The organism is Rhizobium sp. RM (assembly GCF_013390595.1).
GTDB lineage: Bacteria > Pseudomonadota > Alphaproteobacteria > Rhizobiales > Rhizobiaceae > Agrobacterium.
Genome location: NZ_JACAWV010000007.1, coordinates 864,776 through 949,518 on the forward strand (window position 1 = coordinate 864,776; position 84,743 = coordinate 949,518).

Genomic DNA, 84,743 nt, shown 5'->3' on the forward strand with positions numbered 1-84,743 from the left:
ATCCGTCAGGATTCCATGAAAAGGCACGGGGGCATACGCATGGCCTATGACTGGACTGGGAACCAAACGACGCAGCAGCGTTATGACCGGATCGTCCTGACGATTGCTGGCGCGCTGCTTTTTACCCTCGCGACAGGGACATTTGCTCTGCGCACACAGATTGAGCCCAAAAGCCCTGTTGCATTTGCAACCGTAGAGCCACTCAATTCGGAAGGCTGGCATTTGAGGCTTTGACGCCACAAGTCATGGCTTCCGATCAATCGGACTGTACTGACGGATCTGCTCCTGCTTCCGATGGTGCAATCAGATCGAGATGCGCGATTGCCGGCGAAAGTACGGCCAGAAATATCTCCGACCGGCCGATATAGATGATCGCGGTCCCCGCCATTTCGTTCAGAACACGGGCAAGTGTGTCCTGTGTCGATTTCTCAAGCCCTTCAAGCAGATCGTCGACAACAAGGAACGAGGGTTTGAGTAAAAGCGCGTTGGCAACGCGGACACTGGCCTGTTCATCCGAATCAAGCCTCTTGTCCCACCGGATGCTTTCGTCGAGACGTGGCACAAGACCCGACAATCCGCAGGCTGTCAGGGCAGCCACGTAGTCTTCATCCGTAAACCGCTGCGGCGCACGTGGATACGCAAGAATCTCCCGTAGCGAGCCGGCCGGCAGATAACCGTGCTGGGCGATGAAAAGCGTGTCCGATTGCTCCGGCATTTCAATTCTGCCCTGCCCCCACGGCCACAGACCCGCCATAGCCGCAAACAGCAAACGCCGATTCACACCCTGCTCACCGTTGATCATCAAACGTTGCCCGGAGCCGATTTCCACATCGGGTTCACGCATCCGGAACCCGCGCTCCAGGCTGTCGCCACCTGCATCACGGCAAATTTCTACGGATTGCAGACGTATGCCTTCGTTTGGCGTGCCGCGTGCAAGGTCGATTGTCAGGCCGTGCTGTTCGACCTTATCCATCTGGATCAGAGCATTGCGGAATATGGAGACGCGCTGCAGGGTCGCTTTCCAGCTTGCGATGGGGCCGAAATTGTCGATGTACCATCGCAGCGCAGTATTGACCTGATTGAAGGCCCCCACCGCCATCATCAAACCACCGAACGTCAGATTTCCGGAGAAATAAACCGGCGCAGCAATCAGGATTGGTGCGACGATGGCAAGCCAGCCATAACCTGATGACACCCATGTGAGGTGCGTCAGCGCCATCGCCAGCCCGCGAATAACGCCCAGCACTGCGTCGATATCAATACCGATCCGTCGGCGTTCGTTTTTCTCGCCACGCGCCAGCGCAATAGCCGTCAGGTTTTCGCTGGCGCGCATCAACGAAAAGCGCAGTTCTGCCTCTTTCGAATAACGCTCCGCATTGAGGCCAACCAGACGATGACCGACAAGATTGCTCAGCAACGAGGCCGACCCGGCATAAAGGATCGCCGCCCAAACCATGTATCCTGGAATAGCGACAAGATTACCGTTAATGTTGATCGCGAAACCGGCCGACAGTGTCCAGAGCACGCCAATAAAGCTGACGAGAAGGATCGTGGCGTTTACCAGACCGATGGAAAGTGCCGTGCTGCTTTCGGCGAGATTGCGAACATCGTCATGTAGTCGCTGATCCGGATTGATGGCAATGGCACCGAAACCCGCCAGCCGCGCCGCCCGTCCCGGCTTCAACCATTGATCCACCATGTCCTTGGCAAGCCCCTCGCGCATTTTCAGCGCGGTCATCTGATTGAGCCAGGTCTGGACGACGTTTAACAAAAGAAGGCAGCCAGCGATGACCGCGAAGACTTCCAGTTGATGGATGAAAGCGGAGAGGTCACGTCTTTCCAGAGCATTGTAAAACGGCGCATTCCACTCATTGAGACGGATTTGCCCGTAGGCCGTCAGCAAAATGATCGACAGCAGGGCGAAGGCGAGAAGAATGAGCCGGTTGCGCACCGGCGATGTCCAGAAAGCATTTCCCATGATCCGCAACTGTGCAGGGAAATCGAGGTCGAAGCCGGACATGCTTGCCATGTCCTTGCGCTGGGCGTCGGTTACCTTGGATACCATTCGATCGATTCCGAAACTTCACAGTTGCAAAGGAGGCAGGTCACAATCCCGACCTTGCGAGGCCAAGCAATAACACGCCGTTCAACCTTGTCCACATCTGCGACAAAAACCTCAAAAAGCCAAAGCACTTCCTTGCGTCCGGCCACTCGCATCCGTCAGCAACAACTCGGGATTGCCCGTCAAAACGTCCTTGCTTTCTTTTCCTGCATTGCACAAAATCCCTGTAATTTCAGAGGGGCGGACAAACCGCATAAGCCGGAAAAACCGGGCAAGGTAGACGATGGCGATCAAAGCAAGCATTTATCATCTGACGCATTACAAATACGACAATCCGGTCCGGCTCGGCCCCCAAATCATAAGACTGAAACCTGCCTCTCACTCCAGAACCCGCGTCATCAGCCATTCGCTTCGGGTTTCTCCTTCCAACCACTTCGTCAATCTTCAACAGGACCCTTACGGCAACTATCTCGCCCGCTTCGTGTTTCCCGACCCGGTCACGGAACTGAAGATCGAGGTTGATCTTGTCGCCGATATGACCGTTTACAACCCGTTCGACTTCTTTGTGGAAGAAACGGCAACCAAATGGCCATTTGACTATCCAGAGACGCTGCAGGACGATCTATCCATCTATACGAAACCCGAACCGACGGGACCGCTGCTGACCGCCCTTCTGAAAACCATCGACCGGTCGCCCGACCAGCCAACAGTGGATATGGTTGTGGGTCTCAACGCCCGCCTCCAGCAGGAAATCGGTTACGTCATCCGTATGGAACCCGGTGTTCAGGAACCGGAAGAAACACTGGCATCCGGCAAGGGATCGTGCCGTGACACAAGCTGGTTGCTTGTACAGATTCTAAGGCACCTCGGTTTTGCAGCCCGTTTCGTCTCCGGCTATCTCATCCAGTTGACGCCTGACCTCAAAGCCCTGGACGGCCCCTCTGGAACCGAGGTGGACTTCACGGACCTGCACGCGTGGGCGGAAGTCTACCTGCCGGGCGCCGGTTGGGTTGGGCTTGACCCGACTTCGGGGCTGCTGACCGGCGAAAGCCATATCCCTCTTGCGGCGACACCCCATTACCGCAACGCTGCTCCCATTTCGGGCGGTTATTTTGGCCAGGCCAACACCGAATTCGCCTTCGATATGCAGGTGCGGCGTATCGCCGAAACACCTCGCATCACCAAGCCTTTTTCCGACGAGAGCTGGGACGAACTCAACGCGCTCGGCGAAGATGTCGACCGGGTTCTGACGGCGCATGATGTCCGTCTGACCATGGGCGGTGAGCCCACCTTCGTTTCGATCGATGATTTCGAATCAGAAGAATGGAACACAGGCGCTGTCGGACCAACCAAGCGCGATAAGGCTGACACCCTCATTCGCCGCCTGCGCGAGCGTTTCGCGCCGGGCGGCTTTCTGCATTACGGGCAAGGGAAATGGTATCCAGGCGAAAGCCTGCCACGTTGGACATTCTCGCTTTACTGGAGAAAGGACGGATTGCCTGTTTGGCAAAACCCCTCCCTGATAGCGCAGGAGGGTGTGCAGACCGACGTAACAGAGAAAGACGCCAACCGATTGCTCAGCGCGATTGCCACGGAACTCAACATCGAGCCTGATATGGTAATGCCCGCCTTTGAAGACCCTGGCGAATGGATTTTAAAGGAAGCCAACCTTCCCGAAAATGTCGATCCCGCCAATTCCAAGCTGAAGGACCCTGAAGAGCGAAGCCGTCTGGCCAAGGTATTCGACCGCGGTTTGACACAACCGACGGGGTATATCTTGCCGGTGCAGGTATGGAACAGCCGCGCCAACGGACACCGCTGGGTCAGCGAAAAATGGCGCACGCGGCGCGGACGTATTTTCCTTGTGCCGGGAGACAGCCCGGTCGGTTACCGCTTGCCACTCAATTCCCTGCCGTGGATCACACCCTCGCAATATCCCTATATAAACCCGCTCGATCCGAGTGTGGAACGCCAGCCGCTGCCGGATTTCCGAGGCGAAAAGGGACATGCACAACAGGCCGCGCATTTTCAGCCGTTTGAGACAAGCAGCCAGCCAACCCAACGCTCTCAGGAAGCCGAAATTGCAGGACATATCCGTACTGCCATCTCCGTCGAACCCAAGGACGGACGACTTTGCGTGTTCATGCCTCCAACAGTCACACTCGAGGAATATCTGGACCTGATCGCCTCGACAGAACGCGCGGCCGCAAGCCTTGGACTTCAGGTCCATATCGAAGGTTACGCTCCACCGCATGACGAGCGACTGAATGTCATTCGGGTTGCCCCCGATCCGGGCGTTATCGAGGTCAACATTCATCCGGCCTCGAGCTGGAAAGACTGCGTCGATATCACCACGACAATTTACGATGAGGCACGACAATCCCGGCTTGGTGCTGACAAATTCATGATCGATGGTCGTCACACCGGAACCGGCGGCGGCAACCACGTCGTTGTTGGCGGTGCCAATCCGAATGACAGCCCGTTCCTGCGCCGTCCCGATCTCTTGAAGAGTCTTGTCCTGCATTGGCAGCGCCACCCGTCTCTTTCCTATCTGTTCTCGGGCCTGTTCATCGGTCCGACAAGTCAGGCGCCGCGCATTGACGAGGCCCGTCACGACAGCCTGTACGAGCTGGAAATCGCCCTGGCTCAGGTTCCGTCACCCGGAGAAGGCATTCCGCCTCTGCCGTGGCTGGTCGACCGCCTATTCCGCAATCTTCTCGTTGATGTCACCGGCAACACGCATCGCGCCGAAATCTGCATCGACAAGATGTTCTCGCCGGATGGACCGACCGGGCGTCTTGGCCTGGTGGAATTCCGTGGTTTTGAAATGCCGCCGAATGCGCGCATGTCTCTGGCACAACAATTGTTGGTCCGTTCACTGATCGCGCGCTTCTGGAAAAACCCGGCCAGCGGCAAATTCGTGCGCTGGGGCACGTCGCTCGCCGATCGCTTCATGCTGCCACATTACATCTGGGCAGACTTTCTCGACGTTCTGACAGATCTGCGGACCAATGGCTTCGATCTGAAACCGGAATGGTTCGTTGCCCAGCAGGAGTTCCGTTTTCCGTTCTTCGGCGAGGTGGAATACGAAGGAGCAAAGCTGGAGTTGCGACAGGCCCTGGAACCCTGGCACGTCATGGGTGAGCAGGGCGCAATCGGCGGAACGGTCCGATATGTCGATTCCTCCGTTGAGCGTTTGCAGGTTCGTCTGGAGACCTCCAATCCTTCCCGTTACACCGTTGCCTGCAACGGTCGCGCCGTTCCATTGACGCAAACGGAAAACTCAGGCGTTGCGGTGGCCGGCGTCAGGTTCAAGGCATGGCAGCCTGCGTCCGGTTTGCATCCTGTCCTCCCCGTGAATTCACCCTTGACCTTTGACATTTATGATACATGGTCAAGACGATCGATCGGTGGATGTATCTATCATGTTGCTCATCCGGGCGGGCGCAACTATGAGACATTTCCCGTCAACGGTAACGAAGCCGAAGCGCGGCGTCTCGCCCGCTTCGAACCTTGGGGACACACGGCCGGCCAGTATCCCCTGATGCCGGAAACCGCGTCTCCGGAGTTTCCGCTGACACTCGATCTGCGCCGCCCTTACGGAGTATAAAGTGGCCAAAGCCCCGGCAACGGCAACGGAAAGCAAGACGGAAACGGACTCGCGGCCACGCGGGTTCGACTATGCCGCCCTGCCCGGCATTGCCGATGAAATGCTGGGAACGGACGGCAACGTCAGACCGGTCTGGCGGCATCTACTGGACGCCATTTCACGCATGTCGGAACGGGAACTGCACGAGCGTTTTGCCCGTACCGACCGATATCTGCGTGACGCAGGTGTATTTTACCGCGATTACGGCAAAGGCAGCAGCGAGCGAAACTGGCCGATCTCACACATTCCGGTCCTGATCGACGAGAAGGAATGGGCAACCCTGTCCGAGGGACTGACGCAGCGCGCCAATCTCCTCGAAGAAATCGTCGCAGATTTTTATGGCGCCAACCGGCTGGTCAAGGAAGGTCACATTCCACCGGCGCTGGTCGCATCCAATCCGGAATATCTGCGACCGATGGTCGGCATCAAACCGGCAAGCGGCCATTATCTGCATTTCTGCTCCTTCGAGATTGGCCGCGGCCCCGATGGAAACTGGTGGGTGCTGGCTGATCGCACACAGGCGCCTTCCGGCGCTGGATTTGCGCTGGAGAATCGTGTGGCGACGACGCGTGCGTTCTCCGATATCTACGCGGAAACCCACGTTCATCGTCTCGCATCCTTCTTCGGTGCATTTCGCGATACTTTACAATCGCATCGGCAGCATCCCGATGACCGGATCGCGGTTCTGACACCCGGCCCGGCGAACGAAACCTATTTCGAACACGCCTATATTGCCCGTTATCTAGGCTTCATGCTCTTGGAAGGCGAAGATCTTACCGTCGTCAACGGGAGGGTGATGGTCAGGACCGTTGCCGGGTTGAAACCCGTTGGTGTGTTGTGGCGTCGTCTCGATGCATCTTATGCAGACCCACTTGAACTGAACCAGCAATCGCATATCGGCACGCCGGGAATGGTTCAGGCCCTTCGAAATGAAGCGCTGACTATCGTTAATGCGCTGGGCACCGGCATTCTGGAAACACGTGCACTCCTCGCCTTCATGCCAGGGGTTTGCCGCCATCTTCTGGGCGAAGACCTGAAGCTGCCTTCGATCGCCACGTGGTGGTGCGGACAGGCGTCGGAACGCCAGCACGTTGCAGGCAACATCGAACGCATGGTGATTGGCCCTGCCTATTCCCGGCTGCCGTTCTTTGATGATAACGGGCAATCCGTGCTGGGCTCGTCTTTGCGCGAAACCGCGAAGGAATCGATCAGCGACTGGCTCGCCGCCGATGGTCACAGGCTCGTCGGTCAGGAGGTGGTAACGCTTTCGACCACTCCGGCCTACGTCGATAACCAGCTTGTGCCGCGGCCGATGAGCCTTCGCGTTTTTGCCGCCCGCACGCAAGACGGCTGGCAGATCATGCCGGGCGGTTTTGCGCGGATCGGCAGCAGCCACGATGTCTCGGCCATAGCCATGCAATCAGGGGGCAGCGCCGCAGACGTCTGGATCGTCAGCGAAAAGCCTGTTGAGCGAACCACGCTTCTTCCGGCGGAGGAAAGTTTCACGCGCAACATGCCTGGCAGCCTGCCAAGCAGGGCGGCAGACAACCTTTTCTGGCTTGGCCGGTACATCGAACGCTCTGAAGGAGCACTGCGTATCCTCCGCGCATGGCACGGGCGATATGCAGAGTCCGCCGATCCAAAACAGCCACTTCTTGCGCATGTCGTCCGGTACCTCGAAACGCTCGATATCGAGATGAGCGACGCCGTTCCCGCAAGCCTCCTGAACAACATCAACAGCGCGCTTTATTCAGCCAGCAATATCCGCGACCGGTTTTCACCTGATGGCTGGCTCGCACTGAACGATCTTGCCAAGACGGCTCGCCGCTTCCATGCCAAGGTCGCGCCTGGTGACGACGCCACACATGCAATGACCATTCTGTTGCGCAAGCTCGCCGGCTTTGCAGGTCTTGTGCATGAAAACATGTACCGGTTTACCGGATGGCGCTTCCTGTCGATCGGTCGATATCTTGAACGTGGACTGCACATGACGCGGCTTCTCGGTCACATGACCGGCCCCGATGCCCCGGATGGCGCCTACGACATGCTGCTCGAAATCGGCGACAGCGTCATGACCCATCGCCGCCGCTACAATGTCAGCACTGCAGGTTTGACGGTAACCGATCTTCTGGCGCTCGATCCGCTCAATCCGCGTTCGATCCTCTTTCAGTTGAATGAGATCCGCACCGAGGTCGAACAGTTGCCGAATGCCTTCGTTAATGGCCAGATGTCACCGTTCTATCGCGAGGCGATGCGGCTTCATTCCGGCCTCGCCGTCATGACGCCGGAGGGCATGAACACCGCGATCTATCGTCAACTCGAAAAAGATCTGGAGCATCTCTCCGATGTTCTGGCGCGCACCTATCTCGGATAAGCCGATGCTCTACGATCTTTCCTTGCACATGGGCTACTCCTACGACGCGATGGCGCACGGCGGACGCCATGTCATTCGCGTGCTGCCGCTTTCTATCCCGGGCCGGCAGCGGCTGGTCGCAGGATCGATCACGATTTCGCCGACACCGGACGAACGGACGGTTTTTGAGGATTTTTTCCGCCAACCGGCAACATCCGTGCATGTCAGAGCCCCGCATGAAAAGCTGGATATCCGCATGCAGGCTCGCGTTATGGTCGAGTCGCCTGCAATGACAGCGGATTTATCCCCACAACTATCGCGGCTGCCGCACGAACTTGCCAATGTCTGGTCAGTGGACTTCCAGTCCCCGCACCACTTCATTGGCACAAGCCCCCGGATCGGGGTCGACGCCGCAATTACTGCCTACGCCAAGGAATTGGTCAAACCCGGCATGACGATCCGGGAAATCGCCTTTGCCATGTGCAAGCGCATTCACAAGGACTTCACCTACGATGGTGAGGCAACAACTGTCGACACCACACCGTCAGAAGCCTTCAAGCTCAAGCGCGGTGTGTGTCAGGATTTTTCCCATATCATGATCCTGGCGCTTCGCAGCCTTGGCATACCGGCAGGTTACGTCAGTGGATTTCTGCGCACCATACCGCCGCCGGGCAAGGAACGGCTGGAGGGTGCGGACGCCATGCATGCCTGGGTCCGCATCTGGTGTGGAGATGCGACAGGTTACATCGAGCTTGACCCGACCAATGACATTGTCGCCGGAAGCGACCATATCGTCGTTGGTTACGGGCGCGACTATTCCGACGTTGCTCCTGTTATTGGCGTACTCAAAGGTTACGGAAACCAGCAGGCAAAACAGGCCGTCGACGTGATCCCGGTTCAGAATTGAGACGGCTGGATTTACTGGTGTAATACAGAGAGAATTCCTGCCGAATACTTCGAAAACTGACCCGATTTGATCACTCTGTAAAATTGTATGTTTCCGATTAGCGGTTTCTACATCGCTTGGGAGTTAGCTGCGCTCAATAGACCACTCAACTTGTGAGCGCGCCATGCCCCTGCCGTCAGTGACATCCCTGAAGCGCCGTTTTCTTGCCGATACGGCAGGCAACTTCGGCATCATGACGGCAATCTTGCTGCCTGTGCTTCTTGGTGTTGCAGGCGCAGGCATGGAACTCGCGAACGTCATGCAGGTGAAGGCAGATATTCAGAATACCGCCGATGCCGGAGCGCTGGCCGCCGTGACACAAGCGCGCCTGCGCGAGGGTGATATGGCCGATGAAGACATCAAGAAATTGGCCAAAGATTTTATCGTAGGCCAAATGGAAAATGATCTCACAGACGCGGAGAAAAAAGAGCTCGATAAAAACACGGTTGCGACCGTTTCCACAACTGACGGAACTCGCGGAAAAACCTATACCGTAACCACCACCATCACCCGTCAGATAAAGCTCAATCCGCTTCTCGGTTTTCTGGGTGCCAGCACGCTGAATGTTTCCGCCACAGGGACAGCGCAGGCGAGTGTGAATAAAGGCGCACCGATCTCCATGTATCTGGTTCTCGACCGTTCCGGCTCGATGTCGTTCAAGACCGATACGATCAATACCGCCAAAAAGTCATGCGCAAACTATACCGCGAGCAACTGGGGCCAGTCAGAAGCAAAGGCCACGTCCAGCCCCTGCTACGTCAACAAAATGGAATCCTTGAAAACGGCCGTGTCGTTCCTGGTGAGCGTCCTTAACAAGGCCGACCCCACATACACGGCCAACGGTTCCGAACTCGTAAGGACAGGTGCGATCGCCTACGAAGCCAGCCCATTTGCGGCCCAGTCAATGTCGTGGGGAACAAGCAGCGTCAACACCTATGTCGGCAAGATCCCTCAGTATCCAACAGGCGGTACCGACGCGACAAAGGCACTCACAACCGCCTATGATGCACTGAAAAAGTCCAATACCGCAGAGGCAAAACAGCATCAAGACAAGGGTAATGAGTCCTTCGAGCGCTACATCGTTCTTATGACGGACGGAGAGATGACGGGAAGCAGCGCAAGCTGGAACTACAGCATCGACCAGTCAGTTCGCAACACGTGCGACACCGCAAAGAAAGACGGGATCAAGATCTTCACCGTCGCCTTCATGGCACCTGACAAGGGCAAGTCACTCCTGCAATATTGCGCATCCAGCGCAGACAATTATTACGCCCCCGAAGACATGGACGGGATCGTGACGGCATTCGGCGAGATCGCTCGTAAGGCAGCCGGAAATATCGCAACGCTGACAAACTGATCAGCCGGCAAAGGCACACAGCAACCACGGAAACCCGTTCGTTTCCGTGGTTTTTCTTTGCCTTCTCCCTGTTTGGTCGGGTGACAGCCGGGGCGGCCCGTGGCATAGGGTTGCGCAAAGTTTATAGGCCAAGTCATGATCCGTATCGAAAACATCAGCAAGTCGAATAGCCACCGCATCCTCTATATCGAGGCGTCCGCCGCTCTCAACAAGGGTGAAAAGACCGGCCTCGTCGGACCGAATGGTGCCGGCAAAACCACCCTGTTCCGAATGATCACGGGCGAAGAACAGCCGGATGAAGGCCAGGTGGTTGTCGAAAAGGGCATGACCGTCGGTTACTTCAATCAGGACGTCGGTGAGATGTCTGGCCGCTCTGCGGTGGCCGAGGTGATGGAGGGTGCTGGCCCCATCAGCGAGGTTGCCGCCGAGTTGCGGGAACTGGAAGCGGCCATGTCCGATCCAGACCGGATGGATGAAATGGACGCGATCATCGAGCGTTACGGCGAAGTGCAGGCCCGCTACGAGGAACTCGACGGTTACGCCCTTGAGGGCCGTGCCCGCGAAGTTCTGGACGGATTGAGCTTCAGCCAGGAAATGATGGACGGCGACGTCGCCAAGCTCTCTGGTGGCTGGAAGATGCGTGTCGCCCTGGCACGCATTCTTCTGATGCGCCCCGACGTCATGCTGCTTGACGAACCATCCAACCATCTGGATCTCGAAAGCCTGATCTGGCTGGAAAATTTCCTGCGCAACTACGACGGCGCTTTGCTGATGACCTCCCATGACCGGGAGTTCATGAACCGCATCGTCAACAAGATCATCGAAATCGACGCTGGCTCGCTGACGAGCTATTCGGGTGACTACGGCTTCTACGAACAACAGCGCGCTCAGAACGAAAAGCAGCAACAGGCCCAGTTCGAGCGTCAGCAGGCAATGCTTGCCAAGGAAATCAAGTTCATCGAGCGTTTCAAGGCCCGGGCGTCGCATGCGGCTCAGGTGCAGAGTCGTGTCAAGAAACTCGAGAAAATTGACCGTGTCGAACCACCGAAGCGACGCCAGACCGTGGCGTTCGAATTCGCCCCCGCACCGCGTTCGGGTGAAGATGTCGTGGCATTGAAAAAGGTCAACAAGGCTTACGGCAGCCGAACCATCTACGACGGACTGGACTTCATGGTCCGGCGCAAGGAGCGCTGGTGCATCATGGGTGTCAACGGAGCCGGCAAATCCACATTGCTCAAACTTGTCACCGGCACGGCAGCACCGGATACGGGTGTCGTGACACTCGGCGCCAGCGTAAAGCTTGGTTATTTCGCACAGCACGCCATGGACGTTCTGGAAGGCGACGCCACCATTCTCGAATGGCTGGAAGAACGCTTCCCGAAAGCCGGTCAGGCACCGTTGCGTGCTCTTGCCGGTTGTTTCGGCTTTTCCGGCGATGACGTGGAGAAACGCTGCCGGGTGCTATCGGGTGGTGAAAAAGCACGACTCGTCATGGCGGCCATGCTGTTCGACCCACCCAATTTCCTGGTCCTCGACGAACCAACAAACCACCTTGATCTCGACACCAAGGAAATGCTGATCAAGGCGCTGTCGGAATACGAGGGCACGATGCTGTTCGTCTCGCACGACCGACATTTCCTCGCTGCCCTTTCCAATCGCGTACTGGAACTGACGCCTGACGGTATCCATCAGTACGGTGGAGGCTATACGGAATATGTTGAACGCAGCGGCCATGAAGCCCCTGGCTTGAGAAGCTGATCTCTGACGAAAAATCATTACGGAGCGTCAGTGGCAACCGTTGACGCTCCACCAAGACATGCTAGGTTCTATCGCACCGCAGCATTCCGCGTTTTGCATCATATTTTATATTTTATTTCGATTTATTTTCATGACCAGCTTGTTCAAGGGAATGAACAATGCAATTGCGACAGCTTCTCCTCACGCCTGACCCATCGACAAAGCGTCTCGTATGGGTCGATAATGCCAAGGCGGCATTGATCGTTCTGGTGGTCATCGGCCATTTTGGCGCGCTGGCTGGCCCATTAAAAACAATCATATACGCTTTCCATCTGCCTGCGTTTCTGTTCCTCACAGGGTTCATGCTTTCGGCAGATCTCGGAAAAACCTCTCTCGTCGACTTTCTACAAAAATATATTTTTCCTTACGCACGGCTCTATCTCTTCATGAGCGCGATATCGATTGCGTTCTGGTGGCTGGTTAAAATCCACTCTCCTGAGCGTCTTGATCTGATTGTTTCGGCGATTGGGCAATCTCTCTATGGCACTCAAACCGCCACGAACCGCTTCCTGCACGACAACGGCCCATTGTGGTATCTGCCGTTCCTGGTTTCGTCCCTTCTACTGCTTTATAGCGTCGCCAGACTACCATTGCTGCTTCAAGCAGGAGCAATCATTGGCGCCTATATTTTCACGACACAATATGAAGGCCCGCGTTTGCTCTGGGCATTGGATGCGGCCGGTGTCGGCCTGATCTTTATCGCTCTCGGCCAGGCTTTCAAAAGGAGCCTGACTGGCAGAGTGGGCGACCTCAGCTTTATACCATGGATGCTGCCGGTCTCGATTGTCATTTCGAGCGTTGGCCTCGTTCTCGTCGCCTACATCAATGGACGCACGAACATCAACATCATGTCTTTCGGCAACAACGCGGTCACATATCTGATCGCCGCCATTTTCGGCACGATTTCCGTCTCTGGCCTATGCCTTTTGGTGCCGCAGACCCGACTGGCCAACCTGCTTTCAACCCACTCGCTGTTGATTTTCTGTATTCATATCTACGCCGTGAAGAGTTTGAGGGGCTTCCTCGGAGGCATGACCACGCTGGAAAAACAAGCGCTCGTCTTCGCGCTCGGGCTGTCGATCGCCATTGGCTGCGCACTCATTTCCATCGTCGTGACGCCCTGGCTCGACCGGTACGTGCTGTTGCGTGGAAAGCGAAAATCTCGTCTTCAACCCTCCGTCAAGACGAGATCGGCAAGTACACCATAGTGGTTCGAACCGGCAGGACCGACCTGTTGCAGGGCCCTGAACCGCATCGGCGCACGAACATAGACGTGATCTATGGCGATACCATATGCCCCCGCTCTCACCGGCCAGGTTGCCGCTTCCCACAACACCTTGTGGAGACCCGACGTGCGCAGCAGGGTCTGCATGTCCGGTGCCATAGACGAGGCATTGAAATCGCCTGTCAGTACGACGGGGCCCTGCAGATTTGCAATCAGCCTGGCCAACCTCATGGCTTCCCTGCGATGAAATTCGTCGTAATAGGGCTTACTGAGATGCGCTGCGACAAGGTTTACACGCTTGCCGTTGACGGACACGGCCGCCGTCACAAGCCGGTTCTTCCACAAAGCGCTGAGATTGCCAAAGTTACCATCCATCAACGGGTATTTGGAAAGCAGCATGAGATCGCAAACGCTCTGCGGTGAAGCGCAGCCGAGGCGATAAGGATAGATCGTCTTCAACGCCTCGAGATGAGGACGAAGCGGATGCGCCTCCATGACAGCCACAACATCTGCTCCGGAATTGCGAACAATATCGGCAATCTCCTGACCTTTTGGATTCCCGAAGAGGATGTTGAACGAAAGAACGCGGAGAAGGATGCCGTTTGCAGCCTGCTCTTCCGTTACTGGCGGCATTGTCGAAGCGCGCATCAATGCGAAGGAGTGACCAATCAGAACACAGGAGGCAAACAGCATGAACCAGGCGTAAAGACTGCGTGTTTTTATGGCGACGAGCACCAGCGCGACGAGAGCACATGCAACGGAGAAATGCAGTTGCAGGCTGTAGAATAAGGACAGGAAATCGGCGCCATCGAAAAATCTGGAATAGAGGGTTGCCAGCGCCAGAGTCAAAAGCGTTGCGACAACGTAAAAAAAGGCGATGCGCATAAAATCCCTTATCAAAATCGCAGTATAAAAATCTGTTTAAGTTTCAGCCCGTCCTCGGCGTAAAATCAGCCGTGCTTATCGCCGCAACCAGCGACGGCGATATGACATCCGCAAAAATCGCCACATATTGTGCCGCACCTAGAAAATCGCTTTCTCCCGTTGCACTGCCGGGGAAGATTTTCAAGGATGTCATGCCGTCGAATCGTGCGGGCGTCGAACCTGCACTGACGCCGTCCAGAAACAGTGAAACCTTTGATCCGTCAAAGCTAAGGGCGACTGTAAACGGTCCTTCCCCTTTCGATGCAATGTTTTTCCTCACGGGTTTTTGATGACCCCGCGCGACCAGATTCCCACCTTCGATGACAAGAAGCGGACCCGCACTTTGGCCCTCCCCTTCCAACAAGACCTGCGAGCGACCCGGCTCAAGCTGTGCCAACCTGATGACAATGGAGAATGGCTTCTGCAGCGAGACAGGGCAAAAAAAACCGCTGCCGCCTGCAACAAAACGTCGGAATGCATAGGTCCCGAAATGTTTGGTAAAACCGATGACATCGGGGGCAAGGCCAGCCTGCTTCAGATTTACGTTTCCGGCCATATCAAGCAATGAGCCGGTGCGAAAATCATAGAGATTGGAAAGCTTGTTTTGGTCCGGCAAACGCGAGAATGGCACCCTCACATCTGTGTTGACACGCGCCTGTTGCAGCGCAGACAGAAGAAGACGTCCTTCGGTCAGAACCCCATCACGGTTGGCGTGGGTGCCATCGAAAGGCTTGATCGGCAGGTTTTTTGCCTCGCCCTCCCCCCAGTCGTTTATCGTGTCCACGAACCAGCAATATTTCTTGCGCCATGCGACACCATTTGCCGATGACAGAAAGGTCAGTGCCGCCTCATTCTGCTTCATCACCTGTTGCAGCGTCATCGCGCAGGACACAATGACCGGAAAATCGTCGGGAACACCTTTCAATCGACTGCGCAGAAGGTCGACATAGTCGTCTATATCCGTCGCGTAACGGGTTGCCCGATCCGTGACCTGCGCAAGATCCGATACATTGACGTCCGGACGCGCCGACATGTGAATGGCGGCAATCGGCTCGACGGCGTAACCGGCAGAACGCAATGCCGCCTGTGCCGAATTCCAGCGCCTTATCGCCACCGCCAGAAGATTGCCACGACCGGCACCAGCCGGCTTCCATTCGTCCATGAGAAAGCCGCTACCGCCTTTTCCAACAGCCACGCCGACGATAACATCAAGGTCGGTACGCGCAGCAGCCAAGCCGTTGAGAAAGTTGAGGGAAGGCCCGACGGATTCCTTCCCGAACAATGCGTTTCTGTCGCCCGCATCCAATATGCCGCCATCGATCTGTAGAAGCTTGCCGTTTTGCGTGAACTGCATAACACGCGAGGAAAAGACATCTTGCGGCTGCCGCTCTGCCCAACCGATCGAATGCGAATTACCGGTGAACAGAACAAGCCCAGCTTTGCGTGTCAGCGGCGCTTGACCGTGAGCCCGCGTCGCGAAGCCCGCAAGCGAAAGGGCAAGAAAATCTCTTCTTTGAAAAAACATCAAAAAATCCCTGGTGAGGGGTCATCAACCGACAGACATGCTGCCCTGAAACAGATCTCCGTCACAATGAATATTTGCAGGCGCAGTCATAATCGTGATAGGTATTGATGGCTTTAATCTGACTAATTCTTCAAATTTCATTTCTTTCAAATATCTATTTTTCTAATATTTTTAAGGACATGCATGCAATTTATAAATAATCTCAGGGGCATTGCCATCCTGCTCATCGTTTTTACGCATGCAATATCCGCGGTCCCGCAACCCGGAGATATCGGATCATTCCTCGACTATGTATTCGGCAGCGGAACTGTCATTTTCATGTTCATCTCCGGCTACCTGTTTTCATCGACGCTGGATGGTTTTGATTATCTGCCCTACCTCAAGAACAAGTTTCTTTCGGTGGTCTTGCCCTATCTCATCATCACCTGCCCAGCGGTGCTGATGTATGCACTGGCGTTGAAAACGAGCCACGCCTGGATCGACATGGACTGGTTTGTAAACGACCTCAATCCGTTCGAACGATATGTATTCATGACGGTGACAGGCGCAGCCCTTGGCCCGTTGTGGTTCATCCCCATGGTCATTTTGTACTTCATTGCAGCACCCGCTTTCAAAGCCGTTGCAAGATCAAACCTGCTCATTCCTTTGTTGCTGGCAACGCTTGTCGCCGCCATCATGATCGGGCGCCCTGACAACAACAACAACCCGTTTCAATCTTTCGTTTTTTATCTGCCGCCTTATCTCCTTGGCATTGCAGCCCATGTGCATATCGGCTCGATCATGCGGCTGAAGCCTGCCAGCCTGTTGCTGCTTCTCGGTTACCTTGCGCTCTATGCCATTAGCTACTTCGTCGTTTACACCGAAACCTTCAGGCCGGATTCGACGATCACCATGGTCCTCTATCTCCCGCTCGTCATCATCATGACGGCGTTTTGTGCGCACTATCTCGACAAAAGAAATGTCTGGATAGACATGTTCGCCCGCCTGAGCTTCTTCATCTTTTTCATTCACGGATATTTTTCAGGCATGGAGCGCATGACACTCCGCAGACTGGGCTTTGTTGAAGCGATCGAAAATCCAGGTCTGGAAATCGTCGTCATCGTCGCGACGTTCCTCATGATTATCGTCATGAGCCTCTCTGCCTACATCGTTTTGAAATTCATGTTGCGTGACAAGAGCCGACATCTGATCGGCGGCTGATTTTACGAATTATTTTAAGGGTTTATATTTCTATGTCTGAGGCACGACAGCTATTTTTCACTGATCTAGGCCGCTTCGGAACCGCACCGGCCATCATTGTCGCAGAGACCGGGGAAACCATCAGCTACCTGGATCTGCAGGAACGCGTTGAGGCGCGCAAAACGGAACTCGGCATTGAAAGAAAGCTGATTTTTATCGAAGCACATAACGATGTCGGATCGACCGTCGACTATCTCGCCTCCCTGCAGGGCGGGCATGTTGTCTATCTCCTTGAAAATCTGTCTTCGCCCAAAAGCCAGGAACTGGTCGATCTTTACCAGCCGAATGCGGTCATTGACGGCAACCGCAAAATCACCGTGTTGAACACAGGCGTAAAACACCTGCATCCCGATCTGGCTCTGCTGCTTTCGACATCCGGATCGACCGGTTCGCCGAAATTCGTCAAGCTGTCGGCAAAAAACATCGACTCCAATGCCCGTTCCATTGTCGAATATCTGGAGCTGTCTTCAAGCGAGCGCGCGTTCCAGCATCTCAAGCCGTTCTACTCCTACGGTCTTTCCATCATAAACTCGCACGTTGCCTGCGGCGGCACGCTGGTGCTTACCCAGCATGCAATCATGGAAGATGCCTTCTGGCATGAGTTCGACGCCTTTCAGGCAACCAGTTTCGCAGGTGTGCCCTACACGTTTGAAACACTTCGCCACAGCGGTTTCCACATCGAAAAACACTCGTCGCTACGCTACGCGACGCAAGCGGGCGGCAAGCTGGAGTCGGGGATCGTCCAGGAGTTTGCATCGCTTTTTGCAGCAAACGGCCGACGCTTTTACGTCATGTACGGACAGACCGAGGCGGCACCGCGCATTTCCTACCTGCCACCGAAACTGGCGCAGGAATTTCCGGCATCGATCGGCAAGGCCATTCCAGGCGGCAGGCTTTATCTGATCGACGAAGAGGGTAACGAAATCAGCCATACGGACCAGGAGGGCGAGCTGGCCTACGAAGGTCCAAACGTCATGCTCGGCTACGCAACCAATCCTTCGGAACTCGTAAGCGATGAGACACCGCCTCGCCTCAAGACCGGTGATCTCGCCGTCATCCGCGATCATGGACTGTTCTTTATCGTCGGACGCGCCTCGCGTTTCGTGAAGCCGTTCGGCGTTCGCGTCAATCTGGATGAGGTACAGAGTTTTCTCAAACGGATTTACCAGGGTGTTTGCGCCGTCGCTGGCGACGATCGCCACATCATCATCGCCGTCGAGGGACCTTCACAAATCGCTGCAGCAGTGGATATCGGTGCTCTGACTGAGCGTTTCAGCCTGCCGGCGCATATCTTCAAGGCAAGGACCTATGAAAAGCTGCCGGTCTTTTCCAGCGGCAAATATGACTTTCGCCGCATTCTGGAGGAGGCCAACGCCCCTGAAAAAGAAGAGCCAAGCACATTGGTGCAGCGCATCTTCGGCGGCATCAAGGACATACTCGGTCTCAACCAGCCATCCTGGGAGTCGGTTACCGACCTCTACAAGACGTTGCTGCCGAAGAGTGAAATCACGCCGGACAAGCGCTTCACCGATCTGGCCGTGGACTCTCTCGCCTTCGTGGCACTGGCCATCGAGATGGAGGAGCTCTTTGGTGGCGAACTGCCGGAAGACTGGCAGGAGATGACGATCGGTGAGCTTGAAAAAGCCTATGCCGCCCGCGTCGTCGAACTGGAAAACATCTGATCGCCAGCGTGGATTACCGACCGGAGCTTTTGTTGGTCGGTCAGAACCTTAGGTTTCGCGACTAGGCCGCAGGCGCACCGATGAATTTGCCTGGGTTCATGATGTTTTTCGGGTCGAGGGATTGCTTTGTCATCAGCATCAGATCGTGATCGACCGCATCGCGATAGTGAAGGATTGCGTCGCGTTTGACGCGGCCAAGCCCATGCTCCGCGGAAATCGTGCCGTCGAAACGATGGACGATATCGTGGATGAGCCCGGTAATTTCTTCTTCACGGGCGTGGAAGGCATCACCATCAGTGCCTTGCGGCTGGACGATGCCGAAGTGGATGTTGCCATCTCCCATATGTCCGAAGGCGACCACGCGAACGCCTTCACACGCCTGTTCGGCAACCACGATCGACTCCTGCAGGAAGGTGGGGATCGCCGATAGTGGGACTGCGATGTCACAATGGATCGACGCCCCTTCGAGCACGTCGGCTTCCGCCAGGCCTTCGCGGATCGCCCAGAACGCCCGGCTTTGTTCCACCGAGGCCGCGAGCACAGCATCTGTTACAAGATCGGCCTCAAACGCTTGCTGCAGCGTATCCTCCATCGTTTCGCGCAAAGCATAACCGCTATCGCCGGATGACAGCTCGATCAGAACCTGCCAGTCGTGGATTTCGGCAAGCGGAAAGCGTGTTGCAGGAAAATGTTTCAACACGAGTTCAACGCCGGTTCGCGGCATCAGTTCGAAAGCCGTGACCTGATTGCCGGTTCTTTCCTTGTAACGCACAAGCAGTTCAAGGGCCGCTTCGACCGAGAGAACAGCACAGATTGCCGTCTCGATGGAAGCGGGGCGTGGAAACAGTTTCAAGACCGCCGCAGTAATGATGCCGAGCGTTCCCTCGCTGCCGATGAAAAGCTGTTTCAGATCGTAACCAGTATTATCCTTGCGTAGCCCGCGCAGGCCGTTCCAGATGCGACCGTCCGGCAAAACGACCTCAAGGCCAAGCACGAGATCGCGCGTATTGCCATATCGCAGCACATTCGTTCCGCCCGCATTGGAGGCAATGTTGCCGCCGATCTGGCAACTGCCTTCGGCTGCCAGCCGCAATGGAAACAGTCGGTCGACCTTTTCTGCCGCGGCCTGAACCGTGGCGAGTATGCAGCCCGCTTCGACTGTGATCGTGTCATTCAGCCGATCGACGGAGCGTATCTTGTTCATTCGCGACAGGTTGAGAACGATCTCGTTGCCGGTGCCGAACGGAACAGAGCCGCCGACCAGCGAGGTGTTGCCGCCTTGCGGCACGATGCCGATGCCGCTCTCCGCACAAACCGAGACGATGGCTGACACCTCTTGCGTGCTGGCAGGTTTCAAAACGAGTGGCGTCACACCACGATAAAGCCGCAACCAGTCAACCGAGTGAGCCTCCAGCACGTCGGGATCGGTGCTCCAGCCAGAAGGACCGACAATTGCCTTCAGACGCTCCATGACCTCATCCGAAAGGATGGCCTGTCCCATCTGATCTCCTGCCTGTTTCATCTCTCTAATCCCCGACAACCGATCACGCTTTTTCTCTAAGTGGATGCAAATCTAGCAGGAAATAGCTGATGCAAAAATATGCAAGCTTGGAAGTTTTTTTGCATTATTATGCAACAAACAACTCCACCGGTATCATCGATGAGCGCGTACACTCTATGTCCTGACGGTTCTTTCTGGTTTGTGAGCCTATGTTCGCCGGATGTCGTATTCGCTATCCCCACCGACAAAGATTTCAGGCACATTTGTTGCATCCACGTCGAACGAAGGAATGAGGTGGTTCATGCAGCCGAAACTTAACAAACGCCGGAAATTGCTTGGGCGTGTCAGCGACACTGATATGCACCTCTTCCGCGTCTTCTGCACGGTTGCTGATTGCGGTGGTTTCTCTGCCGCGCAGGGACAGCTTGGTGTCGGACGATCGACAATCTCACGACAGATTTCCCATCTGGAAACGCGGCTCGGATACATGCTCTGTTATCGCGGGCGTAGCGGTTTCGTATTGACCCAGCACGGCGAACAGGCGCTGGCGCTGATCCGTGCGTTTTTATCGACCACCGAGCAGTTCATGGCCGACATGGCCGCGATCAACGACGACTTTTCGGGCCGGATCAATCTGGCGATCATGGACTATAGTTTTTCGGATATCCGCAGCCCCGTGTTGCCGGCCATTCGCGAATTCCGCACGCTTGCGCCACGGGTCGAAATCAATCTGACGGTGGAATCTCCCGGAACGATCGAACGCGGCATTCTCGACGGCAGTTTTCACCTTGGTATCTTCCCGGCCTACCGGCATCTCGATGAACTGGTTTATTTTGATCTTTATGACGAGAAAGTTGCCCTTTACGCGGGGGTATCCCACCCGTTATTGGAAGCTTTGGACAAAGACCCGGATCTGTCGGTCGAGAAGATCACACGGCACGAGTTGGTATTTCGCGGTTATCTCGAGGGAGAAAAGCTTCTAAAGATCAAGCAGCAGTTTCGGCGCGGCCCGACGGTTTTCCAGACCGAGGCCGTAGCGGCACTGATCCAGGCAGGCGCTTATCTCGGTTTTCTGCCCAAACATGCTGCTAGCGAGGAGCTTGTCAGCATCAGGCCTGATATCTTCGAGTACTCGGCGCCGATCTGTGTGGCGGTCAGTCGCAGCCGGCGCGGTTCGGTGGTGACGAACGCCTTCCTCGAACGGCTGACGAACACTGCCACGGCACAGGCAAAGAAACGTTCTGTTGCACGCAAACGCACCGAACAATTCGATAACAGCGATTTATCATGAGGCAAAATTTTGTTTCTCATAGCAGACCGGCGGAGACGAAGGAGATGACGACATTGAAGCAAGTCCCTCCCCTTGAGGTTCTCAACATTCGCAAATCCTTTGGCGATCTTGAGGTTCTTCGGGGCATCTCGCTGGCTGCACACAAGGGCGATATCATTTCCATCCTCGGTTCATCGGGGTCTGGAAAAAGCACGTTTCTCCGTTGCATCAATTTTCTGGAACATCCCACCGAAGGCCAGATCATGGTCAACGACCGTGAAATCGCCCTGCGACGCAACCGCGAGGGGCAGCTTGAGCCAAGCGACACCAAGGAACTGACGGATCTGCGGACCCGCCTCGCCATGGTCTTTCAGAGCTTCAATCTTTGGCGCCATTTGACGGTACTCGAAAATGTCACCATCGCCCAGATCCATGTGAAGGGCGCTTCCAAGACCGAAGCCGAGACCAAAGCAAAACATTTTCTCGATCGCGTCGGCATGTCCGCGCGCCTGAACTTCTATCCATCGCAGTTGTCAGGCGGGCAGAAACAACGTGTCGCCATCGCCCGTGCGCTGGCCATGGACCCGGAAATCCTGCTTTTTGACGAACCGACATCGGCACTTGACCCGGAGATGGTCGGAGACGTGCTGAAAGTGATGCGCGATCTGGCCGAGGAAGGCCGTACGATGCTGGTTGTTACACACGAGATGGCATTTGCCCGTGATGTGAGCACCCGTGTCATGTTCATGAATCAAGGGGTGGCCGAAGCCGTCGCGCCACCCAACGAAATGTTCCGCAACCCTGCGGACGTATCGGCCCGCTGGGCCGAGTTCATTGCCAGAATGTAAAAACAACACAGAGAGGAACGACTATGCACAAGGTATTTAAAGTTCTGGCCGCTTCGGCCGTTGCCGCCCTGCTTGCAGGTGGCGCAAGCGCCGAAGATCTGACCATCCGCTGGGGAACCGAGGCGGGCTACAAGCCTTTCATGTACAAGACCGAGGCGGGTGAACTGGCTGGCTTCGATTACGATATCGGTAACGCGATCTGCGAAGTCCTGAAAGCAAAGTGCACCTGGACCGAGCAGGACTGGGACGGTCTTATCCCCGCTTTGCAGTCCGGCAAATATGACGCGATCCTCGCGTCGATGTCGATCACCGAAGAGCGCAAGCGCGCCGTCGACTTCACCGGCAAATACTACAAGATCCCCTACCGCTTCGTTGCTCCGGCAAAGGCCGGCCTGACGCCTGAAACGCTCGATGGTAAAACCGTTGGCGTACAGAGCGGCACGGTAACCCAGGTATTCCTGGAAAAGACCATGCCTGGTGTCACCGTCAAAACCTACCCGACACAGGTTGAAGTCTGGCTTGATCTGGCCGCCGGCCGTATCGATGCCGGCATGGCGAACATGGTGGTGGTACAGGATAGCTTCCTTGCAACGCCGCAGGGCAAGGACTTTGCCTTCTTTGGTCCGGAATACACCGAAGACAAGTATTTCGGCGAAGGCACGGGGATTGCGCTTCGCAAGAAGGACAGCAAGCTGCGCGACACCATCACCGGCGCGATCAAGACGATCCGCGAGAATGGCACCTACGCGAAGATTAACGCCAAGTATTTCCCGTTCGACGTCTACGGTAAATAATCCGCAGTGGCGCCGCCTGTGAAAAGGCGGCGCCTTCAGCCAAGGGGATGAAGTCGCGTGGATACCCTGTTCGCATATGGTCCGATGGTGCTTTCAGGTATCGGCCTGACAATCACGTTGTCGCTTGCTTCGCTGGTTCTGGCGGTTTTCTTCGGCCTGCTCGGCGCTTGGGCCAAGTTGTCGCGACATCGCCTGCCGAACATTCTCGGCAATGGTTACACGACACTTGTCCGCGGTATTCCCGACCTCGTTTTAATGCTGATCGTTTATTTCGGTGGTCAGACCCTCGTCAATTCAATCGGCGAAATGACCGGCTTGTGGGATTACATCGAGATCAGCCCTTTCGTTGCTGGCACAGCGACCATCGGCTTCATTTTCGGCGCCTACATGACGGAAACGTTTCGAGGCAGCTACGCCGCACTGGACAAGGGCGAAATTGAAGCAGCACTTGCCTGCGGTATGCGACCGCTGACGTGGCTGCGCCTGATTGTCTGGCCGCAATTCGTGCCCTTGGCTCTGCCGAGTTTCACCAACAACTGGCTGGTGCTTCTCAAGACAACGGCGCTGGTGTCGATCATCGGCCTACAGGATGTGATGTATAACGCCAATCAGGCCGGGCGCTCGTCCCACCAGCCATTCCTGTTCCTTCTCCTGGCCTTTGCCGTCTATCTCGGTCTGACATTCCTTTCCGATCTTGCCCTGCGGCAGCTTCGAAACCGCTACAAGCTTCAATAGGTGCTGCATGGACTTCGCGCTGATCTTCGAGAACTGGCCGCTTTTCGCCCATGGTTTGTGGGTCACCGTGTCGATGGTTGGGATTGCGCTCGCCCTTGGCGCAATTCTGGCGATCCCGCTCGCTCTCGTGCAAGCCTATAACGTTCCCTTCCTCGGGAAAGCCGCGGCAACCTATTCATACGTGTTTCGTGGAACGCCGCTTCTGGTGCAGCTCTACATTCTCTATTACGGCCTTGCCCAGTTTCAGGGCGTTCGTGAGTCAGCACTTTGGCTGTTGCTCGGCAACGCCTATACCTGCGCCATCGTCGGCTTCACGCTCAACAGTGCAGCCTATGTTGCAGAGATCTACCGAGGCGCACTCGTCAGTCTGGACAAAGGCGAACTGGAAGCGGCCGCTGCCTACGGTATGACGCGCGCTCAGGTGATCCGGCTGATCGCTCTCCCACAGGCATTTCGCCTGTCATTGCCAGCCTATTCCAATGAGGTGATTTTCCTCTTGCACGCAAGCGTGGTTGCTTCGACGATCACCATCGTCGACATTCTTGGGGCCGGACGCAAACTGAATTCGACCTATTACGTGGTCTACGAAGGCTTTCTCACGGCTGCTGCGCTTTACATGGTCGTCGTGCTGTTTATCACCATGGTTTTCAGGAAGAGCGAACGCAAATTTCTGGCGTTTCGTTGATACGCTTGTGCCCTCGGGCTCGTACGGCATCACATGGCCTGCGGTTTCATTTGCTTTGTAAAGCCCGGCGAAAGGTGACAGCTGTGATTGGCCACTGGGTCGCGTAAGGCGGCTCAAGAATTGGTTTGGTCCCAAGAACCGAAGCACATCTTAGAGGCTTGGCGTGGCAGGCGCTGGTCCGCAGGTTTGCCGAACGACCAGATCGGCAGGAAGAATCTGGCTGTTTGCCGGCAGCGAAGGTTCTTTTAGTCTTGCAATCATACGGCTTGCCGCCGCCCTGCCGATAAGCTCGGGGTGGGTTGCAACCGATGTCAGTTTCGGACGCCGGGCCTCACCATTCAGCACGTCATCGAAGCCGATCAGCGAATGGTCACGGCCGAGCGCGACCCCAAGATCGTAAAATCCGGCGGACAGGCCAAACGCGGTGATGTCATTGAAACAAAGCGTTGCGGTGGATGCCGGATAACACTTCATCAGCTCACCGGCGCATCCGGGAATCTCCGCAATCGACCCGGGGATACGGAAAATTGCCTCATCATCGAGCCCGTACGAAGACATCGTGCTTTTGTAGGATGCGACACGTTCACGATACGCCGAATGCTCGGGCCCCTGAACCGCCAGATTGATCGCGCGGTGTCCGAGTTTCACAAGATGATCGACGGCGAGCCGTACACCTTGCTGATAATCCACTCCGACATAATCGAGATTTCGAGTGACGTGTCGCAACGTCTGGACGGCCGGCATTGATCCGAAACTACGACCTTCGTCCCAATCATTTGGCGTTTCGGCCGCCGGGCAGATGATCACACCGTCCACGCCATGTTCACGCATCCGCCGCATCAAGTCTGTCTGCCGGCCGCAATCATCCTGGCTGTTTGCCATCAGCACGGCGAGATGATGCTGGTCGAGGACCGCTTCAACGCCCGCCAGAAATTCTGCGAAGAACGGGTTCGAAAGATTTGGCACAATGAGGCCGATAAGCCTGCTCTGTACGGAGCGTAGGCGCGCTGCTGTCAGATTGCGGACATAACCCAGTTTTTCGATGGCCGCTTCGACGCTCTCACGCGTGGACTTTGAGACAAGCGGGCTCTGCCGAATAACCAGCGAGGCCGTTGCGCGCGAGACCCCGGCCTCCCTCGCCACATCAATCAAGGTCACCTGACGGTTCGAGCCATGGTCTTTCATGCGATCCAGCGTGTCTTGGACAACTTTAAGGTCAGTGCAGAACCGATCCTTACACGACCACAAGCCGAACCGTCCAGACAGGTTTGGAGCAGTTCGGGATAGCCGCCCGGATTCAAAAATGCTGCACTGCAAAATTTCTGAATTGACTTAGATCGATCTAAATAGCAAAAACAGTGCGTCATTTCGACCCTGGCGATCGTTGTCAACGCACCACGAGCCGAAATCAAAGTCCTGTTTTTAATTTCACTGCCCATGACGTGGCGGATCGAACCCGCACGTCCCTATGGAACTTGATATGGAAATTTTGTCCGACCCAACACCATCAACGCAGGGAATTGGTGACCCGCCTGTCATCACACGGCGCGCGCTGATGACCGCGACTGCCGCGCTTGTTCTGGCCATGACCACTGATCGGCAGAGCTTTGCTGACGATGCCAAAGCCAGCGTTTTTGCAAACTTCTATGCGGTCTCCAAAACGATTACCGGCAAGCCCGACCTGTCTTCCATCACGTCTGCGCGCATCTACGATGCTCTGCTGATTGATCATCCCGATCTGCCTTCCGCCATCGCGGCACTGGGCATCTTGTCCGACCGCCATGTGACGGCGCTGCAGTTGAAGGAGGCGGCGACCGGGACCGGTCAAGGCGATCTCCTCAGCACGATCCTGACCGCCTGGTACACAGGCACGATCGAAACATCGAAAGGGCCGGTCGTCGTCGCTTACAGAGAGGCGCTGATGTACCGCCCCGTCGCGGATGGTCTGATCGTTCCAACCTACTGCAACAAGGGCCCGATGTGGTGGACAGGTCTGCCGCCACAGATCGCCCGCATGCCTATCAACAATCCGAAAGTTCTCTGACATGAAATCACCAGTGTTTTCCAATGGCGATGCCACGGCTGACGTGGTCATTGTCGGTTCCGGCGTTGTCGGCGCAATGATGGCCGATCAATTGGCTGGTGAGGGCAAATCGGTTCTGGTTCTCGACGCGGGATTGCGTATCCAGCGGGCTCAAGCGGTGGAGAACTGGCGCAACATGCCGTTCAAGAACCGCACCGGCTCTGATTTCCAGGGTCTCTATCCCCAGTCCAAGTGGGCGCCAGCCCCGCTCTACTGGCCGGAAAACAATTTCGTGGAATTGTCCGGCCCCGATGGCAAGGGGTTCAAACAGGGTTACCTGAAAACCGTCGGCGGCACGACCTGGCACTGGGCGGCATCGTCGTGGCGGCATCTGCCTGTCGATCTGAAAATGTATTCAGCCTACGGCGTGGGACGCGACTGGCCGATTTCCTACGACGAACTCGAGCCCTATTACTGTCGGGCGGAAGACACGATGGGGGTCGCGGGACCAAACGATCCAGCATTGCAATCTCCCGCCGAGCGCAGCCGTCCCTATCCGATGGACATGGTGCCCTGGAGTTATGGCGATAAGCGGTTTGCCGAAGTAGTCAATCCGCACGGCTTCCGCTCGGTTCCTATCCCACAGGGACGCAGCACAAGACCCTGGAACGGTCGGCCAACCTGCTGCGGAAACAACAATTGCCAGCCCATCTGTCCCATCGGCGCGATGTATAACGGCATCCACTCGGTTGTTTCGGCTGAAGCCAAGGGTGCTGTCGTGCTGGCCGAATCCGTCGTCTACAAAATCGATACGGACGAGAACAATCGTATCACCGCGATCCACTGGTACGATAACAAGCATGTCTCCCACAAGGCCACCGGGCAAGCCTTCGTCATTGCCTGCAACTCGCTGGAGTCCCCACGTCTTCTCCTGGCGGCAGCCAACGACCGCAATCCCGCAGGCATCGCCAACTCTTCCGATCAGGTCGGTCGCAACATGATGGATCACTCGGGCTTCCACTGTTTCTTCCAGGCTGATGAACCCTTGTGGATCGGCCGTGGACCTGCGCAGAGTAGCTGTCTCGTCGGCCCGCGTGATGGTGAATTCCGGTCGGAATACTCCGCGAACAAGATGATCCTGAACAACATCACCCAGGTCACATCTGCGGCAACCGCCGCCCTGAAACAGGGATTGGTCGGCGATGAGCTCGACGCCGAGATCAGAAAGCGCTCAATCCACGGCGTCGATCTTTCGATCAGCCTCGAGCCTCTTCCAGAAGCGCATAATCGCGTCACTCTGAGCAAGACGCGCATGGACCCTCACGGCATACCCTGCCCCGATGTCTACTACGATGTCGGCGGTTATGTGCGTAAAGGCTATGACGCCGCCGTCACGCAACTCGAACAGATCGCCAGGCTCTTCAACGCCACCGACCTGCACATCACCACGTCGCTCAACGCCAACAACCACATCATGGGCGGCTGTATCATGGGGGCAAACCCCAAGGATTCGGTTGTGGATGGCAACTGTCTTTCACACGATCACGGTAACCTGTGGATCGCTGGCGGTTCCGCGATGCCGTCCGCCAGCGTGGTGAACAGCACACTGACCATGGCCGCGCTTGGCTTGAAGGCAGCCGACGACATTTCCCGCCGGATGGGGGCATGACCATGCGTGACGTCACCAAACGCACAATGCTCGTTTCCTCACTGCTCGGTATTGGGCTGGCGTTTTCTGCTCCCGCACAGGCGCAGGAACCGTCGGCCGACATGAAAGCTCTTATCGAGCAGGGCAAGATGGTTGCTATAGGCGCCGACTGCATGGCTTGCCACACGGTGCCAGGCAAAGGCGCACCCTTTGCCGGGGGGTACGGCATCGTTTCGCCACTTGGAACGATCTTCTCCACCAACATTACGCCTTCGAAGACGGCGGGTATCGGAACCTATACGGAAAAAGACTTCGAACAGGCTGTCCGCAAGGGCATCCGTAAAGATGGTCAGCATCTCTATCCGGCCATGCCTTACGATGCCTATGCGGAAATGACCGACAAGGACATCCACGCCCTCTACACCTACTTCATGCAGGGTGTGGCGCCCGTCGACGGCAAGCCGAAAGATTACACTGCGCTGCCATTTCCCTTTAACCTGCGTTTTTCGATGGCATTCTGGAACCTGCTTTATGCCACGAAGACGCCATTCAGCGCCGATCCAGCCAGATCAGACGAGCTCAATCGTGGCGCCTATCTCGCCGGCGCGCTTGGCCATTGCAGTTCCTGCCACACTCCACGCGGACCGTTGATGGGCGAGAATGGTGGCGCGTTCCTGGCAGGTGGTTTCGTCGGGCCGTGGTATGCGCCTAACATAACCTCAGACCCGGTCAGCGGGATCGGTGGCTGGAGCAACGACGAACTCGTCGCATATTTCCGCACCGGCCACGCAGAAGGCAAGAACCAGGCAGCCGGTGGCATGGCGGAAGCGGTTCAAAACAGCTTGCAACACCTTCCCGACAGCGATCTCAAAGCTTTGGCTGCCTATCTCAAGACGGTTCCCCCCATCCGTGATCCGCGCGAAACACAGCCTGCTCATGCGTTTTCAGGGACGGGCAGCGACGAGGACAAGATCCGCGGTCTCTATGCCCAAAACGAACACGACAGCCTGCGCAACGGCGAGCAGATGTACAGTGGATATTGCGCAAGCTGCCATCAGCCGAATGGAGCAGGCAGCGAAAACCAGGCTTATCCCTCGTTGTTTCACAACACTGCAACCGGATCGATCGAGCCCGCCAATCTTGTTGCCACAATTCTTTATGGGGTCGAACGGACAACGGGCCATCATGAGGTGTTGATGCCAGGGTTTGGCAAGCAGTCCTACGTCGACCCGTTGAGCGATCAGGACATTGCCGACGTCTCGAACTATGTTCTGACCAAATTCGGCAACCCGGATGCACATGTCTCGCCAGCGGATGTTGCAACCGCACGTGCCGGTGGCCCCGTCCCGCTTCTGGCAAAAGCGCAGCCGTTCATGTTGCCTGCAGCGCTCCTCGGTCTTGTCGCGGCAATGATTATTGCCGGCTACGTCGTCACCAGGTCAAGGGCACGGCAGACGCATTAATTCTGACGTGACCCGGCTTTTTTTCGGGTCACGCAACCGCTTGCGGCAATTTAACGCCGCCGGATTTAAGGCTCCGCTCTCTCAACCGGCAAGCGCGTCAGCACCGCGAGATTATCTGTCTTGAAAACGGAAGCCGCTTCGGCTTCAAAAACCTGCTGCGTCAAACGCCCAGGCAGATCTTTCATGCGCGTGAGATAACCGGCGTTATCGTACCGGCGATAACTCAACGCCAGCCGTCGCAGCCATGTATTGGGATCATCTAGCCGGCTGCCTTCGGCAAAGTTGATGTCGGCACGGATACGATCAATGTCGACGCCCCGAACGATCTCTGGCATGCGATCCAGTACCCCGATGGCAGCATCTGTAAGCTCCTGCGCCCTCTCAGGCGCGCAGTAAAATGACAGCGTACCGATAGCCCGATTGCTTCCCGCATCCAGTTCAAGCTCGAACTGCAGGGTATAGATGCCACCCAGCTTGTAGCGCAGTTCGTTTTTCAGCGCCTGTTGAGCGACGGGATTAAGCGCAGAAATGAGGAAACTTGTTTCCGGCGTCCAGTTCATGGGCGTGAAGAACGACAATTGCACGCGGGCACGGTCGCCGTCGCCATCCTCCACGGTCGCCGCGTAAAGTCCCTCGCGCTGCAAAGCAGGTGCCGTTTTGAGAACTGCCTGGCGGGACACGGCGCCAATGGTTTTGGCAAAGCCGTCGCGAATATTGTCATCGGGAGCAGTCCCGACGGCAAACCATGTGACAGGCTGGGCCAAGAGTTTTGAAGCGGCAGCCTGCAGCTCCCCAACGGTCAGTGACGCAGGCGTACGCTCGGGTTGCCCGAGGCCATAAAGAAGTTGCGCATAGTCATCGCCCTGATCAGCACTTGCGGCACTGAGACGATGAAACTCCGCGACGGCTTCCGGACGGACGGTCCCGAACGCAATGTCCTGCGCATAACGTTCGAGAAGAGCGGGAAGACGTTCCGGTGTAGCGACAACTGCCGCATCAAGCACATTGGCCTTCAGAGCATAACTCCAGCGGCTGCCGCCGGGCTGCGCTTCTGTCCAGCGATCGAATTCCTCCTGCGTCCAGAAGCGAAAACCGCTCTGCGCCCACAGTTGCACCGCCACCTGCGACAGGGTGCTACCGAACTCTACGTTGCGAAAACCCGGTGACGACTGACCGGAAAGGTAAATCTTGCCATCCGGTGTATCACGTACCAGCCAGACGACCCGATCGCCATTCGAAAGTGTCCACTCCCGGATGTCTGGGTTTTCGAGGTTGCGTACTTCTGCCACCGAGCCCGTTTGTGGAACGGTTGCATCGGCCGACCACGAAGGGATAGGGGTCTCGGCAACCTGTTTCGGATCGGACAGTGGCGGCAGATCTGGCAGCTTCGGCAAAGCCGCAAGGCGGTCACGGATCGCCATCACGTCGGCAACGGACGGCACGGAAACACTGACGCCGCCCGGAGCCTGATAAAAAAGCACCTGATCCGGAGACGACAACATCTCCCGCATACGGGCCTCAAGGTCTTCAAGGTTTATGCGGTCGAGAAGAACACGGGTGCGCTCTGCTCTTTTGGCGGGATCGTCGACCACCGAGCCTGTCAGTACCGCAGAAGCAATACGATCTTCCCATTCGGCAAAGGTGCGGCCTTCGGCAGCTTTGACATTGGTGTCATTGATGCGCCGCGCAGAGGCCATCAGCCGGTCGAAGGCTGGCTTGGCAATTCCCTCACGCCTGACACGCTCGATAGCCTCAAGCAGAACAGGCAGAGCAGCAGCGTGATTGATGCCAGACGCGTTGAAGGCAAGGATCAGCCGGTGTTCCGTGGTTTCCTGGGCCACGAAACCAAGCCTGTCGACCGAGTTTTCAAAGTGCGGTGCCTGCGCCTGGATGGCATCTCGGATCAGACGCGTGAGAAAATACTTCTGAAGATAGGCAAGCTGTCCCGCTTCACTCGTCCGATCAGGCATGGCCAGGCGAAACGCATAGGTCGTCTGGGATGACGTGCCTGCCGGGTCCTGCACAAGCCCGGTACTGAGCCCCCCCTTTAACGGCAGGTCGAGATAGGACCGGTCCGGTCTTGCACGCTTGGGAGCGGAACCGAATGCCGCCTTGATCGCAGCTTCCGCACTGGCCTTGTCGATACGGCCCGAGACGACGAGGGTCATATTCGAGGCCGTGTAAAAGCGATCGTAAAAAGCACGGATATCCTCGATCGAGGCATTTTCGATGGTTTCACGCGTACCGATTGTCGAGCGGTCGACATAACGGGAACCGACGCGCAAGGCCGCCTTTTTCTGGCGACTGATACGATCGGCCGTTTTGTTGCCCTGCCGCAGCTCCTCAAGGATCACGAACCGTTCCTTCGCCCAGTCTTCCTGTCGCAACTGCGCGCCGAAGACCGTATCGGAAGCGAGCTTCAATGCGCCTGAAAGATCGAGAGCGTCATTGGGGCGCGTGCGGATCATATATTGCGTTTCGCTTTCACGCGTCACGGCATTGATCTGCAAACCCTGTCGCCAACCGATCTGCTGGATGTAACGATGGATGCCTTCAGAATGGGTCTTGTTCGACTGGAACACCATGTGTTCCAGAATGTGGGCGATACCGCTAGGCTCTTCTTCATCCACCGATCCGGCGTGAACAATCAGCCGGATATTGAACGGGTCTGTCGCCTTGCCACTATCATAGAGGACATAGGCAAGACCGTTATCGAGCGTTCCACGGGTAAGGCGCGGGTCCCACTCCACCTCGCCAGCATGGGCCAGCGGAGCCACGAGCATAACGATAGCAGCGACAAATCGCGAAAGCATAACCATCATCAAAACGTCGCCTTGGCGCCAACCCAGACGGTTCTGCCGACCAGCCAGGGCCGGGTCGCAGATGCAGTCGCGTTACCGGTCTCGTCGAAAACATTGTCGACACGGACATTTAGGGTCAGGCCAGCCTCACCCTTTTTATAAATCTGGTAGCTGGCGGACAAATCCACGGTCAGGAGTGGATCAAAGTCGAAATCCTCATAAATTTCATGGCTTCTTCCGTCGATGACAATATTTTCGTCGGTATACTTTGCTCCGGTATATCCAACATTGTAGTTGGCGTTCACATCAAGTTTCAAAGTGTCATCGAACCAGCTGCTGGATAACCCTGCCTGAAATCGCAGAGGGATGTCCATATTTCCGGTTACAACGTTGAATCCGGATTTGGTATATGACTGGCCATGATAGTAGATGTACTCATCCTCTAGGGAGTCTTCATAGTAACTGGTATTGGAGACTTCCCGACGAGACCAAGTGACCGAGGCATTTAAGAGCAGTTGATCAAGGCCACTCACAGCCGTCACGTCAAGTTCCTTCGAATATTCAGCAGTGACTGATTGATAGGCGCCGTGGGCGTCATTCGTCAGCACGTAGTTACTGCCAGTCTTCTCCGAAGCGTATTGATCTTTCGAGCGACGATCCAAGAAACGCAAGCGCCACTGGCCGTCAAACAATGGTTCGATTCCAGATATTCCTAGTGACAATTCGTCCGTGTAGGGGGTTTTGAGATCGGATGCGCTATTGAGGAGGTAACCTGTGGAACGACCAGCTGCGAAATCGCTTACAACACCTGTACTAGTAGCTGTACGACTAAAGTTCTCTGGTCTGGGTACTCCATCGCGAATTGCGAAAGCCAAACTCTGGGCGCTGTGATAACGGTTAGCGCCAAGTGAAATGGTAAAGTCTTCCCATGGTGTGATGTTAGTAACCACACGCGGCGCAACATTCAGGTTCTGCATGTAGTCATCATAGGTCGCCCGCACTCCGGCTCGGACGTTGAACCAATCCCAAGTCTGCTCCAACTCCGCGTAGGTGTCGAATTGATTGAGATGAGCGTGAATATCAAAGGCCTTGTAGATCGATTTGCTCTTCGCGAACATTTCCGAATTGCACTCGTCAGCCGTGTTGCACGTGTATTCGCTGAAGCTCGTGATACCGGCTATCGTCGTATAGGATGTATAGTAAGTTACATCCTCCGGTCTGCGCCGGTAGGCATCAGTGTAGGTATATTCCGCCCCGAGCCGGAACGAGCCCTGCCATATGTCACCGGTCACGTCCTGCGACCAGCTTATTTGCTCCTGCCCAAGCTCTCTGTCACCATTGGCACCATCATAGCAAAGCGTGGCAATCGTCTGCGTCGGATCGGTGCGGCACCAATCAGAAAGCGAAGTGGCATTCCAATAGACGGCTCTGCTCTTGACTGCCGACTGCGTGAAAGCTCTGGCGACGTTGCCATTCACGTCATTGATTGTGCTGGATTGACCATAGGTCAGCTTCGAATCCAGCTTGACGTTTGAAAGCGTTACGCCCCCGAGTGAGAAATCAGCAAACTCGTAATTGTGCTCAAGTTTGCTATTCAGGCCACGTGCAGCTTGATTGATCTGCATATTGCGCCAACGCGCATTCTCCCAGATCTGATCGTAATGGGTATAAACGCCTTCCAGAGTAAAATCGCCGAAATCAGTGTCCGCCTTGACCTGGCCCCGATAGAAATCGTTTTTCGACTCCTCTGTAACGCGACGTTTTTCGGTGTAGCGATAATCCTTGTCTTTTGATGTAACCGCGCTCTGGGTACTATATTGTCCGAGGATCGAGATATTGTCGGTAACTGGCCCCGACAGAGAGACCGAGGACCTTCGCTTTAAATATTCAGGTTCTACAACACCGTTGGGATTAAGACCATTTTCCGTGCCCACGTGATAACCGGTCCAGCGACTTGTGGAAAAATCGGTACTGGCATTTCCTTTCCATCGATCCTTTGCGGCCTCCTGCATTTTGTAAGAAACAACACCGCCCTGAAAATTACCGTAACGCGCCGACGCATTGCTATCGATCACAGTGGTGCTTTCCAGAAAATCGGTCGGCACGTAAATGGACTGCGAGTGAAGACCATAAACGCGGTTGACGTCAGCAGGCGTCAAACTGTCTTCAACATCAGTGTCATCATCACTGTCTGCCGTCCCAGTCACCGTATTGATCGGCATGCCCTCGAGAATGAAGTTGTTCTCGTAAACGCGCGCACCGGAGATCGAGACTTCGCGTGGTCTCAGATTGATCAAGTCCTGATCGGAAACGCCTGCGTCGTCATCGATATCGTTCTGGTACTGCACGTTCGGCAGATTGCGCAAAATGTCGTTGGCGTCGTTTCCCGCCGAGCGGGCAACGATCTGGCCTCCGGAAATTGTCGTTGTGCCGGTATCGGAAAGGCTGCTGGTGCCAAGAGAGACGCCTCTGTTACCGCCAGCAACCGAGATCGTATCGAGAACGGTGGTGTCGCCACCTTCGGCGGCGGAAGCGGCTTTTGCATCCACCAGCGTCACCGTCTGCGGGCCGGTGATGCGAACGGCAATACCGGTCCCGGCCAGCATTGCTTGCAGAGCGGCTTGCGGCGCGAGGCGTCCTGAAACCGGCCTGGACTGCAGATTGCCGACGAGTGCTGCTGGGTAACCAACCTGCCAGCCGGTCGTGCGAATGAATGCCTTGATAGCGTCGGCAAGCGGCTGCGCCGGAATGGAGAATGAAACGCTCTGCGCCGTTGCTTCAGCCGGCACCGTCGTCTGTGCCTGGGAGGGTGAAGCCAGAACCAGCATCAATGCTGAGGATGCCAACCAGACCGCAAACTTTACGACCGGTTTTTTTCCGCTAGCGCCACGATGACCGCCGGCGACCTGCCCCGCATACAATGCCATTTCCATCTCCTGAACGCCTCTCATCCTCCATCATGGAAGACGAGCCACTGATCTATCCCGCTGAGCCCCCTCGGCTCGGCGATGGCCTGCTGCACTGCAACAGGCCCTCAGTAGCGTTCGACGTTCGACGCGAACAAATCTCACAAAAAAAGTTGAGTTTTTATCGAATGATTATGTAACCGCCCGGAACAACAGTGATTTTTCCACCGGCAGCGGTGGTTAGACTGTCGATTGCGGCCTCGGCGGAATCGATCCTGTAGTCGCCGCTGACGGCAACGTCGAGAAGTGCGCGATTAAGAACGAAGATACGACCATCGTAATACCGGCCGACTTCTTCGAGTGCCTTGGAGAGCGGCTGCGCTTCGATGACGACACGCCCGTTCAGCCAACCGAAATTTTCATCGGAGTTGAACGGAGCGACTGAAGAAAGGGATTTTTCCGACGCAATGACCATCTCGCCTGGCGCCAGATGCGCAACGGGGATGTTCTTGCGCTCATGCACGGCATCAACCGCACCACGTTGCAAAGAGACTGTATCGGTGTCGTCTTCGGTGCGCACACTGAATGCCGTGCCTTTGACACGCACTTCGCTATAGGCTGCAGCAACATGGAAGGGGTGCTCGGCATCGTGCACAACATCGAACCAGGCCTCGCCCTGCAGAAGCCACACACCGCGCTGCCCCTCGGTAAAATCAAGAGCCACGGCGCTGTGTGTATTGAGGATCATCCGCGAGCCATCCGGCAAAGCAATTTCGCGGCGCTCACCCGTAGACGTGGTGTAGTCCGCCAGCATCCGCGGCAGATAGTTCGATATCACATGAGACGCGCCAGCGACGAGGACGAGCGACGCAGCAGCAGCCATGGCAAAGGATCGGAACGACCACCGGCGGCGCTTCTTCCCTCTCATTTCGTCGAGTGAAACGGGCTGCTGGCTGAGGTGAACATCCAGTTCCTGTGCGGCGACCAGCGTTTCAGGCGAAGCCCACAAGCCATGGATCTCATTCCAGGCCTGCTGATGGGAGGGCGCGGCGGCGAGCCAGACATCAAATTCGCTGCGTGTGGTCTTATCCACATGGCCAGCCGCTTCCAGCCGCACCAGCCAGTCCAGCGCCGCATCGACTGCCGGATCGGGATGCAGGAAAGTTTCCGATCCGCTCTGCTCTCCTGTGCCTTCACGCATCAAAACCGTCCGCTTTTCCCGTTTTCGCGCGACCATATGAACAGTGACGTTCGAGCAGGGCATATCTCACAAAAAAACTTCGCAGACATTGCTCAGAAAAATTTTTCTCGACAAAAAGCTGATGAAATCTCATGGGGCATCCATTTTGGTGCGCAAGTCGTAAAGCAATGCCATCACCATCTTGATATCGTTGAAAACCGTATTTGGCGAAACGCCGAGATGTGCGGCGATACGGGGATAGGGCCATCCTTCGACACGGCTGAGTACCCAGACCTTCTGAGCGCGTGGCGGCAATTTTTGCAAGGCTTCGCCGACAATGCGCAGGTTGTCTTTCTGGATTGCCTGCTCTTCTGCCGAAGGCGCGGTGTCGGCCACCTCACTCCCCTGGCTTTCGACCGCATCGAGTGTCTCGGTGCCAGCCCGAACTTTTTTCCAACGGATATAATCGAAAGCGAGATTGCGCGCGGTCTGCCAAAGAAAGGCTTCCATGCGCTGCGGCTTTGCCGTTTCCACCGCCCGGCGGGCACGCACATAGGCCTCCTGCGTCAACTCTTCGGCAATGGCAGGGTCGCGTACAATCCGCAGAACGGCCTGAAAAAGGGATGAGCGCATAGCCGGAAAAGCCGCATCAAGGCGCGCAATATCGCTGTCCATGATCAGAGAATGCTTTCGGAAGCGGTCACAAGGTATCCGGCAAGAATAGTTGAGTTAAAAAGTCTTGTTTCGTTAACGTGTCATTTGGAGGTTTGCAATCGCCGAAACGGCGACATGAAGAATCGCTCGCAACCGGTGCTAGAAGCAATTCGTCTTTATCGCAATATTCAAGGTTTGAATGAGGCTGCTCTTCCGCTAGTCCCAGCGCACTGCCTTTATAAGATCGATAAAGCTGCGCAGTTTCGCCGGTATATTGCGACGCCCGGGATAATACAGGCAGAGGCCTGGATAAGGCGGCGTCCATTCCGCCAGAACCTGTTCAAGGCGACCACTGGCGACATCGTCGGCAACCTGCCATTCGTTGAGATAGGCAAGCCCGGCCCCTTCTCTCGCCGCGCGCAGCATCAGGTCACTTTCATCGAGCGTCAATTTTCCAGGCACATCCATGGTGAAGCTCTCTCCCCGGCGCTCAAACTCCCAGCCATAGATTGCACCGCTGGCCATGCGCGCACGAATACAGTGATGGCTCTGCAGATCAGTTGGCATTTTGGGCTTGCCGAAATGCCGAAAATACTCGCGCGAGCCAACAATTGCCGGCCGCACACTGCCGCTGATCGGGACGACAATCATATCCGGCGGCACCGCCTCACGAATACGAATGCCGGCATCGAAACCCTGGGCGTTGATGTCGACCAGCGCCCCTTCCGTGACGATCTCTACCGCCATCTGCGGATGAAGACGCATGTACTCCAGCACCACTGGCGCCAGAACCATACGGATCGCTCCTATGGAACTGTTGATCCGCAAGGTGCCTGTCGGCTCAGCCCGATGCTCATCGACATGCTCGACAGCGTTGCGGATGGCCGCCAGCGCCGGCACGATCTCCGCGACGAACTGCTCGCCAGCGGCTGAAAGCACGACACTGCGCGTCGAACGATTGAAAAGCCGCACACCCATCCTTGCTTCCAGTGTCGCGATCTGCTGGCTGAGGGCCGAGGACGAAATGCCAAGTTCTCGCGCTGCAGATCGGAAACCACCTTGGGCCGCCACCGCCACAACGGCTTCCAGTTCGGCCAGAGATCCTCGCATCATTGTCCACGTTTCCTTATCAGACCGCGCATCTTTGGATAGCTTATCAGGACAGCATCAAAATGCCAGATATGACGCATCACCTCAAAGGAGACAGACATGCGCCACATCGACAAAGTCTACATAGACGGCCAGTTCGTCACGCCCCACGGCACGCAAACCGCCGACCTTCATAACCCCTCGACTGAAGAGAAAATCGGCACTGTTCGCCTCGGCGATATCGAGGACGCGCAGGCGGCAATCGCCGCTGCCAAGCGTGCGTTCCCTGCCTTTTCAAGAACGACAAAGGTAGAGCGTATCGAGATGCTGAAGACGCTGAGTTCGGTTGTCTCGGCGCGAATTCCGGAGCTGACTGAGGCCATGGCGACCGAATACGGCGCGCCGCAAACGTTTACCCGCTTTGCCATTCCGCATGCGGCAACGACCTTTCTCGATATGGCGAAGGCGCTTCAAAGCTACGATTTCGATCGCCAGTCTGGCCAGACGAGGGTTCGGATGCAGCCAATCGGTGTCGTTGCAGCAATCACGCCCTGGAACAGCAACATCGGTTTCATTGCCTCAAAGCTCGCCACATCGATTGCCGCCGGCACGACCATCGTCATCAAACCCAGCGAGATGAGCGCCATCCAGACACAGGCACTGCTTGAATGTCTTCACGAAGCCGGGTTGCCGAAGGGTGTATTCAACGTCGTCAACGGCCTTGGCGATGTAGTCGGCGCCGAATTCTCGCGCCATCCGGATGTTGCCAAAGTGACGTTCACGGGCTCGACCAGGGTCGGAAAGGAAATCCTGCGTGCTGGTGCGGAAAGCCTCAAGCGCGTCACCCTGGAACTCGGCGGCAAAGGCCCGAACATCATTCTGGATGATGCCGATCTCGACACGGTCATCCCGACCGTTTTGCGCATGGGCTTCATGAACAGCGGACAGGCCTGCGTAGCCGGCACCCGAATCCTTGCCCCCGCACAACGTATGGAAGACATTCTGATGCGGCTGAAGATGAGCGCTGCGCAGTTCAAGGCGGGAGATCCTGCCGACCCGCAGGTGATGGTCGGACCAATGGTCAGCCAGAAACAATACGACCGGGTACAGTCCTATATCGATGTCGGACTTCAGGAAGGTGCCGCGTTACTGACCGGCGGCCTTGGCCGGCCGCAGGGTCTGAACAAAGGCTGGTTCACACAACCGACGATCTTCTTCAACGTCAACAATGAGATGCGTATTGCGCGCGAGGAAATCTTCGGGCCTGTTCTCTCGGTCATCGCCTATCACGACGAGGAAGAGGCGATCGCCATCGCCAACGATACCCCCTATGGACTGCAATCTTATCTTCACGGCACAGACATGGCGCACATACAGTCATTGGCCGAACGGCTCGATAGCGGTCGCGTGGTGATAAACGGTGCACCGCACGATCCGACGGCACCATTCGGCGGGTTCAAGCAGTCGGGCATAGGTCGGGAGTACGGGGTGTTCGGACTTGAGGCTTACCTGGAAGCCAAAGCCATTCTGGCGTGAACAGCAAAAAGAAATGGCTCTTGCGGCGAAGCAAGAGCCATCTTTCGCTCGGGGTCAGTAGGCCATTGCCAGGCTATAGAGGCCGGCGAATGGAGACGGTTCTGCCGAGGCGGTGTCGTAGATGCACGGGACTGCAAATATCGACGCGATCAAGACGAGGATGACTGGCATCCGCATGGAAGCCTCCTGTTCAGACCAGATTGAGTTCAACGTTGATGTTGCCGCGTGTCGCCTTGGAATAGGGGCAATTCTGATGGGCTTCCTCGACGAGCGTGCGGGCAAGTTCCGGCTCCAAACCCGGCAGGCTGACATTCAAGCGCGCCTGCAGGAAATAGGCGCCCTCAGTTGTCCCGAGATCGACTTCGGCATCCACCGCTGTCCCTTCAGGCAAACGCAGCTTGCGCTTGCCGGCAGCAAGCCCCATTGCGCCAATGAAGCAAGCCGACCAGCCGGCCGCGAACAACTGCTCAGGATTGGTACCCGGCTGAGTGGACCCCGGAGGCGACAACTTGACCTCAAGCTGCGCATCGTCGCTGCGGGCAAAGCCATCGCGCCCACCGGTGGTGTGGGTCTTGCCGGTGTAGAGAACCTTTTCGATCTTGGTCATGGAACACTCCTTTGTAACTGACGAGGGTGTTCTGACGGATCGGCGTATCGCGCATGTTTCAGGAAACAACTGAAGTGTAACAGACTGTAAGAAACTGCCGCCAAGCGGCGGCAATCTTACAAAAAGGATGTTCAGCGCAGCGTGAGTTCCGCGGCCAGACCGCCGCCGTCGCGATTGTAGAGCCGGACCGAACCGCCCAGTGCACCCGCAAGCTGCTGGGCTATGGCAAGACCGAGACCTGCACCACCCGTTTCGCGATTTCGCGATTGCTCCAGTCTGAAGAACGGCTGCATGGCCGCTTCGAGCATGTCCTGAGGGATGCCTGGCCCACGGTCCAGCACGGTGATGACGACCTCGCCACCGTCTCTCCGTTCAATGCCGATTTCAGCCGCACCGGAGAACTTGATCGCATTGTCGATGAAGTTGGTGAGAATGCGTCGAAGCGCATGCGGCTTGGTTGCAACTGTACCCTGAACCAGATCGATCACACGGACCGACTTGCCCGTATCCTGATAATCGTAAGCGATGCTTTCAATGAAGGAAGAAAGATCGATCCGGGACGCCTTTTCCGCATTCCCATGCGCGCTTCGTGCGTAAGCAATCCCGTCCTGCACGAGCCGTTCGATCTCGCGCAAGTCGCTGACCAGCTTTTCCTTTTCAGGCGTGTCATCCGCCATATCGGCCCGCAGGCGCATGCGCGTGATCGGCGTCTGCAGATCGTGCGAGATCGCTGCCAGAATTTGCACCCGCTCTTCCAAATGATGGGCGATACGGTCGCGCATGGCGTTGAAGGCGCGCCCTGCCCGCGCCACTTCGGCGGGCCCCGTCTCGCGCATCGGCTCGCCCTTCTTGCTCGGATCGACCGCATCGGCAGCGGCGGCCAGATCTCCGAGAGGGCGGATCGCCTGGCGCACCGCAAACCAGGTACAAAGGAGCAATAGCGCCATCTGCACAGCAAAAACATAGGGCAGCCAGCTCGCAATCGGCATGACACCGCGCGGCGTAACATCGATGGTCAGTTCAGAACCATCCGACAGTGTGACATGCCCCTGCAGCCGCTTGCCGTCTTCCGGAATAGCCTCGACTCTCAGGGGAAATCTGTGGCCTGCGGCCTCTTCGATCCGCTCGGCAATCTCCGCGCCCCTTCCAGACATGTCAGGAACGCCCGGAAGACCAGGCCCCAGCAGAAGGCGGTAGTTGCCGCGGCTGAGCCGGTCAAGCCACAGCGGCCGCTCGGTTGGCGGCAGCCGGTCGATAACGGCAATCGATGTCGCAAGATCGCTCTCGAGCGTGCCCAGCATCACAGCCTTGGCCGACATGTAACGTTCGATGAAAAGTATGCTGAAGGACAGGCTGTAGGCTATCGCCAACCCGATGAAGAGAATGATGAAAAGCCGCGAACGCAGGGTACTGGGCCACCAGCCGCGTCTGGCTGTGACGGGGGTTGTTCCGTCGTTTCCAGCCCCGCCGATCATACCCTTGGTTCCGATATCTCGACCGGCACAGAGAAGACATAGCCTTCGGCCCTAACGGTCTTGATGTAGGTCGGTTCACGAGCATCGTCACCCAGACGCTGACGCAGGCGGCTCACAAGAAGGTCGATCGAGCGGTCAAACAATTCTGCGTCCCGACCCTGCGTGAGATTCAGCAACTGATCCCGGTTCAGCACACGTTGAGGATGGTCGATAAAAACGCGCAACAGACGATATTCCGCACCGCTCAGTGCGATTTCCGTTCCCTCCCTGTCGAGCAGGTGGCGTCCGACCGTATCAAGACGCCAGTCGCCAAAAGTCAGCAGGTTTCCCGCCTCACTGATCTGCAGATTGGGCGGCAACATCCGTGTGCGGCGAAGAATGGCCTTGATACGTGCAAGAAGCTCACGCGCCGCAAAGGGTTTGGACAGATAGTCATCGGCCCCCATTTCGAGGCCGATGATACGATCCATCTCGTCATCACGGGCAGTCAGCATCAGGACCGGCGTCGCCTTGTGTTTGCCAGCCCGAAGCTCACGGCACAGAACCAATCCGTCATCACCCGGCATCATGACATCGAGCACGATCAGGTCGACCGCATTCTGCTCGAGAAATGTCCGCATCTGCCGGCCATCCGCCGCCACTGTTGCGCGCAATCCGTTCTTCTTCAGATAGCTCGAAACCAGCTCGCGGATTTCACGGTCGTCATCGACGACGAGGATATGGTCTATGTGTTCCATGAATGTCTTCAACGCCTTGACGCTAGCAAACAGCCCGATACCGAATGCCTAGTTGAGTTGAGAAAGAAAAGATATCGGTTTGCCGACGCGGGCAAGCCTAAAACTTCGCAACGTCGAGGACTGCCTGGGCAAATGCCTCAGGTGCTTCCTGCGGCAGGTTGTGACCGATGCCGCCGGTGACGTTGCGATGTTCATATTTTCCAGAGAATCTGGCGGCATAGGCAGACGGGTCAGGATGCGGGGCACCGTTGGCATCGCCTTCCATGGTGATGGTCGGAACGGTGATGACAGGCAGTTTTGCAAGCTTCTGCTCATAGGCGTCGTACTTGGCCTCACCCTCGACCAGCCCAAGCCGCCAGCGGTAGTTATGGATGGTGATGTCGACATGATCCGGATTGTCGAAAGCCGGGCTTGATCGATCAAACGTCGCGTCATCAAAATTCCATGTCGGCGAGGCGGTCTGCCAGATCAGCCGCACGAAGTCGCGGGTGTTGGCGGCGTAACCGGCACGTCCGCGCTCGGTGGCAAAATAGAACTGATACCACCAGGACAGTTCCGCCTTGGGAGAAAGCGGCTTCTTGTTGATCTCCTGGCTGCCGATCAGATAACCGCTGACGGATACCAGTGCGTTGCAGCGTTCCGGCCAGAGCGCAGCCATGATGTCGGCGGTGCGGGCACCCCAGTCGTAGCCGGCAACAATCGCCTTCTCGATACCGAGCGCATCCAGAAGCGCAATCATGTCCGCAGCAAGGGCTGCCTGCTGGCCGTTACGGGGGGTGTCCTTGGAAAGGAAGAGCGTTGTGCCGTAGCCACGCAGATAGGGCACGATCACACGATACCCGGCAGAAGCGAGGATCGGAGCGACATCGACATAGCTGTAGATGTCATACGGCCAGCCGTGCAGCAGCAGCACCGCCGGACCGTCTGCGGGACCCGCCTCGGCGTAACCAACATTGAGCACGCCGGCATCAATCTGCTTCAGCGCATCAAACGAGGTATGGCCACTGCCCTTGGCTGCAGCTTGACCGGCGGCAGGCAATGTTGCGGTGGCGGACTTTGCGTTGGCCAAAGTCGTAGCGCCAAGTTCGACAGCGGCAACCGTCATGGCGGCAATGCCAAAAAAACGGCGGCGCTGAACATTGATTTCGTTGATCATGATCTTTTCTCCAATCTCCATAATGACGATCGGAAGAAAGCCGGCAGCATGTATCTGAGGTATGTCGCTCAGCGTCGATAATTGCATGCGGGTGTAACTTTTCGGCCAGCAGATACACTCTGATACAATTCAGCAGACGCCGCGCTCGTGACGGAAGACACGAACTATCCCGTCTCCCGCAATCCCGGCCGTTTCTACACTTCGATACATTTTGCGTGGTGAACGGACACATCCGGGATACGTCGTATCGACCAAACTGGCGTCATCGCTGGTTCCACGGTCTCACGTTGTACCAGCTCCCGCTTTCGAGGAGACGGACACATGACACTTCTTATCATTGCCTATCTGGGTGGAGCGCTGACGATACTCAGCCCTTGTATATTACCCATTCTTCCCTTCGTGTTCGCCCGTGCAGGACAACCCTTCCTGCGCAGCACGCTGCCCATGCTTGCCGGTATGGCGGTAACCTTTGCACTTGTTGCAACGCTTGCCGCAGTCGGCGGCAGTTGGGCGATCCATGCCAACGAATATGGGCGCCTTGCTGCAATCGCATTGCTGGCTGTCTTCGGCCTGAGCCTCCTGTCACCGAAAATCGCCGCTGCGATCACCCAACCGGTTGTCGATCTGGGCAACCGGCTGGTGAATGCTCACGGCAAACCTGGCTCGGCATCGTCTGTCACCGGATCACTGATCCTAGGCGTGGCGACAGGTCTGCTCTGGGCCCCCTGCGCCGGGCCGATCCTTGGCCTCGTATTGACGGGGGCCGCACTGCAAGGCGCGAACATCGAGACCACGCTGTTGCTGGCGGCCTATGCCTCTGGCGCCGCCACATCGCTCGCCATTGCTCTTCTCGTCGGCGGTCGCGTTTTTGCTGCAATGAAGCGGTCGCTTGGCATCAGCGAACGCATTCGACAAATCCTCGGAGCTGCCGTTCTTGCAGGCGTCGCCGTCATTGCGCTTGGCCTCGATACCGGTCTTCTGTCTCGCCTTTCCTATGCCAGTACATCATCGTTTGAACAGGCCATCCTGGACCGTCTGCATAGAAATCCGGACACCGCTGTCGCTCGTGAGGTCGCCAGCAACGGCACTGTGCCGCTCAATGGGGCCAACCCGCCCTTCCGTGCCGATCTTCCCATCGAGGGGCGCGCACCTTCGCTCGATGGTGCCGTCGAGTGGCTGAACTCACCGCCGCTGACTGCGGAGCAGCTTCGCGGCAAGGTCGTTCTCGTCGATTTCTGGACCTACTCCTGCATCAACTGCATTCGCACTGTCCCATTCGTTCGTGCCTGGGCAGAAAAATACAAGGATCAGGGTCTGGTTGTGATCGGTGTGCATTCACCGGAATTCGCCTTCGAGAAAAAGATCGACAACGTCAAACAGGCCATCAGCGATTTCAAGATCGGCTATCCGGTCGCAGTCGACAACGATTACAAGATCTGGCGCGCCTTCGAGAACAATTATTGGCCGGCTCACTATCTGATCGATGCCAAGGGTCAGATCCGCTACCACCACTTTGGTGAAGGCAATTACCGCCAGACCGAGCAGGCTATTCAAGACCTCTTGCATGAGGCTGGCAGCGAGATGGCGGCAAGTGCGCCCGTCGACCCGCAGGCCAAAGGTGCCGAAGCCAGTCCTGATCTGAAGAACATCCGTTCAGGTGAAACCTACCTCGGTTACGAACGCGCCACCGGGTTTGCATCGAAAGAACCCCTGCGTGCCGGTGTTGCCAGCGACTATACGAGCAGGGACCTCGATCTCAACGAATGGGGTCTTGCCGGAACGTGGACGATCAACCCTGAACAGGCTGTGCTCGACCGTGCGGGTGGAGAGATCACCTCCCGCTTCAGCGCCCGCGACCTGCATCTCGTTCTTGGCCCGGGCAAGGCAGGCAAGCCGGTCAGGTTCCAGGTCACGATCGATGGCAAGGCCCCAGGCACAAATCACGGCGCAGACATCGATGCCGATGGCAACGGCACCGTAACGTCGACCCGACTTTACCAGCTCGTACGCCAATCCGGTGAGGTGGATGCGCGGAACTTCGAGATCCGTTTCCTCGATCCCGGCGTCGAAGCCTACGCTTTCACATTCGGCTAATTTCCCATCACCCCCTGAAAAATCCAAGAAGGAGACTGACCATGCAGCGTCTTATTTCAACTTTTGCAATTGCACTTGCAGCCAGCTTCGCTGCCTTCGCCGCCCATGCGGCAGAGGTGAAAAACATCGTGGTCGTGCACGGTGCACTGGCCGATGGTTCCGGCTGGAAAAAGGCAACCGAAATCCTCGAAAAGCGCGGGTTCAACGTCACGGTCGTCCAGCAACCGATCACGTCGCTTGCCGACGATGTTGCCGCGACCAGCCGCGTTCTTTCAATGCAGGATGGCCCGACATTGCTCGTCGGCCATAGCTACGGCGGTATCGTCATCACCGAAGCCGGGAACAATGAAAAGGTGGCGGGCCTTGTCTATGTCGCCGCCTTCCAGCCCGATAAGGGCGAAAGCCTCCTGTCGCTGGCGACATCCAAACCCTCCTCCGGCATGAATATTCGCGAGACCCCCGACGGTCAGTATCTCTATCTGGACCCCGCCGCCTTCGCCAATGATTTCGCCGCCGATCTGCCGAAGGACGAAACCGCCTTCATGGCCAGATCGCAGGTCTTCGCCGCAAAGCAGACCTTCTCTGCCAAGGTCGGCGATCCCGCCTGGAAAGCAAAGAAGAGCTGGTCGATCGTTGCCACGCAGGACCGCTCGATCAACCCTGACCTCGAGCGTGACATGGCCAAACGTGCCGGCAGCCAGATCACCGAGATTGCCGCTAGCCACGCCGTTTTCGCATCGCAGCCCGAAAAAGTTGCCGACGTGATTGAGGCCGCAGCCCGCCAGTCTGGCCAGTAAGTCCCACCCAAAACCATGCGCCCCAGCCGTTTAAAAAACGGACGGCTGGGGCGAAGACAGAACTCTTGGCCGTGACTGGAGGTGTTGTCAGAGGTCGATGGCCGGCTCCACGATCGCCATTGTCGATTCGACGTGATGGCGGGCTGCGCGTTCAGCATCATCTTCGTTGCGGTTGACCAGTGCATCAAAGATTTTGCGATGCTGAATGTTGGTTTCTTTCACTTCCGATTCCGAGAACAGGATCGGCACACGCAGCATCCAGTAGTGGAACTGTGTTCGCTCATGGAACTGCGCGAGCAGGATATTTTTCGATGCCGTGACGATTAGCTTGTGGAACTGCGTGTTCAGACTGTTCAGGTCTGCACGGGTCAAGGTTTCAGCTGGCTCCATCGCTTCAATGAGATTTGCAAGCGTGTCGAGTTCAGCCTGTTCGGCATGCCGCGCCGCAAGTCTGGCGGTCGCCGCCTCGATTGCAGCGCGACTTTCGAAAATTGCGTGCACCTGGCTTCGATCGATCGTTTCGACAACCCAGCCTCGCTGCCGGCTTAGAAAGCCTTCGCCCTGTAGCAACAAAAGCGCTTCCCGCACGGGCGTGCGCCCGACATTCAGGCGTTCGCACAGATCGTCTTCCACCAGTCTTTGCCCGGGCTTGAGCTCGGCACCGAGGATCATGCTGCGCAAGCGGTTTCTGACGTCGGATGCGAGGAATTCACCTGCCGCGGCTTTTCTTGATGCCATTACTCTTTTTCCTTTTCCGGCCCTTCAGTAAGCCTTACCGCCAAACTATCGATTTTGGTATATTCTCTCGTGTATAAGCAAGGTCTTCCCACACCCAAGAATCCGAAACCCGGCTGTGTGTGATACCGGCAAGCTGTCACGTCAGCCTCCCCAGTTCCTCAGAACGCGACCGGGCAGCCTCGACGGCGTACCGCATGAGCGGTGCGAGTCCCTTATCTGCATCCTGAAGCACCGAAAGAGCGGCGGCTGTCGTGCCGTTCGGGCTCGTGACTTCTTTGCGCAGGGCAGAAGGATCGGCCAATGGGTCCAACGCCATCTTGGCCGCGCCATAGAGGGTCTGTTTGGCGAGCTGCATAGCGAGATCAGGCGACAGCCCGACAGAAACACCGGCTGCACTGAAGGCCTCAAGGAAGGAGAACAGATAAGCAGGACCTGAACCTGAAACGGCCGTCACAGCATCCATCATCCCCTCGTCCTCAACGAAGACGACGCGACCGATAGCAGCAAGCAGGGTTTCCGTATGCTGTCGATCCGCCGCACACGCGTTGCCACTGGAACAGCAGACAATCATGCCCTCCCCGATAGCAGCCGGCGTGTTCGGCATGGCGCGGATGATGACTGCATTCTCCCCGGCCTCGTGGCGCATGCCGTCGATGGTCACGCCAGCCGCGATAGAAATGACCAGACCACCCGATGTCAGGTGGTCACGACCTGCGGCAATTGCACCTGCAACCCCTTGTGGCTTGGTTGCAATCACCAGGATATCGGCGTGGTAGTCGGGGGGTAGATCGGAAAGGTCAGCATAACTATTCGCCCCAACCTCTTGCGCACGCTTTCGCAGAGCGTCGTTAACTTCCACGACCGCGAACCGGTGACCTGCCATCCCGATCCAGCTTCGCAACATGGCAAATCCCATATTGCCGGCCCCGATCAGCAGAACATTTTTCATGGCATCACTCCTTCAATCTGCGGTGTCTCACCGCTGTAAGTCATCATTTGCGGGCCAGCAGTCCGGACGAAACAATCAAAACCGCCCCCACAATCGTAATGCCATCTGGGATCGTGCCGAAAACCAGGTACCCAAAGCCGGTCGCCCAGATGAGGTGTGTGTATGAGATCGGTGCAAGGCGGGAGACCTGCGCCTCGGGTCGCCGGTAAGCACAGGCAATGGCAACATGTGCCGCGAGCCACAACACGGCTGTTGCAACAGACAGGACCACATCAATTCCCGTCAACTGCCGAAAGAAAAAGGGCATCGTTGCGCTCAAAAGCACAAATCCCGTGAGCGACGAATAAGCGAGTGTCGTCACGAGACTATCAGCTAGGACAGCCCGGCGCGTCATCACAAGAGCCGTAGCCCAGCAGGCTGCGGACGCGATCGAAAACAACGCTGCAGGATTGTAGTCGGCAAACCCCGGACGCAGGATCACCAGGACGCCGATCAACCCACCGAAGACCCCAACCCACCGCAGGCGAGGCACAGTCTCCTTGAGGATCAGCACGCACAGAAGGGTTACAATGCATGGCGAGATGAAGACCAGCGCTGTCGCCTCGGCAAGCGGTTGCAGGCTCAGCGCCGCAATCAAAAGGATCGTCGCCCCCGCCATTCCAATGCCGCGAATGATCTGGTCGGCAGCCGCCACACTCCGCGCCGGCCTGCCACATCGCAGGCAAACGACGACCAGCAGGGTAGATGCGGCCAGATAACGAAACCAGGCAATCTGGAATGGATGGTAGGTCGCTGACAGATGTTTGGCGATGACGTCAGACGCAGCAAACAGAACCATCGCGGCAAGGCAGAGCAGAACACTCTCTTGCCCACGCAAGGCGGCACCCAGATCGACGCCCGCACCTGTACGAGAGAAAATCCTTGACATCACGCGGGCTCAGGACTTGCGGATTTCAAGGACGATGCCGGCATTGTCCCGGGTGTCGAAATAGCAGAAGCCGGAGCCGTCCATCCTTTTGCCGCGAGCGATCACACCGAGGTTGAGCGCCCGCCCCTGTGCTTCCGCCGCATCGCGATCCGCCACCTCGAAACCGAGATGATAGACACCCTCACCACGTTCATCGAGGAAGCGTTTCTGCGGAGAGTCCAGGTTACCTGGATCGCAGAGCTGAATCTGGACGTTTTCAAGATCACAGCACTTGTATCGCATCGCGTCCGAGGCCGCCTTGTTGGGCACTTCAAATTCGAGATAGGTGCCCTTTTTCGGGTAATCGAACCACGGCCCGACCCCCAGACTTTCATAGTAGGCGACCGTTTTCGCAAGATCGCGAACGACGATGCAGACGTGGTGAAGATGCTGGAAGATTTGGGACATGACACGTTCCTTGTGAGCAAGACGCAAAGGCCTTCCCCCGCGCGGGGGAAGGCGCGCGTTGTCTGTTTCGAATCTGGTAAATGGCGTAGTTACGCTGGCAACAGGCGGGCGAGGAATTGCCGGGCGCGATCGCTTTTCGGCGCAGTAAAGAATTGCTTCGAGCGGGCATCTTCTGCGAGACGGCCCCCTTCCATGAAGATCACCCGGTCAGCGACATCGCGGGCGATACCCATATCGTGCGTGGCGATCATCATGGTCTGCCCTTCCTCGGCAAGCTTGCGGATCGTCTCGACCACCTCCTGTGCAAGTTCGGGGTCGAGTGCGGAGGTCGGTTCATCCAGCAAGAGGACACGGGGCTGCATGGCCAATGCGCGTGCAATTGCCACACGTTGTTGTTGGCCACCGGAAAGTTCGGAGGGATAGGCATCCTGCTTTGCCTTGAGCCCGACCTTGTCGAGCAATTCCAGAGCAAGTTTCATGGATTCAGCCTTCGGACGACGCAGCACCTGCACCGGACCACACATGACATTCTGCAGCGCCGTCATGTGTTTGAACAGGTTGAAATGCTGGAACACCATACCGATTTTCTGACGTTGACGGCTTATCTCGGCATCGGAGAGTTCATGCAGCGCACGATCCCCGATGCGGTAGCCAATCAGTTCGCCATGGACGTAGATCCGGCCTGCGGAAATCGTCTCCAGATGGTTCACGCAACGCAGCAGCGTCGATTTTCCGGCACCGGACGGGCCGAGCAACGCGACAACTTCGCCCTGCGGGACATCGAAACTGACATCGGAAAATGCGGAGACCATGCCCCATTTCTTGGAAACGCCAACCACGGAGACGGCGTGTTTCTGAATGTTCAGGTCGCTCATCTTTGGGGGAATACCTTTTCGAGAATCGTCTGAATGGCGGTGGCGAAAGCGGTCATCACCAGGTACCAGAATGCCGCAACGGCAAGCAGTTCCACGACATGGAAATTGGAAGAATAGATGTCGGTCGCAACACGCAGCAATTCGAGGTACCCGATTGCGGAGGCGAGTGATGACGACTTCAGCAGCATGATGTATTGATTGCCTGCAGCCGGAATAATGATCCGTCCCGCTTGCGGAATGACCACCTGAACCAGCACCTGGCGCTGGGTCATGCCAAGCGCGGTTGCAGCCGCTCTCTGCCCCTTGTCCACGGCAAGAATGCCGGCACGGATAATCTCGCTCATATAAGCGCCTTCCGCCAGACTGAGACCCGCCAGCGCCGCAAGGAATGGCGTGACGATGGTTGTTGTCGGCGCGCTCACCAGAGGTTCGGCCATAAACGGCAGGCTGATGGTGATCGAGGGGAACATGATCGGCACAGCGTTGAACCAGAAGATGAGCTGGATCAGCATCGGCGTGCCGCGAAACAGATACACATAGGTCGCGGAAATCGCCACAAGGATGGGATTGCCGCTGACCCGCATCAATGCCGCCACGAAGCCAATGACACTTGCGATGAACAGCGCGAGCGTTCCGAGGATCAGCGCGTTGACTGCTCCCATGACGATCAGCGGACTGAAGATGTAATTGGCGAAGACCCCGACATTGATGATGCGTGACTGAAAAGCAGCCTGGACAATCGTCACAACGATGAGCAGGGCAATGGCTCCGAAAATCCATGCGCCCCAACGGCGTCGATGTACGATCGGAAGTTCGGAAGAGTGAAGATGATCTGTAACGGCCATTGCCCTGTCCGACTTCGTTAGCGCTTGCTGGCGGGGAGATTGACGGTGATTTCCGAAAGCAGCGCGCCGCCGACACCCCACTTGTCCATGATCGACTTGTAGGTACCGTCAGCCAGCATTTCTGTCAGGGTAACCTTCACCGCGTCACGCAGACCGCTATTGTCCTTCCCGAACCCCCACGACGTGATGTACGGCGTGAGCATGTAGTTGCCGCCGACAATGGCGTATTTTCCGGGGAACTGACCACCCATGTAGACCAGTGCCGGGAAGTCGCCGAGATAGGCATCAACACGTTTCAGGTCGAGCTGCATTCTGGCATCCGGCGCGGAGGGAAGCTGTTCTGCGCGGATTTCGGCTGCGCCCTTGGCCTTGCAGGCAGCAGACGCTTCCTCGACCTTGGCCATAATAACCCGGCTACCGAGCAAGGTGGCGACAGATTTTCCGCAGAAATCGGCAATAGTGTTGTATTGGCTGATATCTTCCGTGCGCACCATCGCGGAGCCACCCGAAAGCATGTAGTTGACGAAGTCGAGCTTCTGTTCACGCTCTTCGGTATCGCTGATTCCGCCCGAGGCCATGTTGAAGCGCTTGGCCTCAATACCGGGGATAAGGGCGGCATATTCTGCCTGCACATATTCCAGCTTGAGGTCGAGTCGTTTGGCAATTTCGCGAAGCAGATCGGCACTGGCGCCCGTCACTTCGGTTGCTCCCGGCTCACGGAATTCAATCGGCGGAAATGTCTGCTGCGATCCCACGGTGATCTTGCCCGCAGTGCGTATCGCCTGCGGCACGAGCTTCGACCCCTCCCCTGCGAAAGCCGCACAACTGAACAAGACAGCCGCAAAGCCCGCCATGACGGCGGCACCACTCTTCCCAATTTTCATGTCGTTACCCCAGTTTCATCTTTGATTGATGTTTTGCTTTTCTTTCACTCTATAGCGGCGGTGACGACCACATAGAAGCCACCGCCGGATAGCTTTGTTATCGGGTCTCCGCCCCGCGACCCGGTATCTTCGAAGGGTTGGGACGATCAGCGCGTGGGCACTCGGCAGCCTTGTCGAAAACCGATTGTACCTTGGCGATGTAGTCCTCCGAGAAGCCCCACTGCTTCAATCCGGCCGGAATGTGCTCGAAATAGAAATTCGGCGGACGCATAGCGATGCCGGGGGTAATCAGACGATAGGTCCAGCAATCATATTGCTTGCCGTCATCGCCATAAACCGTGACGCAGCAGCGTTCGAAATCGTCGTAGTCTTCTTCGAAATGCGTCTCGTCATGCTCGAAGACGACGCCGAACGCCTTTTCACCCCAGGCGTCAGCCGTGTTGAGAAAATGGCACCAGCCCCGATCCGTCCGGTCACCAGCAGCGTGAAAACGGAGGGCGTGATTGGCTGCGAATCCCTTCGTCACCGCTTTCGCTTCCGGCATGAACCGGGCGATCTCGATGTCGTGCAGCCAAGTGCAATAAGCGAAGTAGTACATGAAACCTCTTCCATGGGAGGGCAAAACCGCACCCGTTATTGTTGCGATAGGCTGAAGATTGCGGCCGGCCCGATCTTCATATATTGTTTCGTATACGAAGATGCATATGACGTCAACTTGACTTTTGAACCTGATTTCTGAGGAATGAAACGATGATCACCATGATGGACAGCCACGCATATCCAGGCTGCCTGGCTTCGACGGATGGAGAAGTGATGGCGGGGCCAACCCACGTGCAATTCAGCGACGGTATCGTGGCTGAGGCCCGTATCACCAGCATCAGCACCGATCAGATCATTCTGGCGATCAGTGGCCACACAACATCGAAGGGCAGTGCGATTGCACAAAAATCTTGGGTGCTGGTCAGCCTCGGCGCTGATCGATGGCGCATTAAAAAGCGATATGATCTGGAAAAATAGAATGCGGTTGCGAGCTCGCCGCGCTGCTTCGCTCTCGTGACGATCAGAGCTGACCAAAGCCGAGGATTCAGCGGAAGAATACAAATTCTCCCGTGATCTCTACGTATATCGCCCGATATATCTTCTATAGCTACGGCGCCGCTGCCCCTAGAGTTTTCCTGTCCCGTTAAAGAACGGAAAGAGGGGTAAAAATGAAAAAGATCGCAATCAGCGCAACTGTCGCAACCTTGCTCGCAGCACTGTCGAACATGGCTCCCGCAAAGGCTGAAGATGTCACAATCGGTGCAGTCATTCCGCTCTCAGGCGCCAGCGCCACCACCGGCAAGGACCAGAGCCGCGGTATCGAGCTTGCCGTTAAGCAGATCAACGCCAATGGCGGTGTACTCGGCAAACAATTGAAGGTCATCGTCGAAGATTCCGGCGGCAAACCGCAGACCGCCATCGACGCCGCCAAGAAACTTGTCTCCGTGGACAAGGTGCCGATCGTCATCGGCGAGTATTCGTCCGGCAATACCATTCCACTTGGTCAGTACCTCGTCCAGGAAGGCATGCCTCATATCAATCCGGCCTCCACCAGCGGCCTGGTTCGTGGCATCGGCGCAACTTCCTACAGCGTCGTCGGCCTCGACAACGTCTCTACCGAGTTCGCCGCACAGGATGTCATCAATCACGGCTGGAAAAAGGTTGCGGTCCTGGCAATGAACAACGCCTTCGGTCAGGGTGTTGCCGAAGAGTTCAAGAAGCATTTCACGGCGAAGGGCGGTGAAATCTCCACCACGGTCATGTATACCATCGGCCAGTCCACCTATCGCCGCGAATTGCAGCAGGTGGAAGCCGCCGCCCCCGACGCCTATGTCTTCACCGCATATGGCACCGAAGGCGCGCTCATCATGCAGGAAGCCTTCGAACTTGGTCTTCAGGAAGGCAAACCCTGGTATTCGATCCTCATCACCATGATGAACAAGGATACACCGGCCGACTTCAAGGCAGGGCTCATCGGCATGGACGTCGGCTACATCGGCGATGGCGGTGACACCTACAAAACCGAATACGAAAAGACCTACGGTGAAGGCTTCCTCTCCGCCTATGGTGGTTACGCGCATGATGCCGTTCTGTTCGCGGCGGCCGCGCTTAACAAAGCCGGAGGCACCGATAAAGCTGCCGTTCTCAAGGCGATCGAGGATCTGGGCAAGGAAGGCGTCAAGGGCGCAACCGGTGAGATCAAGCTGGATGCGGACGGCCAGCGGACGCATCAGCCCTACCTCAAGTTCAAGGTCGATGGCGAAAAACTCGTCGCATACGACTGATGTCAGCAATGCCCGTTGCGATTGCGACGGGCATTTTCATCCAAGCCGACAGACTTGCCCTAAGGCAGGAGTAACGACCAGTCGCCTTCCCTTTCACACAATTCCGGACTGACGACTGCAGCCTCGTCCGGAGTTGCCCAGACGGACGTGGCTATGTTTCAATTCCTTTTCGACCTCCTGATCAGGTCCGTCGATCTGGCTCTCATCGCCGTTGCCTTGAGTGCCGTTTACTCCCTGATCAAATTCCCCAATGTCGCACTTGTGCAATATGCCGTGGTGGGCGCTTTCGTGGCGATGTCACTGCATGCCGTTGGCCTGCCGCTGTTTCTGGCTGGTCTTGCCTCGGCGCTCTTCGTCGGGCTTCTCGCCGTCATCTTCAATATTCTGATCTTCGAACGCTTGCTGAAGTCTGATTCCGCCATCGCGCTGATCGGCTCTCTGGCACTCAGCATGATCCTCTCGGCAGTCTTTCTGCTGACTTATGGCCCAACGGCCTACCGCTTCAAATTGCAGGTTTCGCCGGCAATGCGCATTCTCGGCGCTCGCATCACCGATCACCAGATCACCACGCTGGTGGTAACGGCGGTCGCACTTGGCCTTTTCGCGCTTATTCTTTTCAGGACTGGTCTCGGTCGGGAAATGCGCGCTACGGCGACAAATGGCGTTCTCGCCGCCGCCACAGGGATCGACACGCGCCGCGTCACCAACATCGTCGTTTTTCTCTCCGGAATTCTTGCAGCCCTTGGCGGCATCACCCTTGCCATGCGCGGCAGTGTCAGCATCGATCTCGGCACCAACATGATGCTTCCGGTCTTTGCCGCCGCCATTCTCGGTGGGCTCGGCAACGCGCTTGGTGCGATCGTGGGTGCAATCGTCATCGCCGCCGCCGAAACCGCCATCACCAATACCAACATCGGCCCCTTCGTCGGTGAGGATTTCTACTTCCTTCCGGCAAGCTACGCGCCTGTGGCGTCCTTTGCCATCCTCGTCGTCTTCCTGCTGTTTCGCCCGCGCGGGCTGTTTACCAGCGAGGTGAACCGTGTTTGATTTCTTTATCCATGTCGCTTCGATCGCCTGCCTTTACGGGATATTGGCACTCAGCCTCAACTTGCAGGCGGGTTTTACGGGGCTCGTCAATTTTGGTCTTATCGCGCTTTTCGGTTGCGGCACATATGGGGCGGCCCTTGCAAAAGGCATGGGTTGGCATCCGCTCGTCGGCCTGCCTGCCGGTCTTCTTTTTGCGGCCCTTCTTGCCCTCTTTTACGCTCGTCTCGGGCGAAAGCTTTCAAGCGACTATTGGGGCATCGCCACGCTGTCGATCGCCGAAATCCTGCGCATCTCGATCACCAACGAGCAGGCACTGACAGGTGGCGCACAGGGAGTATCCGGCTTGCCGCTCCTGTTCGCCGAGTTCAAACCCTCTGATGGAACGGCTCGACTGGCGCTTTATGTCATCGTTCTGGCGCTTGTCTGGTTCATCTGCCAGAGGATCGTCAAAAGTTCATTCGGCCTGGCCATGAAGCTGATGCGTGAAGAGCCACAACTCGCCCGCTCGCTTGGGTATGACCTCGATGCAATCCGCCGTGTGGTCATGCTCATCAGCGCTGCCATCGCCGCATTTTCCGGGTTTCTTTATGCGCACTACCTGACGTTCGTCGGCCCGGATCAATTGTTCTCGCCTGAAACCTTCCTGATCTGGTCGATGGTGATCATTGGCGGAATCGGCAACAACTGGGGTGTGGTCGCCGGCGCCATCGTCATGCAATTTGCCATGGCCTACGTCCCATTCGTCAAGGACGCGCTGGATCTGCCGACCGACTTCGTTGCAGCCGCCCGGCTTGTCATCGTCGGCGGTGGCCTGCTTGCCTTTCTCCTCTGGCGTCCGAAAGGACTTTTCCCTGAAAGAGTGGGAGGAAATCATGGCCGTTAAACTTCTGGAACTCGTAGACGTTTCAAAGGCATTCGGTGCTCACCGTGTCCTGGAAGCCGTCAATTTCAATGTCGCAGAGGGAGAGATTGTCGGTTTGCTCGGGCCCAACGGTTCTGGCAAAAGCACGGCACTCAACGTTATCTCCGGCTTTTTACCGACCGACAGCGGCAGCATCCGCCTCGCCAATGCAGAGATCGCCAATGCGTCACCGCAACGCGTGACGATGCAGGGTCTGGTGCGAACGTTCCAGCTTCCTGCAATGCCGCACAAGATGACGGTGCGCGAAGTGCTGCAGACCGGCGCAAGTCGCAAGGTGGGCCTTCGCTCCATCTTCAGCCGTTTCAGCTTCGACGATGAGTTGGAAACGCTGCTGGAGGCATTCCGGCTGACGCACGTGGCCGATCTTCCGGCCAGCGCGCTGTCTGGCGGACAGAAGAAACTCCTGTCCGTGGCAACCGCGTTGCGCAGCAAACCACGCCTTCTATGCCTTGACGAACCGACCGCGGGTGTCCACCCCAATCTGAGGGCGGATATGGTGACGATCCTCAAGCGCTACCGGGATGCCGGCGTCGCCATTCTGGTGGTGGAACACGATATGCTGTTCATTCGTGACCTTTGTTCGCGCTGCGTTGTTCTCGATCGCGGCGAAATCATCGCTGACTGCACCCCGAGAGAACTTGAAGATAATCCACGTGTGGTCGAGGCCTATCTCGGCAAAGCCGTTGAAAAGGGAAAGACGACGCTATGATCGAAGCCAAGGACATTCGCGCCGGTTATGGCGATGGCGCCGACATTCTCACTGGTATCTCGCTGACAGCAAATCGTCAGGAGATCGTGACCATTCTGGGCCCAAACGGCTGTGGCAAGTCGACCCTTCTGAAGACCATTGCCGGCTACGTCCGCCCTCGCGCCGGCAGTATCACCTTCGAGGGTCAGGAGGTCAGCAACATTCCGATCCATGAAAAGGTGCGTTATCACAAGGTCGGTTATGTACCGCAGACGGACAACGTGTTCGGCACCTTGACGGTCGTTGAAAACATCATGCTGGGGGCTCGTCTGCTTGAAAAGCAAGAGAGAGAAAAGCGTTTCGACGGGCTGATGCGGCAATATCCGGCACTCGCGACGAAGAAGAACCGGAAGGCCTCGGCTCTTTCCGGCGGTGAAAGGCAAATTCTCTCCCTGGCACGAGCTTTGATCTCAGGGCCGAAAATTCTGCTTCTCGATGAGCCCTCTGCGGGTCTGTCACCCCTGATGATGCATGACGTCTTCGACGCCATCGCCTCGATCCGCGACAGCGAGGACATGTGCATCCTGATGGTCGAGCAGAACGCCTTTGAGGCGCTTGGCATTGCAGACCGCGCTTATGTGCTGTCACTGGGACATGTCGCGCTGACGGCCAATGCATCCGACTTGCTGGAAGACCCCGCCATGCGCAAACTCTATCTCGGCGCCGAGATCGAGACGGCCTAGACATCGAGAACCGGGTGTCGCAAGGCGGCTTAACGCGCCTTGCGACAGTCCGCTTAAAGGAAAAGCGGCAGGGCTCCGTCGTTCTTGATCTCTTCCATCACCGCATAGGTGCGGGTTTCGCAAACACCTGGCCAACTAAGCACAATCTCACCGAGGAAACGCCTGTAAGCATTCATGTTCGTCAACCGGGTTTTCACCAGGTAGTCAAAACCGCCGGCAACCATATGGCATTCCAGCACTTCCGGCGCCCGCCTTACGGCAAGCGCAAACTTCTCGAAAACATCCGGCGTTGTTTTGTCCAGCAGAACCTCGATGAAGACCAGCAGATCGTAACCGATAAGGCCCGGATTGAGGCGGCAACCAAAGCCGGTGATAAAACCATCACGCTGGAGGCGCCGAAACCGGTCACTCATGGATGTCTGCGGAATACCGAGCCTTTGCGCCAGCTCACTATTGGTGATCCGGCCTTCGGACTGCAGGATCATCAGAATCCGCCGGTCAGTTTTATCGAGCTCCAGCACCCGTCATTCCCCATCTTTTTCTTATATACATAGACATATATTGATACATATACGCCTATGCTTTGCAAGCGGGGAAGCTCGTCCTTTCCACCTGGAAAAGCGCTTAGAGATGACGGTTTGCGAGGTGTCGTCGATCATCCAGACTCGAGCAGAGAACCGCGAGAACAATCCCGATTGCTGCGCCGAGCAATGTGTCGAGAACGCGCTCGGGCACCATGGTGTGGCTAGCGGCATAGGGAGCGGCAAGATAGCTCATCAGCAGCGCCATTGGCGTGACGAGAATCTGGCCGAGGCCGTAATTAGAACCGATAATCACCTCCGTCACGAACTGCAAACCGGCCAAGATGACGATGATGAGCCAGACGGACGGTTCCTGCTGCAAGATCAACCAGACCAGGATCGCACCGGCAACGGTCCCCAGCGTTCTCTGCAAGGCACGGTTCATGCTGATATGAAGATGTGAGCCCTGCATGACAGCCATGGCGCCAAGCACGGCCCAGGCGGGGTGCGCCGCGCCGAGAACATGGGCTGAGAGACCCGCAATCGCCGAGCCGAGCGCGATGCGCAGTGCAGCGACGACGCGATGGCTCCAAGGTCGAAGCGGCTCTACGGGGAAGGGAAGATCGCCGTTTGCCTTGTGTCGGAACACTTCCGTCAGGCTGCAGATCAGCCAGGCAAGAAGGGCAACGATCGCCGTGGCAAGGCCACGCTCGATAATCTCGCTCGCCGACGTGACGTGCCCCATCGAGGCACCTGCGGCAAAAACGAAGATAAGAGCCCCCGGAGGCCCAAATCGCCCTGTCGTGACGACAAAAAAGAACGTGCCCGAGAGCAGCGCAAGAAGCAGGAGCAGCATGATGGAAGGCGCTCCGAGCCATGCCGCAAGCGACATCACGAGAACGCCAACCGTTTGCCAGAATGCGCATTGCAGCACGATCCCGCCACGCTTGCCCCGTTCAGCGAAACGGCCAAAAAGGGCGACCAGCGCACCCAATGAGGCAAAACCGATCAGATGAGACCAGGACGAAAGATGGACAAGCGGAAGGGCAATCAGCACCGTCAATGCCGCCTGCAATCCGGCGAGTGCGGAATTGCGGAGGAACGGCTGACCCGATACCGTCATGCTTTCACGAAACTGCCTGGGATGCAGCAGGTGACGGGCGGCATCGATACGGCGAGGACGTGTCACTGCAGACAGAGCAATCTCGGAAGACGTCTGATTGCTCATCTGGATTTCTCCTCGCGACGCCGCGCCTGGATCGCCGATAACCTCTCATCGATACGGTCGAAGTGCTGAAGCATGATCGCGAGATCGTCATCGGAAATGTTGGCCAGCATCTCCTCCTCACCCTTCACAAGTTCGCGTCGGATGGCAGCAACACGCTCTTCGCCGCTCTCTGTCAGATAGATCAGCCGCGCTCGGCTATCGTTCTCGTCAACCCGGCGTTCAACCAGGCCCTGGCGACACAGAATATCCAGCAGGCGCACGAGGCTCGAGCCATCGATACCCACGAGGGCCGCAAGCTCTTTCTGCGTAATACCGCCACCGGTTTCCTGAAGATGAACGAGCGGTGCCCAGGTCGCATCGGAAAGGCCCGATTCAGCCAGGCGTTCGTCAAGAGCCCGGCGCCAGCGGCGGGCGAGCAAAGAGAAGCGGACGCCGAAACGCGCGCGTGGAGAAGAATGTTTGGAGGTCATGGTCAGAGTAAACCACAATATAATTTGATTTGCAATTCAAATTATATTGGCGAGATTTTCTGAAGACTGAAAGCGTATCTTTCGCAATGCGAACGCCGTTAGCAACCTGCACGATTGCCCGACGCGATCGGGCACGCGATCGTTGACACTCAAGCTTCCGTTAACCATGATTGAGCGCGATTCGTTAATCAGCCGCCGATCCGATTCGGCATCCCTTTTTGCATCGGTCGCGCAATGACACAGCAACTGCTTCCGGTGTTTTCCCGACGCCTGACCTTATTCAGCGCACTTGCTTCACTCACGTTCAGCACACCGTCGTTTGCCCAGTCCGTGTGGACAGGCAGCACCAACAATGAGTTCAGCGAGGGAACGAACTGGGCTCCCGGCCTTCCTGGAGAGACTGATACAGCCACGGTGAACAGCGGTTCGCCGCAGGTCACAAATGATGTCACGATCGATCAGCTTGGCGTCGATGGCGGAAACGTTACGATCTCCAACACCGGCGCGTTGACTGTAAGTAACGGAACGACGATCACATCGGGCACGGTTGGCATCAATGCAGGCGGCGTCCTGAATTCAGACGTCAACCTCGATGGCGGCGGGCTTGCTGTCGACGGCACCCTCAACGGCAATCTGATGCTGAACACCGGCAATGTGACGGTGAATGGCGCACTCGGCAGCGCGACCGTCGGAACCGGCACGGCGCTTTCCAACAACGGAACGGTGGGCGATGTCTCCGTGTTGTCGGGCGGAACATTTGATAACAACAGTGGAGCTTCGGCAGCCACATTGACAAACGCCGGCACGGCATCCAATGCCGGCACCATCGGTTCATTGAACAACACGGCGGGAACCTTCACAAACAATACCGGCGGCACGATTACCGGCACAGCAACGATTGCCGACGGGACGGTGGTCAACAACTTCGTCATCACCGATGCCGATGTCGCGGCCGTCGCCACGTTCGTCAACAACAGCGATGGGACGGTCAGCACGCTCGTCAATGCCGGAACATCGTCCAATGCCGGTACGATTGGTATGCTCACGAACACGTCGGGCAACTTCACCAACAATAACGGCGGCACAGTAACGGGGAAAACGACCGTTTCAGGCGGAACGGTCACCAACAATTTCGTCGTGACCGATGTGGACGTTGCAGCCGTCGCAACGTTCGTCAACAACAGTGGCGCAACAGCCGGAAACGTCCAGAACGCCGGTACCGTCTCCAATGCGGGTACCATTGCCTCACTTCAAAACGACGCGGGAAGTTTTACCAACAACTTCGGGGGAATCGTGACAGGCGGGACGAATGTCTCCGGGGGCAGTGTCACGAACAACGCAACCCTGAACGACGTCAATATCGGTTCGAGCGGAACGTTCACCAACACAACAGGCGCCGTCGCCGGTGCGGTTACCAATGCCGGCAACAGTTCGAATGCGGGCACGATTGCGTCACTCACCAATACAGCAGGAAGCTTCACCAACAATTCCGGCGGGACGATCACCGGAACCACCACGGTTTCCGGCGGCACCGTCACCAACAATTTCGTCGTGACCGATGTGGATGTTGCCGCAGTCGCTACCTTCGTCAACAACAGTGGCGCATCTGCCGGCGCCGTTACCAATTCGGGCACCACGACCAACGCGGGTACGATCGCCTCTCTCCAGAACGATGGCGGGCTATTCACCAACAATAGCGGAGGCACCGTTTCGGGAACCACAACAGTCGACGGCGGCAGTGTCGTCAACAATGCAGCCCTTGCGGATGTCGATGTCGGCGCACAGGGCACATTCACCAACAACAGTGGGGCCACGGCAGGCGCGGTATCCAATTCAGGCACCAGTGCGAATGCAGGCACGATCGCGTCCCTCGTTAACAGCAGCGGCTCCTTCTACAATACAGGCACCATCAGCGGCACCGCGACGGTTACAGGCGGCGAACTTGTCAACGACGGAACGGTAACAGGCACCATCGATATCTTCGACGGTGGCCTCCTCTCCGGTAGCGGGGTGTCTGGAGGACTTGTCGTCAATGCCGGCGGCGTGCTCTCCCCCGGCCCCGGCATTCGGACACTGGCTGTGAATGGCGACCTGACATTCCAGGCGGGATCGATTTACGCGGTCGACATCAACTCGGCAGGTGCCTCCGACCAGGTCAATGCATCGGGTGCGGTCACCATCGGCGGCGGCACTCTAATGCTGCGTGCGGAAAGCGGCAGCTATGGGCTTTCGACCGATTACACAATCCTGACGGCCAGCAGCATCAGCGGTACATTCTCAACCATTGACAGTGACTTTGCTTTCCTTTCTCCGTCGCTGTCCTACAGCAGCACGGCTGTCGACCTCCGCCTTGACCGCAACGATGTGCGCTTTGCCGATGTTGCACTGACGGCAAACGACCGTGCCACCGCAAATACGGTGGAAGAACTGGGAGCTGCAAATACGCTCTTCTCGGCTGTCCTGCCGCTGAATGTCGAGACTGCCGCCAGTGCATTCACGCAGCTCAACGGTGAAATCCATCCGTCACTGAAAAGCACATTCCTGTGGCAGAGCCAGTTTCTGCGCGAGGCAGTCATTGCTGAAACTTCGCAGTTTTCGGCACGGCGGTCGACGAAAAACGGCGATGTTTCGCTCTGGGCATCGGGCGTAGTGGCGCAAAACCATATCGACAGTCGTGGCAATGCACGCGGCATAGACAACACCGTGACCGGAACACTGATTGGCGCCGACATCGCGCTTCTTGACCAATGGCACCTTGGCGGCGTTCTGGGCAGCAGCGACCTGTCCACAAATCCGCAAGCGGCTGCCGATTCCTACCATGCCGGCCTTTATGCCGTGGGCGACTTTGGCCCGCTGAACCTTATCGGCGGTGCCCTCTACAGCCGAAACGACATCACAACCCGCAGGGACATCGCGTTCGGCACATTCACCGATCAGCTTTCTGCCGACTACGCCAGTACCGCAGCTCAGGTCTTTGGAGACATTTCCTGGACGCTGAAGATGGATGGCATCGATCTCCAGCCCTTTGCCAATCTGGCCTACGTCAATCTCGAGACTGATGACTTCAAGGAAAGAGGCGGCGCTGCGGCGTTGTCGGTCGCTGGCGGTTCCGATAGTCTCGCCGTATCGACATTGGGTCTGCGCATGTCGTCCAACCTGGAGTTCGGCGGCTTGCCTGTCGTTGCATCCGGCATGATCGGCTGGCGCCACGCGGCTGGCGACACGACACCCGTCTCGCTTTCTGCCTTTGAAGGTGGCTCACCCTTCATCCTTGAAGGTGTTACCATGCCGCGCGATACGCTCCTGGTCAGGACTGGCATTGCTGCGCGACTGTCCAGATCAGCACGCCTCACGCTCACCTATTCCGGCGAGTTTGCACGCGGCTTCCAATCAAACGCGGCACACGCCAACCTGTCGGTCAATTTCTGAAGCAAGCGCCTTCTCGGCTCATGTCGCCTGGCGTCAATCAATCACCCACGGTGGCGGCTGAACCCGTCCCCCGAACGGCCTCAACATAGTCTAGCAGGTGCGTCAGCAACGCTTTTCCATAGGGCGGCAGCTGATCGCGATTTCGGACGCAAAGATAGATCTCCCGCTCGGACCACGCTTCGCCAATCGGCAAGGTTCGAAAATCCATGCTGCCGCGATAGCGCAGAGCCGCCGTTTCAGGGACAATACCAACGCCCGTACCGCACTCAACAACACGGCACAGTGCCTCAAAATTTTCCACGCGCATGCGAATGGTAGGACGCCTGCCGAGCTCATTCGCCAGACGTCGCAGGAATTGCGACAACGCCACTTTTTCGTCGAGCGCGACGAGTGGATGATCGAGAATGCTTGAATAGGCAAGCGGCCCATCCAGAGGAAAGTCACGCGGAACGATCACAACGAGCCGATCAGGAACAAACCGCCACTTTTCCAGACCCGTCATGTCGGCCGAGGATGCCACGATGCCCATATCGGCTTCACCTGCCCGCAGAAGATTGACCACTTCCAGGCTTGGCCTGTCTTTCACCGAAACGAACACATCGGGATGATCACGCAGAAATGTCCCGATAAGCTGCGGCATATGCTCGGAAAGCATGTTCGTATTCGAAAGGAAGCGAATTGTGCCGCCGCGCCCTTGCGAAAACGCATCGAGTTCGACTTCCAGCTTCCTTGCGTCATCCAGCAGCTTGCGCGCATGTCGGCACAACAGGTCTCCTGCAAGAGTCGGCTTGATGCCGCGACCGGTGCGCTCAAACAGCAGAAGGCCGAAATTTTCCTCGAGCTTTCTCAGCCGTGCGCTCACCGCCGCAACAACGATGTTGTTCTTTGCCGCTGCCGCCGTGAGGCTTCCGCCTTCGACTGCAGACAGGAAAATCTTGAGGTCGGTAAAGTCGAAGTTCAGCGGAGAAACCTTTCACTTTTGATGAAATCTGTTTGTACAACAAACTGACTACCCAAGTCATCCGTGGCGACGCTATGAGGAACATCAAGTTGCGCCCGCGACACATCGACACGCCTCAATCCTTTCGTAATAAATGACAAAACGCGTCATTTTTATTCAAGATCACCTTGGATGCAGCAGGATTTTTCAGGTTTGGCTGTGTGGGCTGCGGCGATACGTATCAGGCCAGTGCGTGGGAGGCGTTCTGGATCTGCAATTTTGCATTCATTATTTATGAAAGCGCCGCTCATGTTTAGGCTTCCTCCCATCCTCAAAACCGCGCGTGGTCCCTTGGGTTCTTTCGCGCTCTGTCTTGGCGCACTGGTCGCAACAAGCTGTCCCACCTTCGCAGATGACGCTGCCGATCTCATTGCTCGGGGGCGTTATCTTGCCACTGCGGCCGACTGTGCTGCCTGTCATACCGCGCCGCACGGCGGCACACCCTTCGCAGGCGGATATGGCATCGACACTCCGCTCGGGAAAATTTTCTCGACGAACATTACGCCTTCCAAGGAAGCCGGTATCGGCAATTACAGCGAAGAGGAATTCGCGCGTGCGGTGCGCGATGGCATTGCAAAGGACGGCAGCCATCTCTATCCGGCCATGCCCTACACGGCCTATGCAAAGATCACCGATGAGGACATGAAGGCGCTCTACGCCTACTTCATGCAGGGCGTCAAAGCGGATGACCACAGGCCTCAGAAAACGGAACTGCCGTTTCCTTTCTCCATCCGCGCGTCGATGGCCGGCTGGAATCTGCTTTTCCTGAACAAGGATCGCTTCCAGCCCAACCCTGCCAAGTCGGCGGAATGGAACCGTGGCGCTTACCTCGCCGAGGCGCTGGAGCATTGCAGCACCTGTCACACGCCGCGCAACATGTTCATGGCGGAAGACGCCAGCAAGGCGCTCTCCGGTGGCTCCATCGGGCCATGGTACGCACCGGACATTACCGCATCGACGGTATCGGGTATTGGCGGCTGGTCTGATGCAGAACTGACGCAGTATCTCAAAACCGGTCTCGTCGCGGGCAAGGCTCAGGCTGCCGGGCCAATGGCGGAAGCCATTGAAAACAGCCTTCAGCACCTTCCCGACCAAGACATCAAAGCCATCGTCACCTATTTGCGCGACGTTCCGGGCGTGACGTCAACGACCGGCACCGCTCGCGACGCCTTCGGCGCGCCATCCACCGCAGTCGAAGCCTCGCTTCGCGGTCTGCCGGGTCAGGCTCCGGATGAAAACGGCTACCATGTCTTCAGCGGTAGCTGTGCTGCCTGTCATCAGGCCGAAGGCCAGGGTAACGACCATTATCCGTCCCTGTTCCACAACACGGCGACCGGCGGTGACCGCCCCGACAATCTCGTTGCCACGATCCTGTTTGGTCTCCATCGCACGGTGGGTGAAACTGTTGCATTCATGCCTGCCTTCGGTGCGGACGCGTCCTATACGGATCGCCTCTCCGACAAGGACATTGCCGATGTCAGCAACTACGTGCTGGCCAACTACGGCAATCCGGCGGTCAAGGTGACGCCGGAAGACGTCGCACGTATTCGTGACGGCGGTGAAAAGCCTCTCATCGTCAAGCTGGCGCCTTTTGCACTGCCTGTCGGCATTGCGATTGCAGCGATCGTCGTCGCGCTGATCGCCTGGCTGGTCCTACGTCGTCGCCCGCGTCCGGTGCTTGGCTGAGCCTCCAGCGCACGGCCACCTCTTCACCTTTTCGCATGTCATGCTCCATCGGAGATCCTGATGCCCTTTGATCCATCCTCCCCCGCCATGTTCGGCCAAACCCTCTCCCGCCGCAGTTTGCTGCGAGGAACCGCAGCCCTCGGCGGACTGGCGCTCGCTGCCAGCCTCAGCGTGCCTCTGTCTGCTGCGACAGCGGACGACGCCGTGGCCTCATTCACGCAACTGTCGGAGTTCCTGACCGGTTACACGCTCGATCCGCTTCTCGGCGCACGGTTCCTGACAGCTCTGAAAAAGCGCGATACCGAGCTCGACGCCAGCCTTGCTGCCCTGACACAGCTCATCAAGCAGTCCGGCGTTGCCAATATGGACGGCTTTCTGGCGCTGACCGGCATGGATCCGGCCCTCACCAAAACAGCCACCAAGATTGTTTCGGCCTGGTATCTCGGCGTCGTCGGCGAGCCGGAAGATGCCGAGCTGATCACCTACGCGGAATCGCTGATGTATCGCCCGACCAAGGGCCTCCTTACCGTTCCGTCCTACGGTCCCGGCCCGAACGCCTGGGGACCGAAGCCCGGCAGCAAGATCTGACAGGAATAGAGATATGGCAAACACATCCTACGATGCGGACCTGATCGTTATCGGCTCAGGCGTCATGGGCGGCATCGTCGCCGCAAATCTGGCGAAGGCCGGCAAGAAGGTCATCGTGCTGGAGGCCGGGCCCCGTGTCGACCGCCGCGAGATCGTCGAAACCTACCGCAACGCTCCGGTAAAACTGTCGCTGGCAAACGCCAAGCTGCAGGGCGCCGGCTCGCCATTTCCGAGCATGCCCTGGGCGCCATCCACCTATGGCGATTATCTGCAGTATGAGGGCCCGGTGAAATATAACACCTCCTATCTCAGGGTCGTCGGCGGAACGACCTGGCACTTCGGCTCGGCGCTGTGGCGCATGATCCCTAACGACTTCAAGATTCAGACGCTTTACGGCCGCGGCCGTGACTGGCCGATCGGCTACGACGATCTCGAGGACTACTACAACAAGGCCGAGCTTGAACTGGGCGTGACAGGAACCGACGGCCAGGACGAAAGCGGTCAGGGCGGCGGTCCGATGCCGCCACGGTCGATGCCGTTCCCGATGAAGCAGTTGAACAGCACCTATATGTTCGACAGGTTGTCGCAGAAGCTTCTTGTCGGTGGCTTCAACCCGGTTCTAGAGCCGCATGGACGTGCTTCGCGTCCCTATGGCAATCGCCCGGTCTGTGCGGGAAACAACAATTGCAACCCGGTCTGTCCGATCGGCGCCAAATACGACGGATCGATGCATATCGACGAGGCCGAACGTCATGGCGCCAAGCTTCTCGACAACTCGCCCGTCTATAAAATCGAAGCTGGTGACGACGGCAAGATCACTGCGGTCTGGTACAAGAAACCCGATGGCTCCGAACATCGCCTCACGGCGAAGTATTTCGTGCTTGCCGCTTACGGCATCGAATCCGCCAAGCTTCTGCTGATCTCGACATCCGAAAAATACCCGAACGGCATCGCGAATTCTTCGGATCAGGTCGGCCGCAACCTCATGGACCACACCGGTATCAGCATGAACATGCTGACTAAGGATGACATGTGGCCGGGCCAGGGTCCGACCGAACTTCTCGTCTACCTCAACCAGCGTGACGGCGAGTTCCGCAAGGATTATCCAAGCTACAAGATCAAGGTGCGCAACACGGTTCCGACGGCGCAGATGACCGAAGGCTTTATCAAGAAGGGCATTCTTGGATCGAAGCTGGACGAAGAAATCCGCAAATATTCGGCTCGTTCGCTGAACTGGGCAATCGACTTCGAACCGCTGCCGTTGCCGGAAAACCGCGTCACACCTTCGAAAACCAAGTTCGATGCGCTCGGTATCCCGGTCCCCGTTCTCTATTACAGCGTGACCGATTACTGGAACGCTGGTCGCGACCGCGGCCTCCAGGATCTGCACAAGATCGCGGATTTGCTGGAAGCCGAAGTGCTGTCTACCGATGTCAAATGGCAAAACCGCCAGCACGTGATGGGCACCACCCGCATGGGCAACGACCCGAAAGACTCTGTTGTCGACCGCGACTGCCGCACGCACGATCACCCGAACATGTTCATTGCCGGCACCAGCGTCATGCCATCGGCGTCCTGCATGAACCCGACCCTGACGGGTGCCGCACTCAGCGTTCGCATCGCGGAACAATTGATCAAGGAAATCTGATCTCGAACATCGGAGTGCCCTCCCCGTTTTCCGGGGGGCCTCCATTCAAACATGACTCATGGACGGTCCGGTCATCTTAAACACGCATGAGGAGCTGATTTTTATCATGTTGAATTGACTTGCCGATCTCTGCCGGGCAAAAGATGATTATATTTGTCATCAATAGATCGACGGGAGGCGATCGCACGAAGGACGAGCGATCGTTTTCATGAGTGCCAGCCCTATCGAACAAACCGCATATGCGCGGGATCGCGTCGCGACCTCCGGCAAAAGCGGGAAACGACTTGGCCTTTTTACCGCCGCCATTCTCCTTGTCGTGGTCTTTTGTCTCAGCCTTGCCATTGGTGCCCGCACCATTGCCGTTGGTGACGTTTTATCGGCACTCTTCTCCGGTGAAACCACGATCGACAGCGAAACCATCTGGTCTTTGCGCCTGCCTCGCACGCTTCTGGGACTGATGGCCGGCATCGCCTTTGCTCTTTCGGGTGCACTGATGCAGGCATTGACGCGGAACCCCCTCGCTGATCCTGGTATCCTTGGCATCAATGCGGGAGCTGCCTTTGCCATGGTCGCCGCCATCGGCCTCCTCGGCATTTCTCATCCGCTATCATTGATCTGGTTCGCCTTTGCCGGCACAGGACTTGCTGCGGTTGCCGTTTACGCGGCAGCGATGGGCGGCCGTGCCGGTGCAACACCATTGCGTCTGACACTGGCGGGCGTTGCCATCGGAGCGGTTCTTCGTGGCCTCACATCGACGCTGATCTTCCTCGACCCCAACACCTTCGATCACATGCTGAATTGGGAAGTCGGATCGCTTGCTATCACCGGCTACGACAATCTCATTTATACCGCACCCTTCGTCGCCATCGGCATCGTTCTCGCCCTGATCTCGGCCCCGGTTCTCAATGTTGTGGCGCTGGGTGACGATCAGGCACGCTCGCTTGGCGCTGGCCTTGGCCGTGCCCGGATCATGACCGTCATTTCGGTCATGCTTCTGACGGGTGCTGCCACTGCAGCCGCCGGCCCACTCGGTTTTCTGGGTCTGATGGTGCCCTACGTCGCCCGCAGTCTCGTTGGCAGTGATCAACGCTGGATTTTTGCCTACACGCTGGTGCTCGCGCCGATCGTTCTTCTTACTGCCGACATTATCGGCCGCCTCAGTATGCGCCCTGCGGAGATCCAGGTGGGCATCGTCACTGCCTTCATCGGTGCGCCGGTTCTGATCTGGCTCGTGCGTGCACGCAAGGTGACCGCGCTATGAGCCTGCATCCTTCCTTCACGCGCCGCCGGCTTACAATCCGAGCCTTTGGCGAGCGCATTGGCATCAGCATCGACAAGCGACTTCTGCTGGCCTGCGCAATTCTCATCGGGCTTGGCGTCGCCGTTCTCATAGCAGCGCTCGTCAGCGGGCAGGTCCATATTCCTGTCATAGATGTCATCGATGTGCTGACCGGTAATGGCCAGCGCCGTACCCGGCTCGTTGTTCTCGAATGGCGCATGCCCCGTGCAGCCGCTGCAGCGTTGTTCGGAGCACTGCTCGGTCTCGGTGGTGCGGTCTTCCAGTCTATCACCCGCAATCCGCTAGGCAGCCCTGACGTCGTCGGCTTCGATGCGGGCGCCTATACAGGCGCCATTCTGGCGATCACCTTTGCCGGTGGCGGCTGGCTGGTCCTGGCCGGCAGCGCGATTGCCGGCGGCTTGCTGACCGCACTCGTTGTCTATCTCCTGACCTGGCACAAAGGTATCCAGGGCTTTCAGTTGATCGTTATCGGCATCGGCGTCAGTGCCATGCTCACCTCGGCCAATCACTGGATTTTGCTGAAGTCCACTCTCTCAACAGCCATGGCCGCCAACACCTGGGGCATGGGTTCACTTGCCCGCGTCAATAGCCAGCAATTGCTGCCGTCGCTATGGATCGCCCTGCCGGTCATCATTGCGGCCCTTGTTCTGTCGCGCCCGCTCAAAATGATGGAGATGGGCGATGCGCGTGCACGCGCTCTCGGTATCCGAGTCGAGGCGGTGCGACTGTCGCTGATGGCACTTGCCATTGTTGCCACGGCTTTGGTCACAGCAATCGCAGGCCCTATCCCCTTTGTGGCCTTGGCTGCCCCGCCGATTGCCCACGCAATCACCCGCACGGCCGGCACCTCTTTGGCCGCATCGATGGCCACCGGAGCTGTCCTTCTCTCTGCCGCCGATTATGCCGCACAGCATAGCTTCGCGCCGATCCAGTTGCCGGTCGGCGTGGTAACGCTCTGCATCGGCGGCATCTATTTCCTTTGGTTGATCATCAAGGAGGCACGCCGCACGTGAGCCAGCAACCCGCTCCCCGCCTCGAAGCACAATCCGTTGAACTCGCCTATGGCAAGTCGATCATCGCGCAGGACCTCTCGGTCAGCGTACCCTCCGGTTCCTTTACCGCAATTGTCGGCCCCAATGCCTGCGGCAAGTCTACGCTTTTGCAGGCTCTTTCACGCCTGCTTGCCCCCGGTCGCGGCTCGGTTCTTCTGGATGGACGCGCAATTTCCGCCATTCCGGCCAAGGAATTTGCCCGCCGTGTCGGTCTCATGCCGCAAAGCTCGATTGCCCCTGATGGCATCACCGTAACGGAGCTGGTCGCCTGCGGCCGTTATCCGCATCAGAACTTTCTGCGCCAATGGAGCAGAGCCGACGAGCAGGCGGTTGCCGACGCCATCGACGCCACCGGCATGAACGACCTTGCCGGACGTCGCGTCAGCGAACTGTCAGGCGGTCAGCGTCAGCGTGCCTGGATCGCCATGGTTCTTGCCCAGGAAACCCCGCTTCTTCTGCTTGATGAACCGACAACCTTTCTCGATATCGCCCATCAGATGGAATTGATGCTGCTTCTGGAAAAGCTCAACCGTGAGAAGGGTTACACGATCGCTGCGGTCCTGCACGATCTCAACCAGGCATGCCGACACGCCACGCACATGATTGCCATGCGCGGCGGCCACGCGGTTGCCGAGGGACGGCCCGCCGACATCGTTACCGAAGCGCTTGTTCGTGACGTTTTCGGCCTCGACAGCCTCATCATTGCCGATCCCATCTTCGGCACACCCTTGGTCGTGCCGCGCGGTCTGCACGACAATTCCACCGCCTCGATTTCAACGGAATGACGAAAGGATAATTGCCCTTGTCGCTTAATCTGACACGCCGCGAGATGATCGCCGCATCGCTTCTACTCGCCGCCAGCCCCGTTCTCGCCCAGGAGACAATCACCGTCACCGACGTCATCGGCTCCGTCGAAATCCCCAAGGTTGCCAAGCGCATCGTCGTGACCGATGGCGACGACGTGCTGCAGCCGACGGTCGCGCTCGGCATCAAGCCGGTCGGTGCATCCCGCCCTAATTTCACGGGTGGTTTCGCAAAGGGTGTCGCGGAACGCCTGCCAGCCGACATCGGCTATATCGGTTCGTCCGGGGAGCCGAATTACGAGGCGGTGCTCAACATGGAGCCCGACCTCATCTTGATGAGCAACGACGATCTGCCGGATCAACAAGGCATGTATGAACGCTACAGCCAGATCGCACCGACCGTACTGATCGACGTCGACCAGAAGAAATGGCGCCACACACTTGAGACCATCGCTGAGGTAACCGGGCGTCAGGCCGAGGCCAAGGAATTGCTTGCCCGTTACGATGCCCGCGCCAGGCAGGTCCGCGACATCATTGGTGACAAGGCCGGCACGGCAACCGTTGCGCGCGTGCGTACCAATCTCGTTCGTTACATGCTGCAGGACACGTCGTTCACATGGGCCGTTCTGAAGGATGTTGGCTTCAAGGCACCACCGCAGCAGGAAGTGGGTGGTGACGATGCCTTCATCAATATCAGCCTGGAGCGACTCGATCTTCTGGAAGCAGACATGATCCTGCTTCTGGAAGACGAAGGTGCCAAGGGTGCTGGTGCGATGAGCGAGAAGCTGAAAGACCTGCCGACGTTTGCAAGCCTGCGCGGCGAGAAGATCGAGCTGCCATCGGCCGACTTCCTGTTCGGCAATATCCTGACGGCGTTCAATCTGCTCGATCTTTTGGAAGAAAAGTTCAAGGCTTGACGAGGGCAGGATCGCGAGATGCTGGCCACACGGGGCAGCATCTCGGCTTTAATGCTCAGGCCCGGTCGAGATCGAGGGCTGGTGCGGAAAACTGTCGCGAGGCCAATCGAACGAACGGCCGCGACAACATGATCGGCAAGATCCACGCCTGAAGCCGCATGCCGAAATTGCTCTGCGGGATATAGTGGCCTCCGATCTTTCGGGAGACCGCCTGCATTTTCGTGACCAGTGGGCGTAACCGTGCCTCATAAGCGTCGAAGGCTGCTTCGTGCGGTTTGCGCGCCAGTTCCGCTGCCAGAATATAGGCGCCAGCCATGGCTGTCGATGTGCCCTGCCCGGCAAGAAATGTCAGGCACCAGGCGGCATCCCCCAGGAGAACGACGCGCCCCTTCGACCATTTTGGCACGTCGATCTGCGAGACCGTGTCGAAAAATGCATTGTCCCAATCGATCGAGGCCTCCAGGGCTGAGCAGACCGGCTCTGGCCAATGGCCAAAGTGCTCTCTCAGCACCTTCTGGCGTGCGTCCGCGTCCAGCCGGTCTGTCCTGTCGTCGCGCCAGCAAAACAACGTGGCCGCATGACCGTCACCGATATCGTAAAGCCCGCCCTGATGATCGACATCCATCATGCCGACAAAACTCGCCCCTAGCGGCTGGCCGACAGGCATGCGCCATGCGCTGGCACGATATCCGAGAGGGCGCAGAAAGTCTTCGTGCGGCCCGAAGACCAGGGCACGCAGGGCGCTACGATAACCATCGGCGGCCACCACCAGATCAAAGCGTTCCCTGTCGCCACTGGAAAACGTGACATCGACACCAGCGCTGTCATCGGTGAGAGCACTGATCGTCGTCTCGTAGCGGATATCCACATTCGCTTCGATGTGGCGGGTAACGATGTCCTGGAAGGACTGCCGCATGATTGCCAGCATACGGCCACCCGATGCTTGTGCAAGTGTCCGATAATCGTAGGAGAACAGCGTCTTTCCGGCGGTATCGCGGTGCAATGCCGGACCAAGCGGCATGGCTTTCTCTTTGAAGTGCTCGACAAGCCCCAGGCGTTCGGCGACGTTCCAGCCGTTGACGTGCAGTCCGATCGAATAACCCGCAGCGCGGCCTTTTGCTGCTTTTTCAACAATGGTGCAATCGATGCCATGCTGCCTGAGGCAGGCAGCGAAGGTCAGGCCGGCGGGGCCGCCGCCGGCAATGAGAATACGCATCCGTTGCCCTCAAAATGTCATGCTGAGGCGACCACCGAACGTCCGCCCGTCGCCAAGCTGGTAAACGTTGCCGTAGGGGGCGACGTTGAAGCCGTAGGTCGTATAGGTCTTGTCGAACACATTGGTGACAAAGGCTTCGGCTGCGATGTTCTTGTCCAGCTCCCACTTGATGCCAAGATCGACAAGGCCATAGCCTTTCTGGCCAATCGTGTTGGTCTCGTCGAAATAGGTCTTGCTGACATAGCTGAGCGCCACGTAGGGAATGAGCGCTCCGGCATCATTGTCGAGGTCGAACCGGTAATCCAGCATGACATTGGCGGTGAATTCCGGCGCATAAGGCACGCGGTTGCCCGTCAGGTCGGTGCCCGGCGTAACGGGATTGCTGTAGTCCGTGAACTTGGAGTTGTTGTAGGCAGCGCCGAGCGTGATACCGAGTTCATCGGTGGGTTTGGCGCGCAGTTTGAGATCGACACCCTTGGCCGTGACTTCACCCACGTTCTGCAGATATTGCAGCGGCTGCACGCCGACGAACATCTGATAGTCCTTCGTGACGTTGTAATAGGCCGAAAGCTGGCCTTCGAGAGTGCCTTCGTCGTTGCGATACTTAAGGCCGATCTCACCATTATAGGTGTTCTGGGGATCATAGGTATAGGCGATATTCGCGGTCGTCAGCGTGCGTGTGAAGCCCCCTGCCTTGAAGCCGGTGCTGAACAGGCCGTAGAGCCGCCACTCATCGGTCAGCCCGTAGCTCGCACCCAGCTTTGGCGAGATAGCGCTGAAATTGTCGCTGTCGTTGAGTGACAAGGTACCGGTCGCCTTTGCGGCAACCCGTTCATGGTCAAAGCGTAGGCCGGGCGTAATGTCGAGACGATCAGTGGCATGCCATGTCACATCTGCGAACACGGCGTAGGAATCGATCTTCTGCTGAGCGATCTGGCCGTAGCTCGGAATGGCGCGGGTAAAATCGAGGTGTTGGTAATAGAGACCGGCGACATAATCGACAGCATTGCCCTCATCGGGATTGGAGGCGATGCGAAGCTCCTGGCTCAATGTCCATTGCTTCTCCGGCGTGTAGGTGCCGAACACGGTGCGATCAAAATCGCTGTTCTGGTAGCCGGTCAGCGCCGTGACGGTTGCAGTGCCAAGATCGTAGCTGGCGTTGATGCCGAAATTCCAGGTATCGAGCGTATATTTCGATGGAACCGGCAAGGCGATCCTGTCTTCCAGCATCGATTCCATGACGAAATACTCTTCGGTGGAGGTGACACGACCATGACCTGCTGACACCATAACGTCGAGCGGGCTGCCCTCCGGCGCGTAACGCAACCGCACTTGACCGTTGAGATCGTTGCTTCCTCCGACCTCTTCTCCCGTCAGCATGGCGGTATACTGGTCCTTGTGGTGGAGGCCGGTCAAAGTGATATCGCTGAACAGGACGCCGTCAACAAGCGGCAGGTTGCCATAGAAGGTACCACCGGCGCCCTCCGAATTGATATCGCCATCAAAACCGAACCGCATGTCATTGTCCGGCTTTCGCGTGGTGATGTTGATGACGCCGCCGATGGCGCCGCGACCGTACAGCGTACCTTGCGGACCATAGAGCAGTTCGACGCTTTCGAGATTGCCAGGCAGACTGCGCGAAAGGTTGAAGCTGTCCTGCGGCAGGCCATCGACATAGACCTGCGTGCTTGGATTATAGAAATCGAGCGAGGCCTGCCCACGGATTGTGAAGTTGGAATAGGCGCGGCTGGACCGTGTGCGGATGTTCACGTCCGGGAACACCCTGTCGAGATCGGCAACGCTGTCGATGTTGCGGACGGACAGTTCATCGGCGCTGGCAAAATCGACCGTCGATGGCAGCAGGAAGTAATCCTCGCTGCGCTTGGTGGCTGTGATCACGATTGGGGCCAGCACCGTATCACTGGAAACCTCTTGTGCCACGGCCCCATTGGGCTGCGTGCTGGCGATGATGGCGAGGGCGGAGACGCCAAGGAGGCGATGACGCATCATGAGTGCGATACCTTTTCTGCGGATGGAAAGTGAGAAGACTTGCGGGCGGAGACCGGCAAAACCCAAGGGGCGATCAGGATCGCAGTCAGAATGAACAGAGCCGATGCCCCGAACAGCGTCCCATAGCCAAGCGATTTGCCGAGCAGGCCGGCGATCGACGATGCGGCAATGGCGATGATCGCATCGAGGCTTTGCAAAACGGCAAAATCAGTTGCGGTCCGCTCCGCGTCGCACCAATTCATCATCGCCGCATAAAGCGCGACGAAGGACATCGCGACAGCAGCCACCTGCGCCACCATGAGACCGGCGGCAACGCTCTGCGATACGGCGCTCCAGAATTCGAGTGAGGCGAGCGCGAAAAGAAGCAGGGCATTAAGGCTCGCGGCCACAAGGATCGCCCGGCGAATGCCGATTACCTGGACGACGAGTGCGGCAAGCGTCGATGCGACAAAACCTGCAATGGCTCCGCCGGCTCCGCGCAGCGTACCAATCATTTCCAGCGATAGGCCCTTATCCACGAGATAGGGGCCAGTCATCGCCGAACCCATGCGCAATCCGACCTGATAGACGGCAAGAAAGATCAGACCGGTCATCAGCCTGCGATTGGCAAAGGTCCCGCGCAGCAGCATGCGTCGGGCTTTATCCACCGGCCTTTGCCGTGGTGCCGCGAGCCGTCTGGCCAACAGCACCGGAATGCTTAGCAGAGCCACAAAAACTGCCATGGCGGCCATCGAAACGGCCCAGCCGGCATGGCTGTAGACGATCAGCCACAAACCGCCACCGAGCAGGAAGCCGATATAGGCACCGGCTGTCGAGGCGCCGCTCGCCGCCCCGCGCGTCTCCTCGGTGGTGGCTCGGACGGCAAGCGAATCCGTTGCGATGTCCTGTGTGGCTGCAAGTGTCGCCATGACCAGCAAGACCGCCGCAAGCGGCATCAGATGCGTTTGGGGTGGAAACGCCGTGGCGATGAGGAAGCAGACGATGATGCCTGCCTGGCTAAACAATATCCACGCACGCTCACTGAAAAAGCGATCGACAAGCGGTGCCCACAGAAACTTGAGCGCCCACGGAAGAAAGAGAACGGCGAGAAATCCGATCTGGTCAAGCGGCATGCCTGCGTCACGCAGCACCACAGGCAACGCTGACTGCACCATGCTGCCGGTGACCGACTGGGCGGCATAAAGACCTGCCAGCAGGCCGAGAACGAGCCAGGCGCTGGATCGGGCGCTGGTTTGAAGGAAAGTCATGGACATTGCCCCTCGCAATGAAGTTCCCGACCTCCATAGATTGACGGCGTAAACTTGACTATTGTAATCAGGTTCAAGACTGTCGCGATCCGGTCACTTTTTTGATCGGCAGCAAAAGTGGGGGCCGATCATGAACTTGCGCGTAGAGCAGAGGGCTTTGGTCCAGTCAGATCAGGACGATGTCGTTGTTTTAGGGCCGAACCCTACGGAAACGAGTTTTGCGACCACCTCGACGGATGGCGCCTACAAGATTCTCGGCGTCCGTCCCGGCTTGACGATTTCCGTGTTCGATATGGTGATCGGTGCTGACTTCGTCGGCCGTTTTGCAACAGAACCCTGCGTGGCCATTGATTTCCTGTTCGAGGCCGCAGGTCAGGGCTGGCTTCTGGATGCCGATGGCGAACGTCTCTCAAGCCTGCCGTACCGGCCCGGTCGCATCTACATCATGGCAGCCCCGGAAGGCGCCGTCGGGTTCTACGACGTTCCGGTCGGAACGCGTTTCAAGGGTATGGACATTCGCATTGATACCGCCCTTTGGCAGAAGCTTGGCGCGGCAGATGTCCTATCCTCGCTCGATGAGCAGCATGCTTTGCATGTCGCATCCGGTAACGGGACATGGGTTGGTGTCCTGCCGGTTCCGCCGCAACTGCTGTCTGTTGCCCGCGCGCTTTTCGATAGCGCCATGGTGGAAAATGACGACCTTGCCTTCGAGGCACGCGCACTCGATATCATCAACGCCTCGATCAGTGCCATGCGCCATGCGCAGGTTGCGATAAAGACGCCGCCACGTGATCGTCGGGCGCTCCAACGTGTCCGGGATTTGATGATCGCTGATCTTTCGCATCCCTGGTCGCTCGAGGACCTCGCCCGTGAAGTGGGGCTGACGCAAAAGCGGCTGAAAGCCGGTTTCAAGGTACTTTACGGTTTTTCCGTTTACGCGTTTCTGCAGGAACAGCGTCTGCTGGAAGCGCGTCGCATGATTGAAACAGGTGCGATGTCAATCACCCAGGCGGCACTTGCTGTCGGCTACGGCAACCCCAGCCATTTCTCGCAGCTTTTTCTCAGACGTTTCGGTGTCCAACCATCTCGCCTGCGCACGACCGGCGCGCAGCAAGACCTCTGAATTCACGATCGATGCTGCCTTTGCAGGCAAAACGGCGAGGTTGCACACAACCTCGCCGCATCAGATCTATGACTGGGCCGGATTTATCTTAAGCGTAAAATTCCGGAGCCTTTTTGAAGTTCGCCCATGCGTCCGGATCGTGGCCCGTGACAACGGTCGCATCATGCTTTTCGGCGTAGTTGCGGAGTTTTTGAACAGAGCGGACCGTATCAACGGTGGAGGCAAGAAAGCCCGGCAGGGCCTTTTCTTCCCAATGATCCAGCGTGTAGGCAGCATCGATCGTCAGAAGCAGCGGTTTGCTGTCGGGCAGACGAACCAGGAATGACTGATGACCTGGTGCGTGACCGGGCGTGAAGATTGTGGTCAGCGTGCCGTCGCCATAGACGTCGTAATAGTCGTCCTGCGTACCGTTGAGGAACTGCCACTTCAGGCCCGGCTTGTCGAAGTCCTTGCGGATGTAACCGCCGCCGGCAAACCAGTCCGGTGTGAAGGCATATTCATATTCGGAGCGCTGCACGATGTGGGTCGCATTGGGGAAGCGACCGATCGCGCCGGTATGGTCGAGATGCAGGTGGGACTGCACGACATATTTCACATCGGCCGGATCGAAACCGAGCGCCTTGATCTGGTCAACGCAGCCCATGTTCTTATCCAGAACCGGCCAATAGACATCGCAGATACCGCCCCAGTGACCGCGCGGGTCGGTCGCGACTTCGATCGCGTTGCCACCGTCGATGACGGTGTGCCCATCGGGATGGGTAATCAGGAAAAATGGGACGGGAATCTCATAGTCCGCACCATTGCCCTGGTTCATCTTGATGTTGTGTACCTTGCATTTCAGGGTACCTGACTGAAGCATGTAAAGTCTGATATCGGTCACTCGTTTTCCTCCCTTGGGACTGAAGATTTTGGTGTAAGAAATGGATCAGAAAGCTTCGCGATAGAGCGCGAGCGCATCCTCTTCGCGGACTTCGACCGGATTGTTGACCAGCAGGCGGCTCTGCTTCATGGCGTCGGAAGCAAGCATTGCCAGGGTGTTGTCCGTCACGCCGACATCACGAAGGCGCCGCGGCGCACCGCTTTCATCCATCAGCTTTTCCATATGCTGGACAAAGGCGTCCGAACGGGTCGCCGTATCACCCTCGCCCGGCACGCCGAGCACATCGGCAAGCTCGGCATAAAGCGACGCCGCAGCCTTGGCGTTGAAACGCAGCACTGGTCCCAGCATCAGAGCGTTGGAAAGGCCATGCGGCACGTGATAGTGGCCACCCAGCGGATAAGCGAGCGCGTGAACGGCAGCCACCGGCGAATTTGCGAAAGCCTGGCCTGCCAATGTTGCCCCCAACAGCATGCCTTCACGGGCCTTGCGATCGGTCCCATCCTTGCAGGCGGAGATCAGGTTTGCGCCAAGCAGGCGTAACGCCTCACGCGCCAAAGCATCTGATAGCGGGTTCTTCTTGTGTTTGCTGGTGTAAGCCTCAATCGCGTGCACCATGGCGTCGATACCGGTAGCCGCGGTATGAACCTGCGGTAGACCGACCGTCAGTTCCGCATCGAGAAGAACGAAATCGGCATAAAGCTGCGGAGAAACGACACCCATCTTGGTGGTTTCACCTGTGGTGATGATCGAGATGTTGGTCACTTCCGAACCGGTTCCAGCCGTGGTCGGCACCAACACCAGCGGCAGACGCGACCCCTTGACGTTGCCGATGCCGTACATGTCTGCAAGCGTCTGGTCGGACACCAGAAGAACCGCTACCAGCTTGGCGATATCGAGCGAGGAGCCCCCACCAAGACCGATGACGATATCGACCCCGATCTGCTTGGCGGATTCGACGCAATCGGCAACGATATGCTCTGGCGGATCGGCCACTACCTTGTCGAAGATCGTGACGCTGAAACCGCTAGCGGTTAGAGCGTCGGCAATCGGCTTAATGAGGCCTGCCTTGATGAGGCCCGCATCGGTAATAAGAAGTGCCTTGCGCGCCTGGAACCTGCCGGAAAGAATCTCTCCGAGGCGCTGGGCACCCCCCCAGGCAACCTGCATAGAGGGAACGGTGCGGAATTCGAAAGGGTTGATGGTCATTTGATCCTCCCAGCGTGATCTCAGCCGATGGCCGAGCACAGGTATTTGATTTCAAGATATTCATCGATGCCGTAGTGCGAGCCTTCGCGGCCCAGCCCGGACTGCTTTACGCCACCGAACGGTGCGACTTCATTGGAGATGAGGCCGGTATTGTGGCCCACCATGCCGTATTCGAGCGCTTCTGCGACACGCCATGTCCGGCGGACATTCTCGGTGTAGAAATAGGCCGCCAGACCAAACTCGGTGTCGTTCGCCATGGCAACGGCTTCTTCTTCCGTTTCAAACCGGAAAAGCGGGGCGACCGGTCCAAAGGTTTCCTCACGGGCAACCTTCATTGCCTGCGTTGCACCTGTCAGCACCGTGGGTTCGTAGAATGTCCCGCCAAGCGCATGGCGCTTTCCGCCGGTAACGACCTTCGCCCCTTTTCCAAGAGCGTCAGCAACATGATCCTCGACCTTCGCCACAGCGTCCTGATCGATCAGGGGCCCGATCAAAATACCGGGTTCGGTGCCTTCACCAACGGAGAGGCTCTCGACTCTTTTGGCCAGCTTTTCCGCAAAGGCATCGTACACACCGGCCTGGACATAGATCCGGTTGGAGCACACACAGGTCTGTCCGGCATTGCGGTACTTCGATACGATCGCGCCCTCGACAGCAGCATCCAGATCGGCGTCATCGAAAACGATGAAGGGCGCGTTGCCGCCAAGTTCCAGTGAAAGCTTCTTGATCGTCGGGGCCGATTGCGCCATCAGCAGACGGCCGACTTCAGTCGATCCGGTAAAGGAGATCTTGCGCACCGTATCGCTTTCGGTGAAGACCTTGCCGATATCGCGTGCTGCACCCGTGACCACCTGAAAGACACCGGATGGAATGCCTGCCTCTTCCGCCAGAACACCCAGAGCCAGTGCGGTCAGCGGCGTCTGCTCGGCCGGTTTGACGATCATCGTGCAGCCGGCGGCCAGAGCCGGGGCAGCCTTGCGCGTAATCATCGCAGCCGGAAAATTCCACGGCGTGATCGCGGCGCAAACTCCGATCGGTTGCTTCAGAATGGTAATGCGCTTGTCGGTGGTCGGCGCTGGAATAGTGTCGCCATAAACGCGCTTGGCTTCCTCCGCGAACCATTCCACGAAGGATGCGGCATAAAGCGCCTCGCCCTTTGCCTCCGCAAGCGGCTTCCCCTGCTCTGCGGTCATCAACGCACCGAGATCGTCAGCGTTTGCCACCATCAGATCAAACCAGCGGCGCAAGATTGCTGCGCGATCCTTGGCAGCGCGCCGGCTCCACTCGGAAAATGCCTTTCCGGCAGCCTCGACTGCGGCTTGGGTCTCTGCTGCCGAAAGCGAAGGGACATGCCCGATGATTTCCAGATTGGCGGGATTTTCAACGGCAATCGTTTTGCCATCGGTAGCTTTCAACCAGCGGCCGTCCACAAAACACGCATCACGCAACAGAGCAGCGTTTTTAAGCTTGATCATCTGTCTCTCCCACAGTAAAGTTCAACTAATTGAACTTGAATCAATACAATGAACTATGGGCCGAAGCACGCTGATGTGTCAAGGAGGTTGCATGACCGCAGATCAACAATCGTCGCAAATATCAGACACTGTGCCGGCCCTCAGACGTGCAGTGCGTATTCTGGACATGGTTGCCGGCTCCCCCCAGCACCTGACAGCCGCAGAACTGACCCGCCTTATGGAACTGCCCAAAAGCACGGCGCATGGCCTCTTGGCAGTCATGGTGGAGCTTGATCTTCTTGCCAAATCGGCGGACGGAACCTTGCGTGCCGGTCCCCATCCGCTGCGATGGGCAAACGGGTTTCTGTCGCAACTCGATATCGTTTCGACATTTCACGAACAGCTTGCCGAACGGCACGATCTCGACCCGTACACGGTCACGCTGACCGTTCGCGAAGGCGGCGAAGTCGTCTATATCGGCTGTCGGAACTCGGCCCAGCCGCTCGGGCATACGTTTCGTATCGGCATGCGTTTGCCGGCGCCGTTTACAGCGACCGGCAAGATGCTGCTCTCCGACCTCAGCACCGATGAGCTGAAATCCTTGTTCGAAAGCTTTCCACCTCCCCTGACACCAAGAAGCGTGAGCTCGCTATCAAAACTGGAGCACGAACTGGCATCGACGCGCAGCCGTGGCTACTCCATCGACGACGGCCAGATCCGCGAGGGAATGCTCTGCATTGGTGCCGCCATACGCGACTACTCAGGGGCCGCGTCGGCGGGTATCGCACTAAGCCTGATACGAAGCGAAGCAAGCGACGAAAAGATCGCCCGTCTGGGAGAGGAATTACGCGATACGGCCAACGCACTTTCCGAGAAGCTGGGCTACCGGATAGCGCAGTAACTGCCGCGTCTAGGAGCCAAGTTTCAGTCGTCGATCGATGCCGATATTGTCGAGGAAGGTTTCGTCATGGCTGACGACCAATATTGCGCCGTCATAGGCTCTCAGTCCGGCCTCCACGGCCGCAATGGACTCGATATCGAGGTGATTTGTCGGCTCATCCAGTATAAGCAACTGTGGCGGTTCAATCCCACCAAGCACACAGGCCAGCCCTGCCCGCAACATCTGCCCGCCTGACAAAGTTTCGACCTTCTGCAGCGCTGCATCCGCCCGGAAAAGGAAACGTGCGAGCGACGCCCGGCAGGCATTTTCCCCCGCCTTCGGGTTCAGGCGCAGAAAATTGTCACGGATCGACGAGGCCGGATCGAGCAGGCTGACCTGCTGATCGAGAAAGGCCGAGCGCACCTCGATCTGCAGCGTTCCAGACGCTACCGGCAGGACGCCCGTGATCACCGAGAGAAGGGTCGTCTTGCCCGATCCATTGGCGCCAGTAACAGCAACCCGTTCCGGTCCCGTGATGTGGAAGGAGAGATCGCGCAATATGGGCCGGTCCGGTTCATACCCCGCCATCAGGCCCTCCATACGCAGCACGGTCTTTGCCGCGGGCAGATGGCAGGATGGCAAGGTGACCGAAAGCGGTTGCAAGATCTCGATACGCTCGCGCGCCGTCTTCACGTCATCCAACGCCTCAGTCTCCAGCCGATTGGCGAGCAGAGCGTTGGCACCACCCGTCTGTTCGGCTCGCATCTTCAATCCACCTGCGACGATCTTCGGCATATCACCCCGCGCCGCTTTCTTCTTGCCGGCGCTGTCGCGACGCGCTTTGCGTTCGACCGTGTCCTGCGCCTTGCGCGCAGTATCCGCCAGACGCTTTTGCGCATCAGCGAGGTCATGCTGCACCGAGGCGATTTCCAGCGCTTTGCGCTCCCTGTAATGGCTCCAGTTTCCGCCATAACGACTGACACCCAATGACGTCATTTCGACGATGGAATCCACTGTCTCCAGAAGTTCACGATCATGGCTGACGATGATTGCGCCACCACGCCACTTTGCCAGAAAGTCGATGACGGCCAACCGGCCTTCCCGGTCGAGATTGTTGGTCGGCTCATCGAGGATGAGAAAATCAGGCGCGGCGTGGATTTGCGCGGCAAGTGCTGCGCGTGTGCGCTGTCCACCGGAAAGATGCGCAAGCGGCGTCGTGTACGGCGCATCAAGGCCAACGTCCGACAGGGCGCTGGCGATATTCGCCTCCAGCATCCAGTCAATATCGGCCAGCTCATCTACCGTCGCCTCGCCCAGTTGAGCACGGCCGAGAACCGCGAGAGCATCACCCGCACCGAACAGATCCGCAACCGTACTATCTGCTGAAACCTGAGCGCTTTGGCGAAGCACGTGAACAGTACCGGAAACAGAAATCGATCCGGAAGACGGAGATATATCTCCGGCCATCAGGTTCAGGAGTGTCGTCTTCCCGACGCCGTTGCGGCCAATCAGGCCAGCGCGTTCAGGACCAAGCGTGAGATTGAGCCCGGAGAAGAGCTGGCGACCGTCAGGCGTCGACCAGGAAACATTCGAAAGGGTGATAAAGTACGGCATGGATATGGTTTTCCCGTATGGCAAGGCGATGTGACTTTGCGATCGGGTTGAAATCCATATGAAACCGTCCTGTTGGTGCTGCGTGGACTTCTATTTATGCGCGAAAGGCGGCACGTTCAAGGCACGTTGTCTTTTCGGGCGACATGACTACACCCGAACAGAGCTCGGTCTGAGATCGTCTTCCTCCAGGCAATCTCTAGTGCAGAATCTGGCTGAGGAAGAGCTTGGTGCGCTCGTGCTGCGGATTGTCGAAGAACTCCTGCGGGGAGTTCTGTTCGACGATCTGGCCCTGATCCATGAAGATCACCCGGTTTGCCACCTGA

The 84,743-nt window shown here is 57.3% G+C and carries 71 protein-coding genes and 1 pseudogene; 36 read left to right on the forward strand and 36 right to left on the reverse strand.

Annotated elements, in window-relative coordinates:
* The first annotated feature begins 15 nt into the window (after positions 1-15).
* On the forward strand, positions 16-234 hold the full coding sequence (locus HWX89_RS08515) for a hypothetical protein (protein ID WP_246705104.1): 219 nt from the start codon (positions 16-18) through the stop codon (positions 232-234).
* Positions 235-256: 22 nt separating this feature from the next.
* Here HWX89_RS08515 and HWX89_RS08520 read toward each other — a convergent pair whose 3' ends face one another.
* Positions 257-2,065 (reverse strand): ABC transporter ATP-binding protein/permease, encoded by a 1,809-nt coding sequence (locus tag HWX89_RS08520; RefSeq protein ID WP_138791926.1) that lies wholly within the window; start codon positions 2,063-2,065, stop codon positions 257-259.
* 111 nt (positions 2,066-2,176) lie between these two features.
* Positions 2,177-2,365 carry a hypothetical protein gene (locus HWX89_RS08525; RefSeq protein ID WP_178340665.1) on the reverse strand — a complete coding sequence of 63 codons (189 nt, stop codon included), beginning with the start codon at positions 2,363-2,365 and terminating at the stop codon, positions 2,177-2,179.
* Between HWX89_RS08525 and HWX89_RS08530 the strand changes: the two genes are divergently transcribed.
* The 6 genes from HWX89_RS08530 to HWX89_RS08555 all read left to right on the forward strand — a co-directional run bounded on the left by HWX89_RS08530 (position 2,346) and on the right by HWX89_RS08555 (position 13,372).
* A complete protein-coding gene (locus HWX89_RS08530; RefSeq protein ID WP_138791924.1) occupies positions 2,346-5,672 on the forward strand; it encodes a transglutaminase family protein in 3,327 nt (1,108 codons plus the stop codon). The two genes, HWX89_RS08525 and HWX89_RS08530, sit on opposite strands and share 20 nt — an antisense overlap.
* Before the next feature lies 1 nt (position 5,673).
* Positions 5,674-8,085 carry a circularly permuted type 2 ATP-grasp protein gene (locus tag HWX89_RS08535; RefSeq protein ID WP_138791923.1) on the forward strand — a complete coding sequence of 804 codons (2,412 nt, stop codon included), beginning with the start codon at positions 5,674-5,676 and terminating at the stop codon, positions 8,083-8,085.
* A 4-nt stretch (positions 8,086-8,089) separates the two neighbouring features.
* Complete coding sequence (locus HWX89_RS08540) at positions 8,090-8,971, forward strand: transglutaminase family protein (RefSeq protein ID WP_138791922.1); 882 nt, start codon at positions 8,090-8,092, stop codon at positions 8,969-8,971.
* A gap of 163 nt (positions 8,972-9,134) precedes the next feature.
* Complete coding sequence (locus HWX89_RS08545) at positions 9,135-10,367, forward strand: vWA domain-containing protein (protein WP_178340666.1); 1,233 nt, start codon at positions 9,135-9,137, stop codon at positions 10,365-10,367.
* 135 nt (positions 10,368-10,502) lie between these two features.
* Entirely contained in the window at positions 10,503-12,125 is a 1,623-nt protein-coding gene (locus HWX89_RS08550; protein ID WP_138791920.1) for an ABC-F family ATP-binding cassette domain-containing protein, read from the forward strand.
* 158 nt (positions 12,126-12,283) lie between these two features.
* Positions 12,284-13,372: an acyltransferase family protein gene (locus HWX89_RS08555; RefSeq protein WP_138791919.1), complete on the forward strand. Its 1,089-nt coding sequence runs from the start codon at positions 12,284-12,286 to the stop codon at positions 13,370-13,372.
* On the opposite strand, the gene HWX89_RS08560 is transcribed toward HWX89_RS08555, so the two are convergent.
* Positions 13,333-14,274, reverse strand: coding sequence for an endonuclease/exonuclease/phosphatase family protein (locus tag HWX89_RS08560; protein ID WP_138791918.1), 942 nt, complete (start codon positions 14,272-14,274; stop codon positions 13,333-13,335). The genes HWX89_RS08555 and HWX89_RS08560 overlap by 40 nt on opposite strands.
* A 43-nt stretch (positions 14,275-14,317) precedes the next feature.
* Entirely contained in the window at positions 14,318-15,838 is a 1,521-nt protein-coding gene (locus HWX89_RS08565; RefSeq protein ID WP_138791917.1) for a hypothetical protein, read from the reverse strand.
* Between the two features lie 183 nt (positions 15,839-16,021).
* On the opposite strand from HWX89_RS08565, the gene HWX89_RS08570 reads away from it, so the two are divergent.
* Both HWX89_RS08570 and HWX89_RS08575 read left to right on the forward strand, forming a co-directional pair.
* Positions 16,022-17,038, forward strand: a complete 1,017-nt coding sequence (locus HWX89_RS08570) for an acyltransferase family protein (RefSeq protein WP_138791916.1) — start codon at positions 16,022-16,024, stop codon at positions 17,036-17,038.
* A 32-nt stretch (positions 17,039-17,070) separates the two neighbouring features.
* Entirely contained in the window at positions 17,071-18,759 is a 1,689-nt protein-coding gene (locus tag HWX89_RS08575) for an AMP-binding protein (protein ID WP_138791915.1), read from the forward strand.
* Between the two features lie 61 nt (positions 18,760-18,820).
* Here the strand turns inward: HWX89_RS08575 and HWX89_RS08580 are convergent, their stop codons facing one another.
* Positions 18,821-20,260 carry an FAD-binding oxidoreductase gene (locus tag HWX89_RS08580; RefSeq protein WP_138791914.1) on the reverse strand — a complete coding sequence of 480 codons (1,440 nt, stop codon included), beginning with the start codon at positions 20,258-20,260 and terminating at the stop codon, positions 18,821-18,823.
* Between the two features lie 301 nt (positions 20,261-20,561).
* On the opposite strand from HWX89_RS08580, the gene HWX89_RS08585 reads away from it, so the two are divergent.
* The 5 genes from HWX89_RS08585 to HWX89_RS08605 are packed head-to-tail and all read left to right on the forward strand — an operon-like array spanning position 20,562 to position 24,592.
* Complete coding sequence (locus HWX89_RS08585) at positions 20,562-21,551, forward strand: LysR family transcriptional regulator (protein WP_178340667.1); 990 nt, start codon at positions 20,562-20,564, stop codon at positions 21,549-21,551.
* 44 nt (positions 21,552-21,595) lie between these two features.
* The gene (locus tag HWX89_RS08590; RefSeq protein ID WP_210271311.1) at positions 21,596-22,378 is read left to right on the forward strand and encodes an ABC transporter ATP-binding protein; all 783 of its coding nucleotides are present in this window, start codon (positions 21,596-21,598) and stop codon (positions 22,376-22,378) included.
* A 23-nt stretch (positions 22,379-22,401) separates the two neighbouring features.
* Positions 22,402-23,172 carry a lysine/arginine/ornithine ABC transporter substrate-binding protein gene (locus HWX89_RS08595; RefSeq protein WP_138791912.1) on the forward strand — a complete coding sequence of 257 codons (771 nt, stop codon included), beginning with the start codon at positions 22,402-22,404 and terminating at the stop codon, positions 23,170-23,172.
* A 57-nt stretch (positions 23,173-23,229) separates the two neighbouring features.
* The gene (locus tag HWX89_RS08600) at positions 23,230-23,907 is read left to right on the forward strand and encodes an ABC transporter permease (RefSeq protein ID WP_210271312.1); all 678 of its coding nucleotides are present in this window, start codon (positions 23,230-23,232) and stop codon (positions 23,905-23,907) included.
* A gap of 7 nt (positions 23,908-23,914) precedes the next feature.
* Entirely contained in the window at positions 23,915-24,592 is a 678-nt protein-coding gene (locus tag HWX89_RS08605; RefSeq protein WP_138791911.1) for an ABC transporter permease, read from the forward strand.
* Between the two features lie 150 nt (positions 24,593-24,742).
* Here HWX89_RS08605 and HWX89_RS08610 read toward each other — a convergent pair whose 3' ends face one another.
* Positions 24,743-25,777: a LacI family DNA-binding transcriptional regulator gene (locus HWX89_RS08610; protein ID WP_138791910.1), complete on the reverse strand. Its 1,035-nt coding sequence runs from the start codon at positions 25,775-25,777 to the stop codon at positions 24,743-24,745.
* Between the two features lie 295 nt (positions 25,778-26,072).
* On the opposite strand from HWX89_RS08610, the gene HWX89_RS08615 reads away from it, so the two are divergent.
* The 3 genes from HWX89_RS08615 to HWX89_RS08625 are packed head-to-tail and all read left to right on the forward strand — an operon-like array spanning position 26,073 to position 29,726.
* Complete coding sequence (locus tag HWX89_RS08615) at positions 26,073-26,636, forward strand: sugar dehydrogenase complex small subunit (protein WP_246705105.1); 564 nt, start codon at positions 26,073-26,075, stop codon at positions 26,634-26,636.
* A gap of 1 nt (position 26,637) precedes the next feature.
* Complete coding sequence (locus HWX89_RS08620) at positions 26,638-28,284, forward strand: GMC family oxidoreductase (RefSeq protein ID WP_138791909.1); 1,647 nt, start codon at positions 26,638-26,640, stop codon at positions 28,282-28,284.
* Positions 28,281-29,726: a c-type cytochrome gene (locus HWX89_RS08625; RefSeq protein ID WP_210271314.1), complete on the forward strand. Its 1,446-nt coding sequence runs from the start codon at positions 28,281-28,283 to the stop codon at positions 29,724-29,726. The genes HWX89_RS08620 and HWX89_RS08625 overlap by 4 nt, the downstream gene beginning before the upstream one ends.
* A 65-nt stretch (positions 29,727-29,791) precedes the next feature.
* On the opposite strand, the gene HWX89_RS08630 is transcribed toward HWX89_RS08625, so the two are convergent.
* From HWX89_RS08630 to HWX89_RS08650, 5 genes are all read right to left on the reverse strand, one after another.
* On the reverse strand, positions 29,792-32,548 hold the full coding sequence (locus tag HWX89_RS08630; protein ID WP_138791908.1) for a M16 family metallopeptidase: 2,757 nt from the start codon (positions 32,546-32,548) through the stop codon (positions 29,792-29,794).
* Entirely contained in the window at positions 32,548-35,454 is a 2,907-nt protein-coding gene (locus HWX89_RS08635) for a TonB-dependent receptor (protein WP_178340668.1), read from the reverse strand. Before HWX89_RS08635 ends, HWX89_RS08630 begins: the two co-directional genes overlap by 1 nt.
* A gap of 160 nt (positions 35,455-35,614) precedes the next feature.
* Positions 35,615-36,634 carry a FecR family protein gene (locus tag HWX89_RS08640; RefSeq protein WP_178340669.1) on the reverse strand — a complete coding sequence of 340 codons (1,020 nt, stop codon included), beginning with the start codon at positions 36,632-36,634 and terminating at the stop codon, positions 35,615-35,617.
* Positions 36,635-36,763: 129 nt separating this feature from the next.
* Entirely contained in the window at positions 36,764-37,288 is a 525-nt protein-coding gene (locus HWX89_RS08645; RefSeq protein WP_138791905.1) for an RNA polymerase sigma factor, read from the reverse strand.
* 195 nt (positions 37,289-37,483) lie between these two features.
* Positions 37,484-38,377 carry a LysR family transcriptional regulator gene (locus tag HWX89_RS08650; protein ID WP_210271341.1) on the reverse strand — a complete coding sequence of 298 codons (894 nt, stop codon included), beginning with the start codon at positions 38,375-38,377 and terminating at the stop codon, positions 37,484-37,486.
* A gap of 99 nt (positions 38,378-38,476) precedes the next feature.
* Between HWX89_RS08650 and HWX89_RS08655 the strand changes: the two genes are divergently transcribed.
* On the forward strand, positions 38,477-39,892 hold the full coding sequence (locus HWX89_RS08655; protein WP_138791903.1) for an aldehyde dehydrogenase family protein: 1,416 nt from the start codon (positions 38,477-38,479) through the stop codon (positions 39,890-39,892).
* Between the two features lie 54 nt (positions 39,893-39,946).
* Here HWX89_RS08655 and HWX89_RS26445 read toward each other — a convergent pair whose 3' ends face one another.
* The 5 genes from HWX89_RS26445 to HWX89_RS08675 all read right to left on the reverse strand — a co-directional run bounded on the left by HWX89_RS26445 (position 39,947) and on the right by HWX89_RS08675 (position 43,867).
* On the reverse strand, positions 39,947-40,069 hold the full coding sequence (locus HWX89_RS26445; protein WP_286086202.1) for a hypothetical protein: 123 nt from the start codon (positions 40,067-40,069) through the stop codon (positions 39,947-39,949).
* A 13-nt stretch (positions 40,070-40,082) separates the two neighbouring features.
* Positions 40,083-40,499 (reverse strand): organic hydroperoxide resistance protein, encoded by a 417-nt coding sequence (locus tag HWX89_RS08660; RefSeq protein ID WP_138791902.1) that lies wholly within the window; start codon positions 40,497-40,499, stop codon positions 40,083-40,085.
* A 131-nt stretch (positions 40,500-40,630) separates the two neighbouring features.
* Positions 40,631-41,974, reverse strand: a complete 1,344-nt coding sequence (locus tag HWX89_RS08665; RefSeq protein WP_138791901.1) for a sensor histidine kinase — start codon at positions 41,972-41,974, stop codon at positions 40,631-40,633.
* A complete protein-coding gene (locus HWX89_RS08670; RefSeq protein ID WP_138791900.1) occupies positions 41,971-42,711 on the reverse strand; it encodes a response regulator in 741 nt (246 codons plus the stop codon). Before HWX89_RS08670 ends, HWX89_RS08665 begins: the two co-directional genes overlap by 4 nt.
* A gap of 97 nt (positions 42,712-42,808) precedes the next feature.
* Positions 42,809-43,867 carry an alpha/beta fold hydrolase gene (locus HWX89_RS08675; protein ID WP_138791899.1) on the reverse strand — a complete coding sequence of 353 codons (1,059 nt, stop codon included), beginning with the start codon at positions 43,865-43,867 and terminating at the stop codon, positions 42,809-42,811.
* A gap of 321 nt (positions 43,868-44,188) precedes the next feature.
* On the opposite strand from HWX89_RS08675, the gene HWX89_RS08680 reads away from it, so the two are divergent.
* Together HWX89_RS08680 and HWX89_RS08685 are read left to right on the forward strand one after the other, a co-directional pair.
* Positions 44,189-45,961, forward strand: a complete 1,773-nt coding sequence (locus HWX89_RS08680) for a cytochrome c biogenesis protein DipZ (protein WP_138791898.1) — start codon at positions 44,189-44,191, stop codon at positions 45,959-45,961.
* A gap of 41 nt (positions 45,962-46,002) precedes the next feature.
* Positions 46,003-46,758: an alpha/beta hydrolase gene (locus tag HWX89_RS08685; protein ID WP_138791897.1), complete on the forward strand. Its 756-nt coding sequence runs from the start codon at positions 46,003-46,005 to the stop codon at positions 46,756-46,758.
* An 87-nt stretch (positions 46,759-46,845) separates the two neighbouring features.
* Here HWX89_RS08685 and HWX89_RS08690 read toward each other — a convergent pair whose 3' ends face one another.
* From HWX89_RS08690 to HWX89_RS08725, 8 genes are all read right to left on the reverse strand, one after another.
* Positions 46,846-47,496, reverse strand: coding sequence for a GntR family transcriptional regulator (locus HWX89_RS08690; protein WP_138791896.1), 651 nt, complete (start codon positions 47,494-47,496; stop codon positions 46,846-46,848).
* Positions 47,497-47,632: 136 nt separating this feature from the next.
* Complete coding sequence (proC, locus tag HWX89_RS08695) at positions 47,633-48,445, reverse strand: pyrroline-5-carboxylate reductase (RefSeq protein WP_138791895.1); 813 nt, start codon at positions 48,443-48,445, stop codon at positions 47,633-47,635.
* A 43-nt stretch (positions 48,446-48,488) separates the two neighbouring features.
* Positions 48,489-49,373, reverse strand: coding sequence for a DMT family transporter (locus tag HWX89_RS08700; RefSeq protein ID WP_138791894.1), 885 nt, complete (start codon positions 49,371-49,373; stop codon positions 48,489-48,491).
* A gap of 9 nt (positions 49,374-49,382) precedes the next feature.
* Positions 49,383-49,820 carry a VOC family protein gene (locus HWX89_RS08705; protein ID WP_138791893.1) on the reverse strand — a complete coding sequence of 146 codons (438 nt, stop codon included), beginning with the start codon at positions 49,818-49,820 and terminating at the stop codon, positions 49,383-49,385.
* Between the two features lie 89 nt (positions 49,821-49,909).
* Positions 49,910-50,695, reverse strand: coding sequence for an amino acid ABC transporter ATP-binding protein (locus HWX89_RS08710; RefSeq protein ID WP_138791892.1), 786 nt, complete (start codon positions 50,693-50,695; stop codon positions 49,910-49,912).
* Positions 50,692-51,540: an amino acid ABC transporter permease gene (locus HWX89_RS08715; protein WP_138791891.1), complete on the reverse strand. Its 849-nt coding sequence runs from the start codon at positions 51,538-51,540 to the stop codon at positions 50,692-50,694. Before HWX89_RS08715 ends, HWX89_RS08710 begins: the two co-directional genes overlap by 4 nt.
* Positions 51,541-51,557: 17 nt before the next feature.
* Positions 51,558-52,424, reverse strand: a complete 867-nt coding sequence (locus tag HWX89_RS08720) for an ABC transporter substrate-binding protein (protein WP_138791890.1) — start codon at positions 52,422-52,424, stop codon at positions 51,558-51,560.
* Between the two features lie 97 nt (positions 52,425-52,521).
* A complete protein-coding gene (locus HWX89_RS08725) occupies positions 52,522-53,022 on the reverse strand; it encodes a gamma-glutamylcyclotransferase family protein (RefSeq protein ID WP_138791889.1) in 501 nt (166 codons plus the stop codon).
* Positions 53,023-53,174: 152 nt separating this feature from the next.
* Here HWX89_RS08725 and HWX89_RS08730 point away from each other — a divergent pair, with 152 nt between their 5' ends.
* From HWX89_RS08730 to HWX89_RS08755, 6 genes are all read left to right on the forward strand, one after another.
* Positions 53,175-53,441, forward strand: a complete 267-nt coding sequence (locus tag HWX89_RS08730; RefSeq protein ID WP_138791888.1) for a hypothetical protein — start codon at positions 53,175-53,177, stop codon at positions 53,439-53,441.
* 191 nt (positions 53,442-53,632) lie between these two features.
* Positions 53,633-54,748, forward strand: coding sequence for an ABC transporter substrate-binding protein (locus HWX89_RS08735; RefSeq protein WP_138791887.1), 1,116 nt, complete (start codon positions 53,633-53,635; stop codon positions 54,746-54,748).
* 153 nt (positions 54,749-54,901) lie between these two features.
* Entirely contained in the window at positions 54,902-55,795 is an 894-nt protein-coding gene (locus HWX89_RS08740) for a branched-chain amino acid ABC transporter permease (RefSeq protein ID WP_138791886.1), read from the forward strand.
* Entirely contained in the window at positions 55,788-56,678 is an 891-nt protein-coding gene (locus tag HWX89_RS08745; RefSeq protein ID WP_138791885.1) for a branched-chain amino acid ABC transporter permease, read from the forward strand. Before HWX89_RS08740 ends, HWX89_RS08745 begins: the two co-directional genes overlap by 8 nt.
* Entirely contained in the window at positions 56,668-57,426 is a 759-nt protein-coding gene (locus HWX89_RS08750; protein WP_138791884.1) for an ABC transporter ATP-binding protein, read from the forward strand. Before HWX89_RS08745 ends, HWX89_RS08750 begins: the two co-directional genes overlap by 11 nt.
* On the forward strand, positions 57,423-58,148 hold the full coding sequence (locus tag HWX89_RS08755; RefSeq protein WP_138791883.1) for an ABC transporter ATP-binding protein: 726 nt from the start codon (positions 57,423-57,425) through the stop codon (positions 58,146-58,148). The genes HWX89_RS08750 and HWX89_RS08755 overlap by 4 nt, the downstream gene beginning before the upstream one ends.
* Before the next feature lie 53 nt (positions 58,149-58,201).
* On the opposite strand, the gene HWX89_RS08760 is transcribed toward HWX89_RS08755, so the two are convergent.
* The 3 genes from HWX89_RS08760 to HWX89_RS08770 form a co-directional block, all read right to left on the reverse strand.
* Complete coding sequence (locus HWX89_RS08760; RefSeq protein WP_178340670.1) at positions 58,202-58,669, reverse strand: Lrp/AsnC ligand binding domain-containing protein; 468 nt, start codon at positions 58,667-58,669, stop codon at positions 58,202-58,204.
* A 103-nt stretch (positions 58,670-58,772) separates the two neighbouring features.
* Positions 58,773-59,897: an FUSC family protein gene (locus HWX89_RS08765; RefSeq protein WP_138791882.1), complete on the reverse strand. Its 1,125-nt coding sequence runs from the start codon at positions 59,895-59,897 to the stop codon at positions 58,773-58,775.
* The gene (locus tag HWX89_RS08770; protein ID WP_138791881.1) at positions 59,894-60,367 is read right to left on the reverse strand and encodes a MarR family winged helix-turn-helix transcriptional regulator; all 474 of its coding nucleotides are present in this window, start codon (positions 60,365-60,367) and stop codon (positions 59,894-59,896) included. Before HWX89_RS08770 ends, HWX89_RS08765 begins: the two co-directional genes overlap by 4 nt.
* A 234-nt stretch (positions 60,368-60,601) precedes the next feature.
* Between HWX89_RS08770 and HWX89_RS08775 the strand changes: the two genes are divergently transcribed.
* Positions 60,602-63,796, forward strand: a complete 3,195-nt coding sequence (locus HWX89_RS08775) for an autotransporter outer membrane beta-barrel domain-containing protein (RefSeq protein ID WP_138791880.1) — start codon at positions 60,602-60,604, stop codon at positions 63,794-63,796.
* 37 nt (positions 63,797-63,833) lie between these two features.
* Here HWX89_RS08775 and HWX89_RS08780 read toward each other — a convergent pair whose 3' ends face one another.
* Complete coding sequence (locus HWX89_RS08780; RefSeq protein ID WP_286086206.1) at positions 63,834-64,757, reverse strand: LysR family transcriptional regulator; 924 nt, start codon at positions 64,755-64,757, stop codon at positions 63,834-63,836.
* 288 nt (positions 64,758-65,045) lie between these two features.
* Between HWX89_RS08780 and HWX89_RS08790 the strand changes: the two genes are divergently transcribed.
* From HWX89_RS08790 to HWX89_RS08820, 7 genes are all read left to right on the forward strand, one after another.
* On the forward strand, positions 65,046-66,482 hold the full coding sequence (locus HWX89_RS08790; protein WP_138791878.1) for a c-type cytochrome: 1,437 nt from the start codon (positions 65,046-65,048) through the stop codon (positions 66,480-66,482).
* A 60-nt stretch (positions 66,483-66,542) separates the two neighbouring features.
* On the forward strand, positions 66,543-67,070 hold the full coding sequence (locus HWX89_RS08795) for a sugar dehydrogenase complex small subunit (protein WP_138791877.1): 528 nt from the start codon (positions 66,543-66,545) through the stop codon (positions 67,068-67,070).
* Positions 67,071-67,083: 13 nt separating this feature from the next.
* Positions 67,084-68,718 (forward strand): GMC family oxidoreductase, encoded by a 1,635-nt coding sequence (locus HWX89_RS08800; protein WP_138791876.1) that lies wholly within the window; start codon positions 67,084-67,086, stop codon positions 68,716-68,718.
* Between the two features lie 208 nt (positions 68,719-68,926).
* Entirely contained in the window at positions 68,927-69,979 is a 1,053-nt protein-coding gene (locus tag HWX89_RS08805) for a FecCD family ABC transporter permease (RefSeq protein ID WP_138791875.1), read from the forward strand.
* Positions 69,976-71,031: a FecCD family ABC transporter permease gene (locus HWX89_RS08810; protein ID WP_138791874.1), complete on the forward strand. Its 1,056-nt coding sequence runs from the start codon at positions 69,976-69,978 to the stop codon at positions 71,029-71,031. Before HWX89_RS08805 ends, HWX89_RS08810 begins: the two co-directional genes overlap by 4 nt.
* On the forward strand, positions 71,028-71,855 hold the full coding sequence (locus HWX89_RS08815) for an ABC transporter ATP-binding protein (protein ID WP_138791873.1): 828 nt from the start codon (positions 71,028-71,030) through the stop codon (positions 71,853-71,855). The genes HWX89_RS08810 and HWX89_RS08815 overlap by 4 nt, the downstream gene beginning before the upstream one ends.
* A 17-nt stretch (positions 71,856-71,872) precedes the next feature.
* A complete protein-coding gene (locus HWX89_RS08820) occupies positions 71,873-72,790 on the forward strand; it encodes an iron-siderophore ABC transporter substrate-binding protein (RefSeq protein ID WP_138791872.1) in 918 nt (305 codons plus the stop codon).
* Positions 72,791-72,845: 55 nt separating this feature from the next.
* Here the strand turns inward: HWX89_RS08820 and HWX89_RS08825 are convergent, their stop codons facing one another.
* From HWX89_RS08825 to HWX89_RS08835, 3 genes are read right to left on the reverse strand one after another with little or no spacing between them, the layout of a single operon-like run.
* Positions 72,846-74,006: an FAD-dependent monooxygenase gene (locus HWX89_RS08825; RefSeq protein ID WP_138791871.1), complete on the reverse strand. Its 1,161-nt coding sequence runs from the start codon at positions 74,004-74,006 to the stop codon at positions 72,846-72,848.
* A 9-nt stretch (positions 74,007-74,015) separates the two neighbouring features.
* On the reverse strand, positions 74,016-76,016 hold the full coding sequence (locus tag HWX89_RS08830; RefSeq protein ID WP_246705106.1) for a TonB-dependent receptor: 2,001 nt from the start codon (positions 76,014-76,016) through the stop codon (positions 74,016-74,018).
* Positions 76,013-77,263 (reverse strand): MFS transporter, encoded by a 1,251-nt coding sequence (locus HWX89_RS08835; protein ID WP_138791870.1) that lies wholly within the window; start codon positions 77,261-77,263, stop codon positions 76,013-76,015. The genes HWX89_RS08830 and HWX89_RS08835 overlap by 4 nt, the downstream gene beginning before the upstream one ends.
* A 130-nt stretch (positions 77,264-77,393) precedes the next feature.
* Here HWX89_RS08835 and HWX89_RS08840 point away from each other — a divergent pair, with 130 nt between their 5' ends.
* Positions 77,394-78,386 (forward strand): helix-turn-helix transcriptional regulator, encoded by a 993-nt coding sequence (locus HWX89_RS08840; RefSeq protein ID WP_138791869.1) that lies wholly within the window; start codon positions 77,394-77,396, stop codon positions 78,384-78,386.
* Between the two features lie 88 nt (positions 78,387-78,474).
* Here HWX89_RS08840 and attM read toward each other — a convergent pair whose 3' ends face one another.
* From attM to HWX89_RS08855, 3 genes are read right to left on the reverse strand one after another with little or no spacing between them, the layout of a single operon-like run.
* A complete protein-coding gene (attM, locus tag HWX89_RS08845; protein ID WP_178340671.1) occupies positions 78,475-79,266 on the reverse strand; it encodes an AttM family quorum-quenching N-acyl homoserine lactonase in 792 nt (263 codons plus the stop codon).
* A gap of 45 nt (positions 79,267-79,311) precedes the next feature.
* On the reverse strand, positions 79,312-80,472 hold the full coding sequence (locus HWX89_RS08850) for an iron-containing alcohol dehydrogenase (RefSeq protein ID WP_138791868.1): 1,161 nt from the start codon (positions 80,470-80,472) through the stop codon (positions 79,312-79,314).
* Positions 80,473-80,492: 20 nt separating this feature from the next.
* A complete protein-coding gene (locus tag HWX89_RS08855; protein ID WP_138791867.1) occupies positions 80,493-81,947 on the reverse strand; it encodes an NAD-dependent succinate-semialdehyde dehydrogenase in 1,455 nt (484 codons plus the stop codon).
* Between the two features lie 73 nt (positions 81,948-82,020).
* Between HWX89_RS08855 and HWX89_RS08860 the strand changes: the two genes are divergently transcribed.
* A complete protein-coding gene (locus HWX89_RS08860) occupies positions 82,021-82,827 on the forward strand; it encodes an IclR family transcriptional regulator (protein WP_502707587.1) in 807 nt (268 codons plus the stop codon).
* Between the two features lie 9 nt (positions 82,828-82,836).
* Here HWX89_RS08860 and HWX89_RS08865 read toward each other — a convergent pair whose 3' ends face one another.
* Positions 82,837-84,420, reverse strand: a complete 1,584-nt coding sequence (locus HWX89_RS08865) for an ABC-F family ATP-binding cassette domain-containing protein (protein WP_138791865.1) — start codon at positions 84,418-84,420, stop codon at positions 82,837-82,839.
* Positions 84,421-84,616: 196 nt separating this feature from the next.
* A pseudogene (locus HWX89_RS08870) lies at positions 84,617-84,743 on the reverse strand (amino acid ABC transporter ATP-binding protein); the annotation flags it as partial.

Coding starts and splice junctions, on each gene's coding strand:
- HWX89_RS08515 (WP_246705104.1), top strand. CDS start 16: ATGAAAAGGCACGGGGGCATACGCATGGCCTATGACTGGACTGGGAAC.
- HWX89_RS08520 (WP_138791926.1), bottom strand. CDS start 2,065: ATGGTATCCAAGGTAACCGACGCCCAGCGCAAGGACATGGCAAGCATG.
- HWX89_RS08530 (WP_138791924.1), top strand. CDS start 2,346: ATGGCGATCAAAGCAAGCATTTATCATCTGACGCATTACAAATACGAC.
- HWX89_RS08525 (WP_178340665.1), bottom strand. CDS start 2,365: ATGCTTGCTTTGATCGCCATCGTCTACCTTGCCCGGTTTTTCCGGCTT.
- HWX89_RS08540 (WP_138791922.1), top strand. CDS start 8,090: ATGCTCTACGATCTTTCCTTGCACATGGGCTACTCCTACGACGCGATG.
- HWX89_RS08545 (WP_178340666.1), top strand. CDS start 9,135: ATGCCCCTGCCGTCAGTGACATCCCTGAAGCGCCGTTTTCTTGCCGAT.
- HWX89_RS08550 (WP_138791920.1), top strand. CDS start 10,503: ATGATCCGTATCGAAAACATCAGCAAGTCGAATAGCCACCGCATCCTC.
- HWX89_RS08555 (WP_138791919.1), top strand. CDS start 12,284: ATGCAATTGCGACAGCTTCTCCTCACGCCTGACCCATCGACAAAGCGT.
- HWX89_RS08560 (WP_138791918.1), bottom strand. CDS start 14,274: ATGCGCATCGCCTTTTTTTACGTTGTCGCAACGCTTTTGACTCTGGCG.
- HWX89_RS08565 (WP_138791917.1), bottom strand. CDS start 15,838: ATGTTTTTTCAAAGAAGAGATTTTCTTGCCCTTTCGCTTGCGGGCTTC.
- HWX89_RS08570 (WP_138791916.1), top strand. CDS start 16,022: ATGCAATTTATAAATAATCTCAGGGGCATTGCCATCCTGCTCATCGTT.
- HWX89_RS08575 (WP_138791915.1), top strand. CDS start 17,071: ATGTCTGAGGCACGACAGCTATTTTTCACTGATCTAGGCCGCTTCGGA.
- HWX89_RS08580 (WP_138791914.1), bottom strand. CDS start 20,260: ATGGGACAGGCCATCCTTTCGGATGAGGTCATGGAGCGTCTGAAGGCA.
- HWX89_RS08585 (WP_178340667.1), top strand. CDS start 20,562: ATGCAGCCGAAACTTAACAAACGCCGGAAATTGCTTGGGCGTGTCAGC.
- HWX89_RS08590 (WP_210271311.1), top strand. CDS start 21,596: ATGACGACATTGAAGCAAGTCCCTCCCCTTGAGGTTCTCAACATTCGC.
- HWX89_RS08595 (WP_138791912.1), top strand. CDS start 22,402: ATGCACAAGGTATTTAAAGTTCTGGCCGCTTCGGCCGTTGCCGCCCTG.
- HWX89_RS08605 (WP_138791911.1), top strand. CDS start 23,915: ATGGACTTCGCGCTGATCTTCGAGAACTGGCCGCTTTTCGCCCATGGT.
- HWX89_RS08610 (WP_138791910.1), bottom strand. CDS start 25,777: ATGAAAGACCATGGCTCGAACCGTCAGGTGACCTTGATTGATGTGGCG.
- HWX89_RS08615 (WP_246705105.1), top strand. CDS start 26,073: ATGGAAATTTTGTCCGACCCAACACCATCAACGCAGGGAATTGGTGAC.
- HWX89_RS08620 (WP_138791909.1), top strand. CDS start 26,638: ATGAAATCACCAGTGTTTTCCAATGGCGATGCCACGGCTGACGTGGTC.
- HWX89_RS08625 (WP_210271314.1), top strand. CDS start 28,281: ATGACCATGCGTGACGTCACCAAACGCACAATGCTCGTTTCCTCACTG.
- HWX89_RS08630 (WP_138791908.1), bottom strand. CDS start 32,548: ATGATGGTTATGCTTTCGCGATTTGTCGCTGCTATCGTTATGCTCGTG.
- HWX89_RS08635 (WP_178340668.1), bottom strand. CDS start 35,454: ATGGCATTGTATGCGGGGCAGGTCGCCGGCGGTCATCGTGGCGCTAGC.
- HWX89_RS08640 (WP_178340669.1), bottom strand. CDS start 36,634: ATGCGTGAAGGCACAGGAGAGCAGAGCGGATCGGAAACTTTCCTGCAT.
- HWX89_RS08645 (WP_138791905.1), bottom strand. CDS start 37,288: ATGGACAGCGATATTGCGCGCCTTGATGCGGCTTTTCCGGCTATGCGC.
- HWX89_RS08650 (WP_210271341.1), bottom strand. CDS start 38,377: ATGCGAGGATCTCTGGCCGAACTGGAAGCCGTTGTGGCGGTGGCGGCC.
- HWX89_RS08655 (WP_138791903.1), top strand. CDS start 38,477: ATGCGCCACATCGACAAAGTCTACATAGACGGCCAGTTCGTCACGCCC.
- HWX89_RS26445 (WP_286086202.1), bottom strand. CDS start 40,069: ATGCGGATGCCAGTCATCCTCGTCTTGATCGCGTCGATATTTGCAGTC.
- HWX89_RS08660 (WP_138791902.1), bottom strand. CDS start 40,499: ATGACCAAGATCGAAAAGGTTCTCTACACCGGCAAGACCCACACCACC.
- HWX89_RS08665 (WP_138791901.1), bottom strand. CDS start 41,974: ATGATCGGCGGGGCTGGAAACGACGGAACAACCCCCGTCACAGCCAGA.
- HWX89_RS08670 (WP_138791900.1), bottom strand. CDS start 42,711: ATGGAACACATAGACCATATCCTCGTCGTCGATGACGACCGTGAAATC.
- HWX89_RS08675 (WP_138791899.1), bottom strand. CDS start 43,867: ATGATCAACGAAATCAATGTTCAGCGCCGCCGTTTTTTTGGCATTGCC.
- HWX89_RS08680 (WP_138791898.1), top strand. CDS start 44,189: ATGACACTTCTTATCATTGCCTATCTGGGTGGAGCGCTGACGATACTC.
- HWX89_RS08685 (WP_138791897.1), top strand. CDS start 46,003: ATGCAGCGTCTTATTTCAACTTTTGCAATTGCACTTGCAGCCAGCTTC.
- HWX89_RS08690 (WP_138791896.1), bottom strand. CDS start 47,496: ATGGCATCAAGAAAAGCCGCGGCAGGTGAATTCCTCGCATCCGACGTC.
- proC (WP_138791895.1), bottom strand. CDS start 48,445: ATGAAAAATGTTCTGCTGATCGGGGCCGGCAATATGGGATTTGCCATG.
- HWX89_RS08700 (WP_138791894.1), bottom strand. CDS start 49,373: ATGTCAAGGATTTTCTCTCGTACAGGTGCGGGCGTCGATCTGGGTGCC.
- HWX89_RS08705 (WP_138791893.1), bottom strand. CDS start 49,820: ATGTCCCAAATCTTCCAGCATCTTCACCACGTCTGCATCGTCGTTCGC.
- HWX89_RS08710 (WP_138791892.1), bottom strand. CDS start 50,695: ATGAGCGACCTGAACATTCAGAAACACGCCGTCTCCGTGGTTGGCGTT.
- HWX89_RS08715 (WP_138791891.1), bottom strand. CDS start 51,540: ATGGCCGTTACAGATCATCTTCACTCTTCCGAACTTCCGATCGTACAT.
- HWX89_RS08720 (WP_138791890.1), bottom strand. CDS start 52,424: ATGAAAATTGGGAAGAGTGGTGCCGCCGTCATGGCGGGCTTTGCGGCT.
- HWX89_RS08725 (WP_138791889.1), bottom strand. CDS start 53,022: ATGTACTACTTCGCTTATTGCACTTGGCTGCACGACATCGAGATCGCC.
- HWX89_RS08730 (WP_138791888.1), top strand. CDS start 53,175: ATGATCACCATGATGGACAGCCACGCATATCCAGGCTGCCTGGCTTCG.
- HWX89_RS08735 (WP_138791887.1), top strand. CDS start 53,633: ATGAAAAAGATCGCAATCAGCGCAACTGTCGCAACCTTGCTCGCAGCA.
- HWX89_RS08740 (WP_138791886.1), top strand. CDS start 54,902: ATGTTTCAATTCCTTTTCGACCTCCTGATCAGGTCCGTCGATCTGGCT.
- HWX89_RS08750 (WP_138791884.1), top strand. CDS start 56,668: ATGGCCGTTAAACTTCTGGAACTCGTAGACGTTTCAAAGGCATTCGGT.
- HWX89_RS08755 (WP_138791883.1), top strand. CDS start 57,423: ATGATCGAAGCCAAGGACATTCGCGCCGGTTATGGCGATGGCGCCGAC.
- HWX89_RS08765 (WP_138791882.1), bottom strand. CDS start 59,897: ATGAGCAATCAGACGTCTTCCGAGATTGCTCTGTCTGCAGTGACACGT.
- HWX89_RS08770 (WP_138791881.1), bottom strand. CDS start 60,367: ATGACCTCCAAACATTCTTCTCCACGCGCGCGTTTCGGCGTCCGCTTC.
- HWX89_RS08775 (WP_138791880.1), top strand. CDS start 60,602: ATGACACAGCAACTGCTTCCGGTGTTTTCCCGACGCCTGACCTTATTC.
- HWX89_RS08790 (WP_138791878.1), top strand. CDS start 65,046: ATGTTTAGGCTTCCTCCCATCCTCAAAACCGCGCGTGGTCCCTTGGGT.
- HWX89_RS08795 (WP_138791877.1), top strand. CDS start 66,543: ATGCCCTTTGATCCATCCTCCCCCGCCATGTTCGGCCAAACCCTCTCC.
- HWX89_RS08800 (WP_138791876.1), top strand. CDS start 67,084: ATGGCAAACACATCCTACGATGCGGACCTGATCGTTATCGGCTCAGGC.
- HWX89_RS08805 (WP_138791875.1), top strand. CDS start 68,927: ATGAGTGCCAGCCCTATCGAACAAACCGCATATGCGCGGGATCGCGTC.
- HWX89_RS08810 (WP_138791874.1), top strand. CDS start 69,976: ATGAGCCTGCATCCTTCCTTCACGCGCCGCCGGCTTACAATCCGAGCC.
- HWX89_RS08825 (WP_138791871.1), bottom strand. CDS start 74,006: ATGCGTATTCTCATTGCCGGCGGCGGCCCCGCCGGCCTGACCTTCGCT.
- HWX89_RS08830 (WP_246705106.1), bottom strand. CDS start 76,016: ATGATGCGTCATCGCCTCCTTGGCGTCTCCGCCCTCGCCATCATCGCC.
- HWX89_RS08835 (WP_138791870.1), bottom strand. CDS start 77,263: ATGACTTTCCTTCAAACCAGCGCCCGATCCAGCGCCTGGCTCGTTCTC.
- HWX89_RS08840 (WP_138791869.1), top strand. CDS start 77,394: ATGAACTTGCGCGTAGAGCAGAGGGCTTTGGTCCAGTCAGATCAGGAC.
- HWX89_RS08850 (WP_138791868.1), bottom strand. CDS start 80,472: ATGACCATCAACCCTTTCGAATTCCGCACCGTTCCCTCTATGCAGGTT.
- HWX89_RS08855 (WP_138791867.1), bottom strand. CDS start 81,947: ATGATCAAGCTTAAAAACGCTGCTCTGTTGCGTGATGCGTGTTTTGTG.
- HWX89_RS08860 (WP_502707587.1), top strand. CDS start 82,021: ATGTGTCAAGGAGGTTGCATGACCGCAGATCAACAATCGTCGCAAATA.
- HWX89_RS08865 (WP_138791865.1), bottom strand. CDS start 84,420: ATGCCGTACTTTATCACCCTTTCGAATGTTTCCTGGTCGACGCCTGAC.